At 61.8% G+C, this 112,575-nt stretch carries 111 protein-coding genes and 1 tRNA gene (1 of these 112 only partly in view); 65 read left to right on the top strand and 47 right to left on the bottom strand.

Annotation, left to right across the window (positions count from 1 at the left end; genetic code table 11):
* The 5 genes from ACB037_RS12080 to ACB037_RS12060 form a co-directional block, all read left to right on the top strand.
* On the top strand, positions 1–319 hold the end of the coding sequence (locus ACB037_RS12080; RefSeq protein ID WP_010675661.1) for an ROK family protein. The gene continues 611 nt to the left of window position 1, outside the view; 319 of the gene's 930 nt are visible here — the last part of the coding sequence; its start codon lies off the left edge, out of view; the stop codon is at positions 317–319.
* Positions 320–369: 50 nt separating this feature from the next.
* On the top strand, positions 370–1,380 hold the full coding sequence (gene epd / locus ACB037_RS12075; protein WP_041211676.1) for an erythrose-4-phosphate dehydrogenase: 1,011 nt from the start codon (positions 370–372) through the stop codon (positions 1,378–1,380).
* 66 nt (positions 1,381–1,446) lie between these two features.
* On the top strand, positions 1,447–2,610 hold the full coding sequence (locus tag ACB037_RS12070; protein ID WP_052815671.1) for a phosphoglycerate kinase: 1,164 nt from the start codon (positions 1,447–1,449) through the stop codon (positions 2,608–2,610).
* 115 nt (positions 2,611–2,725) lie between these two features.
* Positions 2,726–3,805, top strand: coding sequence for a class II fructose-bisphosphate aldolase (gene fbaA / locus ACB037_RS12065; protein ID WP_010675658.1), 1,080 nt, complete (start codon positions 2,726–2,728; stop codon positions 3,803–3,805).
* Positions 3,806–3,949: 144 nt separating this feature from the next.
* Complete coding sequence (locus ACB037_RS12060) at positions 3,950–5,269, top strand: NAD(P)/FAD-dependent oxidoreductase (protein ID WP_371175366.1); 1,320 nt, start codon at positions 3,950–3,952, stop codon at positions 5,267–5,269.
* A gap of 18 nt (positions 5,270–5,287) precedes the next feature.
* Here the strand turns inward: ACB037_RS12060 and ACB037_RS12055 are convergent, their stop codons facing one another.
* From ACB037_RS12055 to cutA, 3 genes are all read right to left on the bottom strand, one after another.
* A complete protein-coding gene (locus tag ACB037_RS12055) occupies positions 5,288–5,713 on the bottom strand; it encodes a hypothetical protein (RefSeq protein ID WP_371175365.1) in 426 nt (141 codons plus the stop codon).
* 124 nt (positions 5,714–5,837) lie between these two features.
* Positions 5,838–7,616 carry a protein-disulfide reductase DsbD gene (locus ACB037_RS12050; RefSeq protein WP_371175364.1) on the bottom strand — a complete coding sequence of 593 codons (1,779 nt, stop codon included), beginning with the start codon at positions 7,614–7,616 and terminating at the stop codon, positions 5,838–5,840.
* A complete protein-coding gene (cutA, locus tag ACB037_RS12045) occupies positions 7,613–7,930 on the bottom strand; it encodes a divalent-cation tolerance protein CutA (protein ID WP_371175363.1) in 318 nt (105 codons plus the stop codon). The genes ACB037_RS12050 and cutA overlap by 4 nt, the downstream gene beginning before the upstream one ends.
* 183 nt (positions 7,931–8,113) lie before the next feature.
* Between cutA and ACB037_RS12040 the strand changes: the two genes are divergently transcribed.
* Entirely contained in the window at positions 8,114–8,455 is a 342-nt protein-coding gene (locus ACB037_RS12040; RefSeq protein WP_010675652.1) for a hypothetical protein, read from the top strand.
* A gap of 70 nt (positions 8,456–8,525) precedes the next feature.
* Here ACB037_RS12040 and ACB037_RS12035 read toward each other — a convergent pair whose 3' ends face one another.
* Positions 8,526–8,963 (bottom strand): PACE efflux transporter, encoded by a 438-nt coding sequence (locus tag ACB037_RS12035; RefSeq protein ID WP_124244252.1) that lies wholly within the window; start codon positions 8,961–8,963, stop codon positions 8,526–8,528.
* Positions 8,964–9,087: 124 nt separating this feature from the next.
* Between ACB037_RS12035 and ACB037_RS12030 the strand changes: the two genes are divergently transcribed.
* Positions 9,088–9,969, top strand: coding sequence for a LysR family transcriptional regulator (locus ACB037_RS12030; protein WP_010675650.1), 882 nt, complete (start codon positions 9,088–9,090; stop codon positions 9,967–9,969).
* A 6-nt stretch (positions 9,970–9,975) separates the two neighbouring features.
* Here the strand turns inward: ACB037_RS12030 and ygfZ are convergent, their stop codons facing one another.
* On the bottom strand, positions 9,976–10,887 hold the full coding sequence (gene ygfZ / locus ACB037_RS12025; RefSeq protein ID WP_214005136.1) for a tRNA-modifying protein YgfZ: 912 nt from the start codon (positions 10,885–10,887) through the stop codon (positions 9,976–9,978).
* Between the two features lie 113 nt (positions 10,888–11,000).
* Between ygfZ and ACB037_RS12020 the strand changes: the two genes are divergently transcribed.
* Positions 11,001–11,270 carry a succinate dehydrogenase assembly factor 2 gene (locus tag ACB037_RS12020; protein WP_010675648.1) on the top strand — a complete coding sequence of 90 codons (270 nt, stop codon included), beginning with the start codon at positions 11,001–11,003 and terminating at the stop codon, positions 11,268–11,270.
* A gap of 58 nt (positions 11,271–11,328) precedes the next feature.
* Complete coding sequence (locus ACB037_RS12015; protein ID WP_043154867.1) at positions 11,329–11,700, top strand: protein YgfX; 372 nt, start codon at positions 11,329–11,331, stop codon at positions 11,698–11,700.
* A 118-nt stretch (positions 11,701–11,818) separates the two neighbouring features.
* On the opposite strand, the gene nadB is transcribed toward ACB037_RS12015, so the two are convergent.
* Complete coding sequence (nadB, locus tag ACB037_RS12010) at positions 11,819–13,426, bottom strand: L-aspartate oxidase (RefSeq protein ID WP_010675646.1); 1,608 nt, start codon at positions 13,424–13,426, stop codon at positions 11,819–11,821.
* Positions 13,427–13,607: 181 nt separating this feature from the next.
* Between nadB and rpoE the strand changes: the two genes are divergently transcribed.
* The 10 genes from rpoE to pdxJ all read left to right on the top strand — a co-directional run bounded on the left by rpoE (position 13,608) and on the right by pdxJ (position 22,472).
* Positions 13,608–14,189: an RNA polymerase sigma factor RpoE gene (rpoE, locus tag ACB037_RS12005; protein WP_368220555.1), complete on the top strand. Its 582-nt coding sequence runs from the start codon at positions 13,608–13,610 to the stop codon at positions 14,187–14,189.
* 22 nt (positions 14,190–14,211) lie between these two features.
* Positions 14,212–14,799, top strand: coding sequence for a sigma-E factor negative regulatory protein (locus ACB037_RS12000; RefSeq protein ID WP_041211670.1), 588 nt, complete (start codon positions 14,212–14,214; stop codon positions 14,797–14,799).
* Between the two features lie 21 nt (positions 14,800–14,820).
* Positions 14,821–15,801, top strand: a complete 981-nt coding sequence (locus ACB037_RS11995) for a MucB/RseB C-terminal domain-containing protein (protein ID WP_010675643.1) — start codon at positions 14,821–14,823, stop codon at positions 15,799–15,801.
* Between the two features lie 90 nt (positions 15,802–15,891).
* Positions 15,892–16,353, top strand: coding sequence for a SoxR reducing system RseC family protein (locus ACB037_RS11990; protein WP_039040538.1), 462 nt, complete (start codon positions 15,892–15,894; stop codon positions 16,351–16,353).
* A 159-nt stretch (positions 16,354–16,512) separates the two neighbouring features.
* Complete coding sequence (lepA, locus tag ACB037_RS11985; protein ID WP_010675641.1) at positions 16,513–18,306, top strand: translation elongation factor 4; 1,794 nt, start codon at positions 16,513–16,515, stop codon at positions 18,304–18,306.
* Positions 18,307–18,309: 3 nt separating this feature from the next.
* Positions 18,310–19,233 (top strand): signal peptidase I, encoded by a 924-nt coding sequence (gene lepB, locus ACB037_RS11980; protein ID WP_010675640.1) that lies wholly within the window; start codon positions 18,310–18,312, stop codon positions 19,231–19,233.
* Positions 19,234–19,905, top strand: coding sequence for a ribonuclease III (rnc, locus tag ACB037_RS11975; RefSeq protein WP_010675639.1), 672 nt, complete (start codon positions 19,234–19,236; stop codon positions 19,903–19,905). It begins immediately after the preceding gene.
* 61 nt (positions 19,906–19,966) lie between these two features.
* Positions 19,967–20,866, top strand: a complete 900-nt coding sequence (gene era / locus ACB037_RS11970; protein WP_010675638.1) for a GTPase Era — start codon at positions 19,967–19,969, stop codon at positions 20,864–20,866.
* Positions 20,867–21,577: a DNA repair protein RecO gene (recO, locus tag ACB037_RS11965; RefSeq protein WP_039040537.1), complete on the top strand. Its 711-nt coding sequence runs from the start codon at positions 20,867–20,869 to the stop codon at positions 21,575–21,577.
* 157 nt (positions 21,578–21,734) lie between these two features.
* Positions 21,735–22,472 carry a pyridoxine 5'-phosphate synthase gene (gene pdxJ, locus ACB037_RS11960; RefSeq protein ID WP_043154814.1) on the top strand — a complete coding sequence of 246 codons (738 nt, stop codon included), beginning with the start codon at positions 21,735–21,737 and terminating at the stop codon, positions 22,470–22,472.
* A gap of 141 nt (positions 22,473–22,613) precedes the next feature.
* Here the strand turns inward: pdxJ and ACB037_RS11955 are convergent, their stop codons facing one another.
* The 3 genes from ACB037_RS11955 to barA form a co-directional block, all read right to left on the bottom strand.
* The gene (locus ACB037_RS11955; RefSeq protein ID WP_371175362.1) at positions 22,614–23,501 is read right to left on the bottom strand and encodes an N-acetylmuramoyl-L-alanine amidase; all 888 of its coding nucleotides are present in this window, start codon (positions 23,499–23,501) and stop codon (positions 22,614–22,616) included.
* 32 nt (positions 23,502–23,533) lie between these two features.
* Entirely contained in the window at positions 23,534–24,019 is a 486-nt protein-coding gene (locus tag ACB037_RS11950; RefSeq protein ID WP_010675634.1) for a DUF1456 family protein, read from the bottom strand.
* 64 nt (positions 24,020–24,083) lie between these two features.
* Positions 24,084–26,804 (bottom strand): two-component sensor histidine kinase BarA, encoded by a 2,721-nt coding sequence (barA, locus tag ACB037_RS11945; protein WP_043154810.1) that lies wholly within the window; start codon positions 26,802–26,804, stop codon positions 24,084–24,086.
* 269 nt (positions 26,805–27,073) lie between these two features.
* On the opposite strand from barA, the gene rlmD reads away from it, so the two are divergent.
* The 14 genes from rlmD (at position 27,074) to rpoS (ending at position 41,958) form a co-directional block, all read left to right on the top strand.
* Positions 27,074–28,396, top strand: coding sequence for a 23S rRNA (uracil(1939)-C(5))-methyltransferase RlmD (gene rlmD / locus ACB037_RS11940; RefSeq protein ID WP_139737290.1), 1,323 nt, complete (start codon positions 27,074–27,076; stop codon positions 28,394–28,396).
* A 348-nt stretch (positions 28,397–28,744) separates the two neighbouring features.
* Positions 28,745–30,955, top strand: a complete 2,211-nt coding sequence (gene relA, locus ACB037_RS11935; RefSeq protein WP_010675631.1) for a GTP diphosphokinase — start codon at positions 28,745–28,747, stop codon at positions 30,953–30,955.
* Between the two features lie 171 nt (positions 30,956–31,126).
* The gene (gene mazG, locus ACB037_RS11930; protein WP_139737288.1) at positions 31,127–31,924 is read left to right on the top strand and encodes a nucleoside triphosphate pyrophosphohydrolase; all 798 of its coding nucleotides are present in this window, start codon (positions 31,127–31,129) and stop codon (positions 31,922–31,924) included.
* 141 nt (positions 31,925–32,065) lie between these two features.
* Positions 32,066–33,703 (top strand): glutamine hydrolyzing CTP synthase, encoded by a 1,638-nt coding sequence (gene pyrG, locus ACB037_RS11925; protein WP_039041042.1) that lies wholly within the window; start codon positions 32,066–32,068, stop codon positions 33,701–33,703.
* A gap of 89 nt (positions 33,704–33,792) precedes the next feature.
* Positions 33,793–35,094 carry a phosphopyruvate hydratase gene (gene eno / locus ACB037_RS11920; RefSeq protein ID WP_043154803.1) on the top strand — a complete coding sequence of 434 codons (1,302 nt, stop codon included), beginning with the start codon at positions 33,793–33,795 and terminating at the stop codon, positions 35,092–35,094.
* Between the two features lie 177 nt (positions 35,095–35,271).
* Positions 35,272–35,589, top strand: coding sequence for a cell division protein FtsB (gene ftsB, locus ACB037_RS11915; RefSeq protein ID WP_010675628.1), 318 nt, complete (start codon positions 35,272–35,274; stop codon positions 35,587–35,589).
* Positions 35,582–36,313, top strand: a complete 732-nt coding sequence (ispD, locus tag ACB037_RS11910) for a 2-C-methyl-D-erythritol 4-phosphate cytidylyltransferase (protein ID WP_048208397.1) — start codon at positions 35,582–35,584, stop codon at positions 36,311–36,313. The genes ftsB and ispD overlap by 8 nt, the downstream gene beginning before the upstream one ends.
* Positions 36,314–36,371: 58 nt before the next feature.
* Entirely contained in the window at positions 36,372–36,848 is a 477-nt protein-coding gene (ispF, locus tag ACB037_RS11905) for a 2-C-methyl-D-erythritol 2,4-cyclodiphosphate synthase (protein ID WP_010675626.1), read from the top strand.
* Positions 36,848–37,906: a tRNA pseudouridine(13) synthase TruD gene (gene truD / locus ACB037_RS11900; RefSeq protein ID WP_128296075.1), complete on the top strand. Its 1,059-nt coding sequence runs from the start codon at positions 36,848–36,850 to the stop codon at positions 37,904–37,906. The genes ispF and truD overlap by 1 nt, the downstream gene beginning before the upstream one ends.
* A complete protein-coding gene (surE, locus tag ACB037_RS11895) occupies positions 37,887–38,648 on the top strand; it encodes a 5'/3'-nucleotidase SurE (protein WP_104454747.1) in 762 nt (253 codons plus the stop codon). Before truD ends, surE begins: the two co-directional genes overlap by 20 nt.
* Before the next feature lie 4 nt (positions 38,649–38,652).
* The gene (locus tag ACB037_RS11890) at positions 38,653–39,270 is read left to right on the top strand and encodes a protein-L-isoaspartate(D-aspartate) O-methyltransferase (RefSeq protein ID WP_010675623.1); all 618 of its coding nucleotides are present in this window, start codon (positions 38,653–38,655) and stop codon (positions 39,268–39,270) included.
* Positions 39,267–39,848 (top strand): YqaA family protein, encoded by a 582-nt coding sequence (locus ACB037_RS11885; RefSeq protein ID WP_319860185.1) that lies wholly within the window; start codon positions 39,267–39,269, stop codon positions 39,846–39,848. The genes ACB037_RS11890 and ACB037_RS11885 overlap by 4 nt, the downstream gene beginning before the upstream one ends.
* A gap of 9 nt (positions 39,849–39,857) precedes the next feature.
* Positions 39,858–40,928 carry a LysM peptidoglycan-binding domain-containing protein gene (locus ACB037_RS11880; RefSeq protein WP_371175361.1) on the top strand — a complete coding sequence of 357 codons (1,071 nt, stop codon included), beginning with the start codon at positions 39,858–39,860 and terminating at the stop codon, positions 40,926–40,928.
* Positions 40,929–40,974: 46 nt separating this feature from the next.
* The gene (gene rpoS, locus ACB037_RS11875) at positions 40,975–41,958 is read left to right on the top strand and encodes an RNA polymerase sigma factor RpoS (RefSeq protein WP_052814807.1); all 984 of its coding nucleotides are present in this window, start codon (positions 40,975–40,977) and stop codon (positions 41,956–41,958) included.
* A 73-nt stretch (positions 41,959–42,031) separates the two neighbouring features.
* Here the strand turns inward: rpoS and tsaD are convergent, their stop codons facing one another.
* The gene (gene tsaD / locus ACB037_RS11870) at positions 42,032–43,045 is read right to left on the bottom strand and encodes a tRNA (adenosine(37)-N6)-threonylcarbamoyltransferase complex transferase subunit TsaD (protein WP_263719361.1); all 1,014 of its coding nucleotides are present in this window, start codon (positions 43,043–43,045) and stop codon (positions 42,032–42,034) included.
* A gap of 179 nt (positions 43,046–43,224) precedes the next feature.
* Between tsaD and rpsU the strand changes: the two genes are divergently transcribed.
* The 5 genes from rpsU (at position 43,225) to ACB037_RS11845 (ending at position 48,126) form a co-directional block, all read left to right on the top strand.
* Positions 43,225–43,440, top strand: a complete 216-nt coding sequence (gene rpsU, locus ACB037_RS11865) for a 30S ribosomal protein S21 (protein WP_005309452.1) — start codon at positions 43,225–43,227, stop codon at positions 43,438–43,440.
* Positions 43,441–43,455: 15 nt separating this feature from the next.
* Positions 43,456–43,899: a GatB/YqeY domain-containing protein gene (locus ACB037_RS11860; RefSeq protein ID WP_010675618.1), complete on the top strand. Its 444-nt coding sequence runs from the start codon at positions 43,456–43,458 to the stop codon at positions 43,897–43,899.
* Between the two features lie 89 nt (positions 43,900–43,988).
* On the top strand, positions 43,989–45,776 hold the full coding sequence (dnaG, locus tag ACB037_RS11855) for a DNA primase (protein ID WP_069784226.1): 1,788 nt from the start codon (positions 43,989–43,991) through the stop codon (positions 45,774–45,776).
* Positions 45,777–45,959: 183 nt separating this feature from the next.
* Positions 45,960–47,855 (top strand): RNA polymerase sigma factor RpoD, encoded by a 1,896-nt coding sequence (gene rpoD, locus ACB037_RS11850; protein WP_263639565.1) that lies wholly within the window; start codon positions 45,960–45,962, stop codon positions 47,853–47,855.
* Between the two features lie 194 nt (positions 47,856–48,049).
* A tRNA-Ile gene (locus ACB037_RS11845) sits at positions 48,050–48,126 on the top strand.
* Positions 48,127–48,173: 47 nt separating this feature from the next.
* On the opposite strand, the gene ACB037_RS11840 is transcribed toward ACB037_RS11845, so the two are convergent.
* From ACB037_RS11840 to purH, 6 genes are all read right to left on the bottom strand, one after another.
* Positions 48,174–48,644, bottom strand: coding sequence for a tetratricopeptide repeat protein (locus ACB037_RS11840; RefSeq protein ID WP_171865308.1), 471 nt, complete (start codon positions 48,642–48,644; stop codon positions 48,174–48,176).
* 147 nt (positions 48,645–48,791) lie between these two features.
* Positions 48,792–51,368 (bottom strand): alpha amylase C-terminal domain-containing protein, encoded by a 2,577-nt coding sequence (locus ACB037_RS11835; RefSeq protein WP_371175360.1) that lies wholly within the window; start codon positions 51,366–51,368, stop codon positions 48,792–48,794.
* 266 nt (positions 51,369–51,634) lie between these two features.
* A complete protein-coding gene (locus tag ACB037_RS11830; RefSeq protein ID WP_010675613.1) occupies positions 51,635–52,189 on the bottom strand; it encodes a cytochrome b/b6 domain-containing protein in 555 nt (184 codons plus the stop codon).
* Positions 52,170–52,544: a cytochrome b562 gene (locus ACB037_RS11825; RefSeq protein WP_371175359.1), complete on the bottom strand. Its 375-nt coding sequence runs from the start codon at positions 52,542–52,544 to the stop codon at positions 52,170–52,172. The genes ACB037_RS11830 and ACB037_RS11825 overlap by 20 nt, the downstream gene beginning before the upstream one ends.
* 393 nt (positions 52,545–52,937) lie before the next feature.
* Positions 52,938–54,227, bottom strand: coding sequence for a phosphoribosylamine--glycine ligase (gene purD / locus ACB037_RS11820; protein WP_041211074.1), 1,290 nt, complete (start codon positions 54,225–54,227; stop codon positions 52,938–52,940).
* A gap of 106 nt (positions 54,228–54,333) precedes the next feature.
* Positions 54,334–55,926 (bottom strand): bifunctional phosphoribosylaminoimidazolecarboxamide formyltransferase/IMP cyclohydrolase, encoded by a 1,593-nt coding sequence (gene purH, locus ACB037_RS11815; RefSeq protein ID WP_371175358.1) that lies wholly within the window; start codon positions 55,924–55,926, stop codon positions 54,334–54,336.
* Between the two features lie 432 nt (positions 55,927–56,358).
* On the opposite strand from purH, the gene zntR reads away from it, so the two are divergent.
* The 3 genes from zntR to ACB037_RS11800 all read left to right on the top strand — a co-directional run bounded on the left by zntR (position 56,359) and on the right by ACB037_RS11800 (position 57,648).
* Positions 56,359–56,796: a Zn(2+)-responsive transcriptional regulator gene (gene zntR / locus ACB037_RS11810; RefSeq protein ID WP_371175357.1), complete on the top strand. Its 438-nt coding sequence runs from the start codon at positions 56,359–56,361 to the stop codon at positions 56,794–56,796.
* Positions 56,786–57,322, top strand: a complete 537-nt coding sequence (locus ACB037_RS11805; protein ID WP_371175356.1) for a dihydrofolate reductase family protein — start codon at positions 56,786–56,788, stop codon at positions 57,320–57,322. Before zntR ends, ACB037_RS11805 begins: the two co-directional genes overlap by 11 nt.
* Before the next feature lie 107 nt (positions 57,323–57,429).
* Complete coding sequence (locus tag ACB037_RS11800) at positions 57,430–57,648, top strand: alternative ribosome-rescue factor A (RefSeq protein WP_043155935.1); 219 nt, start codon at positions 57,430–57,432, stop codon at positions 57,646–57,648.
* 116 nt (positions 57,649–57,764) lie between these two features.
* Here ACB037_RS11800 and hemW read toward each other — a convergent pair whose 3' ends face one another.
* Both hemW and rdgB read right to left on the bottom strand, forming a co-directional pair.
* Entirely contained in the window at positions 57,765–58,910 is a 1,146-nt protein-coding gene (gene hemW, locus ACB037_RS11795) for a radical SAM family heme chaperone HemW (protein WP_319885048.1), read from the bottom strand.
* A gap of 132 nt (positions 58,911–59,042) precedes the next feature.
* Positions 59,043–59,639 carry an RdgB/HAM1 family non-canonical purine NTP pyrophosphatase gene (gene rdgB / locus ACB037_RS11790; protein ID WP_010675605.1) on the bottom strand — a complete coding sequence of 199 codons (597 nt, stop codon included), beginning with the start codon at positions 59,637–59,639 and terminating at the stop codon, positions 59,043–59,045.
* A gap of 234 nt (positions 59,640–59,873) precedes the next feature.
* On the opposite strand from rdgB, the gene ACB037_RS11785 reads away from it, so the two are divergent.
* The 3 genes from ACB037_RS11785 (at position 59,874) to ACB037_RS11775 (ending at position 62,741) form a co-directional block, all read left to right on the top strand.
* Positions 59,874–61,037 (top strand): multidrug effflux MFS transporter, encoded by a 1,164-nt coding sequence (locus tag ACB037_RS11785; RefSeq protein WP_039040832.1) that lies wholly within the window; start codon positions 59,874–59,876, stop codon positions 61,035–61,037.
* Between the two features lie 102 nt (positions 61,038–61,139).
* Positions 61,140–62,189: an oxidoreductase gene (locus tag ACB037_RS11780; RefSeq protein ID WP_041213888.1), complete on the top strand. Its 1,050-nt coding sequence runs from the start codon at positions 61,140–61,142 to the stop codon at positions 62,187–62,189.
* A gap of 306 nt (positions 62,190–62,495) precedes the next feature.
* Positions 62,496–62,741 carry a hypothetical protein gene (locus ACB037_RS11775; protein ID WP_010675602.1) on the top strand — a complete coding sequence of 82 codons (246 nt, stop codon included), beginning with the start codon at positions 62,496–62,498 and terminating at the stop codon, positions 62,739–62,741.
* An 80-nt stretch (positions 62,742–62,821) separates the two neighbouring features.
* Here the strand turns inward: ACB037_RS11775 and ACB037_RS11770 are convergent, their stop codons facing one another.
* Both ACB037_RS11770 and ACB037_RS11765 read right to left on the bottom strand, forming a co-directional pair.
* Entirely contained in the window at positions 62,822–63,277 is a 456-nt protein-coding gene (locus ACB037_RS11770; RefSeq protein WP_010675601.1) for an NfeD family protein, read from the bottom strand.
* Positions 63,274–64,197, bottom strand: coding sequence for an SPFH domain-containing protein (locus tag ACB037_RS11765; RefSeq protein WP_029314806.1), 924 nt, complete (start codon positions 64,195–64,197; stop codon positions 63,274–63,276). The genes ACB037_RS11770 and ACB037_RS11765 overlap by 4 nt, the downstream gene beginning before the upstream one ends.
* Before the next feature lie 197 nt (positions 64,198–64,394).
* Between ACB037_RS11765 and cysG the strand changes: the two genes are divergently transcribed.
* The 6 genes from cysG (at position 64,395) to ACB037_RS11735 (ending at position 72,749) form a co-directional block, all read left to right on the top strand.
* Positions 64,395–65,819 (top strand): siroheme synthase CysG, encoded by a 1,425-nt coding sequence (gene cysG / locus ACB037_RS11760; protein WP_113068953.1) that lies wholly within the window; start codon positions 64,395–64,397, stop codon positions 65,817–65,819.
* A gap of 104 nt (positions 65,820–65,923) precedes the next feature.
* On the top strand, positions 65,924–66,892 hold the full coding sequence (gene cysD, locus ACB037_RS11755) for a sulfate adenylyltransferase subunit CysD (protein WP_050498204.1): 969 nt from the start codon (positions 65,924–65,926) through the stop codon (positions 66,890–66,892).
* A 24-nt stretch (positions 66,893–66,916) separates the two neighbouring features.
* Positions 66,917–68,344, top strand: coding sequence for a sulfate adenylyltransferase subunit CysN (gene cysN, locus ACB037_RS11750; protein ID WP_371175355.1), 1,428 nt, complete (start codon positions 66,917–66,919; stop codon positions 68,342–68,344).
* Positions 68,345–68,348: 4 nt separating this feature from the next.
* Positions 68,349–70,073 (top strand): SLC13 family permease, encoded by a 1,725-nt coding sequence (locus tag ACB037_RS11745; protein ID WP_371175354.1) that lies wholly within the window; start codon positions 68,349–68,351, stop codon positions 70,071–70,073.
* Between the two features lie 97 nt (positions 70,074–70,170).
* Positions 70,171–70,761, top strand: coding sequence for an adenylyl-sulfate kinase (cysC, locus tag ACB037_RS11740; RefSeq protein WP_279981862.1), 591 nt, complete (start codon positions 70,171–70,173; stop codon positions 70,759–70,761).
* Positions 70,762–71,276: 515 nt separating this feature from the next.
* Positions 71,277–72,749 (top strand): hypothetical protein, encoded by a 1,473-nt coding sequence (locus ACB037_RS11735; protein ID WP_371175353.1) that lies wholly within the window; start codon positions 71,277–71,279, stop codon positions 72,747–72,749.
* Between the two features lie 266 nt (positions 72,750–73,015).
* On the opposite strand, the gene ACB037_RS11730 is transcribed toward ACB037_RS11735, so the two are convergent.
* From ACB037_RS11730 to ACB037_RS11680, 11 genes are all read right to left on the bottom strand, one after another.
* A complete protein-coding gene (locus ACB037_RS11730) occupies positions 73,016–73,969 on the bottom strand; it encodes an alpha/beta hydrolase family protein (RefSeq protein ID WP_371175352.1) in 954 nt (317 codons plus the stop codon).
* Between the two features lie 147 nt (positions 73,970–74,116).
* Positions 74,117–74,464: a hypothetical protein gene (locus tag ACB037_RS11725; protein ID WP_010675592.1), complete on the bottom strand. Its 348-nt coding sequence runs from the start codon at positions 74,462–74,464 to the stop codon at positions 74,117–74,119.
* A 942-nt stretch (positions 74,465–75,406) separates the two neighbouring features.
* Positions 75,407–77,035 (bottom strand): PAS domain-containing methyl-accepting chemotaxis protein, encoded by a 1,629-nt coding sequence (locus tag ACB037_RS11720; RefSeq protein WP_236276139.1) that lies wholly within the window; start codon positions 77,033–77,035, stop codon positions 75,407–75,409.
* Positions 77,036–77,272: 237 nt separating this feature from the next.
* Entirely contained in the window at positions 77,273–78,121 is an 849-nt protein-coding gene (locus ACB037_RS11715) for a TIGR03899 family protein (protein ID WP_113068946.1), read from the bottom strand.
* A 120-nt stretch (positions 78,122–78,241) separates the two neighbouring features.
* Positions 78,242–78,718, bottom strand: a complete 477-nt coding sequence (locus ACB037_RS11710) for a DUF3299 domain-containing protein (RefSeq protein ID WP_010675589.1) — start codon at positions 78,716–78,718, stop codon at positions 78,242–78,244.
* 31 nt (positions 78,719–78,749) lie between these two features.
* Positions 78,750–79,997 (bottom strand): ABC transporter permease, encoded by a 1,248-nt coding sequence (locus ACB037_RS11705; RefSeq protein WP_043155759.1) that lies wholly within the window; start codon positions 79,995–79,997, stop codon positions 78,750–78,752.
* A gap of 58 nt (positions 79,998–80,055) precedes the next feature.
* Positions 80,056–80,742 (bottom strand): ABC transporter ATP-binding protein, encoded by a 687-nt coding sequence (locus tag ACB037_RS11700; protein WP_039040841.1) that lies wholly within the window; start codon positions 80,740–80,742, stop codon positions 80,056–80,058.
* Positions 80,743–80,746: 4 nt separating this feature from the next.
* The gene (locus ACB037_RS11695) at positions 80,747–81,343 is read right to left on the bottom strand and encodes a DUF2796 domain-containing protein (protein ID WP_198497773.1); all 597 of its coding nucleotides are present in this window, start codon (positions 81,341–81,343) and stop codon (positions 80,747–80,749) included.
* 36 nt (positions 81,344–81,379) lie between these two features.
* Positions 81,380–81,670 (bottom strand): hypothetical protein, encoded by a 291-nt coding sequence (locus ACB037_RS11690; protein ID WP_080988551.1) that lies wholly within the window; start codon positions 81,668–81,670, stop codon positions 81,380–81,382.
* A gap of 43 nt (positions 81,671–81,713) precedes the next feature.
* A complete protein-coding gene (locus ACB037_RS11685; protein WP_010675585.1) occupies positions 81,714–82,256 on the bottom strand; it encodes a YtfJ family protein in 543 nt (180 codons plus the stop codon).
* Between the two features lie 205 nt (positions 82,257–82,461).
* Complete coding sequence (locus tag ACB037_RS11680) at positions 82,462–83,340, bottom strand: hypothetical protein (RefSeq protein ID WP_010675584.1); 879 nt, start codon at positions 83,338–83,340, stop codon at positions 82,462–82,464.
* Positions 83,341–83,463: 123 nt separating this feature from the next.
* Here ACB037_RS11680 and ACB037_RS11675 point away from each other — a divergent pair, with 123 nt between their 5' ends.
* Positions 83,464–83,814: a hypothetical protein gene (locus tag ACB037_RS11675; RefSeq protein ID WP_010675583.1), complete on the top strand. Its 351-nt coding sequence runs from the start codon at positions 83,464–83,466 to the stop codon at positions 83,812–83,814.
* Positions 83,815–83,839: 25 nt separating this feature from the next.
* Here ACB037_RS11675 and ppa read toward each other — a convergent pair whose 3' ends face one another.
* On the bottom strand, positions 83,840–84,370 hold the full coding sequence (gene ppa / locus ACB037_RS11670; protein ID WP_005335667.1) for an inorganic diphosphatase: 531 nt from the start codon (positions 84,368–84,370) through the stop codon (positions 83,840–83,842).
* Positions 84,371–84,603: 233 nt separating this feature from the next.
* Here ppa and mpl point away from each other — a divergent pair, with 233 nt between their 5' ends.
* Positions 84,604–85,974, top strand: coding sequence for a UDP-N-acetylmuramate:L-alanyl-gamma-D-glutamyl-meso-diaminopimelate ligase (gene mpl / locus ACB037_RS11665; RefSeq protein ID WP_039040843.1), 1,371 nt, complete (start codon positions 84,604–84,606; stop codon positions 85,972–85,974).
* Positions 85,971–86,582 carry a flavin prenyltransferase UbiX gene (locus ACB037_RS11660; protein ID WP_323918199.1) on the top strand — a complete coding sequence of 204 codons (612 nt, stop codon included), beginning with the start codon at positions 85,971–85,973 and terminating at the stop codon, positions 86,580–86,582. The genes mpl and ACB037_RS11660 overlap by 4 nt, the downstream gene beginning before the upstream one ends.
* Positions 86,583–86,655: 73 nt before the next feature.
* Here the strand turns inward: ACB037_RS11660 and ACB037_RS11655 are convergent, their stop codons facing one another.
* Positions 86,656–87,270, bottom strand: a complete 615-nt coding sequence (locus ACB037_RS11655) for a TetR/AcrR family transcriptional regulator (RefSeq protein ID WP_029314803.1) — start codon at positions 87,268–87,270, stop codon at positions 86,656–86,658.
* Between the two features lie 201 nt (positions 87,271–87,471).
* Here ACB037_RS11655 and hpt point away from each other — a divergent pair, with 201 nt between their 5' ends.
* From hpt to ACB037_RS11640, 3 genes are all read left to right on the top strand, one after another.
* Entirely contained in the window at positions 87,472–88,002 is a 531-nt protein-coding gene (hpt, locus tag ACB037_RS11650) for a hypoxanthine phosphoribosyltransferase (protein WP_010675579.1), read from the top strand.
* 112 nt (positions 88,003–88,114) lie between these two features.
* Positions 88,115–89,032, top strand: coding sequence for an ABC transporter ATP-binding protein (locus tag ACB037_RS11645; RefSeq protein ID WP_045521939.1), 918 nt, complete (start codon positions 88,115–88,117; stop codon positions 89,030–89,032).
* Positions 89,029–89,802, top strand: coding sequence for an ABC transporter permease (locus ACB037_RS11640; protein WP_010675577.1), 774 nt, complete (start codon positions 89,029–89,031; stop codon positions 89,800–89,802). Before ACB037_RS11645 ends, ACB037_RS11640 begins: the two co-directional genes overlap by 4 nt.
* Positions 89,803–89,862: 60 nt before the next feature.
* Here ACB037_RS11640 and ACB037_RS11635 read toward each other — a convergent pair whose 3' ends face one another.
* The 9 genes from ACB037_RS11635 to thpR form a co-directional block, all read right to left on the bottom strand.
* Complete coding sequence (locus tag ACB037_RS11635) at positions 89,863–90,210, bottom strand: putative quinol monooxygenase (protein WP_010675576.1); 348 nt, start codon at positions 90,208–90,210, stop codon at positions 89,863–89,865.
* A gap of 20 nt (positions 90,211–90,230) precedes the next feature.
* Positions 90,231–91,085, bottom strand: a complete 855-nt coding sequence (gene panC / locus ACB037_RS11630; protein ID WP_039040846.1) for a pantoate--beta-alanine ligase — start codon at positions 91,083–91,085, stop codon at positions 90,231–90,233.
* 96 nt (positions 91,086–91,181) lie between these two features.
* Complete coding sequence (panB, locus tag ACB037_RS11625) at positions 91,182–91,976, bottom strand: 3-methyl-2-oxobutanoate hydroxymethyltransferase (RefSeq protein ID WP_042864977.1); 795 nt, start codon at positions 91,974–91,976, stop codon at positions 91,182–91,184.
* Between the two features lie 20 nt (positions 91,977–91,996).
* Positions 91,997–92,494, bottom strand: coding sequence for a 2-amino-4-hydroxy-6-hydroxymethyldihydropteridine diphosphokinase (folK, locus tag ACB037_RS11620; protein WP_324033888.1), 498 nt, complete (start codon positions 92,492–92,494; stop codon positions 91,997–91,999).
* A gap of 10 nt (positions 92,495–92,504) precedes the next feature.
* A complete protein-coding gene (gene pcnB / locus ACB037_RS11615; RefSeq protein WP_029314802.1) occupies positions 92,505–93,995 on the bottom strand; it encodes a polynucleotide adenylyltransferase PcnB in 1,491 nt (496 codons plus the stop codon).
* Positions 93,996–94,095: 100 nt separating this feature from the next.
* Positions 94,096–94,998, bottom strand: a complete 903-nt coding sequence (gene gluQRS / locus ACB037_RS11610; RefSeq protein ID WP_371175351.1) for a tRNA glutamyl-Q(34) synthetase GluQRS — start codon at positions 94,996–94,998, stop codon at positions 94,096–94,098.
* A gap of 109 nt (positions 94,999–95,107) precedes the next feature.
* Complete coding sequence (gene dksA, locus ACB037_RS11605) at positions 95,108–95,557, bottom strand: RNA polymerase-binding protein DksA (protein WP_029314801.1); 450 nt, start codon at positions 95,555–95,557, stop codon at positions 95,108–95,110.
* 119 nt (positions 95,558–95,676) lie between these two features.
* The gene (gene sfsA / locus ACB037_RS11600) at positions 95,677–96,420 is read right to left on the bottom strand and encodes a DNA/RNA nuclease SfsA (RefSeq protein WP_069651860.1); all 744 of its coding nucleotides are present in this window, start codon (positions 96,418–96,420) and stop codon (positions 95,677–95,679) included.
* Entirely contained in the window at positions 96,417–96,962 is a 546-nt protein-coding gene (thpR, locus tag ACB037_RS11595; RefSeq protein WP_202040547.1) for an RNA 2',3'-cyclic phosphodiesterase, read from the bottom strand. The genes sfsA and thpR overlap by 4 nt, the downstream gene beginning before the upstream one ends.
* A gap of 184 nt (positions 96,963–97,146) precedes the next feature.
* On the opposite strand from thpR, the gene hrpB reads away from it, so the two are divergent.
* The 3 genes from hrpB (at position 97,147) to ACB037_RS11580 (ending at position 102,489) form a co-directional block, all read left to right on the top strand.
* The gene (hrpB, locus tag ACB037_RS11590; protein ID WP_371175426.1) at positions 97,147–99,600 is read left to right on the top strand and encodes an ATP-dependent helicase HrpB; all 2,454 of its coding nucleotides are present in this window, start codon (positions 97,147–97,149) and stop codon (positions 99,598–99,600) included.
* 123 nt (positions 99,601–99,723) lie between these two features.
* Complete coding sequence (gene mrcB / locus ACB037_RS11585; RefSeq protein ID WP_010675566.1) at positions 99,724–102,045, top strand: penicillin-binding protein 1B; 2,322 nt, start codon at positions 99,724–99,726, stop codon at positions 102,043–102,045.
* A gap of 42 nt (positions 102,046–102,087) precedes the next feature.
* Positions 102,088–102,489 (top strand): VOC family protein, encoded by a 402-nt coding sequence (locus tag ACB037_RS11580; protein ID WP_371175350.1) that lies wholly within the window; start codon positions 102,088–102,090, stop codon positions 102,487–102,489.
* Between the two features lie 89 nt (positions 102,490–102,578).
* Here the strand turns inward: ACB037_RS11580 and ACB037_RS11575 are convergent, their stop codons facing one another.
* Both ACB037_RS11575 and ACB037_RS11570 read right to left on the bottom strand, forming a co-directional pair.
* Positions 102,579–102,899, bottom strand: a complete 321-nt coding sequence (locus ACB037_RS11575) for an SMR family transporter (protein WP_010675564.1) — start codon at positions 102,897–102,899, stop codon at positions 102,579–102,581.
* Positions 102,887–103,279 carry a multidrug efflux SMR transporter gene (locus tag ACB037_RS11570; protein ID WP_151028687.1) on the bottom strand — a complete coding sequence of 131 codons (393 nt, stop codon included), beginning with the start codon at positions 103,277–103,279 and terminating at the stop codon, positions 102,887–102,889. The genes ACB037_RS11575 and ACB037_RS11570 overlap by 13 nt, the downstream gene beginning before the upstream one ends.
* A 157-nt stretch (positions 103,280–103,436) precedes the next feature.
* On the opposite strand from ACB037_RS11570, the gene ACB037_RS11565 reads away from it, so the two are divergent.
* A complete protein-coding gene (locus ACB037_RS11565) occupies positions 103,437–104,318 on the top strand; it encodes a LysR family transcriptional regulator (protein WP_039040858.1) in 882 nt (293 codons plus the stop codon).
* A gap of 42 nt (positions 104,319–104,360) precedes the next feature.
* Here the strand turns inward: ACB037_RS11565 and ACB037_RS11560 are convergent, their stop codons facing one another.
* Entirely contained in the window at positions 104,361–104,876 is a 516-nt protein-coding gene (locus ACB037_RS11560) for a DUF2937 family protein (RefSeq protein ID WP_151028688.1), read from the bottom strand.
* A 202-nt stretch (positions 104,877–105,078) separates the two neighbouring features.
* Between ACB037_RS11560 and ACB037_RS11555 the strand changes: the two genes are divergently transcribed.
* Positions 105,079–105,762 carry a phosphatase PAP2 family protein gene (locus ACB037_RS11555; protein WP_045521918.1) on the top strand — a complete coding sequence of 228 codons (684 nt, stop codon included), beginning with the start codon at positions 105,079–105,081 and terminating at the stop codon, positions 105,760–105,762.
* A 259-nt stretch (positions 105,763–106,021) separates the two neighbouring features.
* On the top strand, positions 106,022–106,924 hold the full coding sequence (locus tag ACB037_RS11550) for a TSUP family transporter (RefSeq protein WP_371175349.1): 903 nt from the start codon (positions 106,022–106,024) through the stop codon (positions 106,922–106,924).
* Positions 106,925–106,970: 46 nt separating this feature from the next.
* Here ACB037_RS11550 and ACB037_RS11545 read toward each other — a convergent pair whose 3' ends face one another.
* Both ACB037_RS11545 and hemL read right to left on the bottom strand, forming a co-directional pair.
* Positions 106,971–107,783, bottom strand: coding sequence for a hypothetical protein (locus tag ACB037_RS11545; protein ID WP_042016292.1), 813 nt, complete (start codon positions 107,781–107,783; stop codon positions 106,971–106,973).
* A gap of 199 nt (positions 107,784–107,982) precedes the next feature.
* On the bottom strand, positions 107,983–109,269 hold the full coding sequence (hemL, locus tag ACB037_RS11540) for a glutamate-1-semialdehyde 2,1-aminomutase (protein WP_151028691.1): 1,287 nt from the start codon (positions 109,267–109,269) through the stop codon (positions 107,983–107,985).
* 209 nt (positions 109,270–109,478) lie between these two features.
* Between hemL and clcA the strand changes: the two genes are divergently transcribed.
* From clcA to erpA, 3 genes are all read left to right on the top strand, one after another.
* Positions 109,479–110,873 carry a H(+)/Cl(-) exchange transporter ClcA gene (clcA, locus tag ACB037_RS11535; protein ID WP_039040862.1) on the top strand — a complete coding sequence of 465 codons (1,395 nt, stop codon included), beginning with the start codon at positions 109,479–109,481 and terminating at the stop codon, positions 110,871–110,873.
* A gap of 87 nt (positions 110,874–110,960) precedes the next feature.
* Positions 110,961–111,653, top strand: a complete 693-nt coding sequence (locus ACB037_RS11530) for a DUF6776 family protein (protein WP_128343817.1) — start codon at positions 110,961–110,963, stop codon at positions 111,651–111,653.
* Positions 111,654–111,742: 89 nt separating this feature from the next.
* Positions 111,743–112,093, top strand: coding sequence for an iron-sulfur cluster insertion protein ErpA (erpA, locus tag ACB037_RS11525; protein WP_010675554.1), 351 nt, complete (start codon positions 111,743–111,745; stop codon positions 112,091–112,093).
* The last annotated feature ends 482 nt before the right edge of the window (positions 112,094–112,575 follow it).

The following is a 112,575-nucleotide window of genomic DNA, read 5'->3' as shown; positions in this document are numbered from 1 at the left end:
CCGTCTCTCGCTCGCCCAGATTGCTGCGGCCAGTGCCCATGATCACGTCGCCAGGCTCACCATGGACAGGTTGCACCTGCTGTTCGGCCAGGCCCTCGCCAACGTGATCAATATTCTCGATCCGGACGTCATCGTCATCGGTGGCGGCGTGGGCAATGTGCAGAGCCTCTATCGCGCCGGGCGCGAAACGGTATTGCCCTTCCTGTTCAACCCCCGTTTCGCCACCCCCATGATAGCGCCGGCCCTGGGGGACAGCGCCGGGGTATTCGGTGCCGCACTGCTGGCCCGCGGCGTCTTTCGCGAGGCACTGCTCTCGTGAGTCGCCCCTTCCTCCCATCCCTTTGTCGCAGCTAAGGACACAACGTTTCCATGATCAAGATTGCCATCAACGGCTATGGCCGCATCGGCCGCAACGTGCTGCGGGCCCTCTACGAGAGCGGCCGCGACAAGACTATCAAGATAGTGGCCATCAACGAGCTGGCGGCCCCCGAGGCCATGGTGCACCTGACCCGCTTCGACACCAGCCACGGTCGCTTCCGCTATCCGGTGCAACTGGCGGGCAACAGCATGCAGGTGGGGGAGGATCTCATCGCCCTGTTTGCCGAGCGGGATCCGTCGAACTTGCCGTGGCGGGCGCTGGGGGTGGACGTGGTGCTGGACTGCACCGGGGTGTTCGGCTCCCGGGCCGATGCCGAGCTGCATCTGGGGGCGGGAGCGGGCAAGGTGCTCTTCTCCCATCCGGCGGACGCGGACGTGGACGCCACCATCGTCTACGGGGTCAACCACCAGGTGCTGACCGGGCGGGAGCGGATCGTCTCCAACGCCTCCTGCACCACCAACTGCGTGGTCCCCGTCATCGAAACATTGCATCGAGAATTCGAGATAAATTGTGGTACTATTACGACAATTCATTCGGCCATGCACGATCAGCAAGTCATCGATGCCTATCACGGCGACTTGCGCAGAACCCGGGCGGCCAGCCAGTCCATCATCCCGGTGGATACCAAGCTGGCAAAGGGGTTGGAACGTATCCTTCCCCACTTTGCCGGCAAGTTCGAGGCGATCGCGGTGCGGGTACCCACCATCAATGTAACCGCCATGGATCTGAGCATTACTGTTCGTAAAAAAGTGACAGTTAGTGACGTAAATCAAGCCCTGCAACGGGCATCCAGAGGTACATTACACGGTATTCTGGACTACACGGAAGAGCCACTGGTCTCCGTAGACTTTAATCATGATGCACACTCCTGCATCATTGATGGTACCCAGACCCGGGTCAGCGATGCCAACCTCGTCAAGATGTTGATGTGGTGCGATAACGAATGGGGCTTCGCCAACCGCATGCTGGATACCACCCGGGCCATGATGGCCGCAGGCTGAAAGTCTGCACCGGGCGCAAGGTTACTGTTTTTTTAACATTACCTGAAAATATATAGAGGACTGAATATGTCTGTTATCAAGATGACCGACCTGGATCTGGCGGGCAAACGCGTTCTGATCCGTGCTGACCTGAACGTGCCGGTAAAAGACGGCAAGGTCACTTCCGATGCACGTATCGTTGCGACTCTGCCTACCATCAAGCTGGCTCTGGAAAAGGGCGCCAAGCTGATGATCACCTCCCACCTGGGTCGTCCGACCGAGGGTGAATACAACGAAGAATTCTCCCTGGCTCCGGTTGTCAACTATCTGAAAGACGCACTGTCCTGCCCGGTTCGTCTGGCCAAAGACTACCTGGATGGCGTAGACGTCGCCGCCGGTGAGCTGGTTGTGCTGGAAAACTGCCGCTTCAACAAAGGCGAGAAGAAGAACACCGAAGAGCTGGCCAAAAAATACGCCGCCCTGTGTGACGTCTTTGTAATGGATGCATTCGGTACTGCTCACCGCGCCGAAGGCTCTACCTACGGTGTGGCCCAGTTCGCGCCGGTTGCCTGTGCAGGCCCCCTGCTGGCCGGTGAACTGGAAGCCCTGGGCAAAGCCATGCTGAAGCCCGAGCGCCCCATGGTTGCCATCGTGGGCGGCTCCAAGGTCTCCACCAAGCTGACCGTACTCGAATCCCTCTCCAAGATCGCTGACCAGCTGGTGGTCGGTGGTGGCATCGCCAACACCTTCATCGCTGCTGCCGGTCACAACGTCGGCAAGTCCCTGTGCGAGCACGATCTGATCGACACCGCCAAGAAACTGGCTGCCGAAACCAACATTCCGGTGACCACCGACGTGGTTGTGGGTGCCGAGTTCTCCGAATCCACCCCGGCCACCATCAAGTCCGTGTCCGACGTGACTGACGGCGACATGATCTTCGACATCGGTCCGGATTCCGCCAAGGCCCTGGCCGACATCATCATGAACGCCAAGACCATCCTGTGGAACGGCCCGGTCGGCGTGTTCGAGTTCGACCAGTTCGCTGAAGGCACCAAGGTGATCGCCGAAGCCATCGCCGCTTCCCCGGCCTTCTCCATCGCTGGCGGTGGTGACACCCTGGCTGCCATCGACAAGTTCGGCATCGCCGACAAGGTCTCCTACATCTCCACCGGCGGCGGCGCCTTCCTGGAGTTCGTAGAAGGCAAGGTACTGCCGGCTGTCGCGATTCTCGAAGAGCGCGCCAAAGCCTAATTGACCCGGGACGGGGGGCAAAAGCCTCCCGTTTCGTTTATCATGTGGCCGCTGTGCCGGTTCATGATGAACCCCCCACTTTTTATTAACGGCATACGAGACAGGACGATTAAACATGTCTAAGAAAATTTTCGACTTCGTAAAACCCGGCGTGATCACTGGTGATGACGTTCAGAAAGTGTTCGCCATCGCCAAGGAAAACGGCTTCGCTCTGCCGGCCGTCAACTGCGTCGGTACCGACTCCGTGAACGCCGTGCTGGAAGCTGCTGCCAAGGTCAAAGCCCCGGTTATCGTACAGTTCTCCAACGGTGGTGCCGTGTTCACCGCCGGCAAGGGTCTGAAGCTGGAAGGCCAGCAAGCTGCCATCCTGGGTGCCATCTCCGGTGCCAAGCACGTGCACGCCGTTGCCGAAGCCTACGGTGTTCCCGTGATCCTGCACACCGACCACGCTGCCAAGAAGCTGCTGCCGTGGATCGACGGCCTGCTGGACGCCGGCGAGAAGCACTTTGCCGAAACCGGCAAGCCGCTGTTCTCCTCCCACATGCTGGATCTGTCCGAAGAGTCTCTGGAAGAGAACATCGACATCTGCTGCGAGTACCTGACCCGCATGGCCAAGATGAACATGACTCTGGAGCTGGAACTGGGCTGCACCGGCGGTGAAGAAGACGGCGTGGACAACAGCCACCTGGACCAATCCTCCCTGTACACCCAGCCGGAAGACGTGGCCTACGCCTACGAGCGTCTGTCCAAGATCAGCCCGCGCTTCACCATCGCTGCCTCCTTCGGCAACGTGCACGGTGTGTACAAGCCGGGTAACGTCAAGCTGACTCCGAAGATCCTGGACAACTCCCAGAAGTACGTCTCCGAGAAGTTCGGTCTGCCTGCCAAGTCCCTGGACTTCGTGTTCCACGGTGGCTCCGGCTCTACCCTGGAAGAGATCCGCGAATCCATCTCCTACGGCGTGGTGAAGATGAACATCGACACCGACACCCAGTGGGCGACCTGGGAAGGCGTGCTGAACTTCTACAAGTCCAACGAAGCCTACCTGCAAGGCCAGCTGGGCAACCCGGAAGGTGCCGACAAGCCGAACAAGAAGTTCTACGATCCGCGCGTATGGCTGCGTGCCGGTCAGACTTCCATGATCGCGCGTCTGGAGAAGGCCTTCTCCGACCTGAACGCCATCGACGTACTGTAATTCGCAGCACCTTGATTGCATGAAAAGGCGCCCTTCGGGGCGCCTTTTGCATTTCTGTGATCCTGACGGGCTGGATTGGGGATGAGGGGCTGGGTATTATCGATGACACCCGTTTAATTTAGTAAACGAATGCAACCAGGCAGGATGCTGAGCATGCAGACAGGAAGACAGGGACATCAGGAACATCAGGAACACACGGCCTCCTATTACGCGGCCACTCGCAACGACCATCGGCAGTGGCCCGAGCTCAGTGGTGAGCTGGATGCGGACGTCTGCGTCATCGGTGGCGGTTTCACCGGCCTCAACACCGCCATCAACCTGGCCGATGCCGGTTACAAGGTGGTGCTGCTGGAGGCCAACCGCATCGGCTGGGGAGCGTCGGGACGCAACGGCGGCCAGCTGATCCGCGGCATCGGCCACGAAACCAGCCAGTTCGCCCGCTGGATTGGCGAGGCGGGCGTGCGGGAGCTGGATCTGATGGGGATCGAAGCGGTGCAACTGGTGCGCGAGCGGGTCGAGCGCTTCAATATCGAGTGCGATCTCACCTGGGGCTATTGCGATCTCGCCACCAAGGCGCGCCACCTGAAGGGGTTCGAGGAGGATGCCGAGCACCTGGCGAGCCTGGGTTATCGGCACGCACTGAAAATGGTGGCACGGGAGGAGATGCACACCGTGGTCGGATCGGATCGCTATATCGGCGGGATGATCGACATGGGCTCCGGTCACCTGCATCCTCTCAACCTGGCCCTCGGCGAAGCGCGTGCGGCAGCCAGTCTCGGGGTCTCCCTGTTCGAACACTCAAGGGTGACCCACATCGAATACGGCGAGCGGGTCGAGGTGACCACGGCCCACGGCCGGGTCAGCGTGGACTACCTGGTGATCGGCTGCAACGCTTACCTGGGCGACCTCCAGCCCGATCTCGGGGGCAGGGTGCTGCCGGCGGGCTCCTACATTCTCGCCACCCAGGTGCTGGAGAAGCGCCTGCGCCAGCGCTTGCTGCCACAGAACATGGCGGTGTGCGATCAGAACGTGGCGCTCGACTACTATCGGCTGTCGGCGGACGGTCGCCTGCTGTTTGGCGGGGCCTGCAACTACTCGGGCCGTGACCCCCGCGACATCAAGGCCTTCATGCTGCCCAAGCTGCTGCGGGTCTTCCCCGAGCTCGCGGGTACCGCCATCGAGTTCCAGTGGGGAGGCATGATAGGCATAGGCGCCAACCGTCTGCCCCAGATAGGCCGCCTCGAGCAGCATCCCAACGTCTTCTATGCCCAGGCCTATTCGGGCCATGGCCTCAATGCCACCCACATGGCGGGCAAGCTGGTGGCGGAGGCGATCAAGGGGGAGAGCCGGGGCTTCGATCTCTTCAGCCGCGTCCCTCACATGACCTTCCCGGGTGGCCCGGCGTTGCGCTCTCCGTTGCTGGCGCTCGGGATGCTCTGGTATCGGCTGAAGGATCTGCTCTAAGGGGAGGGGGGCTCGGGATTATCCCTGCTGCGTCGCGTCTGGCTCGGCCAGGCGCCAGCCCTGCTCCGTTTTCATCATCCAGACCTGGGTCTCCTGCGCCAGGCTCTGGCCGGCCTCGAACTCGCCGTATTTGCGCTCCAGCTCCATCAGCCCCATCTCCTGCTGGAAGGGGCCGACCCTGTCATAGACGAGATCCTCGTCGTGCAGCACCTGCAACTGATCCAGTCCCTGCTTGAAGTGGAGCTGGTAGCTCACCTTGACCAGATAGACCCCCTCCATCCGCTCCTCCTTGCCGAGCACGGCGAAGTCGCTGATCTCGAACAGGGCGGGATCCGTGTCGGCCTGCAACCTGGCGGTGACCTGGCTCTGGATGGTCTCTTCACCGGGACCTGCGTTGCAGCCATAAAGCCAGAGGGCCAGCAGGGGGATGAACCACTTTTTCATCAAAACTCCGGACGAACGAGACGGGAAAGGGCAAATTCTGCCACGGCGTCGGTCATATACAAGGGATTGCCGGAAAAATGGCGGTCAAACCGGGGGCCCACACGGTTGCACGGGCCACCCGGTATCAGCGCAGCTTGTCCAGCTGGCCGAGAAATTCGACAGGCCCCATGAAGCCGGTCACCCGCTGGCCGTTCACCTCGTTGCCATCGCGATCGAAGAAGATGAGGGTCGGCAATCCCAGCACGTTGAGGCCATTGAGCAGATCCACGTCGGCGTCGTCGTTGGCGGTGACGTCCGCCTGCAGCAGCACCATCTCGCTGAAGCGCGCCTGCACATCGGGGTCGCTGAAGGTCTTGTGCTCGAACTCCTTGCAGGCCACGCACCAGTCGGCGTAGAGATCCAGCAGCACCGGCTTGCCGCGGGCGGCGGCGAGCTGCACCTTGAGATCGTCCTGGGTCTTGATGCGGATGAATCGGGGGGCTTGGGTCTGGGCGGCGGCATTGGCCCCCTCGGGTGGCAGCAGCAGATCCTTGCCCACCACCACAAGGCCCATCATCCCCAGCAGCAGGACGAAGCCGCCGAGGCTCTTGCCCACCGAATGGGCGCGATGCTGGTTGTGGTGATAGAGATAACCGCACAGCACCAGTCCCCAACCGAGCCAGAGCAGGGTGGACATCTGGTCGCTCAGGAGTCTTGAGAGCAGCAGGATGGGTACCGCCAGCAGCGCAAAGCCAAAGAGTTGCTTGATCACATCCATCCAGGCGCCGGCCCTGGGCAGCAGCTTGCCGCCAGAGGTGCCGAGCAAGAGCAGCGGCAGCCCCATGCCCAGGGAGAGGGCATAGAGGGCCGCACCGCCGAGCCAGAGATCGCCACTCTGGGCCACGTAGATAAGCGCCCCCGAGAGCGGCGCCGTGGTGCAGGGGGAGCAGACCAGTCCCGAGATCATGCCCATGATGGCGACGCCGGCCACGGATCCGCCCTGCTGGCGGTTGGAGAAGCCCGAGAGACGGGTTTGCAGGCTGCTCGGGAGTTGCAGGGTGTAGAGTCCGAACATGGAGAGGGCGAGCAGCACGAACATCACCGAGAGGCCGATGAGCACATAGGGGTGCTGAAGGGCCGCCTGGAATTGCAGGCCCGCCGAGGCGACGACGAGTCCGAGCAGGGTATAGGTGACCGCCATCCCCTGCACATAGACGAAGGAGAGCAGGAAGGCGCGACGGGTGGAGAGGCGATGCCCGGCCCCGGCGATGATCCCGGTCAGGATGGGATACATGGGGAAGACGCAGGGGGTGAAGGCGAGGCCGAGACCCAGGGCGAAGAAGGCGGCGACGCTGATCCAGAACCCCTGGCTGCCGAGGGCGGCCGCCAGCCTGTCCTGCTGGCTGCCCGGCACGTCTGTGCCCTGAAGGCTGGCCGCCGCTTCCGCCTGGGCGGGGGCGGTGAGGGGCTCGACGGCGATCCGCTTGTCGGTCGGTGGGTAGCAGAGTCCCTCGGTGCAGCCCTGGTAACTCAGGGTGAGGCTGGCCGCGTCCCCGACCCGGGTCAGCGCCACGGGGATCTGCACCTCCTGGTAATAGACCCGGCTCTTGCCGAAGAAGTCATCCTCGTGCTCGGTACCGGGGGGCAGGACGGGCTCGTCAAAGGCGAGGTTCTCTCCCTTCACACGGATGCTGTGGCGATAGAGGTAGTAGCCGTCGGCGATGCGTATCCGGAGCAGCAGCCGATCACCCTGTTGTTCGCTCTCGAGGGCGAAGGCCTGATCCACCTTGAGGAATCTGGGCTGGGTCTCGATGCCGAGGCTGCCGAGCAGATCCTGGCTGCTGGCCCGGGCGGGGGCCGTCGTCAGGACGCAGAGCAGGCCCAGCAGCATCAGCAGGAAGGAGAGGGGGCGAGAGGCGGTCATGAGGTCTCCTGTGTCAACCAGTCGAGATAGGCAGGGTGGCCCTGGCTTGCCGGGAGCGCCAGGATCTCCGGTACCTCGTAGGGATGGTGGGCGAGAATGCACTGGCGCAGGGGTTCGAACAGAGCGGCCCGACTCTTGATGACGAGCTGGATCTCCCGGGTTCGTTCCGTCTTGCTCTGCCAGCGATAGACGGAGGTGACCCCGGGCAGCTGGTTGATGCAGGCGGCGAGGCGCTGGTCGAGCAGCTGCTCGCAGAGGCGGTCTGCACTGGTCTCGTCGGGGCAGGTGCAGAGCACCAGAATGGCGTCGGTCATAGGGATGGACGGTCTCGGCAACGGGGCGCACGGGCCCCCTGGATCAGCCGTTACTATACCGGGCCGGGGGGCAAATAGCACCCGGCCCCCCGCACCCGGAATAAGTCATGCGCCCGAGATGGACGCTGTGAAAAGGACAGGGCAGAATGAGCGGGCTTGTTCCAATTCTACGTAAGGAAATGTATGACCCAACAGAATGAGCAGCAGAGAAACCGCATGTTGAGCCTGTTGCGTGAAGGGGAGCGCCGCATGCTGGTGCAACTGGCCGGTCTGCTGCGTACCAGTGTCGACGAGATCAATGCGGAGCTGGAAAAAGAGGAGCTGTTGTCGGCGTTGGAGCAACCCATCACGGTGGAGTACCTCAACGGCGTGGTGCAGCATCATCTGTTCGAGCGCCTGCACAAGGGGGACATGGTGGCGGCCCAGCGCATGCTGAACCAGTACCAGAGCGACCTCGAAGCCATGATGCGCCAGGAAACCAGGCAGGACGATACCCCGCCGGAAGAGGTCAAGGCCCAGGCCTGACCCCGCGAGGCCCTCTTCAGCACCATCATGCCATCGCATGATGGTGCCTCGCCCTTACCCCTCGAATCGCTTATCCCAGTGCCTTCTGCACCTGTCCCATGGGAATGGGGAACACCTTGTCGTAACTCCAGTTGTAGACGAAGGCATAGACCAGGTAGAAGAGCACGAAGCCCATATCCAGCACCAGCGCCTCCAGCAGGCCGATGTCGAGCCACCAGGCCATCACCGGCAGGGCGACGATCAGCAAGCCCCCCTCGAAACCCAAGGTATGCAGCACCCGCTGCCACAGGCTCTTGTGGGTATGGCCCTGCAGGCGCAGCAGCAGCCTGTCGACGCCGATGTTGTAGACATAGTTCCAGACGGTGGCGACCACCGAGAAGAACAGGGCCAGGGGGCCCATGTGGTTGAGCCCGACGCCGGTCACCCAGCTAGCCAGCGGGGCGGCGATCAGCAGGCCAATCAATTCGAAGCCGATGGCGTGGCGCAGGCGGTCACGGGTCGTACGCATGGTTTATCTCTCTCTTTGGTCAGGGAATGGCGGCAATGTATCGCCAAAACTGGATAGATTCACGTTGGTATCTATCGCTAAAATAGATAGATGTGACGACACAACGGCACGGCGGAGCAGGCTCATGACCCCTTCACTGGAACACTTCAAGGCATTGCTGGCGACGGCCGAGACCGGGTCGTTCTCGGCGGCGGCGCGCAGGCTGGGCAAGGCCCAGTCGGTGGTGAGTGCCGCCATCGCCAACCTGGAGATCGATCTCGGCCTTGCGCTGTTCGATCGCAGCGGCCGCTATCCCGTGCTGACCGAGGCGGGTGCCCGCATCTGTCAGGAGGCGGGGGTGCTGCTGGCCCAGAGCGAGCGACTGCAGGCCATCGCAGGAGAACTGGCCAACGGCGTCGAGTCGCGCCTCACCCTGGCCATCGACGATGACTCCCACCTGCCCTGGCTTGGTTCCCTGCTGGAGGAGTTCGCCAGCCGTTACCCGGCGGTGGAGCTGGAGCTGCTGTTCCCGCTGATGGAGGACGTGACCGAGCTGCTCAAGAGCGGCCGTGCACAGCTTGGCATCAGCTATCAGAAGGCGCACCCCGAGCGGGAGCTGGTCTCCCGCTCCCTGGGGACGGTCACCATGCCCCTGGTGGTCTCTCCGGATCACCCCCTGGCCCACAAGACACCGTTGAAGGAGAGCGACCTGCAAGGGGCTCGCCAGTTGATGGTGACCGGACGGCGGGAGGGGACGGAGCGCCATCGCTTCCGCCTCTCGGCGCAAGTGTGGTGGGTGGAGGGGGATCTCGGGATCCTGGAGCTGGTGAAACTGGGGCTGGGATGGGCGGCGGTGCCCGAGTTTCTGCTGCACCGGCCCCTGGCGCGGGGGGAGCTGGTGGTGCTCAAGCCGGACTTCATCGCCGAGGCGGAACTGGCGCTGGAGTTGCAGTGGTATCGCGCCCGCCCGCTCGGGCAGGCGGGGCGCTGGCTGCAGGAGGCACTGCTGGCGCGGGTGCCTCGCTAGGGGGATTCAGTCGATCAACGCATAGGGCAGGGGTTGCAGACCGAGGCTGGAGCCCTCTTCCAGCTTGAGGCGGAAGCGGGCGTCGGCCTCGGTATCCTTGGGCAGCACGGCAGTGAGCCACACCTGACCCTGCTGCTGCCAGGCGTTGAGCACCAGACCGCTGCGGCGCCAGTTGTCACCGAGCTGGATCTCCAGGGTGTCACCGCTGGCCACCTGCGTTGCGGCAGTGCCGCTCAGCACGAAGAGGGCGCGGTTGTTGGCGCCGCGATACTTGGCGCGTGCCACCGTCTCCTGCCCCATGTAGCAGCCCTTGTTGAAGCTGATGCCATCAAGGGCTTGCAGGTTCAGCATCTGGGGGATGTATTCCCCCTGATGGACCGCTTCCAGATGGGGGAGACCGGCTTTGATCTCCAGCCCCCACCAGAGTCCTTCGTCGCCCACCGGCAGGTTCAGGGCCAGCGGGGATGCGTTCGCCAGCAGCCAGCGGTCCGCCTCCACCCTGACTGCCATGCCGCCCTCCACCAGGCCGGTGCCGGTCAGCGCGAAGTGTTGTGCCATCCAGTCGTCCGTCCCCTGACCGGCCAGTCCGGCCAGGCTGCCCTGAAACTCGCCGATCTCGACCTTGGCAAAGATCGCAAACTTCTTGAGCTCCGGCAGCTGGCGGGCCAGCACCGAGGGCTTGGTCAGCATCAGCAGGCTGTCTTCCAGGCAGAGCAGGCGAAAATCGCTCCACAGCTTGCCCTTGGGATCGCAGTGGCCGCCGAGGGTGCTCTGGCCCGGTTGCAGGGCGTTGACGTCGCAGGTGACCTGACCTTGCAGATACTTGGCGCGATCCGGGCCGCCGAGGCGGGTGATGGCCAGGTTGGTCAGGGAAAACAGGGTCGGCTCGGCAGGAAGAAGAGGGGTCGGCAGGCTCACGATGGGATTCCAGAGACAGAAAGTATGTGACCTGCATGGTAAAGACGTAAGGAATGTTTGTCAGCCGGAAAATCCTGCTGCTACCATTCCCCGGTCTTTGTAAGGAGAGTTCCATGTTGAACCCAAGTGAGAAGTCCCGCCTGAAGTGGGCCTGCCGTCGCGGCATGCTCGAGCTGGATGTGATCTTTATGCCCTTCTTTGAGCACGAGTTCGATGGCCTCGGCGAGGCCGAACAGCGCACCTTCATCCGCCTGCTGGAGTGCGAGGATCCCGAGCTGTTCCGCTGGTGCATGGGTCACGGCGTGCCCGAGGATCCCGCTTTTGCCGCCATGATCCCCCTGATCCTCGAGCGCAACCAGGCCCGTCACGACAGCCTGCGCTGAGCCCGACTCGCGACCGCCACCCCTCATGGCCAGCCTCGCGTCTCCCCAGCGGGTAGTGATGCCCGTGATCGCCTCCCGCCAGCAGCGTCTGCTGCTGTGCATCCTGTTTCTGTTGCTGCTCTTGCCCGTCGCCAGCCTGATCCAGGGCTGGCAATGGGGGCTGTTCCTCCCTGTCTGGGGGCTGAGTCTGTGGCGCGCGTTGCGCCGCCATCCGGCGGCGAGCGGCGTGCTCGTCTGGGACGGGGAGTGGCTCGAGTGGCAAGGGGCGCGCCATCGGCTGGATCCCCGCAGCCGCATCCTGCCCGGGGTGCTCTGGTTGCGGCTGAAGACAGTGGAGGGCTCCGAGGGGCAGCTCTGGCTCTTCTCCGATGCCCTGGCCCCTGCACACTACCGCGCCCTGGCCCGCGCCATTCACCTCGCTGTCCGCTAGGGGCGTCTCTCTACCTGCTACATCTGCCGCTCATAGCAGATGACCCCGCCTGGGCGGGGTCATCTGGGGGAGGGCATACGCCCGAATCGAACGCAACGGCCTTATTCCTGATCCGGCGTCATTCCCGATCCGGGGTCAGCACGGTTGGCTTGGAGTCCGGCTGCATGTCCGGATAATCCAGGTTGTAGTGCAAACCGCGAGACTCCTTGCGCTCCAGGGCGCAGTTGACGATGAGCTCGGCCACCTGCAACAGGTTGCGCAGCTCCAGCAGGTTGTTGGAGACCCGGAAGTTGGCGTAGTACTCCTGCACCTCCTGCTTGAGCAGATCGATGCGACGCTTGGCCCGGGCCAGGCGCTTGTTGGTGCGCACTATGCCCACGTAGTCCCACATCATCAGCCGCAGCTCGTGCCAGTTGTGCTGGATCACCACCTGCTCGTCCGAGTCATCCACCTGGCTCTCGTCCCAGGCCGGCAGGCTGGGGGGCGCCACGCTGGTGGGCAGCTTGGCCAGGATGTCGGCTCCCGCCTGGTGGGCATAGACCACGCATTCGAGCAGGGAGTTGGAGGCCATGCGATTGGCGCCGTGCAACCCGGTATAGGTCACCTCGCCGATGGCATAGAGGCCGGGGATGTCGGTCTGGCCGTTGTTGTCGATCATCACGCCGCCACAGGTGTAGTGGGCCGCCGGGACGATGGGCATCGCCTCCCTGGTGATGTCGATACCGACCGCGAGGCAGCGCTCATAAATGGTCGGGAAGTGCTTGATGATGAAATCCGCCGGCTTGTGGCTGATATCCAGATACATGCAATCCGCCCCGAGGCGCTTCATCTCGTGGTCGATGGCGCGGGCGACGATGTCCCGCGGGGCCAGCTCGGCCCGCTCGTCAAACTCCGGCATGAAGCGGCTGCCGTCGGGACGGCGCAGGTAGGCCCCTTCGCCGCGCAGGGCTTCGGTCAGCAGGAAGTTGGGGTCGTCCGGGTGGAACAGGCTGGTGGGGTGGAACTGGTTGAACTCCAGGTTCGCCACCCGGCAGCCGGCGCGCCACGCCATGGCAATGCCATCGCCGGAGCTTACATCGGGGTTGGAGGTGTACTGGTACACCTTGGAGGCACCGCCGGTGGCCAGCGCCACGAAGCGGGCGCGGATCACCTCGACCTGCTCGGCGTTGCGATTCCAGACATAGGCTCCCAGTACCTTGTTGCCCGGCAGACCCAGCTTGCGGGTGGTGATGAGATCGACCGCGTTGAAGCGCTCCATCAGCTGGATGTTGGGGTGGGCGCGCACCTGGTCGATCAGAGTGAGCTGCACCGCCTTGCCGGTGGCGTCGGCCGCGTGGAAGATGCGGCGATGGCTGTGGCCCCCTTCCCGGGTCAGGTGATAGTGGGATTCCCCCTCGGCATCCTCTTCCTGATCGAAGGGGACCCCCTGCTGAATGAGCCACTGGATGGAGTCGCGGGCGTTGCGGGCGGTGAACTCCACCACCGCCGGGTCGCACAACCCGGCGCCGGCGTTGAGCGTGTCGCTCACGTGGGATTCGATGCTGTCGGTCTCGTCGAACACGGCAGCGATGCCTCCTTGCGCATAGAGAGTGGCCCCCTCACTGATGGGCCCCTTGCTCAGAACCAGGACTTTGGCCTGGTCTGCCAATCGCAACGCGAGGGACAGACCGGCGGCACCGCTGCCAATGATGAGTACGTCGCAAAGGTATTCAACACTTGCTTTCATAAGTATCATTGGCCTGGATTAAGAACTGGCCCCATGGTAGCCCAAGGGGGGTTGTGATGCAGCCCGCATCACATTTTTTTCAATGCAAGCGAACTTTCCCTGATTCCTCCTGTCTGAACTTGTGCGCTTAGAAGGGGCCGGAAAAGAAAAACGATAACCTGATGGGGGTTTTACGGCTCTGATGAGCGACCAGAATCTACTGGACGAACAGCTGGTTGAACGGGTCCAGCGTGGCGATAAAAATGCATTCAACCTGTTGGTACGCAAGTACCAGCACAAGGTGGTCAACCTGGTGGCCAGGTATGTCAACAATCCGGGCGATGTACCGGATGTGGCGCAGGAGGCATTCATCAAGGCCTACCGTGCGTTGCCGACATTCCGTGGCGAGAGCGCGTTTTACACCTGGTTGTACCGGATTGCCGTCAACACGGCCAAAAACTACCTGACGTCACAGGGGCGTAGACCGCCCAGCAGTGATGTCGAAGCGGACGAGGCTGAATATTATGGTGGTGGTGAAGCCCTGCAAGAGGTGGCCACCCCGGAAAACCTGGTGCTGACCGACGAGATCAAGCGTACGGTGTTTACCGCCATAGAAGCCTTGCCAGAAGATTTGAGAACGGCGATCACCCTTCGTGAAATGGAAGGGCTGAGCTACGAGGAGATTGCGGAGATCATGGATTGTCCGGTGGGTACGGTGAGATCCCGCATCTTCCGGGCGAGGGAAGCAATCGATAAAAAGCTGCAACCTCTGATCGAGCATTAACTGGGGAAAGACAGGCAAACTTATGGCAAATAAAGAGCAACTTTCAGCCCTGATGGATGGCGACCTCAGCGAAATCGAGGTACTGAACGAGCTGGGAACGGATCCCGCTCTGCAGGATACCTGGTCGCGTTACCATCTGATCGGTGATGCCATGCGGGGTGACCTGCCGGTCAATCTGCAACTGGATCTCAGCGACAGCATCATGCTGGCGCTGGAGGATGAACCCGCCATACTGGCGCCCAAGCCGGCACAGCCTGCTGCGCCCCAGGTGCAGCCCGCCGGCAAGGTGATCCCCTTCGTTCGCCGCTTTGGCCAGCAAGTGGGGCAGTATGCCATTGCCGCCTCCGTGGCTGCCGCCGTCATCTTCGGCGTGCAGCAGTACCAGGGCAAGGATGGTGTGCCGACCAGCCCGGTGCTCAATACCATACCCGTGGGTGGCAGTGCTGCGCCGGTGAGCGTGCACTATCCCCAGGATGGCAGCCGGACCGGTGTGCGTCAGCAAGGTCTGAGCGAGCAGCAGATGCAGGAGCAGCGCGAGCGCATCAATGCCTTCCTGCGCGACCATCAACTGCAACAGCGTCTGCTGCAAGACAAGCAGATTCAGGAATAACGCATTTTTAGGGATCAGATCGTGCGCCAGTCCAGCCGTATCCTGCTGGCCTCTCTCCTGTTGATTTGTGCCAAGGCCTCGGCCGACGATCTGTCGGCCGAGGCCTTGTTGCAGCAGATGCAGAGTGCCGTTTCGCAACAAAACTTCGAATTGTCCATGGTCAAGGCCCGCCAGGGGCGCCTCGAGCCTATCCGTTTCAGCCACGGGATCATCGATGGCAAGGAGGTGGCTCACTTGAGCTATCTCGACGGCAAGGCCGTGGAGTTCCTGCAACGCCAGAACGAATACACCTTCTTCGAAAACACCCATGAACCCTACACCCTCAAGGGGGCGCGTTTCCCCGGGGTCTGGTCGAGCCTGGTGAGGATGCCGCTGCCCCGGGTGATGGAGAGTTATGACCCCGTGCTGGCGGGCCGCAGCCGGGTGGCCGGCCTGGTGGCACAAGTGGTACGGCTGGTGCCCAAGGAGGCGGACAAGTACGGCTTCGTGCTCTGGATTGACGAACAGAGCCATCTGCTGCTGCGGGTGGACATGGTGGATCGGGAAGGAAATCTGGTGGAGCAGGTGCTGGGGGTGGATCTGGACAGGCAATCTGCGCCGGCCCCCTGGCTGGTCACCCTGGCACGCAGCAAGCTGCCGGATGCGCTGGCGCTGGAAGATGCCTATCCCGCTCCCCAGCAGACCCTTAACTGGCACCTGACCTGGTTGCCCGATGGCTTCAAGGTGCTCTCTCAGGATCGGCATCAGCTGGTCAGCACCAGTCTGCCGGTGGATTACATGATGCTCTCCGACGGGCTGGTGGATCTCTCCGTCTACGTTTCCCGGGTCGATCCCAAGCAGGCGGTGCGCCAGCAGTTGATTCGCCAGGGGGCCACCTCGCTGGTGAGCTTCGTCAACGAGGTCGGGGTAGAGATCACCGTGGTGGGCGAGGTGCCCGCCGAAACCGCCAAGCGTATCGCTGAGGCCGTGCAGCCACTGGCCCGCAACGAGGCGGTGCAGTGAGTCTTTGCCGTGAGACTTGCCCTGAGGGTGCCACCGTGCTGAGATCCGGTGCATCCACCGCCCCCTGTGAGGAGTCATCAGGTGAGTAACATGAGTGAAGAGCTGGCCACAGTAGTGGCCATCGACGGCAATCACGCCTGGGTGGAGTGCGAGCGGCGATCCGCCTGCAGCGGTTGCCACCAACAATCCAGCTGCGGGACCGGCACCGTCGCCAAGGCCTTTCCCATGAAGGCGCAGCGGCTGCGGGTCGCCCTCACCGGCGATGTGGCGGTGGGCCAGCAGATCCGCCTGGGCATCCCTCAGGCCAGCATCCTGCGCGGTGCGGCCCTGGTGTACGTGCTGCCGCTCTTCTGTCTGCTGCTGGGCGCCCTGCTCGGCCAGCTCTGGCTGGTGCCGCTCTTGTCGGCGGGAGAGGGGGTGACCATCCTCTGCTGTCTGCTGGGCGGCGCCATCGGATTTTTACTGGTTCGTTACTTTTCTGACCGGCTCGAGCAGGGGGAATACGGTCCCCGCATGCTCGGGGTGGTGCTCAATACCCGTCATCTCTCTTGAGGGGCCGGGTCTGGCGGAGGGCATCCAGGTGCCCAACGTCCGCCAGACAAGGCGCTATTTGTGGGGCCCGCCGACTAAAGATTGGCCGTCGACCGGGTTATCCAGTAAAATCCTGCCCTCATATCCGACCCTAACTTAATTTTGAGTGATTCTTGCTCGATGAAACACATTCGTAACTTTTCGATTATTGCGCACATCGACCACGGTAAGTCGACCCTGTCGGACCGTTTGATCCAGACTTGCGGCGGCCTGTCCGATCGCGAGATGCAGGCCCAGGTGCTGGACTCCATGGATCTGGAGCGCGAGCGCGGCATTACCATCAAGGCACAGAGTGTGACCCTGAACTACCAGGCACAAGACGGTAACACCTATCAGCTGAACTTTATCGACACCCCGGGCCACGTGGATTTCTCCTACGAGGTTTCTCGCTCCCTGGCTGCCTGTGAAGGGGCACTGCTGGTGGTGGATGCCGGTCAGGGGGTTGAGGCACAGACTCTGGCCAACTGCTACACCGCCATGGAAATGGATTTGGAAGTGGTGCCGGTGCTGAACAAGATCGACCTGCCGGCCGCAGAGCCCGAGCGGGTTGCCGAGGAGATCGAGGACATCGTCGGCATCGATGCGGTGGACGCGGTGCGCTGCTCCGCCAAGACCGGCCTCGGTGTCGATCTGGTGCTGGAAGAGATCGTCGCCAAGATCCCGTCCCCGGAAGGGGATCCGGAGGCGCCGCTGCAGGCGCTGATCATCGACTCCTGGTTCGACTCCTACCTCGGGGTCGTGTCGCTCGTGCGGATCAAGAACGGTTCCCTGAAAAAGAACGACAAGATCAAGGTGATGAGCACCGGTCAGGTATGGGGTGTGGATCGCATCGGTATCTTCACGCCGAAGCAGGTGGACACCGACGGCCTGGGTTGTGGCGAGGTAGGTTGGGTCGTCTGCGGCATCAAGGACATCCACGGTGCGCCGGTGGGGGATACCCTGACCCTGGCCAAGCACGGTGCCGAGAAGGCGCTGGCCGGCTTCAAGAAGGTGAAGCCCCAGGTCTATGCGGGCCTGTTCCCCATCTCCAGCGATGACTACGAGTCCTTCCGCGATGCGCTGGAGAAGCTCTCCCTCAACGATGCCTCCCTGTTCTACGAACCGGAGAGCTCCACGGCGCTGGGCTTCGGCTTCCGCTGCGGCTTCCTCGGGATGCTGCACATGGAGATCATCCAGGAGCGTCTGGAGCGTGAATACGATCTGGATCTCATCACCACCGCGCCGACCGTGGTCTACGAGATCGAGCTGAACGATGGCTCCACCATCCACATCGACAGCCCGGCCCAGATGCCCGCCATCAACAACATCAAGGAGATGCGCGAGCCCATCGCCGAGTGTCACATCCTGCTGCCGCAGGAGTACATGGGCAACGTCATCACCCTCTGCATCGAGAAGCGCGGTGTACAGACCAACATGGTCTACCACGGCAAGCAGGTGGCGCTGACCTACGAGATCCCGATGGCGGAAGTGGTGCTCGACTTCTTCGACCGTCTGAAGTCCACCAGTCGCGGCTACGCCTCCCTGGACTATGGCTTCAAGCGTTTCGAAACCTCCGACATGGTCCGTCTGGACATCATGATCAACGGCGAGCGGGTCGACGCCCTGGCCATCATCACCCACAAGGAGAACGCCCAGTATCGCGGTCGCCAGGTGGTGGAGAAGATGCGCGAGCTGATCCCGCGCCAGATGTTCGACATCGCCATTCAGGCCGCCATCGGCAACCAGATCATCGCCCGCAGCACCGTCAAGGCATTGCGTAAAGACGTCACCGCCAAGTGCTACGGTGGTGACGTGAGCCGGAAGAAGAAGCTGTTGAACAAGCAGAAAGAAGGCAAGAAGCGGATGAAGTCCCTGGGTCGTGTGGACGTGCCGCAAGAGGCCTTCCTCGCTATTCTCCACGTCGGAAAGGATTAATCGATGGCAAGCACCTTTTCCCTGATCCTCGTCGTCGTCACCCTGCTGACCGGCATCATCTGGACGCTCGACAAGCTGGTCTGGGCCAAGCAGCGGGCAGCCAAGATTGCCGCCGCCCGTGCCAATGCCGGTCCGGATGTGGACGAGAAGACACTGGCCAAGGTGGCCCCCATGCCGGTCTGGATCGAACAGACCGGCGGGGTTTTCCCGGTGATCGCGCTGGTGCTGATCCTGCGCTCCTTCATCTTCGAGCCGTTCCAGATCCCGTCCGGCTCCATGATGCCGACCCTGCTGGTGGGCGACTTCATCCTGGTGGAGAAGTTTGCCTACGGCCTCAAGGACCCGGTGACCAACACCAAGTTCCTCGAGACCGGTGAGCCGAAGCGCGGTGATGTGGTGGTCTTCAAGTATCCGCTGGATACCCGGGTGGACTACATCAAGCGGGTGGTCGGCATGCCCGGCGATCGGGTCATCTATCGCAACAAGGAGCTGATGATCCGGCCCAAGTGCGATGAGCAGGAAGGGAAAACGTGCCCCGGCTTCCAGAAGCTGGACGTCAAGTTCGAGCAGCGCGGCGAGTTCAGCCAGATGGGGATCCCGCTGGATCGCTACACCGAACAGCTGGGCGATGTCTCCCACGAGACCTTGCGCAACCCGCTGATGCCGGACCTGGTGGACCGCTACTATCGCCAGCCCGGCACCTACCCCGACGAGTGGGTAGTGCCGGAAGGCCACTATTTCGTGATGGGTGACAACCGCGACAACAGCACCGACAGCCGTTTCTGGGGCTTCGTGCCCGAGCAGAACCTGGTGGGCAAGGCGGTCGCCATCTGGATCAGTTTCGAATTCGAGCGCGAGGAAGGGTCCAGCTTGCCGAGCTGGGTGCCGACCGGTGTGCGCTTCAACCGCATTGGCGGAATCAAGTAAATGAATATCAAGATGAACAGACTGCAGTCCCGTCTCGGGCATGTCTTTCAGGATCCTGAGCTGCTGACCCGGGCACTGACCCATCGCAGCGCAGGGTCCCGTCACAACGAGCGCCTGGAATTTCTGGGGGACTCCATCCTGAGTCTGGTGATTGCCGATGACCTCTTCCACCGCTTCCCGCAGGCGGCGGAAGGGGATCTCAGCCGGATGCGCGCCACCCTGGTGCGCGAGAAGACGCTGGCCGAGCTGGGCCGGGAGTTCGACCTCGGGGATCACCTGATCCTGGGGCCGGGGGAGCTGAAAAGCGGCGGCTTTCGCCGCGAGTCCATCCTGGCCGACACCGTCGAGGCGGTGATCGGCGCCATCTATCTGGACACGGATCTGGAGCGGGTGCGAAGCCTCCTGCTCGGCTGGTATGCCAGCCGCCTTGGCGAGATCAAGCCCGGAATCGAACAGAAGGATCCCAAGACCCGTCTGCAAGAGATCCTGCAGGGCAGCCGCAAATCCCTGCCGACCTACACGGTGACCAACGTCAAGGGCGAGGCCCACAACCAGGAGTTCACCGTCCAGTGCGAAGTGGATGGGCTGGATGGCCCCCTGGTCGGGATCGGCTCCAGCCGCCGCAAGGCCGAACAGGCCGCGGCGCAGCAAGCACTGGAACGGCTGTCATGAGCACCATGACGGATCCGGCACTGTGCGCTCTTTTCACTCCATCAGCATTGGGAACGCGGTCATGACAGATACCACCTATTGCGGCTTTGTCGCCATCGTGGGCCGCCCCAACGTGGGCAAGTCCACCCTGCTCAACAAGTTGCTCGGCCAGAAGGTCAGCATCACCTCGAAGAAGCCCCAGACTACCCGTCACCGGATCCTGGGGATCGACACCGAGGAGAACCATCAGACCATCTATGTGGATACCCCGGGTCTGCACATCGAGGAGAAGCGGGCCATCAACCGTCTGATGAACCGCGCCGCCACCAGTTCCCTGGGGGACGTGGCCATGGTGGTGTTCGTGGTGGACGGCACCCACTGGACCAAGGATGACGAGATGGTGCTGGGCAAGCTGCGCCACCTCAAGTGCCCCGTGGTGCTGGCGGTCAACAAGATCGACAACGTCAAGGAAAAAGAGGATCTGCTGCCGCACCTCGAGTGGCTGGGTCAGCAGATGAACTTTGCCCACATCCTGCCCATCAGCGCCGAGAAGGGCACCAACGTGGAGAAGATCCGCGAGTGGGCCAAGGATCTGCTGCCGGAGAACGTCCACTTCTTCCCGGAAGATTACGTGACCGACCGCTCTTCCCGCTTCATGGCCTCCGAGATCATCCGCGAGAAGCTGATGCGCTTCACCGGCGAGGAGCTGCCCTATTCGGTGACGGTGGAGATCGAGCGCTTCAAGGTCGAGGAAAACGGTCTCTACCACATCCACGGGCTCATCCTGGTGGAGCGCGAAGGCCAGAAGAAAATGGTCATCGGCAACAAGGGCGAGAAGATCAAGACCATCGGCACAGAGGCGCGCATCGACATGGAACGGCTGTTCCAGAACAAGGTGCATCTCGAGCTGTGGGTCAAGGTCAAGTCCGGCTGGGCCGACGACGAGCGGGCCCTGCGCAGCCTCGGGTATGGCGACGACTGATTGCTGACCCCGGCTTTCGTCATCCACAGTCGGCCCTATCGGGAGACCAGCCAGCTGGTCGAGGTCTTCACCCAGGATAGCGGTCGATTCACCCTGGTGGCTCGCGGTTCCCGCGGGCCACGCTCCTCTCTGAAGGGGCTGCTTCAGCCCTTCACCCTGCTCACCATTGCCTGGCGCGGCAAGGGGGATCTCAAGAACCTCACCCAGGTGGAGTGCCCGGATCACTCGTTGCGCCTCGGGGGGGATCGTCTCTTCTACGGCCTCTATCTCAACGAGCTGGTCTACTACCTGCTGGAAGCGCACACCCCCTTCCCCGAGGTGTTCGACGCCTATGCCCGTGCCATCATGGCCCTGGCGGACGGCGAGACCCCGGAGCTGCCCCTGCGCCGCTTCGAGTTCCTGCTGCTGCAGGCCCTGGGCTACGCGGTGGACTTCGAATATGCCGCGGACGACGACTCCCCCATCGACCCCACCCTGCTCTACGGCTTCGAGCGGGAGCTCGGCTTTGTCGCTTGCGAGCGGGCGCCGGATCCCCGTACCCTGTTCCTCGGCGCCCACCTGCTGGCCTTCGCCGAGGGGCGTTTCGACACGCCTCCCTTGCTGCAGGCGGCCAAGCGTTTCAGCCGGCTGGCGCTGCAGCCCTATCTCGGCAAGCGTCAACTGAAGAGCAGGGAGCTCTTTTTGAAGCGAAAAGGCAGTGTTTCAAGCTGATTTTTATTATCTGGTGATGTTTTGTGTTTATGACATCGCCTTTCATGAACAATAATGCTGTCGCCGTGGCCAGAACCGGCCTGCGGCGGCACATGGACAGAGGAGCGGGCACCACCCGCTCCGGCATTCACAGATGACCTGTATCAAGGAGTAAGCAATGAGCGAGATCTACCTGGGTGTGAACATCGACCATATCGCGACCCTGCGCAACGCCCGCGGCACCCAGTATCCGGATCCGGTACAGGCCGCCTTCGTGGCCGAGCAGGCCGGTGCCGATGGCATCACGGTCCACTTGCGGGAAGATCGCCGCCACATCACCGACCGGGACGTGGAGATCCTGCGCCAGACCATCCAGACCAGGATGAACCTGGAGATGGCGGTGACCGAGGAGATGATCGGCATCGCCTGCCGCATCAAGCCCCACTTCGTCTGCCTGGTGCCGGAGAAGCGCACCGAGGTGACCACCGAGGGTGGTCTGGACGTGGCGGGCCAGCTGGACAAGGTGACCGATGCGGTGACCCGCCTGGCCGCCGTGGGCTCCCAGGTGTCGCTCTTCATCGATGCGGATCCTTTGCAGATCGATGCGGCCGCCGCGAGCGGTGCTCCCTTCATCGAGATCCACACCGGCCGCTACGCCGATGCCACCACGGATGCCGAGCGCAACGCCGAGTTCAAGCGCATCGCCGCCGGTGCATCCTACGCCGCAGGCAAGGGCTTGAAGGTCAATGCGGGTCACGGCCTGCACTACCACAACGTCAAGGCTATCGCCGCCATCCCCGAGCTCTATGAGCTCAACATCGGTCACGCCATCATCGGTCGCGCCGCCTTCGACGGTCTGGCCAAGGCGGTCAGCGACATGCGTGCTCTGATGCAGGAAGCCCGTCAGGGGATCTGATGCCGCTTCGCAGGTATGAAAACCACAAGGGACGCTTCGGCGTCCCTTGTGGTTTTCAGGAGTGGAAGGCGGGGTGAACCCCGTGCTCATCTGGCATGGGGCCGGGCATCCGTGTGCAGAGGGCGAAAGGGAAGGGGCGCCTCAGCCTGGCTCCGGGAAGTAGCGCTCCAGCAGGGTGGTGAGGATGGCCTGGCACTCGGCATCCGGCTCGCCGGTGACCAGGGCGGGGCGAAAGTGAAGCTGGAAGGCGCGCAGGACGGCGCGGCTCTGCTCATCCCAGGCGCCGTGCTGGGGTAGGCCGTAGCCGTAACGGGCAAGCTGCTGCTGCCATTGCAGCGCATCCCAGGGGATGAGCTGCGTCTGGCGCAGCTCGGCCACCCGGGCCTCGTCGGGCCAGGCGCCGACACCGTAGCGCAGGGCGAGCTCGCGCCAGGGGAACCGGGGGCCGGGATCCTGCTTGCGCTCGGGGGCGACATCGCTGTGGGCCAGCACCTGGGTGGGGGGGATCTGGTAGCGCTCGACCAGATCCCGGGCGAGGGCGCCGAGGGCGGCGATCTGGGCAGGGGGATAGGGTTGCCAGTGTCTCAGATGGGCGGGCAGGGCCGCGTCTTTCTCGTCATACCCGAGATTCACTATCTCGATGCCGAGCGAACTGGCGTTGAGCCCGGCGTAGTGATGCCAGCGACTGCGTCCGGCGTGCCAGGCCCGCTGGCTGTCGGGCACCAGCTGGTAGACCGGGAACGGTTGCTCGTCGGTGTCGCGGGGGATCAGGTAGTGGGCGCTCACCTTGTGCTCCGGCTCGGTCAGCAGGAGCAGGGAGCGGGCATCCTCTTCATCCGTGTAGTGCAGGATGAGAAAGGCGATGCGCTCGTTCTGGCTGGCGCTCTGATGCTCCTGATTGAGACGATAGGGCGCAGGCTGGCAGGCGCCGAGCAGCAGGATGAGGGGCAGTGACCAGCGCCAGCGCGCCGCGAACCGGCACGCGCCGCCGCTCGCCGGGCGTGGAGCCAGCAGGCGGCGCCAGCCCATGGTCTAGCCTCGCACCTGGCCGAAGGCGGTCATCAGGGCCCGGGCCTGTATTTGGCGGTGAGGCCAATCAGGAAGTTGCGCAGGATCTGATCCCCGCAATCCTGATAGTGCTTGTGATCCCTGGCACGGAACAGGGCGCTCAGCTCGGACTTGGAGAGGTTGAAGTTCGCGAGCTTGAGGGTGCCCAGCATCTCCTCTTCCTTGTAGTTGAGGCCGATGCGCAGCTTGCGCAGGATCAGGTTGTTGTTGATCCGGTTCGGGATCACCTGGGGCGGGGCATCTTCCCGCACACCGCGGCGCAGGGCGATGAAGCCGTCGAGGAACTGGCTCAGTGCCGAGTCCGGGCAGGCGGCGAAGCCCGCTTCCTGTGCCTCACCCTCTTCGGCCTCTTTCATCAGCCAGCCGTGCAACTGGGCATGGGTGATGGCCAGATTGCCCTTGGCAAAGATCTCGACCATCTGGTCGTTGCTGATGCTGAGGGCATAGCGCAGGCGGCGCAGAATATCGTTGTTGGTCATGTTGACTCCTGTGGAAACGGCGCAGATGTTACCACCTGCCGCCTGTCCAGTCAGAAAAAGCGCCTCAGTCGGTCAGGGCCAGGTAGCGGGGGGCCTCCTGCCTCACCTGCTCCAGGGCATCCTGCAGCTCCAGCAATTCGGGTTCCAGATCGCTCACGGCGACCCCGTCGCGCAGCTGCTGCTCGAGCTGGGAGAGCAGGCGTTGCAGACCCGGCACCCCGGAGTAGGCGCAGCCACCGTTGAGGCGGTGGAGCTGGGCCAGCACGTCTGCATCCTCGGCACTCCCTTCCAGCGCCGCCGCCAGGATGGGCTCCACCTCGTCGAAGCTGGCCAGCAGCATGGTCAGCATCTCCCGGGCGAGGGCTGGCTTGCCGGCGGCCTGACGCACGGCGAGGGGCCAGTCTATCTGCTGATCCCCGTGATTCTGGTGCCGCCGGTGGGCGAAGTCGGTGATGAGCTGCGCCAGCATCCCCTCGTCGATGGGTTTGGCCAGGTAGTCGTCCATGCCCTGGCGAATGAGGCGCTCCCGCTCACCGGGAATGGCATGGGCGGTGACCGCGACGATGGGGGTCTCGGTGTTGAGGGAGTGGTGGCGGATCGCCTGGGTGGCGCTGATGCCGTCCATGACGGGCATCTGGATATCCATGAAGATGATGTCGAACGGCTGGCTCTGGGCCAGGTTGACCGCCTCCTTGCCGTTCTTGCACACCACCACCTCGGTCACCATCTCCTTGAGCATGGCGGCGATGAGCTTGAGGTTGGCGGCGTTGTCATCCACCGCCAGCACCTTGACAGCCTGCACGCTGCGCGGCGTCGGCGCGGGCAGGGGGGCACGGCGTACCGCCTCGGGGGAGAGCAGGGCGTGCAGCAACTTGCGATGGTTGATGGGCTTGGAGAGGCAGTGGACGGCGCCGTGGGCCAGCATGGCGTCGTAGAGGGCCGGCTCGTGGCTGCTGAGCAGCACTATGGTGTTCTGCTGGCCGTCCAGTCCGTCGAGACGGGCAATCACCTGCTGTGGGCTGTGCAGGGTGCTGCTGCCGATGAGCACCATGTCCTGGCTGCTCATCGGGGGCCACTCCTCGTCCACCGTCAGGGAGTGCACATCCAGGTGCCACTCTCCCAGCAGGGCGAGCAGGGAGGCGTGAGTGAAGGGATCCGGCTCCAGCAGCCAGACCCGCTTGCCCTGGATGCGATCCAGCGGAAGCCGCTCGCTCTGGGGCAGGGGCGAGACATCCAGATCCAGGTGGAACGAGAAGACCGACCCCTTGCCGAGTTCGGATTCGAAGCGGATCTGGCCCCCCATCTGCTGCACCAGCTTCTGGGTGATGACGAGCCCGAGCCCGGTGCCCCCATAGCGGCGGGAGATGGAGGAGTCTGCCTGGTTGAAGGCCTGGAACAACTGGCGCTGCTGCTCTTCCGAGATGCCGATGCCGGTATCGCGAATCAGCACCCGCAGGCGCACCTTGTTGCCGTTCGATTCCCCGGTCTGCTCGACACGCACGTCCACGTTGCCGCGCTCGGTGAACTTGATGGCGTTGCCGGTGAGGTTGGTGAGCACCTGCTGCAGGCGCATGGGGTCGCCGGTGAGGTAGTCCGGCACGGCGGCATCCACCTGGAGGGAGAGTTCGAGCTGCTTGTCGTGGGCGCTCGGCCCCAGCAGGTGCATGGTCTCGTTGAGGGTGTCCCGCAGGCTGAAGGGGATGTGCTCGAGCTGCAGCTTGCCCGCCTCCAGCTTGGAGAAGTCGAGGATGTCGTTGATGATCCCAAGGAGGTTGCGCGCCGACTTCTCGATGGTCTGCATGTAGTCGGTCTGGCTCGGGGTCAGGCTGGTCTTGAGCAGCTGGCGGGTGAAGCCGATGACCCCGTTGAGCGGGGTGCGCAGCTCGTGGGACATGTTGGCGAGGAACTCGGACTTGACCCTGGCCGCCTCCTGGGCGCGCTTCTTCGCCATGTCGAGCTCGACGTTCTGGATCTCGATCTGCTCGAGGGTCTCCCGCAGATCCGACGTCGCCTGATCGATGTTCTGCTGCATCTCCTCGTGATATTCGGAGAGCGCCTTGGCCATGGCGTTGATGCCGTTCTTGAGCATGTCCAGCTCGCCGGTGAGCTGGCCGCTGACCCGGGTATCGAGTCGCCCCTCCCTGATCCGGTGCACCGCCTGCACCATGTCGGTGATGGGCTGGGTCACGCTCTTGACCAGACGGAAGCCGAACAGGGCGCTGATGGCCAGCCCGATGAGCACGATGATGACCGCGAAGAAGGCGTCGCGGTACTGCAGGACGATGGCCCTGTCCGTGGCGAGTTGCATGGAGATGTAGCCGATGACCGGCGGCTCCAGGTCGCTTGGCAGCGGGAAGCCGTCCAGGCTGGTCTCTGCCTGGATGGGGGTGCGCAGTATGATGTCATCGCCGTTGACGGAGACGCTGGTCAGGGCCGGGATGACGCTGCCGTCCGGCAGACGAAGCTGGCTGAAGTCCCTGTGGTAGTTGGACGTCACGAACAGCTGGTTCTCCTGGGTGAAGACGGCGATGGACTTGATGAAGGGCGAGTTCTTGCGATGGGTGAGCCCGATCAGCCGCTTGAGGGATTCGCGGCTGTGCTGTGTCATGCCGTATTCGCTGGCGATGGCCAGGGGCTCGATGATGTTGATGCCCTGATCGATGAGGTTGTTTTCCAGCTGCTGATAGCGGTGGAAAGTGAAATAGCCGGCGATGAGGCCGCCGATGATGAGGGTCGGCAAGATGGTGAAGGCCAGCACCCGGGCCCTGAGACCGTACTTGGTCATGCCGCCGACCCGCCTTTCGCAAGAGAAGCCATGACCCGGGGCGCATGCAGGCACCGGGGTCGGGCAGGCAATACAGTCAATGTCGCTGTACGGGGTCTCAGGCCGTATCCGGTCATATCAATGGGCCACTTTTGGTCAGAATGGACGATGGGGCGGATGCCGCGGCTGGGGCCCTCAGGCCGTATTTGGTCATACGATTATTCTTGTGGGACAATGGTCTGCCGCAGATTCCACAATCATGACATAGCCACCTATAGGCACCAAGTTTTATGGCCCAGTTTTTCAAGCCCCAAAAGAAATCCACCCAGCCCCAACGTATTGAATTTACGGTAGACAGTCTGGATCACCACTGTGTCGGCATCGGCCGTCATCAGGGCAAGGCCATCTTCGTCGAAGGGGCGCTGCCCGGCGAGGCCATCAAGGCCCGCATCATCGACGACAAGAAGCACTATGCCCACGCCGCCCTGCAACAGGTGGTGACCCCGGCGGCCAACCGGGTCGCCCCCTTCTGCGACCACTATCGCGAGTGTGGCGGTTGCAGTGCCCAGCACCTGGGAGAGAGAGAGCAGCTGGCGGCCAAGGAGGCTGGACTGGTCAGCCTGTTCGAGCGCCTTGGCAACATCCAGGCGCCTACGCTGGCACCTGCGCTGACGGGGGAGTCCCGCGCCTACCGCCGGGTCTGCCGTCTGGCCATCAAGTTTGACAAGAACGGTCGCTGCACCCGGGTGGGCTTTCGTCGTCGCCAGTCGAACGATCTGGTAGAGATTGCCGGTTGTCCTGTGCTGGCCGAGCCCCTCTCCGCCCTTATCGCCCCTCTGCGCGAATGCCTCAACCGGCTGAAGAGCCAGCGCGAACTGGGCCATGCGGAACTCATTCAGGGGGAGCAGGGCATTCTGATGCTGCTGCGCCACACCGGTCGCCCCACCGAGGCGGATCGGGCGCACTTGACCGAGTTTGCCACCGCCCAGGGGATAGACCTCTATCTGCAGGCGGCGGACGAGCAGATCGAACCTCTGCGTCAACAGTCTCAGCCAAGTTACACGCTGGATGGCCTGTCTCTTGCATTCGCTCCCGGCGACTTCATCCAGGTCAACGGGCCCGTCAACCAGCGCATGGTGGAGCAGGCATTGAGCTGGCTCGACGCAGGCAAGGATGACAAGGTGCTGGACCTCTTCTGCGGCATCGGCAACTTCACCCTGCCGCTGGCCCGTCAGGCCCGCGAAGTGGTGGGGGTGGAAGGGGAGCTCGCCATGGTGACGCGTGCACAGGAGAATGCCCGCCGCAACGGCATCGACAACGCCCGCTTCTACAAGGCGGACTTGAGCGGTGACATCGTGGGCATGTCCTGGGCCCGGGAAGGATTCGATCTGGTACTGCTGGATCCGGCCAGACCCGGGGCGCTGGAGGTGATGAGCCACGTGGCGGCACTTTCCCCCAAACGGGTGGTCTATGTTTCCTGTAACCCGGTCACCCTGGCCCGTGACAGTCAGGTGCTGGTGCAGGGGGGCTACAAGCTGACCCGTCTGGGGATGCTGGACATGTTCCCCCACACCGGTCATCTGGAGTCCATGGCGCTGTTCGAACGGGGCTGAGTCGAGGCGACCGCATTATTCTGGATGAATCAAGATGCGGTCGTGATGATTTTCGATGTGCATGATGCTGCCAGAGTGAGGTAAAACAGGTGTTTTTCGCTGCCTTCAACGGGCAGGGCAGAATGCGGTTATCTTGGTTTTCCAGCGGCGGCAGCGCTGTTTGAGCGGGAGTGATTAGGGTAATCTAGGTCGTCGATAGTGGATCGGATGCGGGGAAGAGCCCTGTCACCTTGCGCGGTGACATGCCTTGAAAACTCTTTCATGCATCCCCATTTGAGGCAGTCATCAGTTGATGAGGGGATGAGGAGAGCATCGGCTTTCGACCCCACACTTTTAAGGATTGATACCATGGTTGCGGTGCGCGATATTCATTTGAAAGACAATTTCACTCTGGATGAGTGGGTCAGTTCCCTTACCCTGAGTGAAAGTGACAAGAATCAGCTGCGAACCGTCTACCAGTATTGCCTGACCCTGGGTGACGAAGCGCTCACCAACCGCCTGCTGGTGCGCGGGGTCGAGATGGTGGGCATCCTGCTGATGCTCAGCATGGATCTCGCCACCCTCAAGGCCGCCATTCTCTATCCCTTCGTCGAAGCCGGTCTCATCAGCCAGGAAAAGGTGAACGAGGACTTCGGCCCCAAGATCGCCAAGCTGGTGGAAGGGGTGCTGGAGATGGAGGCCATCCGCTCCCTGCAAACCCTTCACCGCAGCGAAACCTCGCCGGAGCAGGTGGACAACGTGCGCCGCATGCTGCTCGCCATGGTCGAGGACGTGCGCGCCGTGGTCATCAAGCTGGCGGAGCGCATCGCCTGCCTGCGTGAGGCGAAGAAGGCGGATGAGGAGACCCGGGTGCTGATGGCCCAGGAGATCACCAACATCTATGCCCCCCTTGCGAACCGCCTCGGTATCGGTCAGCTCAAGTGGGAGCTCGAGGATCTCGCCTTCCGATACCTGCACCCGGACACCTACAAGCAGATCGCCAAGCAACTGGACGAAAAACGGCTCGACCGCGAGCGCTACATCCGCGAATTCGTGCAGTCTCTGCGCGATGCCCTGGCCGAGGCTGGTGTCGAGGCCGAGGTCTATGGCCGACCGAAACACATCTACAGCATCTGGCGCAAGATGCAGAAGAAGCACCTCGAATTCAACGAGCTGTTCGATGTGCGCGCGGTGCGGGTGATCACCAAGCGGCTGCAGGATTGCTACGCGGCGCTCGGTATCGTTCACACCCATTTCCACCATATTCCCCGCGAATTTGACGACTATGTCGCCAACCCCAAGCCCAATGGCTACCAGTCCATCCACACCGTGGTGGTGGGGGAGGAGGGCAAGACAGTGGAGATCCAGATCCGTACCGAGCAGATGCATCAGGATGCGGAGCTCGGTGTGGCTGCGCACTGGCGCTACAAGGAAGGGGCCCAGGCCGCTGCCAAGACCAGCACCTTCGAAGACAAGATCGAATGGCTGCGCAAACTCCTCGCCTGGCAGGAGGACCTCTCGGAGAGCGGCTCCTTGCTGGACGATCTGCGCAGTCAGGTGTTCGAGGACAGGGTTTATGTCTTCACTCCCAAGGGCGATGTCATCGACCTGCCGGCAGGGGCGACGCCGCTCGACTTCGCCTATCACGTGCACAGCATGATCGGTCACCGCTGCATCGGCACCAAGATCGACGGTCGCATCGTGCCTTTCACCTATACGCTGCAGACCGGCGACCAGGTGGAGGTGATCACCCAGAAGGAGCCAAACCCGAGCCGCGACTGGATGAACCCGAACGCCGGCTTCCTGCGCTCCAGCCGGGCGCGGGCCAAGGTGGCCACCTGGTTCAGAAAGCTGGACCGGGACAAGAACATCGCCGCCGGCAAGGAGCTGCTGGAGAAAGAGCTGGACAGACACAACCTCACCCTCTCCAAGGTGGACAAGGTAGTGCTGGAGCGCTTCCATGCGGAGGAGCTGGAAGATTTGCTGGCCGGTATCGGCAGCGGCGACATCCGCATCAACCAGCTGCTCAATTATCTGGACACCCGCTACAACAAGCCGACGGCGGAAGAAGAAGATCGCCGTCTGCTGGAGAAGCTGGAGCAGAAGGCCAATGTGCCCTTCCGCCCCAAACCCAAGGATCACATCGTGGTGGAAGGGGTGGGCAACCTGATGACTCACATCGCCCGCTGCTGCCAGCCCATCCCGGGGGACGCCATCCAGGGCTTCATCACCATGGGACGCGGGGTTTCCATCCACCGGGAAGATTGCGAGCAGCTCAAGGAGCTGTCGCGTCGCAACCCGGAGCGCTTGATCGATGCGGTCTGGGGGGAGAACTACTCCGGCGGTTACGGTCTCACCATCCGTATTCTCTCCAACGACAGATCCGGCCTGCTGCGCGACATCACCACCGTGCTCGCCAACGAGAAGATCAACGTGATGGGAGTGCGTTCGCGCTCCAACGTGCGCGAGCAGACCGCCGAAATAGACATGGAGCTGGAGATTTACAACATCAACGCCTTCAACCGGGCGTTGGCCAAGCTCAGTCAGCTCAACGACGTGATCAGCGCCAAGCGGCTGTAATGCTCAACCGACCGGCCCCAGTGGCCGGTCTGCATTTTCTCCCTCCTTGTAGAGCATTGAAGACGGATATCATGCGCCCCATCTCCGTCCGCCATGGCTCCATATCATCTGGAACAGTGGCGTGAGCGGATATTCATGAACCCCATTTACCGAATCGAAAGTGAGTTGCCCATGTCCCAACGCTACGACCTTCCCCAACTGCTCGACATCATGGCCAGATTGCGTGACCCGAACGGGGGCTGCCCCTGGGATCTCAAGCAGAGCTTCCAGACCATAGTGCCGCACACCCTGGAGGAGGCCTACGAGGTGGCGGATGCCATCGAGAGCGAAGATTGGCAAGGGCTGAAGGGGGAGCTCGGTGATCTACTGTTCCAGGTCGTGTTCTATGCCCAGCTCGGCAAGGAGCAGGGATTGTTCGACTTTGCCGACATCGTCGAGACCGTGAGCGAGAAGCTCATTCGACGCCACCCCCATGTCTTCTCCGATGCCGACCTGGGTGACGAGCAGGCGGTAAAAGCGAACTGGGAGGCGGAAAAGGCCAAAGAGCGGGCGGCGCTCGACAAGGAGAGCGTGCTGGACGATATCCCCCTCTCCCTGCCTGCCCTGACCCGGGCCGCCAAGATCCAGAAGCGCTGCGCTACCGTCGGTTTTGACTGGAAAACGCTGGGGCCCGTGGTGGACAAGATCCACGAGGAGATCGACGAGGTGATGGAAGAGGTGTTGATGGCGGATGTGGACGAGGGGCGGGTGAGCGACGAGCTCGGTGATCTCTTGTTCGCCACCGTCAACTTGGTGCGCCATCTGGGCAAGGATCCCGAGCAGGTGCTGAGGGCTGCCAACACCAAGTTTGAGCGTCGTTTTCGTCAGGTTGAACACTTTATTGCCGCAGAAGGTCTGAAAATGACGGATTGCTCCCTGGAGAAGCTGGACGAGGCCTGGAACAAGGCCAAGGAAACCGAGCAAAGTTGATTTGGCGCAAGACGGGGCGGCGGGGAGCCTGATAGATTTTTGTTCATTGTTTGGGAGTGGGGGTTTTGGTATACTGTTTCCCCGTCCTGCTTCATCCCCGAAGCACCCCTTAAAATTCCCTAAACTTCTTTCAGGTTCAGCATGACGACCAAATATATTTTTGTGACTGGTGGCGTTGTTTCATCCCTCGGCAAAGGCATTGCCGCAGCTTCTCTGGCAGCCATTCTGGAAGCCCGTGGTCTGGATGTGACCATCATGAAACTGGACCCGTACATCAACGTGGATCCGGGCACCATGAGCCCGACCCAGCATGGTGAAGTGTTCGTAACCGAGGACGGGGCCGAAACCGATCTGGATTTGGGCCACTACGAGCGTTTCATCCGCACCAAGATGACCCGCCGCAACAACTTCACCACCGGCCGCATCTATGCGGACGTGCTGCGCAAGGAGCGTCGTGGTGACTATCTGGGCGCCACCATCCAGGTGATCCCGCACATCACCAACGCCATCAAGGAGCGGGTGATTGCCGGTGCCGAAGGCCATCAGGTTGCCATCGTCGAAGTGGGCGGTACCGTGGGCGACATCGAGTCCCTGCCGTTCCTTGAAGCCATTCGTCAGCTGGCGGCCATCGTGGGTCGCAACAATGCCATGTTCATGCACCTGACCCTGGTTCCTTACCTGGCCGCCGCCGGCGAGGTGAAGACCAAGCCGACCCAGCACTCCGTGAAGGAGCTGCTCTCCATCGGTATCCAGCCGGATGTGCTGATCTGCCGCTCCGACCGCGCCATTCCGGCCAACGAGCGTGCCAAGATCGCCCTGTTCTGCAACGTGCCCGAGCGCGCCGTCATCTCCATGAAGGATGTCGATTCCATCTACAAGATCCCGGCGCTGCTGAAATCCCAGGGGCTGGACGGCTACATCACCGAGCGCTTCGGCATCGAGTGCAAAGAAGCCGACCTGGCCGAGTGGGAACAGGTCATCTATGAAGAGGCCAACCCGACTGCCGAAGTCACCATCGGCATGGTGGGCAAGTATGTCTCCCTGCCGGATGCCTACAAGTCCGTCAACGAAGCGCTCAAGCACGGTGGCCTGAAGACCCGTCTCTCCGTCAACATCAAGTACATCGACTCCCAGGACATCGAGACCCGTGGCGCCGAGCTGCTGGAAGGTCTGGATGCGATCCTGGTGCCGGGTGGCTTCGGCGAGCGCGGTGTGGAAGGCAAAATCCTGGCCGCCAAATATGCCCGCGAGAACAAGATCCCCTACCTCGGTATCTGCCTGGGCATGCAGGTTGCCTTGATCGAATACGCCCGCAACGTGGCGGGCATGGAAGGGGCTCACTCCTCCGAGTTCAAGAAAGACAGCCCGTACCCCGTGGTCGGTCTCATCACCGAGTGGGTGGATGACGAAGGCAACGTCGAGACCCGGACCGAGAAGTCCGATCTGGGCGGTACTATGCGTCTGGGCTCCCAGCTCTGCCACCTGGTGGAAGACTCCAAGGTGCGTCAGATGTACGGCAGCCCGACCATTTACGAGCGCCACCGTCACCGTTATGAAGTGAACAACAAGCTGCTGCCGCAGATTGAAGCGGCAGGTCTGAAGGTGACCGGTCTCTCCGCCGACAAGAAGCTGGTGGAAATCATCGAGATCCCGGATCACCCCTGGTTCGTGGCCGCGCAGTTCCACCCGGAGTTCACCTCGACTCCCCGTGATGGCCACGCCCTGTTCGCCGGTTTTGTGAAGGCGGCGGGCGAGTATCAGAAGCGTAATTTGAAGTAATTGAAAATAAATGCGGTTGGGGCTCTGTGCCACAGCCGCTTTTTTTGGCATATTTTTGTTGTTTTTTTACGAAACCTGAGGAAATACACATGTCCAAGATCGTTAAAGTGATCGGTCGTGAAATCATCGACTCCCGTGGTAACCCGACCGTTGAGGCCGAAGTTCACCTGGAAGGTGGTTTTGTTGGTATGGCAGCCGCTCCGTCTGGCGCGTCCACCGGTTCCCGCGAAGCGCTGGAACTGCGTGACGGCGACAAGAGCCGTTTCCTGGGTAAAGGCGTGCTGAAAGCCATCGAAGCCGTCAACGGCCCGATCGCTCAGGCTCTGCTGGGTAAAGATGCCAAGGACCAGGCCACTGTCGACCAGATCATGATCGACCTCGACGGTACCGAGAACAAATCCAAGTTCGGCGCCAACGCCATCCTGGCTGTTTCCCTGGCCAACGCCAAAGCTGCCGCTGCTGCCAAAGGCATGCCGCTGTACGCCCACATCGCCGAGCTGAATGGCACCCCGGGTGTCTACTCCATGCCGCTGCCCATGATGAACATCATCAACGGTGGTGAGCACGCCGACAACAACGTCGACATCCAGGAGTTCATGATCCAGCCGGTTGGCGCCAAGACCCTGAAAGAAGCCGTTCGCATGGGCGCAGAAGTGTTCCACAACCTGGCCAAAGTGCTGAAGTCCAAGGGCTACAACACTGCCGTCGGTGACGAAGGTGGTTTCGCTCCGAACCTGAAATCCAACGCCGAAGCGCTGGAAGTGATCGCTGAAGCCGTTGCTGCTGCCGGTTACAAACTGGGCACCGACATCACCCTGGCCATGGACTGCGCTGCGTCCGAGTTCTACGACGCAGAGAAGAAAGAGTACAACCTGAAGGGCGAAGGTCGTATCTTCACCTCCAACGGTTTCTCCGACTTCCTGGCTGACCTGACCACCAAGTTCCCGATCGTCTCCATCGAAGATGGCCTGGACGAATCCGACTGGGAAGGTTTCGCCTACCAGACCGCCGAACTGGGCAAGAAAATCCAGATCGTGGGTGACGACCTGTTCGTAACCAACACCAAGATCCTGAAGCGCGGTATCGACAACGGCATCGCCAACTCCATCCTGATCAAGTTCAACCAGATCGGTTCCCTGACCGAAACTCTGGCTGCCATCAAGATGGCCAAAGACGCTGGCTACACTGCCGTCATCTCCCACCGCTCCGGTGAGACCGAAGACGCGACCATCGCCGACCTGGCTGTGGGTACCGCTGCTGGCCAGATCAAGACCGGTTCCATGAGCCGTTCTGACCGTGTTGCCAAGTACAACCAGCTGATCCGTATCGAAGAAGCCCTGGGTGCCAAGGCTCCGTTCCGTGGTCTGAAAGAAGTGAAGAACCAGGCTTAATTTTCGCCTGCGTTCATGCTTCAAAAAGCCCCGCCACCTGGCGGGGCTTTTTCGTTCTGCGCTTATGGGCGTGTGCGACCTGCATTTTTTATTCCGACCAACCCATCCGGCACACAGGCTTTCTTTTGTCTTGCCTGCGAATATGGGAAACTAGGCCGCTTGAAGGAGACTCAGTGCATGCGGCTACTCACTCTTATCCTGCTCCTCCTGTTGGGAGGGCTGCAATATGACCTCTGGCTGGGGAAAAACGGCCTCTCCGACTATCGGGAACTCTCCACCGCCATTGAGCGGCAGCAACAGGACAACCTGGTACTCAAGGATCGCAACAGTCTGATTTACCGGGAAATCGACGATCTTACCTCTGGCCTTGAGGCCATCGAGGAGTTGTCGCGCAACGATCTTGGCTACATCAAGCAGGGCGAGACCTTCTACCGAATCATTCCCAAAGAAAAGGATCAGGTGACGGAGCCTGATGGTGCCCCCTACGATGACTGATAGCCTGAGCGGCCTGACCGCCATCGTCCCGGCTGCCGGTATTGGCAGTCGCATGGGGGCCAGTTGCCCCAAGCAGTACCTGTCCCTAGCAGGGAAATGCATTCTGGAGCATACCCTGGAGCGTCTGCTCTCCCATCCCGCCATCGCCCGTGTGATCGTGGCGCTGGCGCCCCACGACCGCTGGTTTGAGACCTTGACCGTGGCCACCGATCCGCGGGTGCTGCGAGTGGAAGGGGGAAGCGAGCGCGCCTTCTCCGTGCTCAATGCGTTGCACGTGGCAGAAGGGGAGTGGGCACTGGTGCATGACGCCGCCCGGCCCTGTCTGACCCACGAGGATCTCGATGCGCTCATTGCTGCCGCCATGGCCTCTGGCGGTGCCATCCTCGGCAGCCGGGTGCGCGATACCATGAAGCGCACCGATGCGGCCGGCAATATCCTCGCCACCGTGGATCGCGAGCAGCTCTGGCATGCCCTGACGCCCCAGATGTTTTTGGTCCGCCCCCTCAAGCGGGCGCTGGAGGAGGGGCTGGCGCTCGGCGCTGCCATCACGGATGAAGCCTCCGCCATGGAACGCGCCGGTTTCCCCGTGCGCATGGTGGAAGGGCGGGCCGACAACATCAAGGTGACCCGGCCGGAAGATCTCTCCCTGGCCGGGCTCTATTTACAGCAACAACGTGCGTGCCGGTCGGCACGACCCGATTCATCCCCAGAGGAGCAGGCATGATCCGCACCGGACATGGTTTTGATGAGACAGATTTCCGTGTATTGAGGAGGGCGCAGGCATGATGCGGATCGGACATGGTTTTGATGTTCACAAGTTTGGCGGGGTCGGTCCCTGCATGCTGGGCGGGGTGGCAGTGCCCTATGAACAGGGCCTGCTGGCCCACTCCGATGGTGACGTGGTGCTGCATGCGGTGAGCGATGCCCTGCTGGGGGCCATCGGCGCTGGCGACATCGGCCGCCACTTCCCCGATACCGCCGCCGAATTCAAGGGCATCGACAGCCGCATCCTGCTGCGGGATGTCTTTGCCCGCGTGCAGCTCGCAGGTTATGCCATCGGCAACCTGGATGTGACCATCATCGCCCAGGCCCCCAAGATGGCCCCCCATATCGACGCCATGTGCGCCGTGCTGGCCGCGGATCTGCAATGTGATTTGAACCGGGTGAACGTCAAGGCGACCACCACCGAACAACTCGGATTCACGGGGCGCAAGGAAGGGATCGCCACCGAAGCCGTCGTCTTGCTGGTGAAACAATGATGCTTGAACAACTTGCCTATCTGCACGGGACGCCCACTGCTCGCGGCATCCTCAAGGCCGAGGCCGCCGACTTCGTGGTCAATGAAGATCTCGGGTTCGAACCTTGCGGCGAGGGTGAACACATCTTCGTCCGGGTACGTAAAACCGGCGAGAATACCGCCTGGGTGGCTGGCCTGCTGGCCGATGCGGCCGGGGTTGCCCGCAATGCAGTGACCTGGGCTGGTCTGAAAGATCGCCATGCGGTGACCGAACAGTGGTTCGGCATCCATCTGCCGGGCAAGGGCGAGCCGGATCTCTCGGTCATCGAGAACGACAACATCCGGATCCTTGAGGTGAAGCGCCACAACAAGAAGCTGCGGGTCGGCTATCTCAAGGGCAACCACTTCACCCTGCGTCTCACCGGGCTGGAGCAGGCCGACGGGCTGGAATCCCGTTTGCAGGCGATAGCAACCCAGGGGGTGCCCAACTACTACGGCGAGCAGCGTTTCGGCCGAGGTGGCAACAACCTGGAGGCCGCCAAGGCGATGTTCGCCGGCAAACGGATCAAGGATCGCAACAAGCGCTCCCTCTATCTGTCCGCCGCCCGCAGCATGCTGTTCAATGCCATCGTCAGCGCCCGCATCGAGCAGGGACTGGCCCATCAGCTGCTGGCAGGCGACTGCGTGATGCTCAAGGGCAGCCACTCCATCTTCAGCGAAGAGAGCGTGACTCCCGAGCTGGAGGCACGCCTTGCCTCCGGAGACGTGCAGCTGACCGCTCCCCAGTGGGGCCGTGGCCGTCTGGCGAGCCAGGGCGCGGCTGCCGAGTTCGAGCAAGAAGTGCTGGCTCCTTATGGTGACTGGTGCGAAGGACTGGAGAAAGCCGGGCTGGATCAGGACAGGCGCCCGCTGCTGCTCAAGCCGGAGCAGATGAGCTGGCAACGGGAGGACGAGGTGCTGACCCTGTCGTTCTTCCTGCCTGCCGGTGCCTTTGCCACCAGCGTGGTACGAGAGTTAATGCTGGCCGAAGAGGCCGATCACGGTTTCAGGAACTCAACCGATGCGAATTCTGGTCAGTAATGACGATGGGGTACACGCCGAGGGCATTCGCGCCCTCAGCGAGGCGTTGCGTGCCTGTGGCGAGGTCGTGGTGGTGGCACCGGATCGCAACCGCAGCGGTGCCAGCCACTCCCTGACGCTGGAAGTGCCGCTGCGGGTCACCCGCCTCGATGCGTCCAGTTTTCACGGCATCAAGAGTTATGCGGTCAAGGGGACGCCGACCGACTGCGTTCATCTGGCGGTCAACGAACTGTTGCGCCCTGAGCCCGACATGGTGGTGGCCGGTATCAATCACGGGGCCAACCTGGGGGATGACGTCATCTACTCGGGGACGGTGGCGGCCGCGACGGAAGGGCGTCATCTTGGTTTCCCCTCCATCGCCGTATCGCTGGTGGGCAAGACTCATTTCGCCAGTGCGGCCCACTACGCCGCCAAGCTGGTGCGGGGGCTGATGGTGCATCCGTTGCCTGCGGATCAGATCCTCAACGTGAATGTGCCGGACCTGCCGCTCGAGCAGATCAAGGGGATCAGGGTGACGCGTCTTGGCAATCGCCACCGGGCGGAGTCGGTGATCCGCACCGAGGATCCCCGTGGTCAGCCCGTCTACTGGATTGGCCCCCCCGGCAACCAGCAGGATGCGGGAGAGGGAACGGACTTTGCCGCCATCGAGCAGGGTTATGTCTCCATCACTCCCCTGACCATCGACATGACGGCCTACGGCAGTCTGTCGACCCTGGGCGCGTGGCTGGATCTGCAGGGATGACGTTGTGATAGTACAGCGCCTGTTGAATCAACTGATTGCCCAGGATGTCCGCGATTTCCGCGTATTGGCGGCGATTGCGAAGGTGCCGCGCCAGCTGTTCGTGGATGAGGCCATGGCCCACAAGGCCTGGGACAATACTGCCCTGCCCATCGGCCATGGGCAGACCATCTCCCAGCCTTACATCGTGGCGCGCATGACCGAGCTGCTGATCCAGAACGATCCAGCCCATGTGCTGGAGATCGGGACGGGATCGGGCTACCAGACGGCGGTACTGGCCCACCTGGTGGAGCATGTCTACACCATGGAGCGGATCAAGTCGCTGCAGTTTCAGGCCCGGCGCAGATTGCGCCAGCTCGATCTGCACAATGTGTCGGCCAAGCATGGTAATGGGTGGCTAGGTTGGCCCAACAAGGGCCCTTTTGACGCCATTCTGGTGACGGCGGCGGCCAGTGAGGTCCCCAAGGCCCTGACCGATCAGCTGGCTGACGGTGGTCGTCTGGTGTTGCCGGTGGGTGATGGCCAGCAGACCCTGCAGCTCATCGAGCGATCGGGCTCCCAGCTCACCAGCCGGATCCTGGAGCCGGTACGTTTCGTTCCCCTGATTGACGGAGATGTCGAGTGAAGTTGTTTTCCCGCCTTTATGTTCTGGTGATGCAGTGGGCACGCCACAAGTATGCCCCCTGGTATCTGGCCATCACCGCCTTTATTGAATCCATCTTCTGGCCCATCCCGGTGGATGTGATGCTGGCGCCCATGGCGCTCGGCAAACCTCATCGCGCCTGGCACTATGCCGCGCTGGCCACCCTCTTTTCGGTGTTGGGCGCCCTTTTTGGTTATCTGCTCGGCTATGCCCTGTGGGAGCCTGTGGTGCAGCCGCTGGTGACCTCGGTTGGCTATGAGGACAAGATTGCCCTGGCCGAGCAGTGGTTCGCGCAGTGGGGCATCTGGGTTATTTTTATTGCCAGCTTCACGCCGATCCCCTACAAGGTGTTTACCGTCACGGCTGGCTTGCTCCACATGGCACTGTTGCCTTTCATCCTGGCCTCGCTGATCGGTCGTGGCATGCGCTTCTTCCTGGTTGCAGGTCTGATGCGCTGGGGCGGCGAGAAGATGGAGCGCAAGCTGATGCACTATGTGGATGTGCTGGGCTGGCTCTGTATTGGTTTGGCCGTTGCGGCCTATTTCTGGTTTAGTCGTTAAGGATCCACTATGTGTTCGCGTGTTTGGCAAGGTAGCGGTGTCGTCGTGTTGTCATGGCTGCTGCTTGCCTGTTCCTCCAGCAAGACTGCGGCTCCGGTGCACAGCCTGGGCAATGATCAGGTCGCTTCGACCATCCCCGTGCGTCAAGGTATGACCAAGCCCGGCATTGCAGGCAACGGGTACACCGTGGTCAAAGGAGACACTCTCTACTCCATTGCATTTCGTTCTGGCATGGATGTGGCTTCGCTTATCAGCATCAATGGCATCACTCCCCCCTATAACATTTATCCCGGCCAGCAGCTCAGGCTCGATGGCGCTTCCGCCCCCATGGCGGTGGCAACCGTCGGCAGCCCTGTCAGTCGTGGCAGCGTGACGGGGTCTGGCAGTTACGAAGTGCGCCGTGGCGATACCTTGAGCAGCATCGGTCGCCAGTTCGGTCTCTCCAACCAGGCCTTGGCCCAGCGCAACAACCTCCAGGCTCCTTATGCATTGCACGTGGGCCAGGTGCTCAATGTGGGGGGAGCGGGTTCCTCGAGTGGTCAGATGGTGGCAGCAACCACACCGGTTGTGACCAGCACGGGGCCCAAACCCCTGGCCACGGCTCCGGCAGGTACGACCACACCATTTATTGCTCAGAAAACGATTGCTCCTGCCTCGTCAACAGCATACGCTCAGGCGAAAGAACAAAAAACCGTCAGTTCCTCGTCAACACTCTCCTGGCATTGGCCGACCAAAGGGCGGATCGTTGAAGGCTTCTCCGTTGCGGAACAAGGCAACAAGGGCATCGACATTTCCGGACAGAAGGGCCAACCCATTTACGCTGCGAGCAGCGGCAAAGTGGTCTATGCGGGCAGTGCACTGCGAGGTTATGGCAAGCTGATAATTCTCAAGCACAACGATGACTACCTCTCCGCCTACGCTCACAACGATGAGTTGAAGGTCAAGGAGGGAGACACCGTGAAGGGCGGAGCGGTTATCGCCAATATGGGTAGCACGGATGCGCCGGATGTGCGCTTGCACTTTGAAATCCGGTACAAAGGCAAGTCGATCAACCCGATGGGCTATTTGCCAAAGCGTTAACTCAGAGAGCTGAGTCTTACTCTGGTGTAGGTCAGGGAGAGATATCATGAGCCAAGAACAACTGGTAATGCAGGATGCAGAGTTAGAGTTCGACGAGGAGCTGGAGGTTCAGGAGGAAGAAGAGGTTCAGGAAGTGGTGGCCGAAGCCGAAGAGACCATTTCCGATGAACTGATGGCGCCAGAGCTGAACAAGGTAATGGACGCCACCCAGCTCTATCTGGGGGAGATAGGCTTCTCCCCCTTGCTCACGGCCGAAGAGGAAGTCTATTACGCCCGCCGTGCCCTGCGTGGCGACAAAGCGGCGCGCAAGCGCATGATCGAATCCAACCTGCGCCTGGTGGTCAAGATTGCCCGGCGCTACAACAACCGCGGCCTGGTGCTGCTGGATCTCATCGAAGAGGGCAACCTCGGCCTTATCCGCGCCGTCGAGAAGTTCGACCCCGAGCGAGGCTTCCGTTTCTCTACCTATGCCACCTGGTGGATCCGCCAGACCATAGAGCGTGCCATCATGAACCAGACCCGTACCATTCGTCTGCCCATCCATGTGGTCAAGGAGCTGAACGTCTATCTGCGCACTGCGCGCGAGCTTTCCCATCGTCTCGACCATGAGCCGACCGCCGAGGATATAGCCTCTGCACTGGATCGCTCTGTGGACGATGTGAATCGCATGCTCAAGCTCAACGAGAAGATCACCTCGGTGGATACTCCCATTGGTGGCGATCGCGACAAGGCGCTGCTGGATGTACTTTCCGACGAGCGCGGCATGGGGCCCGAGCTGGAGTCCCAGGAAGATGACATGCGCAGCAGCATAGTGCATTGGCTGGAGGAGCTGAATCCCAAGCAGCGCGAAGTGCTGGCCCGCCGTTTCGGTCTGCTCGGCTATGAACCGGCCACCCTGGAAGACGTGGGCGCCGAGATTGGTTTGACCCGCGAGCGGGTGCGCCAGATCCAGGTGGAAGGGTTGCGCCGTCTGCGGGAAATCCTGCTGGGGCAGGGGCTCTCCATTGAGGCGCTGTTCCGCACCAATTAAACGGGTATGAATACCGTCATCAAGATGAAAAAGGGGCCGCAGGCCCCTTTCTTTTTGTCGTGGATCTTCCGGATCACACCGGATCCAGAGTGTCCAGCGGCCAGCGCGGCACGGCCTTGACGACGAGGGGTTCGAAGACTCCCGCCTTCAGGCGTTGCATGCCGGCATAGGCGATCATGGCGCCGTTGTCGGTGCAGTATTCGGTGCGCGGGTAGAAGACTTCACCTTTGAGGCTCTCCATCAGCTCGGCCAGCTGGGCGCGCAGATGACGGTTGGCGCTGACGCCGCCTGCCACGACCAGGCGATTGAGACCGGTCTCTTTCAGGGCACGACGGCACTTGATGGCCAGGGTGTCGACCACCGCATCCTCAAACGCCCGGGCGATGTCGGCACGGGTCTGCTCATCATCGCCGTTGGCGGTGATGGTGTTGGCGGCGAAGGTCTTGAGACCGGAGAAGCTCATGTCGAGCCCGGGACGGTCGGTCATGGGACGCGGGAAGGTAAAGCGTCCAGTGGTGCCCTTTTCTGCCAGCCGGGAGAGCAGCGGACCACCGGGGTAGTCCAGACCCATCAGCTTGGCGGTCTTGTCGAACGCCTCACCGGCGGCATCGTCGATCGATTCGCCCAGCAGCTGGTAGCTGCCGATGCCATCGACCCGAACCAGCATGGAGTGCCCGCCGGAAACCAAGAGCGCCACGAAGGGAAACTCGGGGGCTCGCTCTTCCAGCATGGGGGCCAGCAGGTGACCTTCCATGTGGTGTACGGCGATGGCCGGCTTGTCCCAGGCCATGGCCAGCGAGCGGCCTATGGTCGCCCCGACCAGGATGGCGCCAACCAGACCTGGCCCCGCGGTATAGGCGATGCCATCGATGTCATCCTTGCCAAGTCCGGCCTCTTTCAAGGCGGCCTGGATCAAGGGGATCGTCTTGCGTACATGGTCCCGGCTGGCGAGCTCGGGAACGACGCCGCCGTAGTCCGCATGCAGCTTGACCTGGCTGTACAACTGGTGGGAAAGGATCCCTTTTTGATCATCGAAGATCGCGATCCCGGTTTCGTCACAGGATGTCTCTATGCCCAATACACGCATTGCTAAAAAATTTCACTGCTAAAATGAGACGGCTATGGTAACCTTCGCGGGTTTTTTAAACCAGAGCGATCTCTGCGGGTTTACTTTCATTCCCTGTCCAGAGTATAATTTCGCACCATTTTAAGACATGCTGATCGATTGAAGGTCAGCTAACAATTTATCACTGAGGTGAAAGGCACATGCCAGTAATCAAAGTCCGTGAAAATGAGCCGTTTGACGTTGCTCTGCGTCGCTTCAAGCGTTCTTGCGAAAAGGCCGGTATCCTGTCCGAAGTTCGTAGCCGTGAGTTCTACGAGAAGCCGACTACCATTCGCAAGCGCGCCAAAGCGTCCGCTGTCAAGCGTCACGCCAAGAAGCTGTCCCGCGAAAACGCACGTCGTATCCGCCTGTACTAATCAAGGGATCATGCCGTGTCTCTGAAGGATCAACTCAAGGATCAGCAAAAGCTCGCCATGCTTGCCAAAGACAAGCCTCGGTTGGGTGCTATCCGCTTGTTGATGGCAGAAATCAAGCAGCGTGAAGTCGATACCCGTGTCGAGCTCAATGATGAAGAGATCCTCGCTGTCGTGACCAAAATGGTCAAACAGCGTCGCGATTCCATCAGCCAGTTTGAAGCTGCCGGTCGCCAGGATCTCGCCGACAAAGAGTCCGCCGAGATCGTTGTGCTGCAGGAGTTCCTGCCACAACAGCTGACCGCAGACGAAATTGCCGCACTGATCGAGCAAGCCATCACTGAAAGTGGTGCTGCCGTCATGGCTGACATGGGTAAAGTCATGGCTGTCTTGAAGCCAAAAATTCAGGGGCGTGCCGATGTCGGCGCCGTCAGTGCTCAGGTGAAAACCCGCTTGGCGTAACAGGCAACTCTCTTGTTTGGTCGAAGAAGCCGTGCTTCCCATTGGAATGCGCGGCTTTTTTATTTCCTATGCAATGAAACAGGACGGTTATGGCTGGCAGGATCCCGCAATCCTTTATCGATGATCTGCTCGTACGCACGGACATAGTCGAGTTGATCGACTCCCGTGTGCGGTTGAAGAAAGCCGGTAAGAACTACCAGGCTTGCTGCCCTTTTCATAACGAAAAAAGCCCCTCCTTTACCGTCAGCCAGGAGAAGCAGTTCTATCACTGTTTCGGTTGTGGTGCCCACGGCAATGCCATCGGCTTTGTCATGGAGTACGACGGCTTGGAATTCCCCGATGCCATCGAAGAGCTGGCAAGCCTGCACGGTATGCAGGTCCCCCGTGAGCAAACGGCGGGTGGATCAAGCCATAGCCAACCAGCCGTCAGTAAGGATCTGTTCGAGCTGATGAACCAGATTGCGCGCTTCTACGAGAGCAATCTCAAGAACGCGCCTCAGGCGGTGGAGTATCTGAAAGGCCGGGGCCTGACTGGCGAGGTGGTCAAGCGCTTCAACATCGGTTATGCCCCTGGGGACTGGGATCAGGTGCGTCGCCGCTTTGGCGCCAGTCGGGATCACGAACAACTGCTGATTTCGGGCGGTATGCTGATCCCCCGTGACAGCGGCCCGGGCAGCTACGATCGTTTCCGCGATCGCATCATGTTTCCGATCAGGGACAAACGCGGCCGGGTCATCGGCTTCGGTGGCCGAGTGCTGGGGGATGGCACGCCCAAGTACCTGAACTCCCCCGAAACCCCCATCTTCCACAAGGGGCGAGAGCTGTTCGGCCTTTATGAGGTCAAGCAGGCACACAAGGATCCGCGCCGGATCCTGGTGGTGGAAGGCTACATGGATGTGGTGGCGCTCGGCCAGTACGACATCGACTATGCGGTGGCGGCACTGGGGACTGCGACCACCAGCGATCACATCCACACCCTGTTCCGTACCACGGCAGAGGTGGTCTGTTGCTACGACGGCGACAACGCCGGTCGGGAAGCTGCCTGGCGGGCGCTGGATAACGCGCTCTCCCACCTGCAGGACGGCCGTGAACTCAAGTTCGTCTTTTTGCCGGATGGCGAGGATCCCGACTCGCTGGTACGCCAGATCGGCAAGGAGGGGTTCGAAGCGCTGCTCGACAAGGCCCAGTCGTTTGCGGATTTCATGTTCGAACGCCTCGGGCGCGATGCGGCTCTTTCCGGTGAGGCAGGCAAGTTTGAAGTGGCCAACAAGGCCGCCGAGCTGATTCGTCGGGTACCGGAAGGTTTCACTCGCGAGGGGTTGATTACCCGACTTTCCAGCATGATGCGTTGGGGAGAAAACAAGCAGCGGATTGCCGAGCTGTTTGCCCGCAACAGCCAGCCCAAGGTGGAAGTCAACAAACCCAAGGCGACCAAACTGACGCCGATCCGCAGGGCTCTGGCCCTGATGGTGCAGTATCCGGCGATCACCGCCGAGCTGCCGGCCATGCCCGAGTTGGCCGGGCTGCGCCTGCAGGGGATCCCTTTCCTGCTGCAACTGCACCAGCAGATCCTGATCCAGCCGGGAGTGACAACGGGTATCCTGCTGGAGCATTGGCGCGGCACAAAAGAGGGAGAAATACTTGCCCAGCTGGCGATGCATGACCTGTTTGAAGAGGTAAAGCTCGACCAGGAGCCGGATATTCTGGGAGAATTACAGGATACCTTTGTCGGTTTCATCAACCTTTTCCTGAAGCAACGGATCGAAGAATTGCAGGCCAAGGTGGCGCAGGAAGGGCTAAGCTCTGAGGAAACTCAGGAGCTGATGATGCTGATCAGAGAGGTGCAGATTGAGAAAAGAAATGAGAGTGGGGCTTGATATTTGAGTGAGCAGTCCCAATATGAATAGCGTTGCCCGAATCGACGGGATTGAAAGCAAACACTTTATAACCACCTGGCCCCGACAACACTGCGGGCAGGGGTTTCTCATGACCGACGCCGCAACCAGACATAGCATGTCTGGCGGTTTTCTATTAGAATTGGCTATTTGCGCAGCAGCGCACTGTACGCGCAACCTAGCAACACCAACCGGATGAGTTCTATGGAGCAAACCCCGCAGTCTCAGCTTAAACTCCTCGTTGCCAAAGGTAAAGAACAGGGCTACCTGACCTATGCCGAGGTGAACGATCACCTCCCGCAAGACATTGTCGATTCAGACCAGATCGAAGACATCATCCAGATGATCAACGATATGGGCATTCAAGTGGTTGAAAACGCTCCGGATGCCGATGACCTTATCATGGCTGAAGGTGGTACCGCCGATGAGGACGCTGCCGAAGCAGCGGCCCAGGCTCTGGCATCTGTTGAATCTGAGATTGGTCGCACGACCGATCCCGTCCGCATGTACATGCGGGAAATGGGTACCGTCGAACTGCTGACCCGCGAAGGCGAGATCGACATCGCCAAGCGGATCGAAGACGGTATCAACCAGGTACAAAGCTCCGTCGCCGAGTACCCTGAAGCCATCACCTATCTGCTCGAACAGTACGACAAGTACGAAGCCGAGCAGCTTCGCCTGTCCGACATCATCTCCGGCTTCATCGATCCGAACGAAGTGGATGACGTGGCGCCGACCGCCACTCATATCGGCTCCGAGCTCAGCGAGGACGACCTCGCCGACGAAGACGAAGACGAAGATGAGGACGAAGACGAAGACGGTGACAACTCCGACGATGACGGCGACGGTGGCCCGGATCCGGAAGTCGCTCGCGAGAAATTCGGCGAACTGCGTGCCCAGTACGAGGTGACTCGTCTCTCCATTCAGCAGAATGGCCGTGCCCACGACGACACCCAGAATGCCATCGCCCAGCTGGCCGATGTGTTCCGTCAATTCCGCCTGATGCCCAAGCAGTTCGATCGCCTGGTCAATAACATGCGGGAGATGATGGAGCGTGTCCGCGTGCAGGAACGCATCATCATGAAGCTCTGCGTTGAGCAGGCCAAGATGCCGAAGAAGACCTTCGTCGCGGCCTTCACCAACAACGAGTGCGAAACTGCCTGGTTCGAATACCAGAAGCAGGCCGGCAAGGCGTGGTCTCCCCGCCTGCTCGAGATGGACGAAGAAGTACTGCGTTCCATCGGCAAGCTGCAGCAGATCGAAGAAGAGACCGGTCTGTCCATCGCCCAGATCAAGGACATCAACCGCCGCATGAGCATTGGTGAGGCCAAAGCCCGCCGTGCGAAGAAAGAGATGGTTGAGGCCAACCTGCGTCTGGTTATCTCCATCGCCAAGAAGTACACCAACCGCGGTCTGCAGTTCCTGGATCTGATCCAGGAGGGCAACATCGGTCTGATGAAGGCGGTCGACAAGTTCGAATATCGTCGCGGCTACAAGTTCTCGACCTATGCCACCTGGTGGATCCGTCAGGCCATTACCCGCTCCATCGCGGATCAGGCCCGTACCATCCGTATCCCGGTGCACATGATCGAGACCATCAACAAGCTCAACCGTATCTCCCGCCAGATGCTGCAGGAGATGGGTCGTGAACCGAACCCGGAAGAGCTGGCCATGCGCATGGGCATGCCGGAAGACAAGATCCGCAAGGTACTGAAAATCGCCAAGGAGCCCATCTCCATGGAGACGCCCATCGGTGATGATGAAGACTCCCACTTGGGCGACTTCATCGAAGATACCACCCTGGCTCTGCCAGCGGATGCGGCCACCAGCGAGAGCCTGCGCAACGCGACCCGCGAAGTGCTGGCCGGGCTGACCGCACGGGAAGCCAAGGTACTGCGCATGCGCTTCGGTATCGACATGAACACCGACCACACCCTCGAGGAAGTGGGCAAGCAGTTCGACGTCACCCGTGAGCGTATCCGTCAGATCGAAGCCAAGGCCCTGCGCAAACTGCGCCATCCGAGCCGCTCGGAAGTGCTGCGCAGCTTCCTGGACGAGTAGTCCCGGGTTCTGTCAGCCTGACATTGCAACAAAAAGCCCCGCCATGCGGGGCTTTGTTTTATCCGTGCTGGCATGGGCGTGAAGAGGGGTCATGGAACCGCTTGAATATGGATGAAATCTCGCCAAGTGGTTGATCTGACTATGGACGGGGTATCCGCCATCCCCTATAATCCACGCCGCTAACCAGCATCAATGGCCCCTTAGCTCAGTTGGTCAGAGCAGTCGACTCATAATCGATTGGTCGTGGGTTCAAGTCCCCCAGGGGCCACCATTTTCAGACAAAGCCGCTCTTTTGAGCGGCTTTGTCGTTTCTGGCGCTTACCAGTGTCTGTCCAGATCCTCGGCATAGAGTGCCATGGCGCGCCGGTAGGGAAGCAGGGCGGGATCCGTGGTGGTGGTCGCGAGGATCCCCAGCAGCGTCTCCATCCCCTCCTTGCTGCGCCCCAGGTTGTAGCAGGTCATGGCACGAAACACCTTGAACTCCACGGCATCGGGGAAGCGGGCCAAGGCCTCGTCAAAGGTGGCCAGCGCCTCGGCATGACGGCCCGTGGTGCGATAGGAGCTGCCAAGTCCAAGCAGGGCCCCGCGCAGCGACGCCTCGCCAAGTCCCAGCGACACGGCCTTCTGATAGAGCGGAATGGCCTCGGCCTCTCGCCCCAGCATGTCGTGCAGTCCGGCCACTTCGTAATGCAGCTCGGCGTGGGCCGGGTGCGCGATGAGTTGCAGCAGACCGTGCTGACGGGCTTCCTCGATCCGTCCCTCTGCCTTGAGGGTGTTCAACTGTTTCATATGCGCTCCTGCATGGGGATGAAGGATCAGTATGCCTGCCGACAGGCTGGCGGGGAACGGGTCATGGGGCCATGAAAAAGGCCTCCCGCCGATGGCGGGAGGCCTGGTTCGGCACCGGGGCGCAATGGCCCTGGCGTGTGTCCAGCCTTACTGGGCGCTCAGGCTGTAGGCCAGGGTCTGGTCGTTGAAGCGCACCACATAGGCACCGACCACTGCCGTGGTGATGTCTGCCCCGGCCAGCTCGGCCACGCCATCCTTGTTGGTGTCGCCGTAGTTCTGGGTCCAGTCCCCCTTGACGTCGAACTTGAAGCGCTGGCTGCCGTTGCCATCACCGCTGCCGGTGAAGGTGACGCTGGCCTGCCAGAGGTGATCCCCGACCAGGGACATGGGGGTGGTGCCCCAGTTGTTGGTGGTGCCGCGAATGTTGAGGCTGGCGACATTCTTGGCATAGGTGACGCTCACCGGAGTCAGGCTGTATTGCAGGGTCTGATCGTTGAAACGTACCCGGTACTGGCCGATGACCGGGGTGAGGATGTCACTGCCAGTCAGTTCTGCCACGCCGTCCTTGTTGGTGTCGCCGTAGTTCTGGATCCAGTCCCCCTTGACGTCGAACTTGAAGCGCTGGTTGGTCTGACCGTCGAAGGTGACCAGGGCTTCCCACTGATTGTCGGCGATCAGCGTCATGGCAAGGGAGCCCCAGGCATTGGGGGTGCCGCGGAAGTTCAGGGTGGGCAGTACGCTGGCGTAGGTGCCGTTGTCATCGGTGACGGTCACGGTGGCGCTGGCACTGGCGGTCAACCCTTCCGCATCGGTCACGGTGACCGTCACGGTATGGGTACCCGGGGTATCGAACCGGACTGTCTCCGTGGCGGCGGTGCCCCCGCTGGACCAGTTGTAGCTCACCACGCCGCCGTCATCGCTGGAAGCGGAGGCGTCGAACACCACGCTCTCACCCGCCTTGACGCTGAGGGTTTTGGGGGAGAGGGCGGCGACCGGTGCCTGGTTGCTGGTGAGGGGGGTGACCGTGTAGCGCAGATCGCTCTCGCTCAGGGTGATGCGGTAGGTGCCCGCCCCGCTGACCAGGATATCCTTGCTGCTGCCCTTGTCGGCGATGCCATCCCCTTCGTTGTCGCCGTAGTTCTCGGCCCAGTTGCCGAAGACGTCGAACTTGAAGCGCTGGGCACCGGTGGCGTCACCGTTGCCGGTCAGGGTGAGGGTGGCGGACCAGACACGGTTGGCATCGACGGTCATGGGGGTGTTGCCCCAGGCGTTGTGGGTACCGCGCAGATTCATGCTGCTGAACTTGTTGCCCGGCAGGACGGAACCGCCGCAGGGGCTGGCCTTGGTGCAACCGGCGATGATGGCGGCCGCCTTCATGCCGGGGAGGTTCAGGCTGGCCTTGCCGCTGCCATCGACGGTGACATAGCCGCCGCTGCAGTAGTCATTGCCCCCCAGGAGGTTGCAGTACTCGCCGGCCGGCAGGCTGGTCTGCACCGAGGCCACCAGGCTGCCGCTCTCGTTGTTGATGGCGACGAAGCCCTTGTCACCGCGGCTGAAGGCTATCTGGTTGTTGCCGTTGTCCCACCAGTTGCTGACGGGCTGGCCTTCGGTCCGGTTGTGGAACAGGGCCATGTTCATGATGGTCGGTCGGCGCTGTTCGCAGTTCCACTGGCTGTCCGTGCAGGGCGTGCTGCCCGGCGCCCCCTTGTCGGTTTCATAGGTGCCCATGTTTTCAAAGCGATAGCCCGACATCACCTGCTTCCAGCCATAGGGCCAGGCCATCATGAAGGTGTTGGCCAGATCGTAGCGGGCACCGCTCATGAAGGTGAGCATGCCGCCACCGCCGTGGCCGCGTTCGCGGTCGTGGTTGACCACGAAGACGAAGGCCTTGTTGGAGGGGAGCAGGCCCCAGCTCTCGCCCAGGGTCTTGAGGTTCTTGATCTGGCCATTAAAGTTGGCGGCAAGATCGGTGCCGTATTTGAAGTCGGTGACGGTGTCGATATAGGTGTAGCGGCCCGGCTGAATGTCGGGGGACTCCCCGCCTGCGCCGATCACCTCCAGGTAGGCCCTGGGGCTGCCCGCCTTGTCGAGGATGGCCTTCACATCGGCCGGCGCCATGTGCTTGGCCGCATCGATGCGAAAGCCCGCCACGCCCCAGCCGAGCAGGGTCTTCATGTAGGTGGCGATCTGATCCTGGACGTAGGATGAGCCGGTATTGAGGTCCGGCATGCCGTAGAGGGCGCCGTTCCAGACGTTGTTGCTGTCACCGTAGTTGGTGATGTCGCCGCTGTGATGGAAGTCGTTGTAGCCGAACTGGGGATATTGGTATTGCCCCGAGTTGTAGCTGCCGCCGCCGGTGGCGGTGCCCGAACCCGATGCCAGCTGGTTGAAGACAGCGTCGGCATAGACCTTGACCCCGGCCGCGTTGCAGCGGGCGATCATGCTTCTGAGCTCTGCCTCGCTACCACCGAAGCTGTTGAAATTCTTGAAGCTGACCGGTTGATAGACGGTCCACCAGACCTGGCTGCCCTGCTTGTGCTCGGCGGGCGGGGTGATCTGGACGCCACCGAACCCCTTGGGCCCGAGCACGGTCTCGCACTCGTTGGCGATGTCGTTGAACTTCCATTGGAACAGGTGAACCATGACTCCTTCGGCGCTGGCAGTGTGGCTGAAAGAGCCGAGTGCCGCCGCCAGCAGGGCGGTTCGAAACAGTGTGATGTGCATGACGATTTTCCCTTCGATCTTGTTATTGACGTATCACTGTCGTGTAGTCGAACGGACAACAAACAACCTCGTTCAGCTCCGTAGCATTCATGAAATCGATGTGGTTGAAAATCGAACAAGCTGAATTAATTAAGAAATGTGAATGAAAATGCTTTCATGCCATTCGGTGGCAGCAGGAGGATGCAGAGGGGAGCAGATCGGTGCGAGATCCCGTCAAGCGGGTAGCGAAGGGGATGAACAGGGGCCCCGCAGGGCCCCGTGAACGTTCAGACGTTGGGTTCCTGCTGCCCGGCACTGGCCCGGGCACGACGCCCTGGCAGCATGCGGGTGACCAGGTTGCTGCGCTGGCGCCAGGAGGTGTAGGCGATGGCGCACAGGTGCAGGGCGATCATGCCCTGGAGTGCCCAGGTGCACCACTCGTGCCAGTCGTCCGCCCCCAGATCGAAGCCGGTCTCGGTGTTCTGGAACCAGCCGGTCCCTGCGGTGGCGAGTACCAGCAGCCAGAGTGCCCAGACCGCCAGCTTGCCGCTGCCGTGATGGCCCGGGGTGGGCGGGGTCCGTTCGCGCAGGGCGTCGGCCTGATGGCGAAAATCCTCCCTGCTCGGGATGAGGGCGCGCAGGCGGGCGTGGCCGCGAGCGAAGGTGAGCCCCCACAGCAGGCGTATGCCGATGAGCACCATGACGGCGTATCCCATCCGCTCGTGCCACTCCTCGCCCGCCTCGTTGAGCCAGAGGTTGCCGATACAGATGGCCGCCACACCCCAGTGGGTGAGGCGCACCAGAGCATCCCAGTGGAAGGGATCAGCCTTTTTGCTTGGCATAGTTGTGGTACTCCTTCTTCAGGTCGTTGACCTTGGCCAGGTGCTCGCGCGCCTTGGCTTCGTCACCGGCCTTGAGGGCTGCCAGGCTGGCATCCAGCTCGGTCTGCACTTCGGTCATGCCTTCCAGGAACTTCTCCTTCTTGGCGGCGGGCATGCTCTTGCCCTTGGCGACGTCCAGCTGGGCCTTCATCTCCTTGATGTATTTCTCCATGGTGGCCGCGTCGTCGGCCTTGACGGCCTGCTTGTAGTTGAAGCCGATCTTCTTCATCGGCTGCTCCAGATCGCCGGCCATGGCAGGCAGGGCCATCAGGCCGAACATCAGGGGCAGCAGCAGGGGACGCACAGTTTTCAGCATGGGATTTCCTTATGAGACGACGAGATTGCAGGTTGTTATAGCACTCATTTGAGTGCGGTTTCACGCATCATGATGCCATGAAAGGGCGATCATTGTATGAAGAAAGTGCGACCAATTGTGACGAATTGTGCAGGGGATTGCTGTGGGAATGTAGCCGAAAGAGAACGGCCACCGGATAGGGATACAAGGGCGCGCATCTGGCCCGGGAAGGGGCCCGCAGGCAGTGAATCATGCTGCCATTTTTTATCACACATCGGTTTTTTAACGTCAGGTGAGTTTTTCAGGTGTTTTTGTTTTTGAAAGCCACCACCCATGGACGATTCCACTGCCCGCACAGACGCTGTGCAACAAAAAAAGGGCCCGCAGGCCCTTTGAGTGATCGGGATCCGGCCCTTATTCGGCCTGCTCGCGCTCGATGGCACGCCAGCCGATGTCCTTGCGATAGAAGATGCCGTCCCACTGGATGCGACCAGCCAGGGCATAGGCCCGCTGCTGGGCTTCCTGCACCGTGTGGCCGAGGGCGGTGGCGCACAGCACGCGGCCACCCTGGGTCAGGCTGGTGTGTCCTTCCAGGCGGGTGCCTGCATGGAACACCTTCTCCCCTGCCACTTCGTCCACCGGCAGACCGCTGATGGGGTGGTTGCTGGTGTAGTCGCCGGGATAGCCACCCGCCGCCAGCACCACGCCGATGGCGGCGCGGGGGTCATAGACGGCTTCCTTCTGATCCAGCTGGCCGGCGCAGGCGGCGAGGCAGAGATCCACCAGATCGGACTGCATCCGCAGCATGATGGGCTGGGTTTCGGGGTCGCCGAAGCGGCAGTTGAACTCGATCACCTTGGGGTTGCCCTCGGCATCGATCATCAGGCCGGCGTAGAGGAAGCCGGTGTAGACGTTGCCCTCGGCCGCCATGCCGCGCACGGTCGGCATGATCACCCGCTCCATCACGCGCTGGTGCACTTCGTCGGTCACCACGGGCGCCGGGGAGTAAGCCCCCATGCCGCCGGTGTTGGGGCCGGTGTCACCGTCGAAGGCGCGCTTGTGATCCTGGCTGGTGGCCATGGGCAGCACGTGCTCGCCGTCCACCATGACGATGAAGCTCGCCTCTTCCCCGTCCAGGAACTCCTCGATCACCACCCGGGCGCCGGCATCGCCGAAGGCATTGCCGGAGAGCATGTCACGCACCGCAGCTTCCGCCTCGTCGAGGGTCATGGCGACGATCACCCCTTTGCCGGCGGCCAGACCGTCGGCCTTGATGACGATGGGGGCGCCCTTCTCGCGCAGATAGGCCAGCGCCGGCTCCACCTCGGTGAAGTTCTGGTAATCGGCGGTGGGAATGGCGTGGCGGGCCAGGAAGTCCTTGGTGAAGGCCTTGGAGCCTTCCAGCTGGGCAGCGGCGGCGGTCGGGCCGAAGATGGTCTGATCGGCGGCGCGGAAGGCATCGACCACCCCTTTCACCAGGGGGGCTTCCGGTCCGACGATGGTGAGGCCGATCTGGTTCGCCTTGGCGAAGGCCAGCAGGCCCTCGATGTCGGTGGCCTGGATGGCGACGTTCTCGATGCCCGGCTCAAGCTGGGTGCCCGCATTGCCCGGTGCCACGAAGACCTGGGTCACCAGGGGGGAGTGTTTGGCCTTCCAGGCCAGGGCGTGTTCACGGCCGCCGTTGCCAATGATCAGTACTTTCATCGTCTCGCTCGCTTCTGTCTGAGTTCACTGGCGCTGCGGTGGCAACCTGCCAGTGGAAAGGATCCGGTGCTAAAGAGGCAGGGCCGCCATCGGCGGCCCTGGGCTGTCAGTGACGGAAATGACGCATGTTGGTGAACACCATGCACATGCCGTGTTCGTTGGCGGCGTCGATCACCTCCTGGTCGCGCATCGAGCCACCTGGCTGGATGACGCAGGAGATGCCCGCAGCAGCAGCGGCATCGATGCCGTCGCGGAACGGGAAGAAGGCGTCGGAGGCCATGACGGAGCCCGCCACGGTCAGCCCTTCATCCTCGGCCTTGATGCCGGCGATCTTGGCAGAGTAGACGCGGCTCATCTGGCCGGCGCCGACGCCGATGGTCTGGCCGTTCTTGGCGTAGACGATGGCGTTGGATTTGACGAACTTGGCGACCTTCCAGCAGAACAGCAGATCCTGCAGCTCGGCCTCGGTAGGCTGACGCTGGCTGACCACGGTCAGATCTCCCAGGGTCACCATGCCCAGATCGCGCTCCTGCACCAGCAGGCCGCCGTTGACGCGCTTGAAGTCAAAGCCTTGCGCCAGGGCAGTCCACTGGCCGCATTCCAGCAGGCGCACGTTCTGCTTGGCGGCGACCGCCTCGCGGGCTGCCTGGCTGATGCTGGGGGCGATGATCACTTCCACGAACTGGCGGGCGACGATGGCCGCGGCGGTCTCGCCGTCCAGCTCGCGGTTGAAGGCGATGATGCCGCCAAAGGCCGAGGTGGGGTCGGTCTGGTAGGCGCGATCGTAGGCAGACAGCAGGTCGTCACCGATGGCGACGCCGCAGGGGTTGGCATGCTTGACGATGACGCAGGCCGGTTCGCTGAACTCCTTCACGCACTCCAGCGCCGCATCGGTGTCGGCGATGTTGTTGTAGGAGAGGGCCTTGCCCTGCAGCTGGATGGCGCTTGCCACCGAGCCCGGCGCGGCCTGCTCTTCGGCGTAGAAGGCGGCAGCCTGGTGGCTGTTCTCGCCATAGCGCATGTCCTGCTTCTTGATGAACTGGCTGTTGAAGGTGCGGGGGAAGCGGGACTCTTCGTCGCCTTCCTTGTTTTCGCCGTAGGAGGGCACCAGGGTGCCGAAGTAGTTGGCGATCATGCCATCGTAGGCGGCGGTGTGCTCGAAGGCGGCGATGGCCAGATCGAAGCGGGTGGAGAGGGTCAGGCTGTTGCCGTTGCCATCCATCTCGGCGATGACGCGGTCATAGTCGGAGGCCTTGACGACGATGGTGACGTCCTTGTGGTTCTTGGCAGCGGAGCGGACCATGGTCGGGCCGCCGATGTCGATGTTCTCGACGGCGTCTTCCAGGGTGCAACCGGCTTTGGCCACGGTGGCGGCGAAGGGATAGAGGTTGACGACGACCATGTCGATGGGGGAGATAGCGTGCTCGGCCATGATGGCGTCATCCCGGTCGCGACGGCCGAGAATGCCGCCGTGTACCTTGGGATGCAGGGTCTTGACCCGGCCGTCCATCATCTCGGGGAATCCGGTGTAGTCGGACACCTCGGTCACCGGCAGGCCCGCATCGGCCAGCAGCTTGGCGGTACCACCGGTGGAGAGCAGGGCCACACCACGCGCGTCGAGTGCCTTGGCAAATTCCAGGATGCCAGTCTTGTCAGACACACTCAGCAGTGCACGGCGAATGGGTCGAGCTTGTTCCATCACACTATCGTCCTCAGCATAACGGGGACCGTTCCATGGGAGGCGAGGCTCAACACACAGAGAGTCCCCAAATAAATGGAAGTGGGGGATTTCGCAAACCACTCTCGCCCGGGGCGGCCGTTGGCAAAAGCGTTTTAGGAAATGCCCGCTTGACGCGACGCTCTCTTGTGGGCGCGTATTCTACACAAAAAATGTGACCTGTGGTGGATTTTTTAAAGAGACAAACCCTTGTGGGATGCGGCGTTAAACGTTTTCTGGTGAATTTTTGTGAAACGTTTGTCTTTTCAGTGTTTTGGGGATAAATGGCCGGCAAGTGGGGGGTTAGCTGCTGCTTTCCTGCCTTTGACTGGCAATCGCCGGGCAAAGAGGTGATAGTGGAGGCCGGTTTATATTGAGTACCATGTCGGGAATGTCATGCGGGGGGAGAGGACCATGTATCGGATCGGTGAACTGGCCAAGGCGTGCGGGGTGAAGGCCGACACCCTGCGCTTTTACGAGAAGAACGGCCTCATCTCGCCGGGCATGCGCAACGAATCCGGCTATCGCCTCTACGGGGAGCAGGACAGGCGGCGACTGGAGTTCATCATCCGCGCCAAGTCGGTGGGCTTCTCCCTCGCGGACATCGGCGAGCTGCTCGCCCTGGACACCAACAAGGCCAAGGTCACCTGCCAGGAGGTAAAGGCGGTGGCCGACACCAAGCTCGAACAGGTGGAGCAGAAGCTCCTGGAGCTGACCCGTTTTCGCGAGAACCTGAAGGCCCTCTCCGACATCTGCTGCGGCGGCCCGCGCTCGGCGGAGCACTGCGCCATCCTCGAGACCCTGGAGTCCGGCGCCCCTTCCCGCCACGAGCACCACGACCATGAGCACTGAGCTGCGCCGGCCCCGGGTCTCCGCCTTTCTCGCTCTCTCCCTCGACGGTTTCATCGCCGGGGAGGGGGGCGATCTGGCATGGCTGGCCCCCTATGGTGGCGACGGGCCGGAGGAGACCGGCTACAGCGCCCTGATGGCGAGCGCGGACACCCTGCTGATGGGGCGCAACACCTACGATATCGTGAGCGCCTTTCCCGAGTGGCCCTACGGGGACAAGCCGCTGGTGGTACTGACCCACAGGCCCGCCGACCCCCGTCCTCGGGTCTCCTTCCAGCAGGGGGCGCTGGCGCAGGTGCTGGACGAGTTGTGGCAGGGGGGAAGCCGTCACCTCTATCTGGATGGCGGGGAGCTGGTGAGGCAGGGTCTGCAGGGGGCCCTGGTGGACGAGCTGACCCTGTTCTGGGTGCCGGTCACCCTGGGGGGCGGGATCCCGCTCTTTACCGGGCCTCTCCCCACAGGGTTGAGACCGGTGTCGAGCGCCGTGCTGCCAAGCGGCCTGGTGCGGGTCATCTATCACCCCGCCTGACAGCTTGCACGGGGGAGGCAAGAGGCGCACAATCGGCGCGTTTTTCGCCATCTGCCCTTCCAGGCAGGGACGATAGGCAAACACGACAACCCCATCAAGGAGCCCATATGGCCAAGAAGAAGGTGACCTGTGTCACCGCCGAACCCGCCTGCGAACATCAGCGCGGCACCATTCAGGACAACCACCTTAAGGCACTGGTGACCTCCCCCCTGTTCCAGGCCCGGGTCGAGCCGAGCAAGAAGGGCAAGGGCAGCTATCAGCGTAAGGCCAAGCACGGCAAGCGGTGGGAGCCCGGCCAACAGCAGATGGTAAGCGTCTGCTGCTGAGCGGGTTTCTGCCGCAAGGCATCAGCTAACACAATCAGGGCGCCAATGGCGCCCTGATTGTTTTTCTATTCGCTGGTGCTGACTTGCGGTCTTGACGCAAGAGAGTGAACCCGTGCTCACTCGTCCATAAAGAGTTCGAGCAGCACGTTGAGGTAGCGATGCCCCAGGGACGTGAGCTGCCAGCTGTCGCCGAGATCCTCGATCAGCTCCTTGGTCCGGGCGATGGCGAGCATGGTCTCTACCCGCTCCAGCGGTAGCCCCGTGAAGGCCTCGAACTCCGCCTTGGGGGCGGGTTCAAACAATCTGAACCGGTTCATGAAGTACTCGAGCGGCAGATCGTCCGCGCTCACCTGCCATTGGCTGTCCAGATAGGGGCGGCTCGGATCCAGATAACCTTTCGGATGCTTCACCTTGGCGGTGCGCAGGATCTGCTGGTTGGCGAGATCCGTCACCTTGCCGTGGGCGCCGCAGCCGATCCCCAGATAGTCGCCAAAGCGCCAGTAGTTGAGGTTGTGGCGGCACTGGTAGCCCTCTTTGGCATAGGCCGAGATCTCGTACTGCTGATAGCCCCGGGCGGTCAGCATGGCGTGGCCCTGCTCGTAGATGTCCCACAGGGTGTCATCTTCCGGCAACGTGGGGGGCTTGGAGGCGAATGCCGTGTTCGGCTCTATGGTGAGCTGATACCAGGAGAGGTGCGGCGGCGCGCAGTCGATGGCCTGCTGCAGGTCATAGAGCGCATCGTCCAGGCTCTGATCCGGCAGGCCGTGCATCAGATCCAGGTTGAAGGTGGGAAGGGCGATGGCGTGGGCCAGCTCGGCGGCCTTGCGCGCCTCCTCGGGGCCGTGGATGCGGCCGAGCCGGGTCAATTTCTCCTGCTGGAAGCTCTGCACCCCGATGGAGATGCGGTTGATGCCGGCCCGCTGGAAGCCGGCGAACTTGTCCGCCTCCACCGTGCCCGGGTTGGCCTCCATGGTGATCTCGCAGTCCGCGGTGAGTTCGATGCGCGCACGCACCCCGTCCAGCAGCGCCTGCATGGCGTCGACGGAGAGCAGGCTCGGCGTGCCGCCACCGATAAAGATGGAGGAGAGGGGGCGCCCCTGGGCCCAGTGCAGATCCTGCTCCAGATCCTCCAGCAGGGCCGCCACGTACTCGAGGTGGGGCAGCTCCCCCTTCTGGGCGTGGGAGTTGAAGTCGCAGTAGGGGCACTTCTGGACGCACCAGGGCACGTGGATATAGAGGGAGAGGGGCGGCAGTTGCAGCATGGGATTTCCAGTATTCAACAATCAAAAGGGGTCGGGTGGCCCTGGTTGCCGGTGACAACGGGCGGGGCGCCGCGAACGAAACGGGGGCCGACGGCCCCCATTGTAGATGACAACGCGGCGGGAGACAGCGCTTTAGTTGACCGCCGCCAGGGCCGCTTTGAGCTTGGCCAGGGCCTGGCCGCGATGGCTGAGCTGGTTCTTGAGCTCCGCCGGCATCTGGGCCGAGGTGCAGTCGTGGTCGGGGACGAAGAACACGGGGTCGTAGCCGAAGCCGTGCTGGCCGCGCGGCTCGTCGATGATCATCCCTTCCCAGCTGGCCTGGCAGATAATGGGGGTGGGATCGTCGGCGTGGCGCATGTAGACCAGCACGCACCAGAAGCGGGCGCTTTTCAGGTAATCCGGCGCGCCCTTGAGCTCGGCCAGCAGCTTGTCGATGTTCTCCTTGTCGCTGGCACCGGCACCGGCAAAACGGGCGGAGTAGACGCCGGGGCGGCCGTGCAGCAGGTCCACTTCCAGGCCGGAGTCGTCGGCCACGGCGGGCAGGCCGGTGACGCGGGCGGCGTGGCGGGCCTTGATGATGGCATTCTCGACGAAGGTGGTGCCGGTTTCGTCGGCATCGGAGACTGCAAACTCGCTCTGCGGGATCACCTGGATCTTCATATCGGCCAGCATGGCGGCCAATTCCTTCACCTTTTTCTGGTTCCCTGTTGCCAGGACAAGCTTGTTCATCACACACCTCCGCAAAAATAATCTGCGCATTCTATGCGGGGGAGGGGTTTAGTAAAAGCGCCAATTGCCCGGGATCCGGTGCCAACGGGGGATCCTGGTTCCACCCCCTGAGAGGTAGAAGAGATACATGTTTCCAGCAGGGAATAACCGAAGTGATTAAATACCATTTCAATTCATTACTCTGAGTCAGTAGACTCGCGGCCCAATCGATATTCCTAGGGCTTGAGGTGACTGATGCCATTGATTCTTTTGCTTGTACTCCTGGTGTTGTTCAGCCCGCTGGCCATCGACATCTATCTGCCTGCCATCCCCCAGATGGCCGAGCAGCTGGGGGCCGAAGTGACCCTGATGCAGGGCACCATCACCTGGTTCCTGTTCAGCATGGGGCTGGGGCAACTGCTGGTGGGGCCGCTCGCCGATCGCTACGGGCGCAAACCCATTGCCCTGGGGGGCGTGCTGCTCTACGGCCTGAGCGCCCTGGCAGCCGGCTTTGCTGCCAGCCTGGGCGAGCTGATGCTGGCGCGAGTGCTGCAAGGCTTCGGGGCCTGCGCCACCTCGGTGGCCGCCTTCTCGGTGGTCCGTGACAGCTATGGCCCCAAGAAGAGCGGTCAGATGATCTCCTATCTGAACGGTGCGATCTGCTTTATCCCCGCACTGGCGCCCCTGCTGGGTGGCTGGCTCACCGCCAAGGCGGGCTGGTCGGCGAACTTCTGGTTCATGGCGGGTTACGCCGTCGTGGTCGGCAGCTGGCTGCTGTGGCGGATGCCGGAAACCCGCCCTGAGGAGACCAGCAGTGCTGGCCCGCTCATCAGCTGGTCCCGCTACAGCCCGGTGCTGCGCTCCCCGAGCTTCCTGTTCAACGCGGCGCTGTGCATGCTGGCGATGGCGGTGATCCTCGCCTACGTGACGGCGGCACCGGTACAACTGATGGTGACCCTGGGGCTGGACATGAGTGGCTTCAGCCACTGGTTCACCGCCAATGCGGCCCTCAACATCCTGGCCTGCTTCCTGGCCCCGCGCTTCATCGCCCGGGTAGGGCCAAGACGGACCCTGCGTATCGGCCTGCTGGTGCTGCTGCTCTCCGCCATCACCCTGACCCTGGCCATGCACATCCCGCACCCGCTGGCCATGATGGGCCCGGTGTTCCTCTCCAGCATCGGCTTTGCGATGATCCTGGGCGCCGCCGCCGGTATGGCGCTGGCCCCCTTCGGCCACTGCGCCGGCACTGCGGCCGCCCTGCTCGGCCTGTTCCAGATGAGCGGCTCCGGCGCCCTGGTGGGGATCACCGGTTGGCTGATGCCGGATCCCCTGAGCCAGCTGGCCCTGCACATGTGGCTGCTGCTGCCCCCGCTGGTGATGCTGATGACCCGCCAGGGCCGGCGCTTGTGTTTGCAATAAATCCTGTGCTCTGATGAGCACACTCAGGGGGCCTTGAGCCCCCTTCTCTTTTTCAGGCGACCCGCCTGCCTCGCATGATCACAGACCCGTGGAGAAAACCGGATGAGCCACACAATCAACGCCGCCCTGGTGGGATACGGCTTCGCAGGACAGACCTTTCACGCCCCCTTCCTGGCCACGACCCCGGGCCTGACCCTGCGCTGGGTGGTGAGCCGGGATGCCGCCAAGGTACAGGCCGCGTTGCCCGGCACCCGGGTCGGCACCCTGGAGCAGGTGCTGGCCGATGACAGCCTCGATCTGGTGGTGATCGCCACCCCCAACGACACCCATGCCCCCATCGCTCGCGAGGCCCTGCTGGCGGGCAAGCACGTGGTGATCGACAAGCCGTTCGCCCTGGATCTGGCCGAAGCGAAGGCGCTGGTCGAGTTGGCGGAGAAGCAGCAGCGGCTGCTCAGCATCTTCCACAACCGGCGCTGGGACGGGGATTTCCTCACGGTGCGCCGTCTGCTGGCGGAGGGGGCGCTGGGGCAAGTCGCCCAGTTCGAATCCCACTTCGACCGTTATCGCCCCGAGGTGCGCCAGCGCTGGCGCGAGGCGGGCGGCCCGGGCTCCGGTCTCTGGTTCGATCTCGGCCCTCATATCTTGGATCAGTCGCTCCAGCTGTTCGGTCAGCCGGACTGGTTGCAGGCGGATCTGGGCAAGCAGCGCCCCGGGGCCCTGGCGGACGACTACTTCCATGTGGTGCTGGGTTACGGCGAGATGCGGGTCATTCTGCACGGCAGTTGTCTGGTGTCGGCCGTGATGCCCCGCTTCGTGGTGCACGGCAGTCAGGGCTCCTTCATCAAGTTCGGCATGGACGTGCAGGAGGAGCAGCTCAAGGAGGGCAAGCGGCCTCCGGCGGCGGACTGGGGCGTGGATCCCGCCCCCGGCCAGCTCAGCCAGATCCGGGACGGTCAGCTCGTGCAGCAGACCGTGGCTGGCGAAGCGGGGGACTACGGCGCCTACTATCGCGGTGTCTGCGCCGCCATCCGGGGAGAGGGGGAGAACCCGGTGCCGGCCGACGAGGCCCTGGCGGTGATGGCCTTGCTGGACCTGGCCCGGGAGAGCGACCAGCAGGGGCGGCGCCTGCCTTGTCAGAAGCTGTCTGACTGACGGCGTAATCCGGCAGCGCCGAGAGCCTGACAGAAAGACAATGGCTGACTGGCAATCGTCAGGTAATTGGCGATTTGTTGTGCGAATCTGGTGATGAATGGGTGTTTTATATTAATATTTGTCGTTGCAGCAGTGTTTCTTATCATGCCAACGAGAAAATATCATTGTGATACGCGTTTTCATCGGCCGCATATGGGGATATATTTCGCGCTCCTTCGGGCTCCAGCGGCCGGTGTGCCGACAGGAGCCGGGGCGTACAGTGATGGTCCCTGCACCATCTCTCCATCTTTTTTTGAGGGTATGCACATGAACAAAGTACTGGTAGCCGGTATCCTGGGTCTGATGTTGACCGCCTGTGGTCAGAAAGAAGAAGCTGCCGCTCCGGCTGCGACCCCGGCCGCAGACGTTGCTGCCACTGTCGAGAAAGCCGCTAGCGAAGCGTCTGCTACCGTCGAGAAGGCTGCTTCCGAAGCTTCCGCTACTGTCGAGAAGGCTGCCGCTGACGTGGCCACCAAGGCTGAAGCTGCCGTGAGCGATGCCAAGGCCAACTAAGCCAGCACCTCATTGAAAAATGGGCCCGGCGCACTCGCGCCGGGCCCGTTTTTTTATGGCCATGGCTGGGCGTTGCCCGGTCAGCCGAGGGGTTCCACCAGCAGGATGTGGGAGTCGGCCCCCACCACCTTGACCCGGCTGCCGGCCGGCAGCGGCGCGTTGCAGCGCACCGTCCAGACGGTGTCGTCCAGATGCACCCGGCTCATCCCCTGGCTGACCTCGTCCAGCAGGGTCAGCTCGCGGCCCATGTAGCTTTGCATCCGCTCGTTGATGGGAGCGGCGGCATCCAGCCCGGAGCGATCCCGGCGATGCTGCCAGCGCCACCAGGCCCAGGTGGTGAGCAGGGATTGCAGGGCGAAGAGCAGCAACTGCGCCTGCCAGCCGAAGGGCCAGACCAGCAGCAAGAGTCCCACCTCCAGGGCGGCGATGCCGGTCCAGAGCAGAAAGCCTACCGACCCCATCACCTCGATGGCCAGCAGCACGAAGCCGAGCCCCAGCCAGTGCCAGTGGGTCAGCCCCTCGAACAGGGCTGTCATGATTTGCCCGCCTTGCCGTCTTTGTTGAACAGCTCGGCCATGCCCGCCACCGAGCCTATCAGGCTGCCCGCTTCCAGGGGCATCATGATGATCTTGCTGTTGGGGCCTTCACCGATGCGGGCCAGGGCCTCGGTGTATTTCTGGGCCACGAAGTAGTTGATGGCCTGCATGTCGCCCTCGGCGATCGCCTGGGAGACCATGTGGGTCGCCTTGGCTTCCGCCTCGGCGGCCCGCTCCCGCGCTTCGGCGGCGAGGAAGGCGGCCTGACGCTCACCCTCGGCTTTCAGGATCTGGGACTGCTTCTCCCCCTCGGCCTTCAAGATCTTGGACTGGCGCACCCCTTCGGCCTCCAGCACCTCGGCCCGCTTCTGGCGCTCGGCCTTCATCTGGGCGTTCATGGCTTCCACCAGGGCGAGGGGCGGGCGCACATCCTTGATCTCGATCCGGGTCACCTTGATGCCCCAGGGGGCGGTGGCGGCATCCATGGTGCGCAGCAGCTTCTCGTTGATGGTGTCGCGCTGGGAGAGCATCTCGTCCAGCTCCATGGCGCCGAGCACGGTCCGCATGTTGGTCATGGTGAGATTGCGGATGGCACTGGTGAGATCATTGACCTCGTAGCCCGCCTTGCGGGCATCCACTACCTGCACGAAGCTGATGGCGTCGATGGTGACGTTGGCGTTGTCCCGGGAGATCACCTCCTGGGCCGGGATGTCCAGCACCTGCTCCATCATGATGATCTTGTGGCCGATGCGGTCGATGTAGGGGATCAGCAGGTTGAGGCCCGGGGAGAGGGTGCGGGTGTAGCGGCCGAAGCGCTCCACGGTCCAGTTGTAACCCTGGGGCACTATCTTGATGCCGGCACTCAGGGTGGCGAGTACCAGGAATATGAAGATCCCCAATACAATCAATGACTCATTCATGATTAAGCTCCTTATGAAACACTTTCACTAGCCTAGGGTCTGGTGCCATCCACCACAAGCAGATTCGCTTCTCTATTGCCGCCACACGGCTTTACTAATTACCAAAACGCATTAAAGAGCATTTTTTATTATTTTGAGGGATAAGCGCTCCTGCCTATAGTCGCCCCAGATGTCGCGATGCCGAGGAGCGGGCCCTGATGGATTATTTACCTATGTTTGCCAGGTTGGAAGGCCGCCCGGTACTGCTGGTGGGCGGGGGCGAGGTTGCCCTGCGCAAGGCGCGCCTGCTGCTGGCGGCAGGTGCCCGGATCACCCTGGTCTCTCCCGCGCTCGAGCCCGAGTTCCATGAATTTGCCGGTCGCTTCACCCATGTGGCGGCGCGTTTCGACCCGGCCCACCTGGCAGGGCAGATCCTGGTGGTGGCCGCGACCGACGATCTCGAGGTCAACGCCCTGGTCTACCAGAGCGCCACCGAGCGCGGTCTGTTCGTCAACCTGGTGGATGACCCCGAGCGCTCCAGCTTTATCTTCCCCTCCATCATCGATCGCAGCCCCATCGTGGTGGCCGTCTCCAGCGGCGGCAAGGCCCCCGTGCTGGTGCGTCTGTTGCGCGAGCGGCTCGAGAGCCTGCTGCCCCGCCACCTCGGCGGTCTGGCGGAGCTCTCCGGCCGGGTGCGCAGCCGGGCCAAGCAGGTGCTGGCCTCCCTCTCCGATCGCCGCCGCTTCTGGGAGCGCGCCTTTGCCTCCAACACCCTGGCCGGTCTGATTGAGAAAGCCGATTGGCAAGGGGCCGAGCAGTGGCTGAACGAGGGACTGGACAAGGCCCGTACCGAAGTGGGCGAAGTGGTCTTGGTGGGGGCGGGCCCCGGGGATCCTGGCCTCTTGACCCTCAAGGCGCTGCAACAGATCCAGCAGGCCGAAGTGGTGCTCTATGACCAGCTGGTCTCCCCCGAGATCCTGGACCTGGTGCGCCGCGACGCCACCCTGGTGTCGGTCGGCAAGAAGGCGGGGGCCCACAGCGTGCCCCAGGAAGAGACCAACCGCCTCTTGGTGGAATACGCCAAAGCGGGCAACCGGGTGGTGCGCCTCAAGGGGGGCGATCCCTTCATGTTCGGCCGTGGCGGCGAGGAGCTGGAAGTGCTGGCAGAGGAGGGCATTCCCTTCTCCGTGGTGCCCGGCATCACCGCCGCCGCCGGTGCCACCGCCTATGCGGGCATTCCGCTCACCCACCGCGACCATGCCCAGAGCGCCGTCTTCATCACCGGCCACTGCCAGAAGGAGGGCAAGGAGCCCGACTGGCAGCAGCTTGCGGCCACCAACCAGACCCTGGTCATCTACATGGGGCTGATGCGCTCCGAGCATATCCAGCAGCAACTGGTGAGCCATGGCCGACGCGCCGCCACCCCCATCGCCATCATCGAGCGGGGCACCACGGCCCGTCAGCGGGTGCTGACCGGCACCCTGGCGGATCTGGCCGAGCTGGCCCAGCAGGCGGTGAGCCCGTCGCTTATCGTCATCGGTGAAGTGGTGGCCCTGCGCCAGCAACTCGCCTGGTTTGGCGAACAGGGGCAAGGGCAGGAGGCAGAAAGCGGCCACGAGCTCAAGCTGGTGAGCCTGACCTGAGAGGCGAGACCCGAATCGATTTGACGGTGCGGCCAAGGCGGCACCGAACTGAACCAACACCGCGCCCCGAGCAGGTGCGATAGCAATGAACCGAGGACCCAGACATGGACCGTGAAAGACTGACCCAACTGCAGCCATCCGATGCACAGAGCATCCGTGCAGGTGTCACCCGCGAGCGACTGACTCACCTGCAGCAACTGGAAGCCGAGAGCATCCATATCATCCGCGAGGTGGCCGCCGAATTTGAAAACCCGGTGATGATGTACTCCATCGGCAAGGACTCCTCCGTCATGCTGCACCTGGCCCGCAAGGCCTTCTACCCGGGCAAGATCCCCTTCCCCCTGCTCCACGTGGACACCAACTGGAAGTTCAAGGAGATGATCAAGTTCCGGGACGAGACCGCCAAGAAGTACGGGCTGGATCTCATCGTCCACAAGAACCCGGATGGTCTGGCCATGGACATCAACCCCTTCGTGCACGGCAGCAGCAAGCACACCGACATCATGAAGACCGAGGGGCTCAAGCAGGCGCTCAACAAATACGGCTTCGATGCCGCCTTCGGTGGTGCCCGTCGCGACGAGGAGAAATCCCGCGCCAAGGAGCGTGTCTACTCCTTCCGCGACAAGTCCCACCGCTGGGATCCGAAGAACCAGCGCCCGGAGCTGTGGCGCGTCTACAATAGCCAGGTCAACAAGGGGGAGAGCATCCGTGTCTTCCCGCTCTCCAACTGGACCGAGCTGGACATCTGGCAATACATCTATCTCGAGAACATCGACATAGTCCCGCTCTACTTCGCGGCCATGCGCCCCGTGGTGGATCGCGGCGGCATCAAGATCATGGTGGATGACGAGCGCATGCCCATCGGCCCGGAAGACGAAGTGAAGCAGGAGCTGGTGCGCTTCCGTACCCTCGGCTGCTACCCGCTGACCGGGGCCATCGAATCCAATGCCACCACCCTGCCGGAGATCATTGAAGAGATGCTGATCACCACCTCGAGCGAGCGGCAAGGGCGGCTCATCGACCACGATCAGGCCGGCTCCATGGAGCAGAAGAAGCGTCAGGGCTATTTCTAAAAAAATGTTCTAAGGAATCGCAACATGAACAACCACATTCAGACCGCCATCAGCGAACAGGGCATTGAAGCCTACTTGCACGCCCAGCAGCACAAGAGCCTGCTGCGTTTTCTCACCTGCGGCAGCGTGGACGACGGCAAGAGCACCCTCATCGGCCGCCTGCTGCACGACTCCCAGCAGATCTATGAAGATCAGCTCAAAGCGCTGGAGTCCGACAGCCAGAAGCTCGGCACCACCGGCGAGAAGCTCGACCTGGCGCTGCTGGTGGACGGCCTGCAGGCGGAGCGCGAGCAGGGCATCACCATCGACGTGGCCTACCGCTACTTCTCCACCGCGAAACGCAAATTCATCATCTCGGACACCCCGGGCCACGAGCAGTACACCCGCAACATGGCCACCGGTGCCTCCACCTGCGATCTCGCCATCATCCTGATCGACGCCCGCAAGGGAGTGCTGGATCAGACCCGTCGCCACAGCTTTATCGCCAGTTTGCTCGGCATCAAGCAGTTCGTGGTGGCGGTGAACAAGATGGACCTGGTGGGGTTCAGCCAGGAGGTGTTCGATCGCATCAGCGCCGATTACCGCGAGTTCGCCAAGAAGCTCAGCGTCGACACCATCCACATCGTGCCGGTCTCGGCCCTGGACGGTGACAACGTGGTCAACCAAAGCGACAAGCTGGCCTGGTATGAGGGCGAAACCCTGCTCTCATTGCTGGAGAGCGCGGAAGTGGAGCGCGAGCTGGAGCGTCACCCGGTGCGCCTGCCGGTGCAGTATGTGAACCGCCCCAACCTCGATTTTCGCGGCTTCGCTGGCACGCTCGCCTCCGGCATCCTGCGGGTCGGCGACCGCCTGGCGGTGCTGCCGTCCGGCAAGGAGAGCACGGTCACCCGCATCGTCACCTTCGACGGGGATCTGGAGTACGCCCTGCCGGGTCAGGCCATCACGGTCACCTTCGCGGACGAAATCGACATCAGCCGGGGCGACCTGCTGGTGGATGCGGCGAAAAAGCCCCAGGTGACCCAGAACGTGCTGGCTCACATCGTCTGGATGGGGGAAGAGTCCCTGCAACCGGGCCGGGTCTATGACGTCAAGCTTGCCACCAAGAAGAGCCGTGGCCAGGTGGAGGCCATCCGCCACCGCATCGAGATCAACAAGCTCGACGAGCTGCCCGCCTCCGAGCTCAAGCTCAACGAGATCGGCCTGTGCGAATTCAGCCTGACCGACCCGGTGGCGTTCGACCCCTACCAGGAGATCCGCGACACCGGCAGCTTCATCCTCATCGACCGGCTGACCAACGTCACCGTGGGCGCGGGCATGATAGTGGAAGGGGTCGCCGCCAAGGCGGTCAAAGGGCAGTACAGCGAGTTCGAAATCGAGCTCAACGCCCTGGTGCGCAAGCACTTCCCCCACTGGCAGGCGCTGACCATCAGCAACGCGTCGGACAAGGAATAAGCCCATGACCTGGCAACAATCCCTGGTGCTGGGTCTGCTGGCTGCCCTCGTCGCCCTGCTGATCCAGGGCCGACTCCGCCCGGCGCTGCTCTTTTCGGGCGCCGTGCTCATCACCTACCTGAGCGGCCTGGCGGACATCAACGCCGTGGTGGCGGGCTACACCAACAGCGCCCTGCTGACCCTGGTGTTGCTGCTGCTGGTGTCGCTCGCGGTGGAGAAGACCCGGGTCATGAGCTGGTTCGCCAACCTGGTGGGCACAGGCTCGTTCAACAAGGTGCTGATCAAGGTGTGGTTCTCCACCGCCTTCCTGTCGGCCTTCGTCAACAACACCGCCGTGGTGGCCTCCATGCTGGGGGCGGTCAAACGCAACCCCAACCATGCGCCCTCCCGGCTGCTCTTGCCCATGTGCTTCGCGGCGACCTTTGGCGGCGTGCTGACCCTGATCGGCACCTCCACCAACCTTATCGTCAACAGCTTCCTCATCAAGATGGGGGCCAAGCCGCTCGGCATGTTCGACTTCTTTATGGTGGGGGCGGGCACCCTGCTGACCGGCCTGGTCGCCGTGCTGCTGTTTGCCCGCCACCTGCCGGAGCAGGACACCGAGATGAGCCGGGAATCCGGCTACTTTCTCGAGGCCAAGGTGGGCCCCGGCTCCCCCATGGCCGGGCGCAGCGTCAAGGACAACGGCCTGCGCAGCCTGAAGAGCCTCTATCTGGCGGAGATCATCCGCGGCGATCAGGTGATCTGCCCGGTGCAGCCGGAGCACGAGTTGCACGAGGGGGACATGCTGCTGTTTTGCGGCGACGTGGAGAGCGTCGGCGTGCTGCAGGAGCTCAAGGGGCTGGATCTCTACGGCCAGCACCGCCTCAACGGCCAGCACCTGGTCGAGGTGATCGTCAGCCACAGCTCGCGCCTGGTGGGTCAGACCATCAAGGATGCGGAGTTTCGCACCCACTTCGATGCGGTGGTGCTGGCGGTGCGCCGGGGCGAGACCCAGCTCACCGGCGGCCTCGGCCAGATTGAACTGCACGCAGGGGACACCTTGCTGCTGGCCCCCGGCCCCAAGTTTGCCGGCAACAAGTCCCTCTCCCGGGAGTTCGTTGTGGTGAGCGGGCTGGAGGCCTCCACCCGGCTCGATGGCAAGCGCAGCGCCGCCGTGGTGCTGGGTTTCCTCGGGGTGCTGGCGCTGTCGGTGTTCGAGCTGGTGCCGCTCTTCAAGGGGCTGCTGGTGATGCTGGTGGTCTTGCTGTTTACCCGCATCCTGACCCTGGACGAGATCCGCCGCCGCTTTCCGCTGGATATCTGGCTGGTGGTGGGCGGGGCGCTGGCCATCGCCGATCAGCTGGAGCAGAGCGGCCTGGCCAAGCTCATCGCCGACTGGCTGATGGGGGAGTTCAACGGCGCCAGCCCCTTCGTCGCCTTTATCGGCATCTACCTGTTCACCCTGGTGCTGACGGAGCTGATGAGCAACAACGCCGCGGCGGCCCTGGCCTTCCCCATGGGATACCAGTTGGCGCTCAGCATGGATGTTTCCACCATGCCGTTCATTCTGGCGGTGCTGTTCGGGGCGAGCTCCAGCTTTATCCTGCCCTACGGCTACCAGACCAACCTCATGGTCTATGCCGCGGGCAACTACCGGATGCCGGACTACCTCAAGCTGGCCCTGCCGGTCTCCCTGGCGTACAGCCTCGGGGTGATCGTCATGGTGCCCCTGCTGTTTCCGTTTTAAGAGCTGATATCAGGGCCTATGTTAAGGTCGCTTATCTTAAGGCTGCTTAAAGCCAAGGCGCTGGCGTAAAGGCGTGAACGCCTATCAAGGAGTGTGAATGAGCAATATCGTGTGGCACGACCATGCCGTCGACAAACAAAGTCGGGCCGAATTGAAAGGGCAGAAGCCGCTGGTGATCTGGTTCACCGGGCTGTCGGGGGCGGGCAAGTCCACCCTGGCGGGGGCGCTGGAGCAGGCGCTGGCCGCCGAGGGCAAGCACACCTATCTGCTGGATGGGGACAACGTGCGCCACGGCCTCTGTGGCGATCTGGGCTTCGACGACGCCGCCCGTCAGGAGAACATCCGCCGGGTTGGCGAGGTGGCAAAACTCATGGTGGACGCGGGCCTGATCGTCCTCACCGCCTTTATCTCGCCGTTCCGTGCCGAACGGGATCTGGTGCGCAGCCTCCTGGGCGCCGACGAGTTTGTCGAGGTGTTTGTGGATGCACCCCTTAGCGTGTGTGAAGAGCGTGACCCCAAGGGGCTCTACAAAAAGGCGCGGGCGGGGGAAATTCGCAACTTTACCGGTATCGACTCTGCCTATGAGGCGCCGGAACAGCCGGAAATCCATCTGCTTAACGCCGGCAAGCCGGTGGAAGTGCTGGTGGATGAGTTGCTGACCGCCCTGCGGCAGGGGAACTACCTGTAGTTGTTGAGTTGCGCCGTCTTAGGAGCTGGGTTGTTCTCCCGGCAATCGGGTAATCACCCAGTCAGCAAGCCGTAAGCTGCAAATAGAGTGCAGGCGCGGGTCGCAAGGGAAAAAGGCCCTCTTTACCCGCCTTGTCTGCACGTCAATGGAGTCGCAGAACATCTGGCAAGCGACCTGTGGCCGATAAGTGGGCCGCAACAAGCATTTGTGTGCTGGCGGCAGCCACTATAAGCAGAAGTTGGGTTTTTAGTGGAAAACCCATAAATCCAGCTTATAGTGGCACCGGTGAACCAAGAGCCACCTCAAGGCAGCCGATATCAGCCCCGCGAGGAAACTTTCCGATCCCTGCTGATGCCGTGGCGGGATTATTCGCGATTGTCCGAATACGCTGCGCTATTCGAACCTACGGATTGACGTACAGAACGGTGGGGGCCAAATTTCACCCACGATATACATCGCTTATTACAAAAGTGGTAGACTGAGGTTGAGTAAGCCAAAAACAGAGGGGTGGGGTGGTGACTGCAGGCAAGAATGACATTTCCAATGACGTTGATCTTTCTGAGGTGTTTAGTGGTGTCGATATTAATGAAATAGTTAAACCTTTTCGAGAATATACTCAGGCCTTAAACTCATTTTTTACAATCTACACACCTGAAACTAGAAAGGCGCTCATCCGAATATATAGTGATTTTTTCCCTGAAGTTTTTACTCAACAGGAGGTTGCTTTTGCAAATGAAGCTTTAAAACTTGCAAACTATGACGAAAGTGCCCTTCATGGTGAATTAGTTGTATTATTCTCTACTCCAGTTATTATCTCGGAGCTTACTTGTTTCGGTGTATCTAAATCTGAAAATGAAGGGGCGGTTAGGCTTATTTCATATCGCGGTATGGATAAGAGATTTGCAACCAAAAGAACAACCGAACTTCCTCGTAATGGTCAGTCTGTCTCCAAGTATAAAATACATGATGTTGCGTTGGGGCTAATTTTGCCAAAGCACAGTACATTTTGCTCTGTGGGTGTTGTGAGCATCTCTGCGCTGCTTACTGAGCCGGAAAAGTTTGATAGGGCGAAAGATGCTCTAAACAGAGCTAGAGAAATACCGCTTATCGAAATGCAAAAGATTAAAGATAAGCTTGATGATATTAATGGTTTTATCGATATCAAGCGAGGCTTGTTTGATTCTATATCTAGTGATATCAGCATATTAGAGCAAGAGCGGTCCCACGTAAAAAACAGTCTGGCTTACAGTCAGAATGCTCTGGACAAAGTTAGAAGTGACATTGATAATTCAAATTTGGAGTATGCAAAGCTTTCAAAAACTATTGCCAATGAGTCTGATAATTTAATCGCCATAGAGAAAAGAATCGAAGCTGAGACAGATGCGTACAAGAAAGAAGAAAATAAGCTTAAAATGTTGGTTGTCGATACTGAGAAAGCGAGCGATGTGCTAAAGACTGTACAGCAAGAGTTAGCTGTTGCGAATCGGCAAAAAAATCTTACCACCCTGGATATGGTGGGACACTCTAATGAAACGTCTAAACAGTTAAGGCTATATTATATCTTGGCTGTTTCTACATTTGTTGGGTTGGCTTTTATGGCAAGATATATATACAAAAATGGTGAGAGCTTTATGTATATGGTGCCATTTTTGGGTAATGTTAGTGCTTGGGATATTCTTCTCAGTAGATTGCCGCTGATTACAGCCACCACCCTGATTATTGGCGGTTTATCGGGTGTTTTCTTTTTCTTGGTTAAGCATATCGTATCTCTTAATACTGAGAAAATGACAATGCTTAAGGCCGCCATTTTGGCAGAGCAAATAACTAATTCCATAGAATGTGAGCATATGACTGAGCGGGAGAAACTAGAGTTCAAACGCGACACTAAAATCAGGCTAATAACTCAAGTTTTCTCTAAGAGTGAGCCAGAGATAGACAAGGCTAGCTTTATCATGGATGTTCTAAAAGCACTCAGTGATAAAAAATAGTTCAATAAAGCCACCGTATAAACGGTGGCTTTATTAACATGACTCATCATCTGTATGTTGATCTAAAAATGGTAGGTCGGTGCTGAACGAAGTGAAGCCCAACGTTTACCGGAAATGTATCTGCAAGATTTTTACCGATCGACCCCATCCATCTTTATCCAGCTCTGGTTTATGTGATGATGCTCGTCCGTTGTGCTTCGATTCGCTCTGCGCTAACCTACAACAACCACGTGACCGTCCCTGAGTTTCAGTCTTCAGCGCTTCAATCAGTTGCCGCTGGATTTATTGGCTGGATTGCCTAGCTTTGATCTTAACCATATATTCATATCGCGGATGACCTCTTTGCGCAGGCTTTTCCCGTCACTGTTCTTCAATCCATGATCAAGTTCTTTGTAACGCCGATACTCGATATTGTTTTTCCCGAAGTCTTTAAGACGCTGCATCATTTCATCTGTTTTTTGCGGTGATACCGAGGTATCCATTTCACCCTGAATGATCAGCAAAGGAGAGTTGACTTTTATAAGGGTATCAAGCTGATCGATGGAGAGCATCTGCTGCCACCAATGATAACCATGCCCGCTCACATCAAGCTCGAAGGGTTTGTTGTTAAGAACATGCTCGGAAAACCCTTTAAAACCGTCGATCTCTTTTCTCGCCGCTTCGGGGTTTTTATGCTTTACCGCGATGCTGTGTGAGACGTCATCGATAAACCAGCGGCCACCGCCATTAAAGGCGATGGTGGCATCGATATAGTCAACATCTGCGGTCACCAAATTGGCGATAACGGCCCCTTCACTGCCGCCCAAGAGGATAAATGTCTTGTATTGACCATTTTTTCGAACGGCATCGAGTACCACCTTGATATCCGCGACCCGCTGCGCAGGATTGTCCTTTTCAAGGTACTGGGCAGGGCAATCCTTGCGTGCCGGGTCGGTACTGTATTTTAACTTGCGATTGATGCCGTACTTTTCGATTAGCAACACATCAGCTTCTGGCCAAACATTTTTATACTCGGTGAGTATGGACTCTATTTTCAACACACTATTGCAATCAGAGCCTTGCAGGATCAACAGCAGTGTATCTGTGTCATGGGCATGTTGGACAAGATAATAGGAGATAGGCGAACCATCATCCCTGCTCGCTGTGCGAGTCATGATCTCTGTTGCGCTTATCGAGCAGGTCAACATGAGCAAGAGTAAAAATATTGTGCGGACTTGCATCTTGTTTCCTGATAGTCATGATAGAGGCAGTACGTTAATCAGTGTTGAAACCTTCATTCCTCTTGAATGGAAAAAAAGGGCTGAGGAAGCGTAGTGAAAATCGCCCCAGCCCGGCTTTTATTGGTACTCGCGCCTTGTTATCAGCGATTAACCACCAAATTCACGGCTAATAATTTGTGTGGGGACAACATTCTCTGGCAAGTCACTCGACATTTTTTGAGCAAGTTCACCAGCCAAACCAAACGCGTTGTCAATGGGGTCGACCTTTATTCCGCTTTCGACAGCCAACTCCAAAAACTTCTTGCCAATCTGGTTGCACGTATCAACCCAGTTTTTGGGCAGCTCCCCCATGGTGAGCTTGGGTTGACAGACCAGTTGAAATGTATTTTTTCCTTCTTGTATTTGAAATGCCACATCAACAAATTCACTTTTATATGGGTTGGCTAGCGCACTTGAACTAAGTAAAAAAACAGCACCAATAGAGGATTTTTTCATGACACGTCCTTGTGAATAGTAATGCCCATCAAGGGGCTGATAACATATAACCGCTAAACTCTGCGGCAACAAAAATAACCATTTAGGTCAATGGAACTGAAAACACCGAGCGATGAAAGTTTCTTTTTACCCATCGATTGTGCATCCGTTTCGTGACCAGGTTCCCTCTGGCTTTTGACCTCATTGCCAATCAATATACTCTTGAGGTGGTCGTTCAATATCGATCATGTGTGCAGCAGAAAATAGAATTTCAACGCCAAAACCGAGAGGGACATCAACCTCATCAGGAACAATACAACGTGGCTGGAAGTCCAGTCTGACTTTGGTTGCATCACCTATTTTTAGTTACCGTTCGACCCCATCCATCTTTATCCCACTCTGGTTCATGTGACCATGCTCGTCTGTTGGGCGCCGCTGCACTCTGCACCAATCGGCAAAAAACACGCTACCGCCCCTGAATTTCAGCCTCCAGCCTGCTGCGCTTTCCCTGTGGCTCCGGTCTGGTTCATGGCTGACTCCGACAAGAGGTGATCCCGATTGCCATGTTACCGAACGGAGCTGGTTAGGGAAGGGGGATCGGGTGATTTCTCGGGCAAGATCAATAAATTGGGGGGACAGCGGGGCCTGCGTCAGGTTGGATAAGAAGGCTCTCAAGGCGCAACGCGTTCCCGCGTTCCCACTTCACGCCCACGATTCACGGGGTTGTGAGCAAGGCCATTGCCCTGCCGAGGGCCATGCGGTGCAGCCGAGAGGGTCGGCCTGGCACGGACAAGCAGGTGGTTGGGAGGGGGCGAAAGACCCGCGGGTTCAGTCGAGGACTCGAATTTGAAACCCGCTCAGACGCCCATGCACCACCCAAAAGAGGGGCCCGCTGCCGGTGACGGCAGGGGCCCATTTTATTGTTAGCGCACGGTCTTTGGGTCTGGTTTGCTCCGTGAAGGCTTAGCGGGCCAGCAGGGGTTGGCCGCTGGTCAGGGCGGTGCTGGTTGGCCGGGTGGCGGGATGCTGCTGGAACTGGCGTACCAGCCGCTCCAGATCCCCGAGCTGCTTCACGAGCGCAATAATGCCCTGCACGGCGTGGCGGCTGCCCTGGCTGGAGTCGTCGGCCAGACGCTTGATGTCCAGCACGCTGTGGTGGATGTCCTGGGTGACCAGGGACTGCTCCTGCACCGCCTGGGCTATCTGGTTGCTGCCTGCGGTCACCTGCAACAGGCGTTCGCTTATCTGTTGCAGGATATCGCCAGTGGCGGCGGCCTTGAGGCGGCAACTGGCGGAGAGCTGTTCCCCTTGCGCCATGGCCTGCTGGGCATCGTCGGCGCTGGCCTGCAAGAGGCTTATCATCTGCTGGATCTCGCCGGTGGAGGATTGGGTCTTGATGGCCAGGGGGCGGATTTCGTCCGCCACCACCGAGAAGCCGCGACCGGACTCGCCCGCCCGGGCCGCCTCGATGGCCGCATTGAGGGCCAGCAGGTTGGTCTGGTTGGCGATGTTGTTGATGACGTCCAGGATGCCGTCGATGGCGCGGCACTGGCTGGCCAGCGCCTCTATCACGGCGCGGGAGGTGAGCAGCTCGCCGTGAACCCCTTCCACCGCCGCCACGGTATCGAGCACGCTGCGATTGCCCTCCCGAAACAGCACGGCGGTGTTGTCCAGGCTGTCCGAGGAAGCGCTCGAGCTGTGGGAGACCTCGCGAATGGACGCCGTCATCTCGGTGATGGCGGTCGCGACCTGGTTGGTCTGGGCCTGCTGTTGTTGCAGGTTGCCGGTGATGGACTCGGCATTGTTCAGATCCGTCTGCGCCGCCTGCACGATCTGCTGGCAGGTCTGCTGGGTGCGGGCCAGCACCGCATTGAACTCGGCCTGGTTCATCTTCATGGCGAGCTCGACTGCAGCCAGACGATCGACCCGGCCGGTATACAGCAGTTGCATCAAGGGGTTGTCGAAACGGTGGCGGGCCAGGGTCTCCAGCCGGGCGAGGCGCCGGGAGAGGGTCTGGCAGATGACGAGCGCAACCACCAGGGGCAGGGCTCCGATGAGCAGAGGCCAGCCCGGGCCGTGCTGATAGCCGAGGGTGACCAGACTGGCCAGCAGCGCCATCAGGCAGAGGTGGATCCCCAGGGTGTGGCAGCAGGGGGGCAGGCGCAGGGCCCGGGGGGTCTTGCCGCGGCGCATCTCTTCATAGACCCGCTCCGCACGCTGCTTGACCGCGTCGTCCGGCGCCGTGCGCACCGACTGGTACTCCACCACCTTGCCGCTTGCGTCCTGAATGGGGGTGACGAAGGCGTTGACCCAATAGTGATCCCCGTTCTTGCAGCGGTTCTTGACCGGGCCCATCCAGCTTTTGCCTTCCCGCAGATGGCGCCACATGTCGGCAAACGCCTGGGGCGGCATGTCGGGGTGGCGGACCAGGTTGTGGGGGGCCCCTTGCAGCTCCTCCAGGGTGAAGCCGGCTATCTGGCAGAACTCGTCGTTGGCATAGGTGATGCGGCTCTCCAGATCCGTGGTGGAAATCAGGTTCTGATGCGACGGGTAGAGGCGCTCACGCTGGGTAACGGGTTGATTGACTCTCATGGCACTTCCTGCCTGACAGGGCAAAGAGAGTCTGGTTGCAATTCGTACACCAGAGTGCCCAAAAACGCTTAAATTGCGTTCTATATGTCTCTTTTGTGCTCAAAGCCCGCAGAGGGGGGAACAGGGCCCGGGCTCGCGTCCGCCCCTGCCGTCAGGATTCGCTTTTTGGGAGCCGTTTTGGCAATGGCGGGGCGTGTTTCGCAATTTGGCAAGGCGGGGCCGGGGCCTCCGCCAGCCTCAGGCGGGCAGATCCGGCTCGCTGACCGGGGCCGGTATCTGGGTCTCTATCTGCAGGTGGGTGGAGAGCAGGGTCTTCAGATCCTGCAGGTACTCCTCCAGGGGGGGCTCGTCCAGCAGCAGGGCAAGCTCGTTGCCTACGGGGGTGAGCCGGTAATAGAGCAGGGTGAGATTGCTTTGGCGTTGGCGCAGACGCCAGCGCTGGTTGCCAAAGGCCAGCTCGACCCCGTCGGCGGGCAGGGGGCCGGATTCGAGCTCGCCACGGTGCAGCAGCCCGAGATCGCACAACAGCAGCAGGGCGCTGTAGGGCACCCGGTATTTGCCGAGCCCCATTCGGGTGACCTTGGCGCGACTGAGCAGGCTGGCCCCCTTGTGCATGCCCAGCAGCAGACGCTGCTCGTCGCTGCCCTCGTAGTGGCAGGAGAGGGCGCAGATGCGCTGGAACAGCTGGGCTTCGCGCTGGGTCATCTCCTTGAGGGTGTTGAGGGCACGGATGGAGAAGCGGCCCGGGGTGGCGACTTCCAGGGCGAAGATGCGGCCCCACAACTGCTGCATGGGGGTCATGCTGATGTCTTCGGCCAGTTGCAGGAAGCGGGTAAGCCAGTCGCTGTCTATCTCGCCGCCGGCGGCGGTCTCTTCGCAGTGGCGCGCGGCCATCACCATGATGGATTCCAGATTGCGCTGGCGGGTAGCCTGCTCCGCCAACTGGCGGAAGGTGGCGCGCTGCTCGAAGGTGCTGTCGCTGTTGCGGGTGAGCATGCCATCGATGCCGCGGCTGCGGGCCAGGCGCAGGGTCTGCTCCTGGCTGCTCAGGATGGAACTCTCTTTCTTGGGGGGCAGGTCAGCCATGCTGGCTCCGTGATGGCAAGGTCTGGTAGTGAATGTTACTCCAACCAGATCCATGAACAATCCCTTTGCCGGGGTCGTCACGGGATAAAAAATGGCCTCCCGGGGGAGGCCATCAGGGGCTCACTCTTCGTAGACGCTGACCTCGACCGCGTCCATGGAGTAGGAAGCGGTGGCCATCTCGTGGCTGGAGCTGACGGTGTGCATCTTGCCCTTGACCCAGATGGCGTCCCAGAGGTCATCCACCGGCGCCCCCTTGGGGTAGCTCACGTAGATTACCTGGTTGGTGGGCGGGGGCGGCACGTGAATGCAGGCGCCGAAGTAGGGGACCAGCAGGAAGGCGGTGATGGTCTTGGCATCCCCTTCCAGGGGCACCACGAACCCGGGGATCCGCACCTCCTGATTGTCCAGCTTCTTGTTGACGCCCCCCACCGGCTGCGGCACCGAGGAGAAGTCGCCATCATGGCTGACCTGGGGCGGTGGCAGCAGTTTTTCCCCCTCCGGGATGAGGATATCCCAGTCGATGGTCTTGTAATCTGCGGCCATGGCAGGCAGCACCAGCAGGCTGGCCAGCAGCGCCACTATTTTCCACTTCATCATCTGTTCTTCTCTCTTGGTCGGATGCGTCGGGTCAGACGCGAATGCTCATGCCGTCGCTCAGGCTGTAGCGGTAAGCGCGGGCGGCAGGCAGCAGCCCGATCACCATGCCCGCCAGCCAGACCAGGCCCAGCAGTTGCCACTCATAGGCGCTCGGCAGACCCAGGCTCATTTGCAGGCCATAGTGGCTGAGCAGCCAGGGGCTAGCAAGCCCCTGACCGAGATAGAGCGCGGCCACCCCGAGGGCGATGCCCGCCGTGGTGAGCGCCATCGCCTCCAGCGCCAGCAGCAGGAAGAGGTGGGCAGGTCCCGCCCCCAGGGAGCGCAGAATGGCGAGCTCGCGGCGCCGCTCGTTGAGGCCGGCGAGCAGGGTGGTCAGCATGCCGATGAGGCCCGCCACCACCACGAAGCCCGCGATCACCGACAGGGCGGTCTCCGCCACGCTCATCAGCCCCCAGAGCTCCTGCAGGGCGGCTCCCGGCAGGATGGCCATCAGGGGCTCCCTGGGATAGGTGTTGACGCTGCGCTGCAACTGGAACGCCAGGATCCGGTTGCTCAGCCCCACCATGAAGGCGGTGATGGTCTTGGGGGTGAGATCCAGCGCCATCGCCTGTTCCGGGGTCACGTTCTTGCTGTGACGACCGGTGTCCCAGCCCAGGTGGATCGCCTCTATGCCCGCCAGCGGCACATGAATGGTGCGATCGATGGGGGTGCCGGTGGGGGCCAGGATCCCCACCACTTTGAACGGCATGTTGTCATGCTGGCTGAACGAGGTGTTGCCGGCGCCATGGGCGATGACGATGGATTGATCCAGGTGATAGCCGAGCTTTTCGGCCACCTGGGCACCCAGCACCGCTTCAAACGGTGTTTCGAAGGGGCGACCTTCGCGCAGGACGAGCGCCTGCTGCTGGCCGTACTTCAGGTGGGTGAAGTAGTCCCCATTGGTGCCGAGCACGCGAAACCCCTTGTGGGAGTCGCCAAGGGAGAGGGGGATGGTCCAGGCGACGCCTGGCTTTGTCTTGATGGCCTGGTAGGAGTCCCAGCCCACGTTGTTGGTGGGGTTGCCGATGCGAAACACCGAATAGAGCAGCAGGTTCACCTGGCCGGAGCGGGCGCCGACGATGAGATCGGTACCCGAGACGGTGTTGGCGAAGCTATCCCGTGCCTGACTGCGCACCCGCTCCACCCCGAGCAGCAGGGTGACGCTGATGGCGACGGCCAGCAGGGTGAGCCCGGCGGTGAGGCGACGGGCCCAGAGACTTTGCAGGGCGAGTTTCAGCATGAGAGCCTCCGCAGTGAAGGGGAGATGGCTGGACGGGCTGCGAGATGATGGCGTGTGGTCATGCCGCCCTCCGGTTGAGCTGTTGCAGGTTCTCCACCCGGGGGAAGAGGGGCTCCAGATAGGGATCGTGACTGACGAAGACCAGGGTAGATCCCTGCTTGTCACATTCCTCGAACAGCAGCCGGATGAAGGCGGCCCGGTTGTCGGTGTCCAGGGCCGAGGTGGGCTCGTCGGCGATCACCAGAGGAGGGGAGCCTATCAGGGCGCGGGCGGCGGCAACCCGCTGCTGCTGGCCGATGCTGAGGGCGTGGACGGGGCGATGGAGTGCCTCATCCGGCAGTTGCAGTTCTGCCAGCAGGCGGCGGGCCTCCTGCTCGGGGCTCCCTGTCAGGCGGGCCCGCTTGGCGGGTGAAAAGGTGAGGGCAGCGGTGACGTTGTCCTGCACCGAGAGAAACGGCAGCAGATTGAACTGCTGGAAGATGTACCCCAGATTGGCCGCCCGGAACTGGTCACGGGCGCGGCCGGAAAGCCGGGCCAGGGGCTGGCCCAGCACCTCCAGGGTGCCGTGGTTGGCGGTCTGGATACCGGCCAGCAACCCGAGCAGGGTGGACTTGCCACAACCCGATGGGCCCTTGATGAAGACGCGCTCACCCTCGTGGATGCGAAGGGCGGGCAGATCGAGGACGGCTTCGTGACCCGGCCAGGCAAAGGCCAGATCACGGATCTCAACCACGGCATGTTTCATGGTGTTACCAGCCCAGTTTGTTGGCGGACGGAGTCAGTTCGGCGGCGGTCTGGCCGGTGGGCAGTATGCCCTGCACGCTCAGCTTCTCCAGGCTCGGGTAGAGGCTGAACAGGGTGGCCTCGAGACCGGTGAGCTTGGCCGGGGTAGCGCAGGTGTAGGTGTACATGGCTCCCATGTCCGCATGGCCCGCGTCGTCGTGATGGTGTTCATCGTGAGCGCCATCAGCCTTGTCGTGCTCGTGCTCGTGCTCGTGCTCATGCTCATGGTCATGGTCATGATCTTCCTTGGCGGCCTGCAGCTCTTGCTGGGTCAGCTTGCAGCCGGCGGCCGGGTCGAAACGGAAGAGGGCGTCGGGCTGCTGGAGGCGGGCCACCGCCTTGGCATACTGCGCTTTCTCCTCATCGGTGTTGGCGGCATGCTCGAAGCCCACCAGATCGGCGGCAGGGGCCTGCAACTCGATCATCAGCTGGTTGCCGTCGAGTACCAGGTTGAGGTGGCCGTGACCGTGCTCATGGGCACCGTGGCTGTGGCTTTCGTGTTCGTCGTGATTGGCCTGGGCGCCGAAGGCGGCAGCGGCCAGCAACAGGGTGACTGCTTTCATCGTTAATCCTTTTGAATAAATAGAGAAAAGATTGGTTCAAAAAAAGAAACAATGAAGGGGCGGCGGGGCGCGGATACGGCGATGTCCCGTGGTGCCGGTGGCCGCCCTCGGTTGGGGAGTGCCGATATACCGGTCGATGCCAGAGGAGAGGGGAGGGAGTACGGGGGTCGGCGTCAGTGCCAGCTTGCCATCCAGATGCAGGACGCAGAGGGTGCAGGCATGACCGTGATCGGGCAGGGCAGCTTCAAGAGGGTGCTGTGCCAGCACCGGTTGCATCCACAACCAGCCCAGCAGCAACACCCAGATTGTCAGTGTGGAACGACCCATAGACCCTTGTGGAAAGGGCGCCATCAGCGCCCTTCTCTCTGATTCAGAGATGGGACTGGATGAGCCCCATCACCTTGGTTATCTCGGCGGCATCGAGCTGGCCATCTTTGGCAAACAGCACCTTGCCCTCTTTATCCAGCAGTATGATGGCCGAACTTTCCGGCGTGAGCGCCCAGGCGTTGCGGGCCATCCCCTTGGCATCCAGCACCATGGCGGACCAGGGGAACTCTTTCTTGCTGTCCTCGGCACTGCTCTTCACGAAACCGGACGTGCCCCAGATGGCGTCATTGCTGTTGATGATGGTGACGGTCTGGTACTTGTCGTGGGGCAGCTTGGCCGCCTTGATCGCCTCGATCATGGGGGCATTGAGCTCCTTGGCGCTGGAGCGACCCGCGATGTGCTGGATCAGGAAGACCTTGCCGGTCAGGACCTTGCTCTGCCAGGGCTGATAGCTGATCTCCTTCTCCTTGAGCACCAGCTCCCCCTTGTCGCTGATGTTGACCAGCGGCACCTGGGTTGATTCCTTGATGTTGTGGGCCATGACCAGGGTTGGCAGCAGCGCCAGAGTAAGCACGAGATGTTTCATCCGGATGACACTCCTTTGTGATGTTATAACGATTTTTGGGTCGAGGGAATGGGACCCTGAACATCCTAAACTGATCGGATCTGTTTAAAAAGTGTTAAATAATGCAGGGCGCGACGGTGATCTTGTCAACATGGGCGCCATCCCCCCAATGACGGCGGCAAGGATGGCATGTCATCCATCAAAAGCAAGTGATGGTCAGAAGAGGCTAGTAGAGCGGTTCGCTGATCAAGGGAATCTGGGCCATCGTCATCTGCTGGGCCAGCAGGGGAGAACCGGTGAGCAGCACGTGGCGCTGATTGCCGATCACCAGGGTGTCTCCCTCAAGGCCGCTGTCGGCCGTGATGGCGAGCCAGGCCGGCGAGACGCTGCCGATGCTGATGTTCGGATAGATGATGCTGAGGCTGTACTGGGGCGCCAGCTCCGCCAGCAAACTGGCCATGAGCAGCGCCTTCTCGTCGCTGTCGGCCTTGTTGTCCTGCAGGGCCTGCAAGGGCGGAGCGAAGTGGTCCATTTGCTCGGGCGGGGTGGGGATGCCGCTCAGCCACTCCTGCAGCAGGGTGACGCTGGTGGCGAGATCCTTGGCCGAAAACTGCTGTGCCAGGGGTTTGAGGTCTCCCTTGAACTGATAGAACAGCTGGGAGTAGTTGGGGCGCACACAGGGCAGCTTCTGGTTGGCCGGGTGCACGCAGGGCTGGACCCGCATCTCGTAGAAGGCGTCCTCCTGATATTGCCGGTAGGCCTGCCAGAACTGGGCGGATTCGAGGCTGCTGTCGTGCAGGGTAAAGGCCTGTTCCAGGTTGCGGAACTTGGTGGCCGTCTCCGGGCTGTGCTGGTTGATCTGGTTGATGCTGTTGTAGAGGCGCGGACTGATGTAGGAGTAGAGTGTTTCCAGCGGGAAGTTGAGGGCGGTGTCGAGCTGTGTCATCTCGTGACGGCTGGCTGAAAAGGTGCGCTCATCCGCCGTCAATTGCAGGTGCTTTTGCTGACCATCCGCAGATTGCCACTGCCAGCTCAGGTTGATCTCGTTGGCCTGCGCCATGGTGCCGAAGAGCAGACTGCACAGAAAGCCTTGTGCCAGTTTCATGGTGCGCCTCCGCCTGGGTTGATAATAAACAACTAGGTGAGTGACCGGCATTTGGATTGGTCTGGTGACAGATATATTGGTAATTATCTGATCTGACTTTAAATTTAATTCAGGAAATAAGTCATGGGGGAAATCATCATGAAGCTTGTTTCACGGTTTCTGCTGATATTGGTGGCCACGCCGGCGCTGGCGGGGCAGGTCATCGTCAATCAGGGATTGTCCAGCGCGGATACCTTCGCCCTGCGGGATCAGCTGGCCCGGGAGCATGAATGGCAGGAGTGGCTGCGCTTCCAGCAGGCCATCAAGTGGCTGGAGGTGCTGCCGGTCAACTGCGATCTGGTGGGAGGTGCCGGTCAGGAATATCGCTGCGGTGATGACTATTACCGCCCCTATCGGCAAAACGGGCGAGACCTCTATATCCAGGGGGATCCCCCCGGAGCGTCCCCGCAACGACCAATAAAAAAGGCGCCATAAGGCGCCTTTTTTGCGAGAAATACGCTTATTTTGCAGCGTAACGCTCGGCAGAGGTCTTGATTTCGGCTTCGGCAGCGGCCTTGTCGCCCCAACCTTCCACCTTGACCCACTTGCCTGCTTCCAGCTCTTTGTAGCGCTCGAAGAAGTGCTGGATCTGGGCTTTCAGCAGCTCGGGCAGATCGTTCACATCCTGGATGTGATCGTACTGCTTGGTCAGCTTGGAGTGGGGTACGGCCACGATCTTGGCGTCTTCGCCAGATTCGTCGGTCATCTTCAGCACGCCGACCGGGCGGCAGCGGATGACGGAGCCGGCCAGCAGCGGGTAGGGAGTCGGAACCAGCACGTCGACCGGATCCCCGTCCAGGGACAGGGTGGCGTTCACGTAACCGTAGTTGCACGGGTAGAACATCGGGGTGGACATGAAACGGTCAACGAAGATGGCGCCGCTGTCCTTGTCGACTTCGTATTTGATCGGGTCGGCGTTCTGCGGGATTTCGATGATGACGTAGATGTCGTCAGGCAGGCTCTTGCCGGCCGGTACCAGGTTCAGGCTCATGACGTTTCCTTTGAGTGTTGGAGTCAAGTTTGCAGGCCGACATTATAGCGATGTCCCGTCAAATGACCATATTTCAAGGGCCGGGTGGCGTGGCGGAGGGTAGCTTTTCCCCGCGCTTGCCCGATTTCTGTCGTCTGCGGGCGCGGATGCCTTCGCTCCCCATGGGCGCGGCTTGTGCCACCGGGTCAACAGACCCTAGAATGCGCACTCCCTTTACTGGAAAAGGCAGCGGTATGCACATTCACATTCTCGGGATCTGCGGCACCTTCATGGGTGGTCTGGCGGTGTTGGCAAAACAGCTTGGCTATCGGGTGACCGGCTCCGACGCCAACGTCTATCCCCCCATGAGCACCCAGCTCGAGCAACAGGGCATCGAACTGACCGAAGGCTACGACCCCTCCCAGCTCGATCCGGCGCCGGATCTGGTGGTGATCGGCAATGCCATGAGCCGTGGCAACCCCTGTGTGGAATATGTGCTGGACCGCAATCTGCCCTATATCTCCGGCCCCCAGTGGCTGCTGGAGCACGTGCTGAAAGATCGCTGGGTGCTGGCCGTCGCGGGCACCCATGGCAAGACCACCACCGCCAGCATGCTGGCCTGGGTGCTGGAGTATGCCAAGCTGGAACCCGGTTTCCTCATCGGCGGCGTGCCGGGCAACTTTCCGGTTTCCGCCCGTCTCGGCTCGGCTCCCTTCTTTGTGATTGAAGCGGACGAATATGACTGCGCCTTCTTCGACAAGCGATCCAAGTTTGTCCACTATCACCCGCGCACCCTGGTGATGAACAACCTGGAGTTCGACCACGCCGACATCTTCCCGGATCTCGCCGCCATCCAGCGCCAGTTCCACCACCTGATGCGCACCGTGCCGAGCAACGGCCGGGTGCTCTTCCCCAAAGGTGATGACAACCTTACCGCCGTGCGCGAGATGGGCTGCTGGAGCGAGGTGGAGCTGGTGGGCCAGGACGACGCCAAGTGGAAGGCGGTGAAGCTGGCCGATGACGGCTCCGCCTTCGAGGTGTGGCTGGATGGCGTGAAACAGGGGGAGGTGCACTGGGAGTGCATCGGCGAGCACAACGTCAACAACGGTCTGATGGCCATCGCCGCCGCCCGTCATGCCGGTGTCATGGTGGAGCACGGGATCAACGCCCTCTGCCAGTTCAAGTCCCCCAAGCGGCGCATGGAGCTGAAAGGGGAAGTGGCCGGCATCAGCGTCTATGACGACTTCGCCCACCACCCCACCGCCATCGAGACCACCCTGGGCGGCCTGCGCGCCAAGGTGGGCAAGGCCCGCATCCTGGCGGTGCTGGAGCCCCGCTCCAACACCATGAAGCTCGGGGTTCACAAGGAGGAGCTGGCCGGTTGCTTCGACGGTGCCGACGAGGTGTTCTTCTTCCAGCCCCCCAACATCGGCTGGGATCTGGGGGAGGTGACGGCCCACATGACCCGGCCTGCCCGGGTATTCGAGGCCCTTGATGCCCTGATTGGCGCCCTGGTGGCCGAGAGCCGCCCAGGGGATCATATTCTGATCATGAGCAACGGCGGCTTCGGCGGCATTCACGACAAGCTGATCGCCCGCCTCAAGGAGCTGCAGAGCGCATCATGAACAAGGCCATCACCCTGGCGCTGACCGGCGCCTCCGGCGCCCCCTATGCCCTGCGCCTGTTGGAATGCCTGGTGCAGGCGGACTATCGGGTCTTCCTGCTCGCCTCCTCGGCGGCCAGGGTTGTGCTCAAGACCGAGCAGCAGCAGGATTGGCCGGGCTCTCCCAAGGAGCTGTCGGCGTACCTCTGTCGCCAATATGGTGCCAAAGAGGGTCAGATCGTCGCCTGCGGCAAGGAGGAGTGGTTCTCGCCGGTGGCTTCCGGCTCGGCGGCCCCCAAACAGATGGTGGTCTGCCCCTGCTCCATGGGCACCGTCTCGGCCATTGCCAACGGCACCTCGGACAACCTGCTGGAGCGGGCGGCGGACGTGGTGATCAAGGAGCGGGGCCAGCTGATTCTGGTGCCCCGGGAGAGCCCCTTCTCGGCGATCCATCTGGAGAACATGCTCAAGCTTGCCCGTCTTGGCGTGACCATCATGCCGGCGGCGCCAGGGTTCTACCATGAACCCAAAAGCATCGAAGATCTGGTGGACTTCATGGTCGCCCGCATCCTCGACCACCTGGGTGTCGAGCATGAGTTGACCAGCCGCTGGGGTTATGCAAACCACTGATACGGCGGGGAGCGGACAAAAAAGCGGCGCCGGGCTGTAAAGCCCGGCGCCGCTTTGTCAACATCTGCACGAGTCAGCTGGCCTGGATGGGGGCCGTCACGTACTTGAACAGGAAATCAGTCACCTCTTCCCGGCTCGGACGCTGCGGCTGATTGATCATCTGCATCATCACATAGCCAAAACCGGTCAGGGAGCGGGCCAGATCCTGTGCCGACAGCACGCTCTGAATCTCGCCGTTGTCGATGGCCCGTTGCAGGTGGGGGGCAATGCGCTCCAGCGCCTTGTCCAGCAGCCGGGTGTAGCGAGGCCACACTTCTTCCCGCACCGAGGAGCTCCACTCCAGCCAGATGCTGGCGTGATCGGGCTTGTCATAGGCGGCGTCAACGAACAGCTTCACGTGGCGGTGAATGCTCTCCCTGGCGGAGCCCTGACCGTTGTAGGCCTGTTCGAGGATCTGCTGTACGAAGGCTTCGATTTCTGTCAGCACTTCGTCGACCAGATCTTCACGAGTATTGAAATAGTTAAAAACGGTCGCAACCGAGACCTTTGCCTGTTCGGCTATCTCGGCATGCCCCGCACGGCCGATGCCGCGACGGGAAAATACCTCGACGGCACACTCCATCAATTGATCACGGCGAGCCTCCGGCGAAAGCCGGGTTCGACGTCTTATTTCTGCGCGTGGTTCCATAGTTTTTTCATCTAATAGTTATTGATTATGGTGTTTATAGTATTGTCACCGATAATGCCCGAAGGCTTGCTAACTCTATCAATTAAAATAAGCCGATAAAAGCATCACGTATGCCTGACGCCCACTGGTTGGAGTGGTAGAATCCTCGGTTTTGACGTTAATGAACGGCCAATAACCCTTTGGTCATTATTGGAGTATGTGATGAAACACATTGTCGAGGTGATGATCCCCGAGGCCGAGGTTGCAGCCCGGATCGCCACGCTGGGTGAAGAGATTACCGCCCGTTACCAGGGCTCCGAGGAAGTGGTCATGATCGGCCTGTTGCGCGGCTCCTGCGTCTTCCTGGCGGATCTCTGCCGTCAGTGCCAGTTGCCCATCACCCTGGACTTTATGACTGCCTCCAGCTATGGCTCCGGCATGCACAGCACCCGTGACGTGCGCATCCTCAAGGATCTGGATGACGACATCAAAGGCAAGGACGTGGTGATCGTGGAGGACATCATCGACACCGGTTACACCCTCAACAAGGTGCGTGAGATCCTCTCCCTGCGCGAGCCGAAATCCCTGGCCATCTGCACCCTGCTGGACAAACCGTCCCGCCGCGAGGTTCAGGTGCCGGTGGACTGGCTTGGCTTCTCCATCCCGGACGAGTTCGTGGTGGGCTGTGGCATTGACTACGCCCAGAAGTACCGTAACCTGCCTTTCATCGGCAAGGTCGTACCGCAAGAGTAAGCCGGGTCCGAAGTAGCAAGGCAGGCTGGCCGGCCCGCCATCGACTGCCTTCAGGCGGCGTCACAGCCGCCTTTTCTGTCTCGAGATGGGCTCATCCATCACAGGGGTTGCAATGAACGCATTGGAAATCAGCGGTCTGAAGAAGACCTATCAGGGGGGCGTCGAAGCCCTCAAGGGCATCGATCTCACCGTCAAACAGGGGGATTTCTTCGCCCTGCTCGGTCCCAACGGGGCGGGCAAATCCACCACCATCGGCGTGATCAGCTCACTGGTGAACAAGAGCGCCGGCAAGGTGAAGGTATTCGGTCATGACATCGATACCGATCTGGAGCTGGCCAAGTCCCAGCTCGGCCTGGTGCCCCAGGAGTTCAACTTCAGCCAGTTCGAGAAGGTGAGCCAGATAGTGACTCACCAGGCCGGTTTCTATGGAGTGCCGCGGGCCGAGGCCAAGGTGCGCGCCGAGAAGTACCTGCGTCAGCTCGATCTGTGGGACAAGCGCGACATGGCGGCCCGCACTCTCTCCGGTGGCATGAAGCGCCGGTTGATGATTGCCCGCGCCCTGATGCATGAGCCCAAGCTGCTGATCCTGGATGAGCCGACCGCCGGGGTGGACATCGAGATCCGCCGTTCCATGTGGAGTTTCCTCAAGGATCTCAACGAGCAGGGGGTGACCATCATCCTGACCACCCACTACCTGGAAGAGGCCGAGATGCTGTGCCGCAACATCGGCATCATCGACAAGGGCCGTCTCATCGAGAACACCAGCATGAAGAGCCTGCTCGGCAAGCTGGGTCGCGAGACCTTCCTGCTGGATCTGGTGCCGGGCTCCAGCGTTCCGGCCCTGCCCGAGTTCAACGGCCGGATGCAGGATGAGAACACCCTGGAAGTGGAGCTGGAGAAGAGCCAGTCCCTCAACAGCCTGTTCGAGCAGCTCTCCGCCCAGGGGGTGAAGGTGCTCAGCATGCGCAACAAGGCGAACCGGCTGGAAGAGCTGTTCGTCAATCTGGTAGAGGAGGGTCGCAAAGCATGAACCCCATGACCTATTACATCGCCTTCAAGAGCATTCTGGCCAAGGAAGTGAGCCGCTTCACCCGGATCTGGATCCAGACCCTGGTGCCGCCCGCCATCACCATGAGCCTCTACTTCGTCATCTTCGGCAACCTCATCGGCTCGCGCATCGGTGACATGGGTGGCTTCAGCTACATGGAGTTCATCGTGCCCGGCCTCATCATGATGTCGGTCATCACCAACTCCTACTCCAACGTCGCCTCCTCCTTCTACAGCGCCAAGTTCCAGCGCAACGTGGAGGAGCTGCTGGTGGCGCCGGTGCCCAACTACATCATCATCGCGGGGTATGTGGGCGGTGGTGTGGCGCGCGGCCTCTGTGTCGGCCTCATCGTCACCCTGGTGTCGCTGTTCTTCGTGCCGCTGCAGATCCATCACCTGTTCAGCGTCTGCGTGACCGTGCTGCTCACCTCCATCCTCTTCTCCCTGGGGGGGCTCATCAACGCGGTGTTCGCGAAGTCGTTCGATGACATCAGCATCATCCCGACCTTCATCCTGACTCCCCTGACCTATCTGGGGGGCGTCTTCTACTCCATCACCCTGCTGCCGCCGTTCTGGCAGGGGGTTTCCCAGGTGAACCCCATCATCTACATGGTGAACGCGTTCCGCTACGGCTTCCTCGGGATCTCCGACGTGCCCCTCGGCACCGCCTATCTCATCATCATCGGCTTCATCCTGGTGCTCTACGGGATGGCCTGGTGGCTCATCTCCCGCGGCACCGGTCTGCGCCACTGAGGCGCGCACCTGCCAGCAAAAAGGCGCCCTCGGGCGCCTTTTTATTTGCACATGTCGGTCTCAGAGGGCCGGGGCATCGTAGTCCGCGGGCTCGTCGCTGTAGACGCAGACGTTCCACTTGGCCGCGAGGCCATCATCCGCGAGGCAGTAGCGCTCGAAGAAGGCCTTGATACCGGCGCGCTGGCAGTGGGCCTCGAAGCTCGCCATGTCGCGCCAGATCTCGTTGAAGACGATGGGGAAGCTCTCCCCCTCGGCAAAGGGGCTCTGGATATGGCGGGTGACGATGTACTGCAGGCAGCCATCTTCACGCAGGGTGTCGGGCTCGAGCCCTTGCAGGACGCGGAACAGTGCCTGCTCCTGGCCCGGCTTGGGCTGGAACTGGGCGATGCAGTAAACCTTCTTGGACATCGTGGTCTCCTTGCCGTGTCTCAACCCCGCAGGGCGACGACCCGGTTGTCGATGAGGCGGGCCTTGCCCAGATAGGCGGCCATCAGGATCACCAGGCGCTGGCTCTCGGCGCTGGCGGATTCCAGGGTGTCGGCATCGACGATGTCGATGGCATCCGTCCTGAATCCCGCGTTGTCGAGGCGCTGGCTGGCCTGGGCAACCAGGGAGGGGAGGTGACTGTTCCCCGCTTCAATCTGCCCGGCAATCCAGTTCATGGTGCGCGCGAGCTCGGGGGCGATGGCCCGTTCGGCAGCGGTCAGATAGCCGTTGCGCGAAGAGAGGGCCAGCCCGTCTTCGGCCCGCACGGTCGGCACGCCCACGATCTCGATGGGCATGGCCATGTCGGCCACCATCTTGCGAATGAGCGCGAGCTGCTGGTAATCCTTCTCGCCAAAGCAGGCCACGTTCGGCTGTACCAGATTGAACAGCTTGGTGACCACGGTGCTGACCCCGCGAAAATGTCCCGGACGCAGTGCCCCTTCCAGCAGGCTGGAGATGCCGGGCACCTCGACAAAGGTCTGGCTGGCGAGCCCCTGGGGATACATGATCTCCGGCGTCGGGGTGAAGACCAGGTCCACACCGGCGGCCTCCAGGGCGGCGCAATCCTGCTCCAGGGTGCGGGGGTAGTTGGCGAGATCCTCGGCCTTGTCGAACTGCAAGGGGTTCACAAAGATGCTGACCACCACCTTGTCGCCATGGCGGCGGGCCTCCTCGACCAGGGTGAGATGACCCTGATGCAGATTGCCCATGGTGGGCACGAATGCGATGGCGCGGCCTTCGCGATGCCATTGACCGATCTGCTCGCGCAGCGCGGCGGGATTGTTCACAACCAACATCGTCAGTTCACCTTCAGATGAATCAATAAAAGAGGGGGTCGTCAGGGGGGAGGGCGAGACGGGGGCACAGGCCCCCGCGCTCATGACGACAGAAAGTCAGTTGAAGCAGTGCTCGGGGCCGGGGAAGGTCCCCTCGCTCACCTGCTGCACGTAGAGACGAATGGCGGCACGCATGTCACCGGTCTCGGCCAGGAAGTTCTTGGTGAACTTGGGCACATAACCCGAGGTGATGCCGAAGGCATCGTGCATCACCAGGATCTGGCCGTCGGTGGCAGGGCCGGCACCGATGCCGATCACCGGAATGCGCAGCGCCTTGGTGATGCGCTCTGCCAGAGAGACGGGCACGCACTCGAGCACCAGCAACTGGATGCCGGCCGCTTGCAGCTCCAGTGCCTGGCGGTAGATCTCCTGGGCGTGGAATTCGTCGCGCCCCTGCACCTTGAAGCCGCCAAACACGTGGACGGATTGCGGGGTCAGGCCGAGATGGCCGCACACCGGCACCCCATTACGGGTCAGGTGGCGGATGGAGTCGCACAGCCAGTCCCCCCCTTCCATCTTCACCATGCGGGCACCGGCCGCCATCAGGCGCGCCGCGTTCTGGTAGGTCTGCTCCGGGGTGGCGTAGCTCATGAACGGCATGTCGGTCACCACCAGGGCATTGGTGGTACCGCGCACCACGCAGCGGGTGTGATAGACCATCTCGTCCATGCTGACCGCCAGGGTGTCGTCTCCGCCCTGCAATACCATGCCGAGGGAGTCGCCGATGAGCAGCACCTGGGCGCCCTCGTCGTCGAACAGCTTGGCGAAGGTGGCGTCATAGGCGGTGATGGCGGTGATTTTCTGTCCGTCCTGCTTCATCTTCTGCAGGTGGGTAATGGTGATCTTGCTCATTACGTTGTTCCTACTCTTCTCTACTCGCCTGCTGCACCGGCCAGGATCGCGAGTCCATTGCGCGGGCAGCGGGCAACCAGTTCGGTGAGCGGGGTGCCGCAGGGCAGCACCAGGGAGGGGGCTATCTCGGCAAGGGGCAGCAGGACGAACTCCCGCTCCTTCATGCCATAGTGAGGCACCGTCAGGCGCTCATGTCGGATGACCTCGTCACCGTACAGCAGCAGATCGAGATCCAGGGTCCGGGGGCCCCAGCGCTCATCTTTGCGCACTCGCCCCTGTGCCTGCTCGATGCGCTGCAGCTCGTCCAGCAGCGCCAGAGGGCTGAGGCGAGTGGCAAGGTGCGCCACGGCATTGACGTAGTCCGGCTGATCCGCAGGGCCCATGGGGCGGCTGCCGTAAAGGTGGGAGGTCTGCCGCAGCTCGGACTCAGGCAGGGTCGCCAGCGCGGCGATGGCGCGACGAGCCTGGCCGAGGGGGTCGGCCAGGTTGGAGCCGATGGCGACGAAGACCTCGATCATCGGCGGATCCTTACTCTGCCGACTTCGGCTTGCGGCGACGGGGGCGACGGCGGTTGCGGCCATTGCCGCTGCGCTTCTCGCCATCACCGCTGCGGGAGTCGGCGCGCTCGCCGCTCGCCGGGCGGCGGGTCGCCTCCCGTTGCAGTTGCGGGCGCACATCCGGGTTGGAGGCCACATAGCGCTCCCACCAGCTCGCCAGCTCGCCGAGGCCGCGCTCGACCCGGTTGCGCAGCAACAGGAAGTCGAAGGCCGCACGGAATTTCGGGTGCTCCATGGCGCGCTCGGGGTGCTTGCCCTGGCGGCGGGTCAGGCGCTGCTGCAGGGCCCAGATGTCGCGCACGTCCGTGGTGAAGCGGCGCGGCACGGCGATGATCCGCACCTGGTTGTCCAGCACCTCGTTGATGGCCAGCATGAAGGCATCGTACCAGGGCAGACCGCTCTCGTTTTCCAGCACCCGGCCGCGGGCCTCGACGGCGCCCCACAGCAGGGTGGCGTAGAGGAAGGCGGGGGTGACGCGCTTCTCTTCACGGACCCGGGTATCGGTGTCCATCAGTGCCTGCTCGATGAACTGCTCGTAGGGCGAGTTGCCGTGGGGCGTGAACAGGGCGGCTACCTGGGGGAACAGCGGCTGGAACAGCCCGTATTCCCGCAGCAGCTTGTAGGTGGCCAGACCGTCCCCCGCCAGGAACAGCTTGAGGGTCTCCTCGAACAGGCGGGCGGCCGGAATGTCCTGCAGCAGCGGGGCCAGCTCCCGGATGGGCGCGGCGGTACGCGGGCTGATGGTCATGTCGAGCTTGGCGGCGAAGCGCACGGCACGCAGCATCCGCACCGGATCTTCCCGGTAGCGGGTCTCGGGGTCACCGATGAGCTCCAGCCTGCGCGCGGCCAGATCTTCCAGCCCGCCCTCGAAATCGTGCAGGGTGAAATCCTTGGCGCTGTAGTAGAGGGCGTTGACGGTAAAGTCGCGACGCTCGGCATCCTCTTCGATGGTGCCGTAGACGTTGTCCCGCAGCAGCATGCCTTCATCGGACTGGGCCGACACATGCTTGCTGGTATTGACCTGATGGTGGTGACCCCGGAAGGTGGCCACTTCGATCACGTCACGACCAAAGACGATGTGGGCCAGGCGGAAACGGCGGCCGATGAGGCGGCAGTTGCTGAACAGCGCCTTGATCTGCTCCGGCGTCGCGTCGGTGGCGATGTCGAAATCCTTGGGGGTCTTCCCGAGCAGCAGGTCACGGACGCCGCCGCCGACCAGGTAGGCCTCATAGCCCCCCTTGTTCAGGCGATAGAGCACCTTGAGGGCATTCTCGCTGATCTCTTTGCGCGAAATCGGGTGCTGGTCACGGCTCAAGGTACGGCGCTGTCCGGCGACACGGGCCGGAATGGGGGACTCCACCGACTGCTCGCCGTCTTCCTTGCCGAGCACTTTGCGGCAAAAGTTTGCGATCTGGGAAAAAATGGTACACCTCGTTATGACTTCAAATTGACGGGAGGCCAAAAAAATAGCGGCCTATCATAGCTCAGCCCCAACCAAATGAGAAACGGTGTGGCCTGCTTCCCCTTGATTGGTCCTTTTGGGGCAAGAAATGCAGCCGGGGCTAGCTTTGCCCTTGCGGGATCTTCTGCTGGCGGGGCACCCGGACCAGTTGCCAGTGGGCGATGCCCCAGCCGATGATCTCGTCGATCCGGCTCGCCATCAGCTCGGGCGGCGGGCACTGACCGAGAAAGTGCAACGCCTGCCACAGGGCCGGTCGTGCCTCGTCCTGCGACAGCGCAGGCGCATGGTTCTGCTTGGAGAGCTTGTTGCCATCCGCTTGCACCGCCAGCGGCAGATGCACCCAGGCGGGCACCTCTGCCCCCAGGGTCTGGTAGAGGGCAATCTGGCGCACAGTGGGCTCCAGCAGATCGGCGCCGCGGACGATCTCGGTGATGCCGCTGTCCATGTCATCCACCACCACCGCCAGGTTGTAGGCGTAGAGCCCGTCCCGGCGGCGCACGATGAAGTCCTCCTCCGCCAGCGCCGCGGGGACGGTGATCTCTCCCTGAAGCGCATCCTCGAACCGATAGACCGGGTGGTGCTGGCGCAAACGGGCGGCACACCCCTCGGCGGTCAGCCCCAGGGTGCGGCAATGACCGTTGTAGAACCCCCCTGCGGCCATGATTTCGCGTCGGGTACAGCGGCACCAGTAGAGATCCCCGGCCCGATAGAGCTGATCGATGATCTCGTCATAGCGGCCATGGCGCGCGCTCTGGAACATCACCTCCCCATCCCAGCCAAGACCGTGTGCCTCCAGGGTGGTGAGGATAAGGTCAGCCGCTCCCGGCATCTCCCGCGGGGGGTCGATGTCTTCGATGCGCACCAGCCAGCGTCCCTGCTGCGCCCTGGCCTGCAAGAAGCTGCCAAGGGCGGCGACCAGGGAGCCGAAGTGGAGCGGACCGGACGGTGAGGGGGCGAAGCGGCCCACATAGGGGCGTCGGGAGGAGGGGGATGTCATGACCATGGCAATTCGGGTAGGCGATGCATTGAGGCTGCATTCTGGGACGGCCCGACCAAAAGCTCAATAAAAAAGGGAGCCTGGGCTCCCTTTTCGTTCCTGTGGATGGGCGGCATCAGCCAGCCATCTGTTTTTCCTTGATCTCGGCCAGCGTCTTGCAGTCCACGCAGAGGTCTGCGGTCGGACGGGCTTCCAGACGGCGGATGCCGATCTCGATGCCGCAATGCTCGCAGTAACCGAAGTCATCTTCTTCGAGCAGCAGCAAGGTTTTCTCGATCTTCTTGATCAGCTTGCGTTCACGGTCGCGGGTGCGCAGTTCGAGAGCAAACTCTTCTTCTTGCGCGGCGCGATCCACGGGATCCGGGAAGTTGGCAGCCTCATCCTTCATGTGGTCGACGGTGCGGTCAACTTCCTGCATCAGTTGGTTGCGCCAGGCTCCCAGGATCTTGCGAAAATGTACCTTCTGTTGGTCATTCATGTACTCCTCACCGGCTTTCATCTGGTAAGGCTCTACACCCGCAATGGCCAGGGGGCCCAGAGATTTCCTGTTTTCGCCTGTTGGCATGCCCTGTCTCCTAATTCAGCACGCTACCCGTGCCATCCATAAATTGAGGGCGACATCTATAGCAGAAGGGTCAACGGGAGGCAAACAAGCCTTATCAATAATGTTACCCACTTCTGCATTTATTCTCTGCCCTCGGGTAGCATATGGTCAGATTCAAATGGGATAAAATCCTGAGCCACCATGCCCTGCACCCCAACATGGGGGCGATAGCATAAAATTTCAACCCCTGCCGCCATCGCCTGTTCAACAAGCTGACTATAGTGCGGATCGATATGGGCTGCAGGGCGCATTCTCGCGATGCCGGAGTGCAATACCATGAACAGCAGCACGGCCCGGTGCCCTGCCGCCTTCATGGCCATCAATTCACGCAAGTGCTTGGCGCCGCGGGTGGTGACCGCATCGGGGAAGTACCCCATGCCGGGTTGCTCCCGCTCGTCGAGCAGGGTGACGGATTTCACCTCGATGTAACAATCCGGCCTGTTGTCATCTTCCAGCAGCAGGTCGATGCGGCTGTTCTCTTCCCCGTATTTCACTTCGGTGCGCAGCCTGGCATAACCTGCCAGGGGGGAGAGCGCGCCCTGTTCGATGAGCTCCCGGGCGATCTGGTTGGCACGGGCCGTGTTGACGCAGATGAAGTGACCCGCCGGGCTCTCGGCGATTTCCCAACTGTTTGGCAGCTTGCGCTTGGGGTTGTCGGATGTGGAGTACCAGACCCGGGTGCCCGGCAGGGCGCAGCCGGTCATGGCACCGGTATTGGCGCAGTGGATGGTGATCACCTCGCCGTTGTCGAGCGCGACATCCGTCAGGAAGCGCTTGTAGCGGGAGATCAGCTGTCCGGACTGCAGGGGGGGATCGAAGATCATGGGGTGAGCTCCTCGCGGTGCGGGTTTTTGACGCGGGCCCGCAGGGGCCAGCAGGCGAGCGGTTCGTAGTGGACGCCGTCCGGCGTGCTGACGGATTGATAGAGGCAGAAGCGATCGGCCCTGAGCAGAAAATCCGGCGCAGGCAGCTCGCCGGGGGCCTCACCCGCCTTGCGCGACAGGGTGACGTGGGGGCGATAGCCCTGCTCGCCGTTGCCCAGCCCGAGTTTTTCACCGTGGCGGCGCAGCGCCCTCGCGAGCACGGTCAGCTCGTTCGGCCACTCACCGGGTCCCACCCAGGCGGCTTTGGCGCGCTGAAACCAGCCGGTCTGATCCAGATGGACGGTGAAAGGGGGGCAGTGCTGTCGCTCGGCGGCCGCGATCAGGCGAGCCTGGGTCGTTTCGTCGGCCTCCCCGAGAAAGGCCAGGGTCAGGTGCAGGTTGCTCTCGGGCACCGGCTGGCCGGGCCAGGGGCGCTGGTCTCGCCAGGTCGCAAGCTCGGGGGCAAGCTCTGGCAGGGGCAGGGCAAAGAAGAGTTTGGGCATGCGGCGTGTCGGTCCTCGTGATGGGCATCGGATAAGGGCCATTCTATGGCAGCCGCTCCCGGGATGTCTTGCCGTGTTGCACCTGACGCTTCCTGCCCCTGCCCGGCAGGGGCGCTTACGATGGCCGGGAGGCTGTGGCAGAATGGACCCCTTTTCAGAAGTGTCACAGAAGGTGCCCATCGCTTTGTCTTCCCTCCCCATCGTCCCGGTGTTGCCCGAACTCTTTGCAGCCCTCGACAGCCATACCAGCGTGATCCTGCAGGCGCCCCCCGGCGCTGGCAAATCGACCCTGCTGCCCCTGGAGCTGGTGCGCCAGCACCGGCTGCCCGGGCGCATCATCATGCTGGAGCCCAGGCGCCTCGCGGCGCGCAACATCGCGAGCTTCCTCGCGCGTCAGCTGGGGGAGAAGGTGGGCGAGCGCATCGGCCTGCGAGTGCGCGGGGAGAGCCGCACCAGCAGCCAGACCCGGCTCGAGATCGTGACCGAGGGGGTGCTGACCCGGATGCTGCAGCAGGATCCTGAGCTCACCGGCGTGTCGCTCGTCATCTTTGACGAGTTCCACGAGCGCAGCCTGCACGCCGATACCGCGCTGGCCTTCGCCATCGAAAGCCAGCAGGGGTTGCGCGATGATCTCAAGCTGCTGGTGATGTCCGCCACCCTGGATGGCATGGCCCTGGAGCGCCTGCTGCCAGGTGCCCCCGTGGTGCGCTCCGAGGGGCGCGGCTTTCCCATCGAGTACCACTATCGCCCCGCCAATCGCCAGCAGTGGCTGGAGCCCCAGGTTGGCGCCGTGGTGCTGGAGGCGCTCGCCAGTCAGGCTGGCAGTGCCCTGGTGTTCCTGCCGGGACAGGGGGAGATAGAGCGGCTGGCACAGTGGCTGGAAGGGCGGTTGCCAGGGGATGTGACCCTGGCTCCCCTCTATGGCCGTCTTGACCTCGCGGCCCAGCAAGCGGCCATCGAGCCTGCGCCTGCGGGTCGTCGCAAGCTGGTGCTCACCACCAACGTGGCGGAGACCTCCCTCACCATCGAGGGGATCTCCGTGGTCATCGACAGCGGGCTGGAGCGGCGGGCCACCTTCGATATCAAGAGCGGCGTCACCCGGCTGGAGACCCGGCCCATCGCCAAAGCCTCCGCCACCCAGCGGGCGGGGCGGGCAGGGCGGCTTGGCCCCGGCGTCTGCTACCGGCTCTGGAGCAGCGAGGTGCAGGAGCGCCTCGCCGAGCAGAGTCCCCCCGACATCCTGACGCAAGAGCTCACCGGCCTGCTGATGGACGCCGCCCAGTGGGGGGCCCGGGTGGAGGCGCTGCCCCTGCTGGACATGCCGCCCCCTGCCGCCGTGGCCAGCGCCCGGCGGTTGCTGGTGGCCCTGGGCGCCATGGCCCCGGAGGGTGAGCAACAACTTACCCCGGCAGGCCGTGCCATGGCGGCCTTCGGCACCCATCCCCGCCTCGCCCGCATGTTGCTGCGGTCCCGGGAGCTGGAATCCGAGGGTCTGACAGGGATTGTCGCCGATGCGGCTTTCCTGGTGGCGCTGCTGGAAGAAGATCTGCGAGGATCGGAGCGCTTGTCCGTGTTGTTCCACCGCCGTCAGGGCGCCCTGCGCCAGGGAGCGGCCCGCTGGTTCGAGCGGCTCGGTGTACGGGCAAGCAGCCCGCAGGGTCAATGGCTGGGGTTGCTGTGCGCCCTCGCCTGGCCCGATCGCATCGGCAAGCTGCGCAGTGGCAGCCGCTATCAGCTCAGTGGCGGGGTGAGCTGCGATCTGGTAGAAGGGCATCCCTGCCAGGGGCAGGGGGCCATCGTGGCCGTCGAAATGGGTCAGAACGAGCGCGGCAGCCGCATTTTCATCGCCGAGCCGGTGGCGCTGGATGAGTTGGTGCGCCAGCTGCCCGAGCTGGTCGGCGAGCGCCAGTGGTTCGACTGGGACGATCGGGAGGAACGGGTGCGTGCGGAGCGCCAGCAGGTGCTCGGCGAGCTGGTGCTCGGCCAGCGGCCGCTGACGGATCTCTCCGATGAACAGAAGGGGCGCTGCCTGCTGCAGGGCATCCGGCGCAAGGGGTTGCACGTGCTGCCCTGGGACGAGAGCAGCGAGGGGCTGCTGGCCCGCTTGCGCTGCGCCCGCGACTGGCTGCCCGACGAAGCCTGGCCCGCCATGGATGAGGAGAGCCTGCTGGCCGACCTCGAGCAGTGGCTGCTGCCGGCGGTGAGCGGCATGACCCGGCTGGAGCAGTTGAAGCGGCTCGACATGAGCGACATCCTGCGCCAGTCTCTGGCCTGGCCCTTGCCAAGGCGGCTGGACGAGGCGCTGCCGAGCCACTTCACCGCACCGACCGGCAGCCGGGTGCGGATCCGCTACCAGCCGGGTCAGGCGCCGGCGATCCCGGTGCGCATCCAGGAGATGTTCGGGCTGGGCGCCACCCCATGCGTGGCCGATGGCCGGGTGCCCCTGGTGGTGGAGCTGCTCTCCCCGGCCCAGCGCCCCTTGCAGATCACCGCGGATCTCGCCGCCTTCTGGGCGGGATCCTATGAGCAGGTGAAAAAAGAGATGAAGGGGCGCTACCCCCGTCACTACTGGCCGGACAACCCGCTGGAGGCGCTGCCGACCCGGGTGACCAAGAAGAAGATGGGATTGCAGGAGTAGCCGACGGGGCAGTGATCGGTCGGTACGATCAGAACAAGATGGCGGTGGCACAGTCCCCCTCCACCACAGGCATCGCAGGCCGCTCGCATCAGCGGGATGGCGAGGAGAACGACAAGAGGATTTATGGCAACCCAACGACGCAAGCGCACGCCCAAGAAGGCGGCGCCCAAACGCACCATCTGGCGCACCCTGTTCTGGCTGGGCTTCAAGCTCTCTCTGGTGGTGGCGGCCTTCATGGTGGTGTTTGGCATCTATCTCGACACCAAGGTGCGCGAGCGCTTCGACGGCGAGAAGTGGCAGTTGCCGGTGATGGTCTATAGCCGCCCGCTGGAGCTCTATCCCAGCCAGCGGCTCTCCCAGACCCAGATGCTGCGCGAGCTCAACATGCTGAGCTACAAGCAGGTGCGTCAGCCCCATACCCCGGGTGAGTACGCGGTGAGCGGCAATCGCATCGAGCTGGTGCGCCGGCCGTTCGAGTTCCACGACGGTGCCGACGGTGCCCGTGGCCTGCGCCTCACCTTCAACGGGGCGCGCCTCGAGGGGATCCAGTCCCTGGAGAACCAGCGCCAGCTGGGCTATGCCCAGATGGACCCGGTGCTGCTCGATCGCCTCAACACCGAGGATCGGGAAGACCGCCTGCTGGTGCGCCTTTCCGAGGTGCCGGACAGCCTGCTGGTGACGCTGCTCACCACGGAAGACAGGGACTTCTACCAGCACGGCGGCGTTTCGCCGGTGGCCATCATGCGCGCCATGGCAGCCAACCTGCTGGCGGGGCGCACCGTGCAGGGGGGCAGTACGCTCACCCAGCAGCTCGCCAAGAACTTCTTCCTGACCCGTGAGCGCAGCCTGTGGCGCAAACTGCAGGAAGCCTACATGGCGGTGCTCATCGACTACCGCTACAGCAAGGACGAGATCCTGGAGGCCTACCTCAACGAGGTCTATCTGGGGCAGAACTTCTCCCAGGGGGTCTACGGCTTCGGGCTCGCCTCCTACTTCTACTTCGGTATTCCGGTCAACGAGCTGGACATCGATCAGGTGGCCCTGCTGGTGGGCATGGTGAAGGGCCCTTCCTATTACGATCCCTGGCGCTTCCCGGACCGGGCCAAGGCGCGCCGGGATCTGGTGCTGAAACTGCTGGCGGATCACGGCAGCCTGACCCAGGCCGAGTATGACCTGGCCAGCAAGCAGCCCCTTGGCATCATCGCCCGCGGCCAGATGAGCTATGGCCGTACCCCGGCCTTCATGGGGCTGCTCAAGCGGGAGATCCAGAACCGCTTCGGCCCGGATCTGCTCAAGCAGTCCGGCCTCAAGATCTTCACCAGTCTGGATCCCATCGCCCAGCACGCCGCCGAGCAGGCGGTGGAGTCGGGTCTGGCCACCATCGAGAAGCAGCGTGGCAAGAAGAAGCTGGAGGCGGCCATGGTGGTCTCCGACTGGCACAAGGGCGAGGTGGTCGCCATGGTGGGGGGACGGGATCCCCGCTACGCCGGCTTCAACCGGGCGCTGGATGCCCGCCGTCAGATTGGCTCCCTGGTCAAACCGGCGGTCTACCTGACCGGCCTCTCCAACGGCCTGACCCTTGGCACGCCGCTTAAAGATCAGCCGATCCGGATTCGCGGCCAGGATGGCCAGATCTGGACGCCGCAGAACTACGACCGCAAGTTCCGCCAGAGCGTGCCCCTGATGGAGGCGCTCGCCAGCTCCCTCAACGTGCCGACCGTCAACCTCGGGATGCAGATAGGCCTGGACAAGGTGGTGGACACCCTGCACAAGCTGGGGGTGCAGCAGGAGATCCAGCCCTATCCGTCCCTGGTGCTGGGGGCGGTGGCGCTCTCGCCCATGGAGGTGAACCAGATGTACCTGCCCATTGCCAACCAGGGGTTGACCCAGCCCCTGTCGGCCATCCGGGCCGTGGTGAATGGCGAGGGGCGCCAGCTCTACCAGCATGACGAAGCGGCCAAGCGAGTGACGGATCCCCAGGCAAGCTGGCTGACCCTGTTCGCCATGACCAAGACGGTGAGCCAGGGGACGGCCCGGGCGCTCGGTGCCAAGTTCCCCGGGGCCACCATGGCCGCCAAGACCGGTACCACCAACGAGCTGCGTGACTCCTGGTTTGCCGGGATGGACAACAACGAGCTGGTGAGCGTCTGGGTCGGCCGTGACGACAACACCCCGGCCGGCTTGACCGGTGCCAGTGGCGCCTTGCAGCTGTTCAGCGGCTACATGAGCCAGCGAGGGGTCAACAGCCTGGGGCTGAAGATGCCCGAAGGGGTGAGCTGGGCCAACTTCTCCCGCTCGAGCGGTGCCCGGGTGGCCAGTGATTGTCCCGGCAGTCTCCAGGTGCCGGCCAAGCTGGCCGGTCTGGCCGAGCCCATGAGCTGTGCCAGCCCGGTCTCGGACCCGGCGAATGCCCTGGACAACTGGTTCAACGGTTTCTTCAACTGACGAAGACGGGCAGCGCAGGCTGCCCGTTTTGCAAGGATTGCCATGACCCATTCCCTGTTTGAGGCCATCCATCACGTGGCCATCATCGCCAGCGACTATCCGCGCTCGCGCCACTTCTATCACCAGGTGCTGGGGTTGCCCATCATTGCCGAGACCCTGCGGGCCGAGCGTCAGTCGTGGAAGCTGGATCTGGCGCTGCCGGACGGCAGCCAGCTGGAGCTGTTCAGCTTCCCGGCGCCGCCACCGCGCCCCTCCCGGCCGGAGGCGTGCGGGTTGCGCCACCTGGCGTTTCGGGTGGCGGATCTCGACCGGGTCATCGCCCACCTGGAGCAGCACGGGGTGGAAGTGGAGCCGGTGCGGGTGGACGAGCTGACCGGCAAGCGCTTTACCTTCTTCACCGACCCCGACGGCCTGCCGCTGGAGCTGTACGAGGCAGCGCGTTAGGCTGCCTGCTGCAATCTGGGTGATCGGTTTGACCATGAAAAGGCCGCCCTGGGAACAGGGCGGCTTTTTTCATGGGGTTGGAGAGGGGATCATGCTGTGGTCAGCAGGGCGACCGCCACCGCCATCACCATCATGCCGAGCCAGCCGACGGGTCTGAGGCGCTCGCCGAACAGCAGCAGGCCCCCGAGGGCGGTGCCCAGGATGCCGATGGCACCCCAGGTGGCATAGGCCACGGCCAGGTCGATCTTGCCGGTACTGACCGCCTCGCTGAGCAGAGTGAAGGCACAGAGCACCAGCAGAATGCCGAGGACGCCCCACCCCTTGTCGCGAAAACCGACGGAGCGGTTGATCGCCATGTTGGCGCCGATATCCAGCAGGGCGGCGCCCAGTACGATGATCAACGGGTGCATGGGGCTTCCCTCCTCTGGCGGGTGGGGGCTGGTACATCGTGGGTCTCGCCCAGGGTCACCATGACAATCCCCACTATGGCCAGCGCCAGTCCGATCCACTCCTGGATGCTCAGCTCGTAGCCGAGGAACAGGACGGAGACGGCGGTGATGAGGGCGATCCCCAGCCCTTCCCACAGCGCAAACGCGATACCAATGGAGATTGTCCTGGCGGCCTTGGCGAGCAGCAGGTAGGAGAGGGTGATGAGGAGCCACATCGGCAGATAGTGGATCCAGCCGCTCTCGTTCTTTGGGATCAGGGCCATGGAGGAGGTGCCGGCGACCTCGGTCAGGATGGCCCCCGTCAGGAAGAGGCGGGCCAAAAGCAGGGGACGGGATGACATGCAGTTTCCTTCTGTTGCTGCGACGATGAGAGGATAACGGCACCCGAAACGGGCAAGGTTATCGCTGAGCGTCGAGAAAGCTGTCGCTGCTTGTTTGCCTTGGGGGCGGGGCAGGGGATAAGGTGGTGATGGAATAATCTGCCGCCAGTTTGAAGTCATGAAGCTAAATCAGATACAACTCTTTGTAGAAACAGCAGACAGTGGTTCGATAGCCAATGCCGCCAGACGACTTGGCAAGAGTCGCAGCGCCGTGAGCTCGGCGATTGCTACCCTGGAAGTGGAGCTTGGCGTCGAACTTTTCGAACGAGGGGCGAATCAGAGCCGGCTGACCGAAATCGGCGAGCAAGTGCTGGACGACTGTCGGCGGCTGTTGCAGGCCGCCAACAGCCTGAAGCTCAAGTGCGAGCACCATGCCTCCGGTGCCGAGGTGGCGCTGCGGGTAGCCCGGGACGACGCCATTCCCGAGGTGGTATGGCGCGAGATGCTGGGGGCGCTGCGTCGCCAGTTTCCGGGCACCAGCATCTCCCTGGTGCTGGCCTCACCGCCGGAGCTGCCGGCCCTGGTGGAAGAGGGGTTCGTGGATGCCGCCTTCGGCCTCATCACCGAGGAACAGGAGCGCAGCGGTCTTTGCATCGACGTGCTCAACCCGATCCGCACCCTGATGGTGGTCGCGCCAAGCCACCCGCTGGCTGGGCTGAAGCGGGTGTTGCAGCAGGATCTGACCGATCACACCCAGGTCACTCTCTCCTATGTGGACGCGTTTTCGGTCAAGAGCCTGCTGCCCATCGGAGGGCAGCATATCGGGTTGTCGAGTTTCGAACTGATGCGGGATGCGGTGCTGGATGGTCTGGGCTGGGCGGTGCTGCCTTCACCCCTTATCCAGAGCCAGCTGCGCCAGGGGGAGCTGCTGACCCTGAAGCACAAGTTCAGTCTGCAGTGGCGCGATTACGGAGTCTATCTGTCGGAGAACGCCCATCACGGCAAGGTGCTGGCCTGGCTGAAGAAGGCCATAGAAGCCTATCTCGAACCCTTCGAGTAGCCGCCAACCGGGGCGGGCACCCCGGTTGGCAGTCAGAGGGGATCAGCGCAGGCCGTGACGGGGGACGCGCTGGCGGGAGCGAAATGGCAGCAGCAGGAGGCCGAGCAGCAGATCCCCTGCCAGGGAGGCCAGCAGACCCGCCGCCACGCCGCAGAAAATGGCGGCCTGTTTGAGGGGGACCACATAGCCGTAGTTGTGCAGGGTATCCTGCCAGAGGGCGGGATCGGCGCGCAGCAACAGGTGGGAGAGCTGCTGGTACCAGGGACTCTCCCGCACGGCGATCTCCCCCTGAAGGTGCTGCTGCTGGTTCACCAGTTGCTGGAGGCTGGTGGCATCCTGGGTGAAGACGGGATCCTGGCTGGCACCGTAATGGGCGACCAGCGCCTGCAGATCGCCATTGAAGTGCTTGTCCGCCGTGCGCTGGAAGGGGGCCAGCGCCAGACCGGCTTGCTGCAGCCGGGCATCCAGCCGCTGGAAGTAGAGATCGACCAGCCCGGGGATCTGTACACCTGCCAGCAAACCGAGGGCAAACAACATCATGCGAAGGTAGCTGCGCATCATCATCATCCTGAACGAAGGGAGCACCCATACTAGCCGCAACCGGTGGGTGAGCCAAGGAGGGGGCGCGCTTGCCTACCCGGTCGGCGGCGCCAAAAGAAGAGCCGATGGAATACCTTTGTTACACGAATTCTTACACTTTTGTGATGCAAGTCATCTTGCGGCTGGCCTAGAATGAGCGTTTTTCGAAGGACACGTCGGCATGAGCAAGTTCATTCCTTTCTATCTGGCCGGGGGCCTCATTGCCTTCAGTTGGGGCGCCCTGCCTGAGCACGGCCCCTGGGATGGGTGGGATCTCGCCCTCTTCCAGCTGGTCAATGGCTGGATTGGCCACTCCCCCCGTTGGGCCGATCTGGTGGCCATCACCAACAACCGCCTGTTCGATCTGGCCGCGCTGGCCTGCATGGGCGGGATCCTCGCCAGTTGCTTCTTCCGTGCCGACGGGCAGGAGCGCCGTCGTCTGGTGGCCATGGGGGTCGTGATGCTGCTGGGGGCCCTGGTGATCAATCAGCTCGGGCATCTGTTGCCGGTCAGCCGTCCCAGCCCCACCTTGATGGTGGACGGGGCTCTGCGCCTGACCGAGATCAGTGCGATTCCCACCAAGGACTCCGCCGGTGACAGCTTCCCCGGTGATCACGCCCTCTTCCTGATGATCTTCGCCGGTTTTGCCCTGCGCTATCTGCCGCGCTGGGCCGGGGTGATTGCGGTGGTGATGGTGCCCCTGTTTTCTGCGCCCCGCATCCTGGCGGGTGCGCACTGGATGACGGACGTCTATGTGGGCGCTCTTTGCCTCTCCCTGATCTGCCTGCCGCTGCTGTTGCTCACTCCCGTGTCGGATCGCCTGATCGACCGCCTGGCTCCCCGGCTGCCACGCTGGATTGCCTGACGGAGAATGAAAAAAGAAGGCGGGTCACCCCGCCTTCTTTCGTTTACGCCTCACCGGTGCTGTGGTCGTCGCGAAATGACCAGGACTACGCCCGATGAGCCCGGGCTGTCGCCCTCCCAACCAGTATGGATAGCCCCATTCGGGTTCTGCCAGCCAAAATAGTCGCGGCCAAACGTTTGCACCCGTCGTCTCATGATCCTGGCCAGGATTTTTTCCCTCCGCTGCCTTAGAATCGCCGCCCGTTGTTGGGGGTCTCCCCATGCTTGTCACTTTTCTGCGTCTCTTGTTTATCGGTTGTGCCCTGGTCTTTCTCGTTATGCTGGTCCGAGCCTGGTGGCACAAACGGCGTCATGGCCAGCTCGAAGCTACCCCTTTCTGGCCGGTGGCGGCCATCGGTTTTGTGGCCAATTTTCTCGATACTCTGGGGGTGGGGAGTTTTGCGGTGAAGACCGCCTGCTACAAGCAGTTCAGGCTGATCGATGATCGGCTGCTGCCCGGTACCCTCAACGGCCAGTGCGTGCTGCCGACCGTGACCCAGGCTCTCATCTTCATCGGCGTGGTCAACGTGGATCCCGTCACCCTCATCAGCATGATGGCGGCTGCGGCGGCCGGTGCGGCCTGGGGCGCCCGTTACGTGGCCTCCTTTGATCGCCAGACCATCCGGCTGGTCATGGCGGTCTCCCTGCTGGTGGTTGCCAGTCTCATCTTTGCCGGTCTGCTCGGGCTCTTCCCCCTCGGTGGCGAGGCCATGGGGCTGAGCGGTTACAAGCTGGGGATCGCCCTTGCCGGCAACTTCCTGTTCGGAGCCCTGATGAACGTCGGTATCGGCCTGTTCGCCCCCTGCATGACCCTGGTCTATCTGCTCGGCATGAACCCGCTGGTGGCCTTCCCCATCATGATGGGATCCACCGCCGTGCTCAGCGTCTTCTCGGCGGGGACCTTCATCCGCAAGGGGGCTTTCGATGCGCGGGCCGTGCTGGCGGTGGCCATCTTCGGCCCCATCGGCGTGGTGCTGGCGGCCATGCTGGTCAAATCCATGGAGATGGAGATGCTCAAATGGCTGGTGGCCTTCATCGTCATCTATACCTCCTGGACCATGTACGCCTCCTGGCGGGCGGCGCGGCGACAGCCAGCGCCCGCGCTGGCAGAGGCGACGAGCTAGCTGGCGTCGGCGAGGCCCGCCTGAACGGGCACCCCGCGTTGGTATGTCATCCCGCTCGCCCGGTCCTGGCGCGTCTTCTGATGCCTCTGGCAGCCCCCTCCGAGTGGGCAGTCTGCTGGCTGGAGGCGACCAGTGCGGCTTCCGCCCTGGCACCGAGAAACACATAGAGCCCCAGCGCCAGCAGCAACCCCACGGCGCACCCCATCACCCCCACCGCAGGCCAGAGCAGTTCGCTCTGGCCGAGGGATCCCTTGAACAGCAGCAGCAACCCCTCGATGGAGACCGCGATCAGGATGGCGGCGATAAAGCGGGTAATGGTGCGCCGGATGGCGCTGTGGCGGAAGATGTCCTTATGCAGCAGCACCTCCTCTTCTAGGATGGTCTTGCCGAGATCGAACACCGCCAGGGCGAGCGTGAGGAAGATGATGGCGCTGAAGGCCCCCAGCCGGTTCTGCTGGGTGCCGCACAGGAGCAGATAGAGCTGCTCCAGCCCGTGCCAGATGAGGGTGCCGACGATGAGAAACAGGGCCAGACTCAGGACGACGTAGACGGCCCTGAACCAGGGAATGGCGCGCCGCCGCTCCCTGTCCCCCATCAGCCAGGCGATCAGCTGGTGCAGGTTGATCTCCAGCTCCCGGCCATGGCCCTGCACCAGCAGGCGCAGCTGCCCCTGGGCCGCCGGAACGGGCGCCAGTATGGCTGGCCTGATCTGGGGGGCCAGGCTCTTTACCTCCTCGACGAAGGCATAGGTCTTGAGAGACGCCTCGGGGAGGGTGAGCAGCCCCAGCAGCAGGGGGGCCAGCTCGGTTTCGTACTCCTGATAGCGCCGCAGCACATCGATGGGGCTCATCTCTGCCATATACACCTCGGTCCAATGTGCTCCTGAGCAGGGGCCTGCAAATTGTGGGCCCGATTTATGACAGCCCGTGTACGGCGCGGCGCACCAGCAGGTGGCAAGGCTCCGGTGAGGGACTTAAAGATGCACCACTACGGTGCCTCGTCGGGGCGAGCAAACAAAAAAGGGCCCCATCGGGGCCCTCTGCACATCTTGCGGCTTGTCAGCCAGCCAGCTTGGCGAAGCTGCGCTCGGCGGCCGCCAGGGTGTGTTCGATCTCCTTGTCGCCGTGGGCAAGCGACAGGAAGCCCGCCTCGTAGGCGCTCGGTGCCAGATAGACACCCTCCTCCAGCATCAGATGATAGAAGCGCTTGAAGCGTTCCATGTCGCAGCGGGTCACCTGCTCGTAGCGGGTGATCTCGGGCTCGTCGGTGAAGAAGAAGCCGAACATGCCGCCCACGTAGTTGATGGCAAGCGGGATGCCGTGCCTGGCGGCGGCGGCTTTGAGCCCTTCGGCGACACGGGCGGTCTTGGCGCTCAGCTGCTCATAGAGGCCCGGCTCCAGCAGCAGATCCAGCATGGTGAGGCCGGCGGCCATGGCCACCGGGTTGCCGGAGAGGGTACCAGCCTGATAGACGGGGCCGGTCGGGGCGATGTGCTGCATCACCTTCTTCTTGCCGCCGAAGGCGCCTACCGGCATGCCGGCACCGATGATCTTGCCGAGGGTGGTGAGATCCGGGTCGATGTTGTAGTGGCCCTGGGCACCACGCAGGGAGACGCGAAAACCCGTCATCACCTCATCCAGGATCAGCAGGGCGCCGAACTCGTCACAAATGGCGCGCAGCCCTTCCAGGAAGTCGGGCACCGGCGGGATGCAGTTCATGTTGCCGGCCACCGGCTCGACGATGATGCAGGCGATCTCGCTGCCGTACTGGGTGAAGGCTTCGCGCACCGAGTCCAGATCGTTAAAGACACAGGTGAGCGTGTGTTTGGCGAAATCGGCCGGTACGCCCGGGCTGTTGGGCTGACCCAGGGTGAGGGCGCCGGAACCGGCCTTGACCAGCAGGGAGTCGGCGTGGCCGTGGTAGCAGCCTTCAAACTTGACGATCTTGTCGCGACCGGTGTAGCCGCGGGCCAGCCGGATGGCGCTCATGGTCGCCTCGGTGCCGGAGTTGACCATCCGCACCTGCTCCATGGAGGGGACGATCTGGCGCACTTTTTCGGCCATCAGCACTTCGATCTCGGTCGGGGCACCGTAGCTCAGTCCCTTCTCCACCGCCTTGATGACCGCGGCCTTGATGGCCGGGTGGTTGTGACCGAGCAGCATGGGGCCCCAGGAACCGATGTAATCCACATAGGCCTGACCATCCACGTCATAGAGGTAGGCGCCATCGGCGTGATCGATGAAGCGGGGTGTGCCGCCGACCCCGTTGAAGGCGCGGACCGGTGAGTTGACGCCACCGGGAATGGTCTGGCGGGCCTGTTCAAACAGCTGATCTGATTTTGACATGGATCATCCTTAATGGGATTTTGGTCGTTACCCGGGCGCAGGCTGCCGATTGCGGCTCGGCAGGGGATGGCGGGAGGAGTATGCTTTGCGCTCTCGCCCCGGACTCTCGCCCGTGATACATGAAACGGGCCGACTATAGCAGAAAGGCCCAGAGCTGGGCAGCCGAGGCCGAGGTGTGTCTGGTCCTCGTTAGATGAGCGTGATTATCCATGGAGCAACAAGCCATTCCTTCCGCCGACGCGGCCTCGCTGCGTCGTCCTCCAGTCTTGCAGCGCCTGATACGGCGGGACAAGATGCCGCTGCTGGTGCTCCTGTTGGCGGCCCTAGTCGGCCTGCTGGCAGGCCTGGTGTGCGGATTGTTCGAGTCTTGCGTTCACTGGCTGGCCCAGCAGCGTGTCGACTTGCTGGCCGATCGCCCCTGGTGGCAGCTTGGCCTGCTCGGCTTTGGTTTCAGCGCCCTGCTGGGGTTGGTCGGCTATTTCCTCACTCATGCCTTTGCCCCCGAGGCGGGGGGATCCGGTATCCCGGAAATTGAAGGGGCCATGGACGACCTGCGCCCGGTACGCTGGTGGCGGGTGTTGCCGGTGAAGTTTTTTGGCGGGGTCTGTACCCTGAGTTCCGGCATGGTGCTGGGGCGGGAGGGGCCCTCGGTGCAGATAGGGGGCAACCTCGGCAAGATGGTGGCGGATATCTTCCGGTTGCCCAAGGAGCATGGCCACGCCCTGCTGGCTGCCGGTGCGGCGGGTGGTCTCGCTGCGGCCTTCAATGCCCCGCTGGCAGGGATACTGTTTGTCATGGAAGAGATGCGACCGCAATTTCGCTACTCCTTCCTCGCCATCAAGGCGGTCGGGATTTCGGCCGTCATGGCGACCCTGATGCTGCAGAACATGAAAGGGCAATCCCCCGTCATCATGCTGCCTCACTACGACGCTCCGGCCTTGAAGGCGCTCTGGCTGTTTCTCTTCATGGGGGGCTGCTTTGGTGTGCTGGGGTTCGTCTTCAACAAGCTGGTGCTCGCCTGTCAGGATGGTTACCTGGCATTGCATCAGAACAAGCGCCACCGCTTCGTCATCATCGGCATGGGGGTGGCTGGAACCTTTGGCATGCTGTCGCTGTTCGCCCCTTCGGTCACTGGAGGGGGAATCGAGCTCATCCCGCATTTGACGGGGGGAGACTATGCGATGGCGACGCTCTTCATCATCTTCTCGGTGCGACTGGTGGGTACCCTCATCTGCTTTTGCTCGGGGGCCCCTGGTGGTGTCTTTGCGCCGACCCTGGCGCTGGGCACCCTGTTCGGGGTGATCTTTGGTCACCTGTTCCACTCTGCATTTCCCGATCTCGGCATCGAACCGGGCGCCTTTGCCATCGCCGGCATGGGGGCGCTTTTCGCCGCCACCGTGCGTGCCCCCATTACCGGCATCGTGCTGGTGACAGAGATGACAGACAACTATCAGCTGATCCTGCCCATGATGATCACCACCATAGGGGCAACCCTGGTGGCGCAATGGTTGGGGGGGCGTCCCATCTATTCCCAGATCCTGGAGCGAACTTTACGGCTTGCTGCGCGTCAAAACCGGGGTGAAAGCAGCATCGCGACCGGTTAACTCTTTGTTTATCCGTATCAATCCGGCATGGTCGCGTATAGTGAAAAGAAACCGGCCGTGTTGATGTCGGCATATAGAAGAGGCCTTATGTCCCAAATCGTGAAGTTATTGGTGGTGCTGGCTGTGGGGGCATGTATCGGTTATGTCGTCGGGAACAGACAGGAGCTGGCTCAGAGCAGCCTGATGACGGTGCAGCAAGAGACGTTGGAGCGTCAGAGCAAGGCCATTGCACAACTGAAGACGGATCTCGGCGTCAGGGAGACCCTGCTGGCGACCCAGAAGGCCGCCTTCGAGCAACTTCAGCAGACGCTCAAGGATCAGGAAGCCCAGGTACAGGAGCAGAAGCGTCAGCTCGCCTTCTTCGAACGCATCATGCGTCCCACCGGCGAACAGGTGGGGGTATCCATCGACAATCTAACATTGCAGGAGACGAGTGTGCCGGGTCGCTACCACTATCGTCTGGCGCTCACACAACCCGCCAAGAAGCGGGAGCTGTTTCGGGGGCAGGTGCAGATCCGGCTCGAAGGCAGTCTGGCTGACAAGCCCAGGATCCTCAGTGGCCGGGATCTTGGCATGAAGGTGGGGGAGGGACGCTACGCGTTGCGATATTTCCAGCTCTTGGAGGGCATTTGGCAGCTTCCCTCAGGCTTCATCCCGGACAGGGTGAGAATCCTCATCCCGAAGGAGGGACGGCAACCGGCCCAGGAGCTGGTTGCTGAGTGGAACGAGGTGCTCAAGCCTCTGGTCGCTCAACCAGCCCCCTTGCCGGCAGCGCAGTAAGAGAGTGGTGAATACTTGAACTAAATGGTCGGGTATTGGATAATTTCGCGGTTTCCATGTTTGTGGATGTAACGGTTGTGAGGTCAGCAATGAGTGCAGTAGCAGAAGCCCCCTTGCCCATCCAGATGACGGATGCGGCAGCCAACAAGGTAAAGACCTTGATCACCGAAGAAGAGAATCCCGAACTCAAGTTGCGGGTCTACATCACTGGGGGGGGCTGCTCCGGTTTCCAGTACGGTTTCACGTTTGACGAGAAAATCAATGATGGCGATACCGTGGTCGAGAAGAGCGGCGTCACCATGGTGATCGATCCCATGAGCCTGCAATACCTGGTCGGCGGCAGCGTGGATTACACCGAAGGCCTGGAAGGTTCCCGTTTCACCGTGACCAACCCCAACGCCACGACGACCTGCGGTTGCGGTTCAAGTTTCTCCATCTGATCTACAAGCAGCGTGATATGAAGGGCCCCGAAGGGCCCTTTTCATTTTTGTATGCCTGGCGTGGCTGGCATGTAGATCTTGATGTGGCGAAAACGGGTACCGATTGGTAGCGATAGTGAAGGTGTGCAGGCTCATTTAGATGAATCCTTGACGGCTTTTTAGTCTGATTGGTTGTTGATTAAACACCTGGACGTCTTTTTCAAATAAACACGTAGTTTTCGCTTGTCAGCGAGAATCATATCCCTATAATGCGCCTCCATCAGCACGGCGCAGTGCGCGTCTGGTCCACCTTGCAAAGCAAGCTGGTGAGGGTTATAGTTTTAAACCCTGCTCTTTAACAATTTGAATCAAGCAATCTGTGTGGGCACTCACAGCATCGAGCATCAAAAACAATTTTTGATATCAATGTCTGATGAAGTGACCAAAGCAACGAAAGTTGCAGCAGTTAATTCAGCAATTCATTGAGCCGCCAACTCCTTGGT

The organism is Aeromonas sp. S19(2024) (genome assembly GCF_041402625.1).
In the GTDB taxonomy this organism is placed as follows: domain Bacteria; phylum Pseudomonadota; class Gammaproteobacteria; order Enterobacterales; family Aeromonadaceae; genus Aeromonas; species Aeromonas caviae.
This window is presented reverse-complemented; position numbering and strand designations above follow the sequence as displayed.

Bases quoted from the DNA above. Each gene is read 5' to 3' on its own strand.
- ACB037_RS11530 (WP_128343817.1), top strand. From the start codon at position 110,961: ATGTCCCAAATCGTGAAGTTATTGGTGGTGCTGGCTGTGGGGGCATGT.
- clcA (WP_039040862.1), top strand. From the start codon at position 109,479: ATGGAGCAACAAGCCATTCCTTCCGCCGACGCGGCCTCGCTGCGTCGT.
- ACB037_RS11800 (WP_043155935.1), top strand. From the start codon at position 57,430: ATGGCCAAGAAGAAGGTGACCTGTGTCACCGCCGAACCCGCCTGCGAA.
- ACB037_RS11545 (WP_042016292.1), bottom strand. From the start codon at position 107,783: ATGGCAGAGATGAGCCCCATCGATGTGCTGCGGCGCTATCAGGAGTAC.
- ACB037_RS11830 (WP_010675613.1), bottom strand. From the start codon at position 52,189: ATGCCAAGCAAAAAGGCTGATCCCTTCCACTGGGATGCTCTGGTGCGC.
- ACB037_RS11715 (WP_113068946.1), bottom strand. From the start codon at position 78,121: ATGGCTGACCTGCCCCCCAAGAAAGAGAGTTCCATCCTGAGCAGCCAG.
- ACB037_RS11565 (WP_039040858.1), top strand. From the start codon at position 103,437: ATGAAGCTAAATCAGATACAACTCTTTGTAGAAACAGCAGACAGTGGT.
- ACB037_RS11710 (WP_010675589.1), bottom strand. From the start codon at position 78,718: ATGATGAAGTGGAAAATAGTGGCGCTGCTGGCCAGCCTGCTGGTGCTG.
- hemW (WP_319885048.1), bottom strand. From the start codon at position 58,910: ATGCTGCAACTGCCGCCCCTCTCCCTCTATATCCACGTGCCCTGGTGC.
- ACB037_RS11765 (WP_029314806.1), bottom strand. From the start codon at position 64,197: ATGAATGAGTCATTGATTGTATTGGGGATCTTCATATTCCTGGTACTC.
- thpR (WP_202040547.1), bottom strand. From the start codon at position 96,962: ATGCCCAAACTCTTCTTTGCCCTGCCCCTGCCAGAGCTTGCCCCCGAG.
- erpA (WP_010675554.1), top strand. From the start codon at position 111,743: ATGAGTGCAGTAGCAGAAGCCCCCTTGCCCATCCAGATGACGGATGCG.
- pyrG (WP_039041042.1), top strand. From the start codon at position 32,066: ATGACGACCAAATATATTTTTGTGACTGGTGGCGTTGTTTCATCCCTC.
- ACB037_RS12040 (WP_010675652.1), top strand. From the start codon at position 8,114: ATGACCCAACAGAATGAGCAGCAGAGAAACCGCATGTTGAGCCTGTTG.
- ACB037_RS11695 (WP_198497773.1), bottom strand. From the start codon at position 81,343: ATGAAAGCAGTCACCCTGTTGCTGGCCGCTGCCGCCTTCGGCGCCCAG.
- ACB037_RS11655 (WP_029314803.1), bottom strand. From the start codon at position 87,270: ATGGAACCACGCGCAGAAATAAGACGTCGAACCCGGCTTTCGCCGGAG.
- ACB037_RS11825 (WP_371175359.1), bottom strand. From the start codon at position 52,544: ATGCTGAAAACTGTGCGTCCCCTGCTGCTGCCCCTGATGTTCGGCCTG.
- rpsU (WP_005309452.1), top strand. From the start codon at position 43,225: ATGCCAGTAATCAAAGTCCGTGAAAATGAGCCGTTTGACGTTGCTCTG.
- zntR (WP_371175357.1), top strand. From the start codon at position 56,359: ATGTATCGGATCGGTGAACTGGCCAAGGCGTGCGGGGTGAAGGCCGAC.
- ACB037_RS11560 (WP_151028688.1), bottom strand. From the start codon at position 104,876: ATGCGCAGCTACCTTCGCATGATGTTGTTTGCCCTCGGTTTGCTGGCA.
- ACB037_RS11690 (WP_080988551.1), bottom strand. From the start codon at position 81,670: ATGGGTCGTTCCACACTGACAATCTGGGTGTTGCTGCTGGGCTGGTTG.
- ACB037_RS11580 (WP_371175350.1), top strand. From the start codon at position 102,088: ATGACCCATTCCCTGTTTGAGGCCATCCATCACGTGGCCATCATCGCC.
- cutA (WP_371175363.1), bottom strand. From the start codon at position 7,930: ATGACCGACGCCATTCTGGTGCTCTGCACCTGCCCCGACGAGACCAGT.
- nadB (WP_010675646.1), bottom strand. From the start codon at position 13,426: ATGAAAGCAAGTGTTGAATACCTTTGCGACGTACTCATCATTGGCAGC.
- pdxJ (WP_043154814.1), top strand. From the start codon at position 21,735: ATGAGCGAGATCTACCTGGGTGTGAACATCGACCATATCGCGACCCTG.
- cysC (WP_279981862.1), top strand. From the start codon at position 70,171: ATGAGCAATATCGTGTGGCACGACCATGCCGTCGACAAACAAAGTCGG.
- purH (WP_371175358.1), bottom strand. From the start codon at position 55,926: ATGGAACAAGCTCGACCCATTCGCCGTGCACTGCTGAGTGTGTCTGAC.
- ACB037_RS12000 (WP_041211670.1), top strand. From the start codon at position 14,212: ATGGCAAATAAAGAGCAACTTTCAGCCCTGATGGATGGCGACCTCAGC.
- hemL (WP_151028691.1), bottom strand. From the start codon at position 109,269: ATGTCAAAATCAGATCAGCTGTTTGAACAGGCCCGCCAGACCATTCCC.
- lepA (WP_010675641.1), top strand. From the start codon at position 16,513: ATGAAACACATTCGTAACTTTTCGATTATTGCGCACATCGACCACGGT.
- mrcB (WP_010675566.1), top strand. From the start codon at position 99,724: ATGGCAACCCAACGACGCAAGCGCACGCCCAAGAAGGCGGCGCCCAAA.
- mpl (WP_039040843.1), top strand. From the start codon at position 84,604: ATGCACATTCACATTCTCGGGATCTGCGGCACCTTCATGGGTGGTCTG.
- ACB037_RS12070 (WP_052815671.1), top strand. From the start codon at position 1,447: ATGTCTGTTATCAAGATGACCGACCTGGATCTGGCGGGCAAACGCGTT.
- ACB037_RS12030 (WP_010675650.1), top strand. From the start codon at position 9,088: ATGACCCCTTCACTGGAACACTTCAAGGCATTGCTGGCGACGGCCGAG.
- lepB (WP_010675640.1), top strand. From the start codon at position 18,310: ATGGCAAGCACCTTTTCCCTGATCCTCGTCGTCGTCACCCTGCTGACC.
- panC (WP_039040846.1), bottom strand. From the start codon at position 91,085: ATGTTGGTTGTGAACAATCCCGCCGCGCTGCGCGAGCAGATCGGTCAA.
- ACB037_RS11550 (WP_371175349.1), top strand. From the start codon at position 106,022: ATGCTTGTCACTTTTCTGCGTCTCTTGTTTATCGGTTGTGCCCTGGTC.
- epd (WP_041211676.1), top strand. From the start codon at position 370: ATGATCAAGATTGCCATCAACGGCTATGGCCGCATCGGCCGCAACGTG.
- ACB037_RS11660 (WP_323918199.1), top strand. From the start codon at position 85,971: ATGAACAAGGCCATCACCCTGGCGCTGACCGGCGCCTCCGGCGCCCCC.
- ftsB (WP_010675628.1), top strand. From the start codon at position 35,272: ATGCGGCTACTCACTCTTATCCTGCTCCTCCTGTTGGGAGGGCTGCAA.
- purD (WP_041211074.1), bottom strand. From the start codon at position 54,227: ATGAAAGTACTGATCATTGGCAACGGCGGCCGTGAACACGCCCTGGCC.
- rpoE (WP_368220555.1), top strand. From the start codon at position 13,608: ATGAGCGACCAGAATCTACTGGACGAACAGCTGGTTGAACGGGTCCAG.
- ACB037_RS11675 (WP_010675583.1), top strand. From the start codon at position 83,464: ATGGGGGAAATCATCATGAAGCTTGTTTCACGGTTTCTGCTGATATTG.
- ACB037_RS11785 (WP_039040832.1), top strand. From the start codon at position 59,874: ATGCCATTGATTCTTTTGCTTGTACTCCTGGTGTTGTTCAGCCCGCTG.
- ACB037_RS12055 (WP_371175365.1), bottom strand. From the start codon at position 5,713: ATGAAAAAGTGGTTCATCCCCCTGCTGGCCCTCTGGCTTTATGGCTGC.
- hpt (WP_010675579.1), top strand. From the start codon at position 87,472: ATGAAACACATTGTCGAGGTGATGATCCCCGAGGCCGAGGTTGCAGCC.
- ACB037_RS11635 (WP_010675576.1), bottom strand. From the start codon at position 90,210: ATGTCCAAGAAGGTTTACTGCATCGCCCAGTTCCAGCCCAAGCCGGGC.
- eno (WP_043154803.1), top strand. From the start codon at position 33,793: ATGTCCAAGATCGTTAAAGTGATCGGTCGTGAAATCATCGACTCCCGT.
- ACB037_RS11730 (WP_371175352.1), bottom strand. From the start codon at position 73,969: ATGCAAGTCCGCACAATATTTTTACTCTTGCTCATGTTGACCTGCTCG.
- rnc (WP_010675639.1), top strand. From the start codon at position 19,234: ATGAATATCAAGATGAACAGACTGCAGTCCCGTCTCGGGCATGTCTTT.
- ACB037_RS11640 (WP_010675577.1), top strand. From the start codon at position 89,029: ATGAACCCCATGACCTATTACATCGCCTTCAAGAGCATTCTGGCCAAG.
- ACB037_RS11770 (WP_010675601.1), bottom strand. From the start codon at position 63,277: ATGACAGCCCTGTTCGAGGGGCTGACCCACTGGCACTGGCTGGGGCTC.
- relA (WP_010675631.1), top strand. From the start codon at position 28,745: ATGGTTGCGGTGCGCGATATTCATTTGAAAGACAATTTCACTCTGGAT.
- panB (WP_042864977.1), bottom strand. From the start codon at position 91,976: ATGAGCAAGATCACCATTACCCACCTGCAGAAGATGAAGCAGGACGGA.
- ACB037_RS12060 (WP_371175366.1), top strand. From the start codon at position 3,950: ATGCTGAGCATGCAGACAGGAAGACAGGGACATCAGGAACATCAGGAA.
- ACB037_RS11705 (WP_043155759.1), bottom strand. From the start codon at position 79,997: ATGCTGAAACTCGCCCTGCAAAGTCTCTGGGCCCGTCGCCTCACCGCC.
- tsaD (WP_263719361.1), bottom strand. From the start codon at position 43,045: ATGCGTGTATTGGGCATAGAGACATCCTGTGACGAAACCGGGATCGCG.
- ACB037_RS11840 (WP_171865308.1), bottom strand. From the start codon at position 48,644: ATGAAACAGTTGAACACCCTCAAGGCAGAGGGACGGATCGAGGAAGCC.
- ACB037_RS11880 (WP_371175361.1), top strand. From the start codon at position 39,858: ATGTGTTCGCGTGTTTGGCAAGGTAGCGGTGTCGTCGTGTTGTCATGG.
- ACB037_RS12050 (WP_371175364.1), bottom strand. From the start codon at position 7,616: ATGACCGCCTCTCGCCCCCTCTCCTTCCTGCTGATGCTGCTGGGCCTG.
- ACB037_RS11720 (WP_236276139.1), bottom strand. From the start codon at position 77,035: ATGAGAGTCAATCAACCCGTTACCCAGCGTGAGCGCCTCTACCCGTCG.
- ACB037_RS11745 (WP_371175354.1), top strand. From the start codon at position 68,349: ATGACCTGGCAACAATCCCTGGTGCTGGGTCTGCTGGCTGCCCTCGTC.
- ACB037_RS11955 (WP_371175362.1), bottom strand. From the start codon at position 23,501: ATGGGCTGGCGCCGCCTGCTGGCTCCACGCCCGGCGAGCGGCGGCGCG.
- ACB037_RS12035 (WP_124244252.1), bottom strand. From the start codon at position 8,963: ATGCGTACGACCCGTGACCGCCTGCGCCACGCCATCGGCTTCGAATTG.
- ACB037_RS11835 (WP_371175360.1), bottom strand. From the start codon at position 51,368: ATGCACATCACACTGTTTCGAACCGCCCTGCTGGCGGCGGCACTCGGC.
- ACB037_RS11555 (WP_045521918.1), top strand. From the start codon at position 105,079: ATGAGCAAGTTCATTCCTTTCTATCTGGCCGGGGGCCTCATTGCCTTC.
- dksA (WP_029314801.1), bottom strand. From the start codon at position 95,557: ATGCCAACAGGCGAAAACAGGAAATCTCTGGGCCCCCTGGCCATTGCG.
- rlmD (WP_139737290.1), top strand. From the start codon at position 27,074: ATGGCCCAGTTTTTCAAGCCCCAAAAGAAATCCACCCAGCCCCAACGT.
- ACB037_RS12015 (WP_043154867.1), top strand. From the start codon at position 11,329: ATGCCCGTGATCGCCTCCCGCCAGCAGCGTCTGCTGCTGTGCATCCTG.
- gluQRS (WP_371175351.1), bottom strand. From the start codon at position 94,998: ATGGTCATGACATCCCCCTCCTCCCGACGCCCCTATGTGGGCCGCTTC.
- ACB037_RS11950 (WP_010675634.1), bottom strand. From the start codon at position 24,019: ATGACCAACAACGATATTCTGCGCCGCCTGCGCTATGCCCTCAGCATC.
- ACB037_RS11570 (WP_151028687.1), bottom strand. From the start codon at position 103,279: ATGTCATCCCGTCCCCTGCTTTTGGCCCGCCTCTTCCTGACGGGGGCC.
- ACB037_RS12020 (WP_010675648.1), top strand. From the start codon at position 11,001: ATGTTGAACCCAAGTGAGAAGTCCCGCCTGAAGTGGGCCTGCCGTCGC.
- cysN (WP_371175355.1), top strand. From the start codon at position 66,917: ATGAACAACCACATTCAGACCGCCATCAGCGAACAGGGCATTGAAGCC.
- surE (WP_104454747.1), top strand. From the start codon at position 37,887: ATGCGAATTCTGGTCAGTAATGACGATGGGGTACACGCCGAGGGCATT.
- sfsA (WP_069651860.1), bottom strand. From the start codon at position 96,420: ATGATCTTCGATCCCCCCCTGCAGTCCGGACAGCTGATCTCCCGCTAC.
- ACB037_RS11645 (WP_045521939.1), top strand. From the start codon at position 88,115: ATGAACGCATTGGAAATCAGCGGTCTGAAGAAGACCTATCAGGGGGGC.
- cysG (WP_113068953.1), top strand. From the start codon at position 64,395: ATGGATTATTTACCTATGTTTGCCAGGTTGGAAGGCCGCCCGGTACTG.
- ACB037_RS11725 (WP_010675592.1), bottom strand. From the start codon at position 74,464: ATGAAAAAATCCTCTATTGGTGCTGTTTTTTTACTTAGTTCAAGTGCG.
- ACB037_RS11700 (WP_039040841.1), bottom strand. From the start codon at position 80,742: ATGAAACATGCCGTGGTTGAGATCCGTGATCTGGCCTTTGCCTGGCCG.
- fbaA (WP_010675658.1), top strand. From the start codon at position 2,726: ATGTCTAAGAAAATTTTCGACTTCGTAAAACCCGGCGTGATCACTGGT.
- ACB037_RS11775 (WP_010675602.1), top strand. From the start codon at position 62,496: ATGAACAAAGTACTGGTAGCCGGTATCCTGGGTCTGATGTTGACCGCC.
- ispD (WP_048208397.1), top strand. From the start codon at position 35,582: ATGACTGATAGCCTGAGCGGCCTGACCGCCATCGTCCCGGCTGCCGGT.
- ACB037_RS11680 (WP_010675584.1), bottom strand. From the start codon at position 83,340: ATGAAACTGGCACAAGGCTTTCTGTGCAGTCTGCTCTTCGGCACCATG.
- cysD (WP_050498204.1), top strand. From the start codon at position 65,924: ATGGACCGTGAAAGACTGACCCAACTGCAGCCATCCGATGCACAGAGC.
- ACB037_RS11685 (WP_010675585.1), bottom strand. From the start codon at position 82,256: ATGAAACATCTCGTGCTTACTCTGGCGCTGCTGCCAACCCTGGTCATG.
- truD (WP_128296075.1), top strand. From the start codon at position 36,848: ATGCTTGAACAACTTGCCTATCTGCACGGGACGCCCACTGCTCGCGGC.
- mazG (WP_139737288.1), top strand. From the start codon at position 31,127: ATGTCCCAACGCTACGACCTTCCCCAACTGCTCGACATCATGGCCAGA.
- folK (WP_324033888.1), bottom strand. From the start codon at position 92,494: ATGATCGAGGTCTTCGTCGCCATCGGCTCCAACCTGGCCGACCCCCTC.
- era (WP_010675638.1), top strand. From the start codon at position 19,967: ATGACAGATACCACCTATTGCGGCTTTGTCGCCATCGTGGGCCGCCCC.
- ACB037_RS11780 (WP_041213888.1), top strand. From the start codon at position 61,140: ATGAGCCACACAATCAACGCCGCCCTGGTGGGATACGGCTTCGCAGGA.
- ppa (WP_005335667.1), bottom strand. From the start codon at position 84,370: ATGAGCCTGAACCTGGTACCGGCCGGCAAGAGCCTGCCTGACGACATC.
- rpoS (WP_052814807.1), top strand. From the start codon at position 40,975: ATGAGCCAAGAACAACTGGTAATGCAGGATGCAGAGTTAGAGTTCGAC.
- ACB037_RS11575 (WP_010675564.1), bottom strand. From the start codon at position 102,899: ATGCACCCGTTGATCATCGTACTGGGCGCCGCCCTGCTGGATATCGGC.
- ispF (WP_010675626.1), top strand. From the start codon at position 36,372: ATGATGCGGATCGGACATGGTTTTGATGTTCACAAGTTTGGCGGGGTC.
- ACB037_RS11990 (WP_039040538.1), top strand. From the start codon at position 15,892: ATGAGTGAAGAGCTGGCCACAGTAGTGGCCATCGACGGCAATCACGCC.
- rdgB (WP_010675605.1), bottom strand. From the start codon at position 59,639: ATGAACAAGCTTGTCCTGGCAACAGGGAACCAGAAAAAGGTGAAGGAA.
- ACB037_RS11805 (WP_371175356.1), top strand. From the start codon at position 56,786: ATGAGCACTGAGCTGCGCCGGCCCCGGGTCTCCGCCTTTCTCGCTCTC.
- barA (WP_043154810.1), bottom strand. From the start codon at position 26,804: ATGACCAAGTACGGTCTCAGGGCCCGGGTGCTGGCCTTCACCATCTTG.
- dnaG (WP_069784226.1), top strand. From the start codon at position 43,989: ATGGCTGGCAGGATCCCGCAATCCTTTATCGATGATCTGCTCGTACGC.